104 protein-coding genes and 2 pseudogenes (2 of these 106 cut by a window edge) are annotated in these 115343 nt (G+C 62.7%); 67 read left to right on the top strand and 39 right to left on the bottom strand.

Annotated features, from left to right (window positions below; genetic code table 11):
- The 5 genes from OKW26_RS19550 to OKW26_RS19530 form a co-directional block, all read left to right on the top strand.
- On the top strand, positions 1–1350 hold the 3' portion of the coding sequence (locus OKW26_RS19550; RefSeq protein ID WP_429354828.1) for an MFS transporter. Its footprint begins 18 nt before the window's first position; only the last 1350 of its 1368 coding nucleotides appear in the window; its start codon lies off the left edge, out of view; its stop codon occupies positions 1348–1350.
- Positions 1351–1409: 59 nt separating this feature from the next.
- Positions 1410–2330 carry a 3-keto-5-aminohexanoate cleavage protein gene (locus OKW26_RS19545; protein ID WP_187630050.1) on the top strand — a complete coding sequence of 307 codons (921 nt, stop codon included), beginning with the start codon at positions 1410–1412 and terminating at the stop codon, positions 2328–2330.
- 3 nt (positions 2331–2333) lie between these two features.
- Positions 2334–3275 (top strand): 3-hydroxyacyl-CoA dehydrogenase NAD-binding domain-containing protein, encoded by a 942-nt coding sequence (locus tag OKW26_RS19540; RefSeq protein ID WP_187630051.1) that lies wholly within the window; start codon positions 2334–2336, stop codon positions 3273–3275.
- Between the two features lie 308 nt (positions 3276–3583).
- Positions 3584–3853, top strand: coding sequence for a hypothetical protein (locus tag OKW26_RS19535; RefSeq protein ID WP_429354827.1), 270 nt, complete (start codon positions 3584–3586; stop codon positions 3851–3853).
- A 108-nt stretch (positions 3854–3961) separates the two neighbouring features.
- Complete coding sequence (locus OKW26_RS19530) at positions 3962–4156, top strand: transposase (RefSeq protein WP_429355256.1); 195 nt, start codon at positions 3962–3964, stop codon at positions 4154–4156.
- A gap of 264 nt (positions 4157–4420) precedes the next feature.
- Here OKW26_RS19530 and OKW26_RS19525 read toward each other — a convergent pair whose 3' ends face one another.
- On the bottom strand, positions 4421–5746 hold the full coding sequence (locus OKW26_RS19525; RefSeq protein ID WP_429354826.1) for a type II toxin-antitoxin system HipA family toxin: 1326 nt from the start codon (positions 5744–5746) through the stop codon (positions 4421–4423).
- A gap of 2 nt (positions 5747–5748) precedes the next feature.
- Positions 5749–6222 carry a helix-turn-helix transcriptional regulator gene (locus OKW26_RS19520; RefSeq protein ID WP_429354825.1) on the bottom strand — a complete coding sequence of 158 codons (474 nt, stop codon included), beginning with the start codon at positions 6220–6222 and terminating at the stop codon, positions 5749–5751.
- A gap of 900 nt (positions 6223–7122) precedes the next feature.
- On the opposite strand from OKW26_RS19520, the gene OKW26_RS19515 reads away from it, so the two are divergent.
- The 3 genes from OKW26_RS19515 to OKW26_RS19505 all read left to right on the top strand — a co-directional run bounded on the left by OKW26_RS19515 (position 7123) and on the right by OKW26_RS19505 (position 9763).
- On the top strand, positions 7123–7500 hold the full coding sequence (locus OKW26_RS19515) for a hypothetical protein (RefSeq protein WP_090810644.1): 378 nt from the start codon (positions 7123–7125) through the stop codon (positions 7498–7500).
- Positions 7501–7511: 11 nt separating this feature from the next.
- Complete coding sequence (locus OKW26_RS19510) at positions 7512–7730, top strand: YMGG-like glycine zipper-containing protein (protein ID WP_018422694.1); 219 nt, start codon at positions 7512–7514, stop codon at positions 7728–7730.
- 467 nt (positions 7731–8197) lie between these two features.
- Complete coding sequence (locus OKW26_RS19505) at positions 8198–9763, top strand: alpha/beta hydrolase (RefSeq protein WP_429354824.1); 1566 nt, start codon at positions 8198–8200, stop codon at positions 9761–9763.
- Between the two features lie 113 nt (positions 9764–9876).
- Here OKW26_RS19505 and OKW26_RS19500 read toward each other — a convergent pair whose 3' ends face one another.
- The 3 genes from OKW26_RS19500 to OKW26_RS19490 all read right to left on the bottom strand — a co-directional run bounded on the left by OKW26_RS19500 (position 9877) and on the right by OKW26_RS19490 (position 12276).
- Positions 9877–11037 (bottom strand): endo-1,4-beta-xylanase, encoded by a 1161-nt coding sequence (locus tag OKW26_RS19500; RefSeq protein WP_429354823.1) that lies wholly within the window; start codon positions 11035–11037, stop codon positions 9877–9879.
- A 363-nt stretch (positions 11038–11400) separates the two neighbouring features.
- Positions 11401–11709: a BON domain-containing protein gene (locus tag OKW26_RS19495; RefSeq protein ID WP_187616500.1), complete on the bottom strand. Its 309-nt coding sequence runs from the start codon at positions 11707–11709 to the stop codon at positions 11401–11403.
- A gap of 411 nt (positions 11710–12120) precedes the next feature.
- Positions 12121–12276, bottom strand: a complete 156-nt coding sequence (locus OKW26_RS19490) for a hypothetical protein (protein WP_429354822.1) — start codon at positions 12274–12276, stop codon at positions 12121–12123.
- Between the two features lie 261 nt (positions 12277–12537).
- Here OKW26_RS19490 and OKW26_RS19485 point away from each other — a divergent pair, with 261 nt between their 5' ends.
- The 9 genes from OKW26_RS19485 to OKW26_RS19445 all read left to right on the top strand — a co-directional run bounded on the left by OKW26_RS19485 (position 12538) and on the right by OKW26_RS19445 (position 22355).
- Complete coding sequence (locus OKW26_RS19485; protein ID WP_429354821.1) at positions 12538–13692, top strand: porin; 1155 nt, start codon at positions 12538–12540, stop codon at positions 13690–13692.
- A gap of 199 nt (positions 13693–13891) precedes the next feature.
- A complete protein-coding gene (locus OKW26_RS19480; RefSeq protein WP_429354820.1) occupies positions 13892–14983 on the top strand; it encodes a LacI family DNA-binding transcriptional regulator in 1092 nt (363 codons plus the stop codon).
- A gap of 189 nt (positions 14984–15172) precedes the next feature.
- On the top strand, positions 15173–16420 hold the full coding sequence (locus OKW26_RS19475) for an ABC transporter substrate-binding protein (RefSeq protein ID WP_184068263.1): 1248 nt from the start codon (positions 15173–15175) through the stop codon (positions 16418–16420).
- A gap of 373 nt (positions 16421–16793) precedes the next feature.
- Complete coding sequence (locus tag OKW26_RS19470; RefSeq protein ID WP_429354819.1) at positions 16794–17585, top strand: carbohydrate ABC transporter permease; 792 nt, start codon at positions 16794–16796, stop codon at positions 17583–17585.
- Positions 17582–18412: a carbohydrate ABC transporter permease gene (locus tag OKW26_RS19465; protein WP_429354818.1), complete on the top strand. Its 831-nt coding sequence runs from the start codon at positions 17582–17584 to the stop codon at positions 18410–18412. The genes OKW26_RS19470 and OKW26_RS19465 overlap by 4 nt, the downstream gene beginning before the upstream one ends.
- 59 nt (positions 18413–18471) lie before the next feature.
- Entirely contained in the window at positions 18472–19809 is a 1338-nt protein-coding gene (locus tag OKW26_RS19460) for a GH1 family beta-glucosidase (protein WP_429354817.1), read from the top strand.
- A gap of 112 nt (positions 19810–19921) precedes the next feature.
- Positions 19922–21052: an ABC transporter ATP-binding protein gene (locus tag OKW26_RS19455; RefSeq protein ID WP_429354816.1), complete on the top strand. Its 1131-nt coding sequence runs from the start codon at positions 19922–19924 to the stop codon at positions 21050–21052.
- Positions 21053–21636: 584 nt separating this feature from the next.
- Complete coding sequence (locus OKW26_RS19450; protein ID WP_409259442.1) at positions 21637–21966, top strand: type II toxin-antitoxin system Phd/YefM family antitoxin; 330 nt, start codon at positions 21637–21639, stop codon at positions 21964–21966.
- Positions 21966–22355, top strand: coding sequence for a type II toxin-antitoxin system VapC family toxin (locus tag OKW26_RS19445; protein ID WP_090810623.1), 390 nt, complete (start codon positions 21966–21968; stop codon positions 22353–22355). The genes OKW26_RS19450 and OKW26_RS19445 overlap by 1 nt, the downstream gene beginning before the upstream one ends.
- Here the strand turns inward: OKW26_RS19445 and OKW26_RS19440 are convergent.
- A complete protein-coding gene (locus tag OKW26_RS19440) occupies positions 22334–23383 on the bottom strand; it encodes a LacI family DNA-binding transcriptional regulator (RefSeq protein ID WP_429332582.1) in 1050 nt (349 codons plus the stop codon). The two genes, OKW26_RS19445 and OKW26_RS19440, sit on opposite strands and share 22 nt — an antisense overlap.
- A 272-nt stretch (positions 23384–23655) precedes the next feature.
- On the opposite strand from OKW26_RS19440, the gene OKW26_RS19435 reads away from it, so the two are divergent.
- The 12 genes from OKW26_RS19435 to OKW26_RS19380 all read left to right on the top strand — a co-directional run bounded on the left by OKW26_RS19435 (position 23656) and on the right by OKW26_RS19380 (position 39672).
- A complete protein-coding gene (locus tag OKW26_RS19435) occupies positions 23656–24951 on the top strand; it encodes an extracellular solute-binding protein (protein ID WP_187613288.1) in 1296 nt (431 codons plus the stop codon).
- 60 nt (positions 24952–25011) lie between these two features.
- Positions 25012–25929, top strand: coding sequence for a carbohydrate ABC transporter permease (locus tag OKW26_RS19430; protein WP_244144714.1), 918 nt, complete (start codon positions 25012–25014; stop codon positions 25927–25929).
- Positions 25930–25932: 3 nt separating this feature from the next.
- Complete coding sequence (locus OKW26_RS19425; protein WP_187626868.1) at positions 25933–26763, top strand: carbohydrate ABC transporter permease; 831 nt, start codon at positions 25933–25935, stop codon at positions 26761–26763.
- 69 nt (positions 26764–26832) lie between these two features.
- Positions 26833–27963: an ABC transporter ATP-binding protein gene (locus OKW26_RS19420; protein ID WP_429354815.1), complete on the top strand. Its 1131-nt coding sequence runs from the start codon at positions 26833–26835 to the stop codon at positions 27961–27963.
- A 278-nt stretch (positions 27964–28241) separates the two neighbouring features.
- On the top strand, positions 28242–30647 hold the full coding sequence (locus OKW26_RS19415; protein WP_429354814.1) for a glycoside hydrolase family 3 N-terminal domain-containing protein: 2406 nt from the start codon (positions 28242–28244) through the stop codon (positions 30645–30647).
- Between the two features lie 65 nt (positions 30648–30712).
- Entirely contained in the window at positions 30713–31480 is a 768-nt protein-coding gene (locus OKW26_RS19410) for an SDR family NAD(P)-dependent oxidoreductase (protein ID WP_429354813.1), read from the top strand.
- Positions 31477–32361 (top strand): SMP-30/gluconolactonase/LRE family protein, encoded by an 885-nt coding sequence (locus OKW26_RS19405; protein WP_429354812.1) that lies wholly within the window; start codon positions 31477–31479, stop codon positions 32359–32361. The genes OKW26_RS19410 and OKW26_RS19405 overlap by 4 nt, the downstream gene beginning before the upstream one ends.
- Positions 32362–32517: 156 nt before the next feature.
- The gene (locus tag OKW26_RS19400; protein ID WP_429354811.1) at positions 32518–33513 is read left to right on the top strand and encodes a LacI family DNA-binding transcriptional regulator; all 996 of its coding nucleotides are present in this window, start codon (positions 32518–32520) and stop codon (positions 33511–33513) included.
- A gap of 181 nt (positions 33514–33694) precedes the next feature.
- A complete protein-coding gene (locus OKW26_RS19395) occupies positions 33695–35101 on the top strand; it encodes an MFS transporter (protein ID WP_184059190.1) in 1407 nt (468 codons plus the stop codon).
- A 32-nt stretch (positions 35102–35133) separates the two neighbouring features.
- Positions 35134–36918 (top strand): IlvD/Edd family dehydratase, encoded by a 1785-nt coding sequence (locus tag OKW26_RS19390; protein WP_429354810.1) that lies wholly within the window; start codon positions 35134–35136, stop codon positions 36916–36918.
- An 84-nt stretch (positions 36919–37002) separates the two neighbouring features.
- On the top strand, positions 37003–38190 hold the full coding sequence (locus OKW26_RS19385) for a fumarylacetoacetate hydrolase family protein (protein ID WP_429354809.1): 1188 nt from the start codon (positions 37003–37005) through the stop codon (positions 38188–38190).
- 39 nt (positions 38191–38229) lie between these two features.
- Positions 38230–39672, top strand: coding sequence for an aldehyde dehydrogenase family protein (locus OKW26_RS19380; protein WP_090810605.1), 1443 nt, complete (start codon positions 38230–38232; stop codon positions 39670–39672).
- A 150-nt stretch (positions 39673–39822) separates the two neighbouring features.
- Here OKW26_RS19380 and OKW26_RS19375 read toward each other — a convergent pair whose 3' ends face one another.
- From OKW26_RS19375 to OKW26_RS19365, 3 genes are all read right to left on the bottom strand, one after another.
- Positions 39823–40089 carry a DUF4148 domain-containing protein gene (locus OKW26_RS19375; RefSeq protein WP_090810603.1) on the bottom strand — a complete coding sequence of 89 codons (267 nt, stop codon included), beginning with the start codon at positions 40087–40089 and terminating at the stop codon, positions 39823–39825.
- 198 nt (positions 40090–40287) lie between these two features.
- A complete protein-coding gene (locus OKW26_RS19370; RefSeq protein ID WP_429354808.1) occupies positions 40288–41121 on the bottom strand; it encodes a DUF2182 domain-containing protein in 834 nt (277 codons plus the stop codon).
- Positions 41118–41882, bottom strand: coding sequence for a DUF899 domain-containing protein (locus OKW26_RS19365; protein WP_429354807.1), 765 nt, complete (start codon positions 41880–41882; stop codon positions 41118–41120). The genes OKW26_RS19370 and OKW26_RS19365 overlap by 4 nt, the downstream gene beginning before the upstream one ends.
- A gap of 167 nt (positions 41883–42049) precedes the next feature.
- Here OKW26_RS19365 and OKW26_RS19360 point away from each other — a divergent pair, with 167 nt between their 5' ends.
- From OKW26_RS19360 to OKW26_RS19340, 5 genes are all read left to right on the top strand, one after another.
- Positions 42050–43279 carry a helix-turn-helix domain-containing protein gene (locus tag OKW26_RS19360; protein ID WP_184059181.1) on the top strand — a complete coding sequence of 410 codons (1230 nt, stop codon included), beginning with the start codon at positions 42050–42052 and terminating at the stop codon, positions 43277–43279.
- A gap of 14 nt (positions 43280–43293) precedes the next feature.
- Positions 43294–43968 (top strand): glutamine cyclotransferase, encoded by a 675-nt coding sequence (locus OKW26_RS19355; protein WP_429354806.1) that lies wholly within the window; start codon positions 43294–43296, stop codon positions 43966–43968.
- Between the two features lie 629 nt (positions 43969–44597).
- On the top strand, positions 44598–46994 hold the full coding sequence (locus OKW26_RS19350) for an alkaline phosphatase family protein (RefSeq protein WP_429354805.1): 2397 nt from the start codon (positions 44598–44600) through the stop codon (positions 46992–46994).
- Positions 46995–47116: 122 nt separating this feature from the next.
- A complete protein-coding gene (locus tag OKW26_RS19345) occupies positions 47117–48634 on the top strand; it encodes a cytochrome-c peroxidase (RefSeq protein WP_429354804.1) in 1518 nt (505 codons plus the stop codon).
- Positions 48635–48661: 27 nt separating this feature from the next.
- Positions 48662–49333, top strand: a complete 672-nt coding sequence (locus OKW26_RS19340) for a hypothetical protein (protein WP_429354803.1) — start codon at positions 48662–48664, stop codon at positions 49331–49333.
- Between the two features lie 87 nt (positions 49334–49420).
- Here OKW26_RS19340 and OKW26_RS19335 read toward each other — a convergent pair whose 3' ends face one another.
- The 7 genes from OKW26_RS19335 to OKW26_RS19305 are packed head-to-tail and all read right to left on the bottom strand — an operon-like array spanning position 49421 to position 54976.
- Positions 49421–52516 (bottom strand): proton-conducting transporter membrane subunit, encoded by a 3096-nt coding sequence (locus tag OKW26_RS19335; protein WP_429354802.1) that lies wholly within the window; start codon positions 52514–52516, stop codon positions 49421–49423.
- Positions 52510–52884 (bottom strand): sodium:proton antiporter, encoded by a 375-nt coding sequence (locus tag OKW26_RS19330; RefSeq protein WP_184023510.1) that lies wholly within the window; start codon positions 52882–52884, stop codon positions 52510–52512. Before OKW26_RS19330 ends, OKW26_RS19335 begins: the two co-directional genes overlap by 7 nt.
- Before the next feature lie 16 nt (positions 52885–52900).
- Positions 52901–53605, bottom strand: a complete 705-nt coding sequence (locus tag OKW26_RS19325) for a Na(+)/H(+) antiporter subunit B (RefSeq protein ID WP_429354801.1) — start codon at positions 53603–53605, stop codon at positions 52901–52903.
- Entirely contained in the window at positions 53602–53946 is a 345-nt protein-coding gene (mnhG, locus tag OKW26_RS19320; RefSeq protein ID WP_429354800.1) for a monovalent cation/H(+) antiporter subunit G, read from the bottom strand. Before mnhG ends, OKW26_RS19325 begins: the two co-directional genes overlap by 4 nt.
- Positions 53947–53949: 3 nt before the next feature.
- Positions 53950–54192: a hydrogenase subunit MbhD domain-containing protein gene (locus OKW26_RS19315; protein ID WP_018422732.1), complete on the bottom strand. Its 243-nt coding sequence runs from the start codon at positions 54190–54192 to the stop codon at positions 53950–53952.
- Between the two features lie 3 nt (positions 54193–54195).
- On the bottom strand, positions 54196–54456 hold the full coding sequence (locus tag OKW26_RS19310) for a monovalent cation/H+ antiporter complex subunit F (protein WP_018422733.1): 261 nt from the start codon (positions 54454–54456) through the stop codon (positions 54196–54198).
- Entirely contained in the window at positions 54449–54976 is a 528-nt protein-coding gene (locus OKW26_RS19305; protein ID WP_429354799.1) for a Na+/H+ antiporter subunit E, read from the bottom strand. Before OKW26_RS19305 ends, OKW26_RS19310 begins: the two co-directional genes overlap by 8 nt.
- A gap of 435 nt (positions 54977–55411) precedes the next feature.
- On the opposite strand from OKW26_RS19305, the gene OKW26_RS19300 reads away from it, so the two are divergent.
- The 3 genes from OKW26_RS19300 to OKW26_RS19290 all read left to right on the top strand — a co-directional run bounded on the left by OKW26_RS19300 (position 55412) and on the right by OKW26_RS19290 (position 57295).
- Positions 55412–56194, top strand: a complete 783-nt coding sequence (locus OKW26_RS19300; RefSeq protein ID WP_184045217.1) for an ABC transporter substrate-binding protein — start codon at positions 55412–55414, stop codon at positions 56192–56194.
- Between the two features lie 253 nt (positions 56195–56447).
- Positions 56448–56774, top strand: a complete 327-nt coding sequence (locus tag OKW26_RS19295) for a DUF190 domain-containing protein (protein ID WP_429354798.1) — start codon at positions 56448–56450, stop codon at positions 56772–56774.
- A 236-nt stretch (positions 56775–57010) separates the two neighbouring features.
- A complete protein-coding gene (locus tag OKW26_RS19290; RefSeq protein WP_184059165.1) occupies positions 57011–57295 on the top strand; it encodes a hypothetical protein in 285 nt (94 codons plus the stop codon).
- 205 nt (positions 57296–57500) lie between these two features.
- Here the strand turns inward: OKW26_RS19290 and OKW26_RS19285 are convergent, their stop codons facing one another.
- The 5 genes from OKW26_RS19285 to OKW26_RS19265 form a co-directional block, all read right to left on the bottom strand.
- The gene (locus tag OKW26_RS19285) at positions 57501–57929 is read right to left on the bottom strand and encodes a VOC family protein (protein ID WP_184045223.1); all 429 of its coding nucleotides are present in this window, start codon (positions 57927–57929) and stop codon (positions 57501–57503) included.
- A 141-nt stretch (positions 57930–58070) separates the two neighbouring features.
- Positions 58071–58550, bottom strand: a complete 480-nt coding sequence (locus tag OKW26_RS19280) for an SRPBCC family protein (RefSeq protein WP_090810571.1) — start codon at positions 58548–58550, stop codon at positions 58071–58073.
- Positions 58543–58878 (bottom strand): ArsR/SmtB family transcription factor, encoded by a 336-nt coding sequence (locus tag OKW26_RS19275; protein ID WP_429354797.1) that lies wholly within the window; start codon positions 58876–58878, stop codon positions 58543–58545. Before OKW26_RS19275 ends, OKW26_RS19280 begins: the two co-directional genes overlap by 8 nt.
- Before the next feature lie 122 nt (positions 58879–59000).
- Entirely contained in the window at positions 59001–59330 is a 330-nt protein-coding gene (locus OKW26_RS19270) for a hypothetical protein (RefSeq protein ID WP_429354796.1), read from the bottom strand.
- Between the two features lie 87 nt (positions 59331–59417).
- The gene (locus OKW26_RS19265; protein WP_184059273.1) at positions 59418–59870 is read right to left on the bottom strand and encodes a MarR family winged helix-turn-helix transcriptional regulator; all 453 of its coding nucleotides are present in this window, start codon (positions 59868–59870) and stop codon (positions 59418–59420) included.
- Between the two features lie 156 nt (positions 59871–60026).
- Between OKW26_RS19265 and OKW26_RS19260 the strand changes: the two genes are divergently transcribed.
- Positions 60027–60446: a PPC domain-containing DNA-binding protein gene (locus OKW26_RS19260; protein WP_429354795.1), complete on the top strand. Its 420-nt coding sequence runs from the start codon at positions 60027–60029 to the stop codon at positions 60444–60446.
- Positions 60447–60485: 39 nt separating this feature from the next.
- On the opposite strand, the gene OKW26_RS19255 is transcribed toward OKW26_RS19260, so the two are convergent.
- The gene (locus OKW26_RS19255; RefSeq protein WP_429354794.1) at positions 60486–60893 is read right to left on the bottom strand and encodes a LysE family transporter; all 408 of its coding nucleotides are present in this window, start codon (positions 60891–60893) and stop codon (positions 60486–60488) included.
- A 519-nt stretch (positions 60894–61412) separates the two neighbouring features.
- Between OKW26_RS19255 and OKW26_RS19250 the strand changes: the two genes are divergently transcribed.
- Positions 61413–64061, top strand: a complete 2649-nt coding sequence (locus tag OKW26_RS19250; protein WP_429354793.1) for a glycosyl hydrolase family 28 protein — start codon at positions 61413–61415, stop codon at positions 64059–64061.
- A 108-nt stretch (positions 64062–64169) separates the two neighbouring features.
- Here the strand turns inward: OKW26_RS19250 and OKW26_RS19245 are convergent.
- From OKW26_RS19245 to OKW26_RS19230, 4 genes and pseudogenes are all read right to left on the bottom strand, one after another.
- Positions 64170–64340: pseudogene (locus tag OKW26_RS19245) on the bottom strand (MAPEG family protein); the annotation flags it as partial.
- A 187-nt stretch (positions 64341–64527) separates the two neighbouring features.
- Positions 64528–66198 carry an alkaline phosphatase family protein gene (locus OKW26_RS19240; protein ID WP_429354792.1) on the bottom strand — a complete coding sequence of 557 codons (1671 nt, stop codon included), beginning with the start codon at positions 66196–66198 and terminating at the stop codon, positions 64528–64530.
- 268 nt (positions 66199–66466) lie between these two features.
- Positions 66467–66811, bottom strand: coding sequence for a hypothetical protein (locus tag OKW26_RS19235; RefSeq protein WP_184059157.1), 345 nt, complete (start codon positions 66809–66811; stop codon positions 66467–66469).
- Between the two features lie 17 nt (positions 66812–66828).
- A complete protein-coding gene (locus tag OKW26_RS19230) occupies positions 66829–67233 on the bottom strand; it encodes a DUF427 domain-containing protein (RefSeq protein ID WP_184059155.1) in 405 nt (134 codons plus the stop codon).
- 348 nt (positions 67234–67581) lie between these two features.
- Here OKW26_RS19230 and OKW26_RS19225 point away from each other — a divergent pair, with 348 nt between their 5' ends.
- On the top strand, positions 67582–68568 hold the full coding sequence (locus OKW26_RS19225) for a hypothetical protein (RefSeq protein WP_184059269.1): 987 nt from the start codon (positions 67582–67584) through the stop codon (positions 68566–68568).
- 309 nt (positions 68569–68877) lie between these two features.
- Entirely contained in the window at positions 68878–69219 is a 342-nt protein-coding gene (locus OKW26_RS19220) for a hypothetical protein (protein WP_244144713.1), read from the top strand.
- A 42-nt stretch (positions 69220–69261) separates the two neighbouring features.
- Here the strand turns inward: OKW26_RS19220 and OKW26_RS19215 are convergent, their stop codons facing one another.
- From OKW26_RS19215 to OKW26_RS19205, 3 genes are all read right to left on the bottom strand, one after another.
- Entirely contained in the window at positions 69262–69861 is a 600-nt protein-coding gene (locus OKW26_RS19215; RefSeq protein WP_184059153.1) for a hemerythrin domain-containing protein, read from the bottom strand.
- Positions 69862–69927: 66 nt separating this feature from the next.
- Positions 69928–70269 carry a hypothetical protein gene (locus tag OKW26_RS19210; RefSeq protein ID WP_260321081.1) on the bottom strand — a complete coding sequence of 114 codons (342 nt, stop codon included), beginning with the start codon at positions 70267–70269 and terminating at the stop codon, positions 69928–69930.
- A gap of 70 nt (positions 70270–70339) precedes the next feature.
- Complete coding sequence (locus OKW26_RS19205; RefSeq protein ID WP_429354791.1) at positions 70340–70591, bottom strand: hypothetical protein; 252 nt, start codon at positions 70589–70591, stop codon at positions 70340–70342.
- A gap of 958 nt (positions 70592–71549) precedes the next feature.
- On the opposite strand from OKW26_RS19205, the pseudogene OKW26_RS19200 reads away from it, so the two are divergent.
- Both OKW26_RS19200 and OKW26_RS19195 read left to right on the top strand, forming a co-directional pair.
- A pseudogene (locus OKW26_RS19200) lies at positions 71550–72151 on the top strand (globin domain-containing protein); the annotation flags it as partial.
- A gap of 104 nt (positions 72152–72255) precedes the next feature.
- Positions 72256–73119, top strand: coding sequence for an MBL fold metallo-hydrolase (locus OKW26_RS19195; RefSeq protein WP_429354790.1), 864 nt, complete (start codon positions 72256–72258; stop codon positions 73117–73119).
- A 199-nt stretch (positions 73120–73318) separates the two neighbouring features.
- Here the strand turns inward: OKW26_RS19195 and OKW26_RS19190 are convergent, their stop codons facing one another.
- Together OKW26_RS19190 and OKW26_RS19185 are read right to left on the bottom strand one after the other, a co-directional pair.
- Entirely contained in the window at positions 73319–73834 is a 516-nt protein-coding gene (locus OKW26_RS19190; RefSeq protein ID WP_184059265.1) for a hypothetical protein, read from the bottom strand.
- Positions 73835–73980: 146 nt separating this feature from the next.
- The gene (locus tag OKW26_RS19185) at positions 73981–74151 is read right to left on the bottom strand and encodes a hypothetical protein (protein WP_429354789.1); all 171 of its coding nucleotides are present in this window, start codon (positions 74149–74151) and stop codon (positions 73981–73983) included.
- A 137-nt stretch (positions 74152–74288) separates the two neighbouring features.
- Between OKW26_RS19185 and OKW26_RS19180 the strand changes: the two genes are divergently transcribed.
- Positions 74289–76580: an FdhF/YdeP family oxidoreductase gene (locus tag OKW26_RS19180; protein ID WP_429354788.1), complete on the top strand. Its 2292-nt coding sequence runs from the start codon at positions 74289–74291 to the stop codon at positions 76578–76580.
- A gap of 576 nt (positions 76581–77156) precedes the next feature.
- On the opposite strand, the gene OKW26_RS19175 is transcribed toward OKW26_RS19180, so the two are convergent.
- The 3 genes from OKW26_RS19175 to OKW26_RS19165 all read right to left on the bottom strand — a co-directional run bounded on the left by OKW26_RS19175 (position 77157) and on the right by OKW26_RS19165 (position 78950).
- Positions 77157–77387, bottom strand: a complete 231-nt coding sequence (locus tag OKW26_RS19175) for a hypothetical protein (RefSeq protein WP_184059279.1) — start codon at positions 77385–77387, stop codon at positions 77157–77159.
- A gap of 58 nt (positions 77388–77445) precedes the next feature.
- Positions 77446–77802 carry a hypothetical protein gene (locus OKW26_RS19170; RefSeq protein ID WP_429354787.1) on the bottom strand — a complete coding sequence of 119 codons (357 nt, stop codon included), beginning with the start codon at positions 77800–77802 and terminating at the stop codon, positions 77446–77448.
- A 644-nt stretch (positions 77803–78446) separates the two neighbouring features.
- On the bottom strand, positions 78447–78950 hold the full coding sequence (locus OKW26_RS19165; protein ID WP_429354786.1) for a hypothetical protein: 504 nt from the start codon (positions 78948–78950) through the stop codon (positions 78447–78449).
- Between the two features lie 241 nt (positions 78951–79191).
- Here OKW26_RS19165 and OKW26_RS19160 point away from each other — a divergent pair, with 241 nt between their 5' ends.
- Entirely contained in the window at positions 79192–80247 is a 1056-nt protein-coding gene (locus tag OKW26_RS19160) for an AI-2E family transporter (protein ID WP_429332840.1), read from the top strand.
- Positions 80248–80365: 118 nt separating this feature from the next.
- On the opposite strand, the gene OKW26_RS19155 is transcribed toward OKW26_RS19160, so the two are convergent.
- Entirely contained in the window at positions 80366–81121 is a 756-nt protein-coding gene (locus OKW26_RS19155) for a TetR/AcrR family transcriptional regulator (RefSeq protein ID WP_429354785.1), read from the bottom strand.
- A 503-nt stretch (positions 81122–81624) separates the two neighbouring features.
- Here OKW26_RS19155 and OKW26_RS19150 point away from each other — a divergent pair.
- The 6 genes from OKW26_RS19150 to OKW26_RS19125 all read left to right on the top strand — a co-directional run bounded on the left by OKW26_RS19150 (position 81625) and on the right by OKW26_RS19125 (position 91221).
- The gene (locus OKW26_RS19150; RefSeq protein WP_429354784.1) at positions 81625–82713 is read left to right on the top strand and encodes an efflux RND transporter periplasmic adaptor subunit; all 1089 of its coding nucleotides are present in this window, start codon (positions 81625–81627) and stop codon (positions 82711–82713) included.
- On the top strand, positions 82710–85883 hold the full coding sequence (locus OKW26_RS19145; protein ID WP_429354783.1) for an efflux RND transporter permease subunit: 3174 nt from the start codon (positions 82710–82712) through the stop codon (positions 85881–85883). Before OKW26_RS19150 ends, OKW26_RS19145 begins: the two co-directional genes overlap by 4 nt.
- 2 nt (positions 85884–85885) lie before the next feature.
- Positions 85886–87349 carry an efflux transporter outer membrane subunit gene (locus OKW26_RS19140; protein WP_429354782.1) on the top strand — a complete coding sequence of 488 codons (1464 nt, stop codon included), beginning with the start codon at positions 85886–85888 and terminating at the stop codon, positions 87347–87349.
- 182 nt (positions 87350–87531) lie between these two features.
- Entirely contained in the window at positions 87532–88872 is a 1341-nt protein-coding gene (locus OKW26_RS19135) for a paraquat-inducible protein A (protein WP_429354781.1), read from the top strand.
- A gap of 67 nt (positions 88873–88939) precedes the next feature.
- Positions 88940–90535, top strand: a complete 1596-nt coding sequence (locus OKW26_RS19130) for an intermembrane transport protein PqiB (RefSeq protein ID WP_429354780.1) — start codon at positions 88940–88942, stop codon at positions 90533–90535.
- Complete coding sequence (locus OKW26_RS19125; protein ID WP_429354779.1) at positions 90532–91221, top strand: PqiC family protein; 690 nt, start codon at positions 90532–90534, stop codon at positions 91219–91221. Before OKW26_RS19130 ends, OKW26_RS19125 begins: the two co-directional genes overlap by 4 nt.
- A 275-nt stretch (positions 91222–91496) precedes the next feature.
- Here the strand turns inward: OKW26_RS19125 and OKW26_RS19120 are convergent, their stop codons facing one another.
- Entirely contained in the window at positions 91497–92240 is a 744-nt protein-coding gene (locus OKW26_RS19120) for a TetR/AcrR family transcriptional regulator (RefSeq protein WP_184059133.1), read from the bottom strand.
- A 143-nt stretch (positions 92241–92383) separates the two neighbouring features.
- Between OKW26_RS19120 and OKW26_RS19115 the strand changes: the two genes are divergently transcribed.
- The 11 genes from OKW26_RS19115 (at position 92384) to OKW26_RS19065 (ending at position 106430) form a co-directional block, all read left to right on the top strand.
- On the top strand, positions 92384–93124 hold the full coding sequence (locus OKW26_RS19115) for an FAD-dependent monooxygenase (protein ID WP_429354778.1): 741 nt from the start codon (positions 92384–92386) through the stop codon (positions 93122–93124).
- Positions 93125–93181: 57 nt separating this feature from the next.
- Positions 93182–94252, top strand: a complete 1071-nt coding sequence (locus OKW26_RS19110; protein WP_429354777.1) for a VOC family protein — start codon at positions 93182–93184, stop codon at positions 94250–94252.
- Between the two features lie 36 nt (positions 94253–94288).
- A complete protein-coding gene (locus OKW26_RS19105; protein WP_429354776.1) occupies positions 94289–95245 on the top strand; it encodes a fumarylacetoacetate hydrolase family protein in 957 nt (318 codons plus the stop codon).
- Entirely contained in the window at positions 95242–97218 is a 1977-nt protein-coding gene (locus OKW26_RS19100) for an acyl-CoA synthetase (protein ID WP_429354775.1), read from the top strand. The genes OKW26_RS19105 and OKW26_RS19100 overlap by 4 nt, the downstream gene beginning before the upstream one ends.
- Before the next feature lie 388 nt (positions 97219–97606).
- Positions 97607–98329, top strand: a complete 723-nt coding sequence (locus OKW26_RS19095; RefSeq protein WP_429354774.1) for an OmpW/AlkL family protein — start codon at positions 97607–97609, stop codon at positions 98327–98329.
- Between the two features lie 145 nt (positions 98330–98474).
- Positions 98475–101453: a molybdopterin-dependent oxidoreductase gene (locus OKW26_RS19090; RefSeq protein ID WP_429354773.1), complete on the top strand. Its 2979-nt coding sequence runs from the start codon at positions 98475–98477 to the stop codon at positions 101451–101453.
- 10 nt (positions 101454–101463) lie between these two features.
- Positions 101464–102327, top strand: coding sequence for a 4Fe-4S dicluster domain-containing protein (locus OKW26_RS19085; RefSeq protein ID WP_429354772.1), 864 nt, complete (start codon positions 101464–101466; stop codon positions 102325–102327).
- 254 nt (positions 102328–102581) lie between these two features.
- Positions 102582–103247, top strand: coding sequence for a TetR/AcrR family transcriptional regulator (locus OKW26_RS19080; RefSeq protein WP_429354771.1), 666 nt, complete (start codon positions 102582–102584; stop codon positions 103245–103247).
- Between the two features lie 532 nt (positions 103248–103779).
- Positions 103780–104667 (top strand): MinD/ParA family protein, encoded by an 888-nt coding sequence (locus OKW26_RS19075; RefSeq protein WP_429354770.1) that lies wholly within the window; start codon positions 103780–103782, stop codon positions 104665–104667.
- 165 nt (positions 104668–104832) lie between these two features.
- Entirely contained in the window at positions 104833–105282 is a 450-nt protein-coding gene (locus OKW26_RS19070) for a DUF3331 domain-containing protein (protein WP_429354769.1), read from the top strand.
- A gap of 230 nt (positions 105283–105512) precedes the next feature.
- Positions 105513–106430: a LysR family transcriptional regulator gene (locus tag OKW26_RS19065; RefSeq protein WP_187613643.1), complete on the top strand. Its 918-nt coding sequence runs from the start codon at positions 105513–105515 to the stop codon at positions 106428–106430.
- Here the strand turns inward: OKW26_RS19065 and OKW26_RS19060 are convergent.
- Entirely contained in the window at positions 106372–106629 is a 258-nt protein-coding gene (locus tag OKW26_RS19060; protein ID WP_429354768.1) for a hypothetical protein, read from the bottom strand. The two genes, OKW26_RS19065 and OKW26_RS19060, sit on opposite strands and share 59 nt — an antisense overlap.
- A gap of 94 nt (positions 106630–106723) precedes the next feature.
- Between OKW26_RS19060 and OKW26_RS19055 the strand changes: the two genes are divergently transcribed.
- Positions 106724–109075, top strand: coding sequence for a DUF3141 domain-containing protein (locus tag OKW26_RS19055; protein WP_429354767.1), 2352 nt, complete (start codon positions 106724–106726; stop codon positions 109073–109075).
- Between the two features lie 274 nt (positions 109076–109349).
- Here the strand turns inward: OKW26_RS19055 and OKW26_RS19050 are convergent, their stop codons facing one another.
- Positions 109350–110099 (bottom strand): hypothetical protein, encoded by a 750-nt coding sequence (locus OKW26_RS19050; protein ID WP_429354766.1) that lies wholly within the window; start codon positions 110097–110099, stop codon positions 109350–109352.
- 390 nt (positions 110100–110489) lie between these two features.
- Between OKW26_RS19050 and OKW26_RS19045 the strand changes: the two genes are divergently transcribed.
- A complete protein-coding gene (locus tag OKW26_RS19045; RefSeq protein WP_429354765.1) occupies positions 110490–113042 on the top strand; it encodes a DUF3772 domain-containing protein in 2553 nt (850 codons plus the stop codon).
- 67 nt (positions 113043–113109) lie between these two features.
- On the opposite strand, the gene OKW26_RS19040 is transcribed toward OKW26_RS19045, so the two are convergent.
- Positions 113110–113487, bottom strand: coding sequence for a hypothetical protein (locus tag OKW26_RS19040; RefSeq protein ID WP_429354764.1), 378 nt, complete (start codon positions 113485–113487; stop codon positions 113110–113112).
- Between the two features lie 485 nt (positions 113488–113972).
- On the opposite strand from OKW26_RS19040, the gene OKW26_RS19035 reads away from it, so the two are divergent.
- From OKW26_RS19035 to OKW26_RS19025, 3 genes are all read left to right on the top strand, one after another.
- The gene (locus tag OKW26_RS19035) at positions 113973–114287 is read left to right on the top strand and encodes a DUF4148 domain-containing protein (protein WP_143037312.1); all 315 of its coding nucleotides are present in this window, start codon (positions 113973–113975) and stop codon (positions 114285–114287) included.
- A 301-nt stretch (positions 114288–114588) separates the two neighbouring features.
- Entirely contained in the window at positions 114589–114921 is a 333-nt protein-coding gene (locus tag OKW26_RS19030) for a hypothetical protein (RefSeq protein WP_429354763.1), read from the top strand.
- Between the two features lies 1 nt (position 114922).
- Positions 114923–115343, top strand: the 5' portion of a protein-coding gene (locus OKW26_RS19025) for a YMGG-like glycine zipper-containing protein (protein ID WP_429354762.1). The gene runs 140 nt beyond the window's last position; only the first 421 of its 561 coding nucleotides appear in the window; the start codon lies at positions 114923–114925; the stop codon falls past the right edge of the window.

The following is a 115343-nucleotide window of genomic DNA, read 5'->3' as shown; positions in this document are numbered from 1 at the left end:
CTGCCCACCGCAATCGCGCTCGTCGAGAGTCTGTCGGATCAGATAGCGGAAGACGCCGTCTTTCGAAAGATCAGTTGGCGCGTGATGCCTCTCATTCTGATCGCCTACGTCTGCGCGTTCCTCGACCGCATCAACATTGGCTACGCGCAGTTGCAGATGAAGCAGGACCTCGCGTTCTCCGACGCGGTATATGGACTCGGCGCGGGCATTTTCTTCGTGACCTATCTGCTGTTCGAGGTGCCCAGCAATCTGCTGCTCGAGAAGATCGGGGCGCGACTCACCTTCCTGAGGATCATGGTGCTGTGGGGCCTCACGTCCGCGGCGACCGCGTTCGTCACCGAGCCGTGGGAGTTCTATGGAATCAGGCTGCTGCTCGGCTTGTTCGAAGCGGGCTTCTTCCCCGGAATCATTCTGTATCTGACCTACTGGTATCCGAGCCAGCGCCGCGGCCGCGTGACGGGTCTGTTCCTGTTCGGCATGCCGATCACGGGCGTCCTGGGCGGCCCGCTGTCGGGAACGATCATGAGCCGCATGGAGGGCCTTGGCGGCATGCATGGCTGGCAATGGCTGTTCCTCGTCGAAGGCCTGCCGACGGTCCTGCTGGGGATTCTGCTGTATTGCATGCTGCCGGACCGGCCAGGCCGCGCCCCGTGGCTGAACGACGCGGAGAAGGTGCTGGTACGGTCGGTCCTCGATGCCGACCACGGCGGCGAGACCAGGGCTGCGCATCATGGCCGGCTCGCGGCGGCGCTGGCTGACCCGAAGACCTACGTGCTCGCATTCGTCTATTTCTGCTGCGCTTGCGCCGTCTACACGCTTACGTTCTGGTTGCCGACCATGATCAAAGGGCTCGGCATCGCCCCGATCGCCACGATCGGCTGGTACACGGCAGTGCCCTACATCTTCGGCGCGCTGGGTGTTCTCGTCATCAGCCGCAGCTCGGATCGTTTTAAGGAGCGTCGCTGGCACGTCGGGGGAACCCTGGTCTTCGGCGCGGTGGTCCTGGCCTGCACCTCCTTCCTCGGCACCGCCGTCGTACCGGTGATGGTCCTGCTGTGCGTGGCCTCGTTCTTCATCTTTGGTGGCGGCTCGCTGTTCTGGTCGATTCCCCCGACCTACCTTGGGCGCGATGCGGCCGCAGCCGGCATCGCCGTAATCAGCTCACTGGGCATCCTTGGCGGCTTCGTCAGCCCGACGCTGATCGGTTGGATAAAGGGCGCGACCGGCAGCATCCAGATGGGTCTGCTGGCCTTGACCGCGGTTGTCATCGGCGGCGGTCTGACGATCCTGCTGGGGCTGCCAAAGCGCGCAGTCCGCGTGGGCCCCGGCGATGGCGCGAACGTGCACTGATCGACTCGTCCCAGCCAATCCCGTTCTTTAGATCAATTTCAACTCTGGAGTAGACCACCATGAGCAAGCCCAAAGTCATCGTGACCGTTGCCCCGACCGGCGGCATGGCCAACAAGCAAATGAACCCGAACCTGCCGACCCAGCCGCGCGAGATCGCTGAGGACACCTACCGCTGCTACAACGCGGGCGCCAGTGTCGTCGCAGTCCATGCGCGACGTCCCGATGACGAGGCCACCTGCGATCCGGCAATCTATAGCCACATCAACCGGCTGATTCGCGACAAATGCGACATCATCCTGAACAACTCCACCGGCGGCGGCATCAACGGCGACATGGTTCGCGAACTCGACAACGGCCTGTGGGAGATCCAGTGGGAAGAACGCCTGAAGGGTATGCAGGGTGACGGCGTCGAGATGTGCACGCTCGATGCGCAGACCGTGATCGCAAGCTTCAGCGGCAAGGAGATCCTGGTGGCGACGCCGCCCTCGCGAATCCGGCAGATTGCCGCGATGATGAAAGAACGAGGCATCAAGCCCGAATGGGAGGTGTTCGGCCTTGCCGACATCGTCCAGGATGTTCAGCGCGCCATCAACGAGGGACTCGACGACGCACCGCACTTCATCAATATCGTGATCGGCGCCAATGCGTTCCAGGGCGCGTTGCCGTACACGCCCCGGCTGTTGCAAACGATGGTCGACCACCTGCCCCGTAACACCGTCTTCAACGTCAGCGCCATCGGCGCGGCGCAGTTGCCCGCCGCGATGAACTCGCTATTGCTGGGCGGGCACGTGCGCGTCGGGCTCGAAGACAACCTGTACTACAGGCACGGTGAGTTGGCCACCAATGTGCAACTGGTCGAACGGCTCGTTCGCCTGGTGCGCGAGATGGGTTACGAGCCTGCCACGCCGGCTGAGGCACGCGAGATCATTGGACTGCGGCCGTTGCGCGAAACGCTCAGCGCTGCCTGCCTGGAGGGTTAGGCAATGGCAACGCGAGACGTCAACGTCGCCATAGTCGGCACCGGTGTTATCGGCGCAGCTTGGGCGACCCACTTCCTGGCTCATGGTTTCACCGTCACGGCGACGGATCCCGGTCAAGGAGCCGAGTCGCGCCTGCGCGACTGGATCGACGATAGTTGGCCTGTGGTCGAGAGGCTCGGACTGGCAAACGGCGTCTCGCGGGACAAGCTGACGTTCACGACTGACATGGGCGCGGCTGTGCGCAATGCCGATTTCATTCAGGAAAGCGGCCCGGAGCGGCTGGATGTCAAGCACGCGTTGATCGCGAGTATCGAATCGGCGGCAAGGTCGGATGCGATCATTGCGTCGTCTTCGTCGGGGCTGGCAATCAGCGAGATTCAGACGGGCGCGAAGCACCCGGAACGAATCGTCCTGGGGCATCCATTCAACCCGGTCCACATCATGCCGTTGGTCGAGGTCGGTGGCGGCCGGCTTACCTCGCCCGAGAACATCGCGAAGGCCATGGCGTTCTATTCCTCAACGGGCAAGAAGGTCATCAGGATCAGCAAAGAAGTCAAAGGTCATATCGCCAACCGTCTGCAGGTGGCGATATGGCAGGAGGCCATCAGCCTGGTACAGCGCGGGGTCGTCTCTGTGGAGGACGTCGACGCGGCGATCTCCTACGGCCCAGGCCTGCGCTGGGCACTGCTCGGTCCGTTTCTCAACCTTCACGCTTCCGGGGGATCCGGTGGCATCACCCATGTCCTCCAGCACCTGGGTGCGGCCCAGCGCGAGTGGGCCAGAGACCTGGGCAAGTATCCCGAGACAGACGACTACATCGAGTCGATTGCAAGCGGCGTCAATACGGAACTGCAGTCGTACGACTTTCCTGAGATGCTTCGCCAGCGCGATCAATTGCTGATTCAACTACTGGAGGCGAAGCGAAATCTTTCTCAGATCCCCTAGCCGGACGGTACCTGAAGATGAGCGGGATTTGGATGCAGATCTCTGTGACATACATTGATCTGCCATTATTGCGGCAGAAAAGATCCTGCTCGTCCCGCGGTATGGCAGTTCCACACTGATACCTGCCGTTGGAACCGCGACCACCCGACCGTCGGAAATGGGTCGTCATGAGTCAGACGAAGGCAGACTGATCAAAGTCGGGAAAGTTAAAGGTGAGCGATGGGACCCGGGCGGACGCACGATCGGGTGAGGGCAGGCGGGCGCAGTGGCTGCGCTGCGGCGAGACAGCCGGGTTGGATAGTGTGTGTATGCTCGCTACGGTAACGTGTCTGACCAGCAGGAAACACTCCGGCAGCCGGGATCCCGGCGCGCTGGCTGCGGTGCGTGATCGCAACTGCGGGTCCCGCGTCGAGCCGATCCGGGCCGCCCTGGTGGGCAACTATCTTCCCGAACACGTCTTCGCGCTGCAACCGGCCCTGGCATTCAATGACTTCTACCAGGCGCGCGTTGACGAATGCGATGCCTGGATCGAGTGCACATTGGCCATGCTTTCCGCCTGTAAGGCCGTGCCGCAATAGCCATTGGGAAAGATGCGCAGTCGGATCCAGCAGCCCAACGCGCTGAGCTTCGCCGTGCGTACCCTCATGCACCAGCTTGCCGGCGTCGACCTCACCCAGATTCATTGAATCGGCTCCTGCCGGGCTGTGCGTCTCGTCGCCGTATGCGGCACCGATCTCGACCCATGGCGGACCGCCAGGCATTTCAGCTCCTGGCTGACCCTGTCGCCAGGGTGCAAGGCGAGCGGCGGAACAGTCCTGTTCCCGACCGAAGCGATCGGTATAGTTCAGGACCGCCGTGTGCGTCTGCGCTCCGATCGGTGAATGGCTCGTTGGCGCGTACATGGCACGGCCTCATCTGGCCGTGATCCCGACGTCTAACTTGCAAACATGAACGGCCGGAAAGCCGCACCAGAACTGGCCTGTTTCCACGGCAAAAAGTTAGACAGAAGAGCGCAAGCCATTGAATTGACGGTGAAATGTGGGTAATGAGCGTGCAGTGGCGTGCGTCGGCGAAGACCGATGGTGCGGCGGCGCGGCGGGCGTGAGGTTGCCGTGGTGCCGCGCGTCGATCAGGATGGCGGCGCTTTACTGCGCGAGCTTCCGGTTCAGCCGGCGCATGCCGTCGAAGACCGCATCGGCCACGTCCAGCGGAAAGTCGGCGGGCAGTAGCGACGAGACTCTATCGATCACCGTCTCCGTTTGCGCGGTCAACTGATCGATCAGCGTATCGACGTCCGCGGCGGAAAAACCGACGCGCTGTCCTTCGGCCACCCAATGCCGGCGCTGGATCTGATTGAGCAGGTAGTGGACGTTCTTGCCGCGAACCGCCATCGCCAGTTTCACTTTTTGCGCCGCGAGGCGCCCCGCGCCGCTGCCGATGATCGGATGCGCGGACAGCACGTCATAAAGCGGCGTGGATTCGTAGCGATTGCCGGGCAGATGCGCAATGCTGAAGTTCTTCGCGTGGCCATCGGTCGCGGCGAGCAGCCAGAAAACCAGCTGCGTCGCGAAGAAGTTGCGCCGGTCCGTCGTCGCGCGTGTGGATCTCGCGAGTATCTCCATGATCGCCTCGATGCCCGGACCGCCGTCGGACTCGTACTTGTGCAGCGCCGACGTGCCAGTGGCCTGGCACATGTCCTCTTGCGGCAGACGCACGATCCACGTGGCGTCGCTCGACAAGCGGCGATCGAAGCGCTCGACGATCAATACCTTCTGCTCATCGAATCGCGCGACTTCGCAACGCGCGACGGGCAGCCCGTAGGCCGCGACGATCTGCGAGCACAGCCATTCGTTTTCCACCGACGTGCGCATATCGGCGCGCATGTTGCCGACGAGCCCAAGCGGCAGCTTGAAGATGTGCGTGGTCGGCGTGCTGCCTTCGGGCAGCAGCCAGCGATTGCGATGACGGAGCAGCGCGGTTTTTTCCTGCGCGCCGGCGATCGACAGACGCAGGTCTTCGAGCGGATCGTGCTGCCCGAGCGGCGCCGCCGTCGTCGTGCCGCGTAGCAACGCCGCGATGTCGCTGTCGCTGAGTTCGCGACCGTGGATGCTCGTCAGATCGCTCGGTTCTTCGTCCGGCGACAGCAGTTGCAATGCGCCGACGCAGTCGCGGCCGAGCGCGGTGAGCAACGCAAACGGCGCGGCGCTGCCGGTCCGGTAGCGCGCGGCGATGCGGCGCCGGATCGGTTCGCTGTCGGGCAGCAGGTTGTCGAAATAGTCGGCGACGATCTGACCGCGATACGCCTGATTGCCCGGTGTGAACGGCAGTGACAGCGATAGCGGTCGTCCTTGCGGATCGTCGATCCATTCGTCGGCATAGCTCAGACGTTCGCCGCTGCGTGTCGTTTCCCAGGCGCCGACCCGCAGGCCGTTCATCCACAGATTCAGACGGTTCGGTGTGCTGCGCGCCATGCTTACCAGTCCTCCCGTTTCTTGCTGGTGCTGGCCGCTTTGGTTGCCTTGGCGGGTTTGACCGCTTTGGGCTTTTGCGCCGACGGTCCCGGTTTGAGCGGAACGCGCGTGGCGCGTTTAGCGTTGCTTTTTGCGTCGACCGGCGTTCCGTCGACCGGCGCTCCGGCGGCCGGCGCTCCGGCGGCCGGCGTTCCGCTCCCGGCGCGGCGGGAGCGGTTCGGCGCCGGCGCGGCGTCTTCCACGGCCACGCTTTGCGTCGATCCGCTCTGCGCGAGCTTCAGATCGACCTGCAAGACCCGCAACACCCTGAAGAGCCGTTCGACGCTGACGGTCGCCGGATTCGCTTCGAGTTGCGCGTAGGTCTGTTGCGTGACCCCGAGATGCGCGGCCATCGCGGCCTGAGTGAGGCCGGCGGCCTTCCTGAAGCCCTGCAGGATCGGTCTGAGCTGGCTCAGTGTCTTGATGGCGTAGTCCACGGTCGATCTCCGGTTCGGCTGCGGCGGCGTAACAGCCCAAAACCTGTAAATAACAGATACAGTCTATACTCTGTATTTAGCAAATACAAGCTAGAGACTGTTAATGACGAGCACGTACGCATTTGAAACGGCGTCCCGTCACGCTACTCATCACGCAACTAACGGTCAACCGCGCACCGCCACCCCCTTCGCTGCTGCGCAGCCCCTCCGCCGCAGGCAACATGTGATCCACCGAAAATAAGGATGATCGACAAACGCATTCATAAAATCGCATCTGTTTTCACTGCTGGTTGGTGCTGCCACCAGAAGAAGCAACGCCTCGACCAGAAATAGATAAATCCGAATCGTTTTCGATTGACGATCTAATCAGGAAGCCGAACATTCAGGCAAAACAAAAGCTGTTTTTTCGCATCGCGTGGCTAGAACACTGAATGGCCGTCGATAACGAATCGCTAGCAATATCACGGGCACTCAAATCGAGCGCAGGATAACTGACGAGTGTCGACGCGCATTGCATCGTATCCTTTCGCTCGGTGAATGAAATCTGACACAAATGTCACGCGCCGCGCATCGAGCGGAAACGGGCTTGGAAATTACAGAAAAGGCTGTAGACTCTATAGCGTGTATTACGCGGCGAGGCCAACACGAGTCCAATCGTTGCGCGCCTACAGCATGTGTGCAAATCACTCCAATCCGCCATGAGATTTTCCGCCATCAAGGTGTCTATTCGCTGATACGACCCAACGCCAATAGAAGCCGAACCGGCGAACCACGCCGACCGGTGAACCTGAAAGGAGATTCGACGAGACACACAGACCATTCTTCCAAATAACGCGATCGACGCCGCCGGATGCGGTCGCCGGCGGGCCGCTGGAGAACATAACTTCTTTGGAGTATGTGATGGCAAGCAAACCACAATGGCGAACGCTGTTATCTCTGACTTTTCTATCGCTGGCAATGATGGGCAACGTGGCGCGTGCGGAGAGCATTCCAATTGTCACAGGCCAGCAATGGATGCAGTCGACCGATGAGCAGAAGAAAGCGTATCTGGTCGGCATCTCGAATTTGATCGACGTCGAGCGCGCCTATGCCGGCAACATGGCGAACAGCAATGACATCGCACAGCGCTTCGGCAAGGGCATGCAAGGCCAGACACTGGACAGCGTGCGTCAAGGCCTCGACGGCTACTACGCCGCCAATCCCACGATGATCCAACACCCGGTGATCGAGACCCTCTGGTTTCAGATGGTCATGCCCGGCCTGAAGAAAAATCAGTAAGGAGAACGATCATGAAACGACTTGGGTGGATCGTCAGTATTGGCGCACTGGCTGCGATGATCGGTTGCACGGACATGAGCCCGCAGACGCAGGGAACGGTGAGCGGCGCGGCACTTGGCGCGGGCGCCGGTGCGGGCATCGCGGCGATCTCCGGCGGCGATGCGTGGACCGGCGCGATCATCGGCGGCGCGGCGGGCGGCGTGGCCGGCAATATCCGCGGCCGTCAGTAATTACCGGCGAGCAGGCAAGGCTGGGGCGCGACCTGGGTCACGTCCCGGTTTCGTTACTGAAGCGCACGGCCCGATTAGGCCTTGATCAGGCATTCCACGGCCGTCGAGTGAAGCGATTTCCGAGGCGTCGCTGAAGGACCGTTCTTCCATGAGGCACCTCTCCCTTCCCCGCGACGCCGTATGCATTCCGTGCCATTTTCCTCACGTCGAATGTCAAGTAGCGAAGCGAATGGGGCGAATTCATTCGCGCTCGCGACATCGCGCATCCCCAGTTCGTCATGAAAATAATCCGTTCATACTCGGGCCGCTGTCGACGTCGCGTTGCCCGCCCGGCCGACAAAGTTTGAACCGATGATTAAAAGCCCTTAGGATATCCACATCGGAAGCCGCCGCGATGGCGGCATGCGCACACCACGCAGAGAGCAGCCTGCGCGCGGTGCAACCTTCATCTCATCAAGAGAACACGAATGCTGCGCACGTCACTGAAGGTAATAAAGACAAGTGCATGGATTCTGGTGCTGCTGGCGGTGCTCGCATTGGGGCTACGCGTGTGGAATTCGCAGCGCGGGCCGGAGCTGTCGGTATGGCACACCTATGTGCCGCGCGAAATGACCGTCGAGGAAATGGACACCGCCGACTGGAACGCATACATCAAAGCGGAAAATCGGATTTTCGACGACGTGCGCGTCAATGTCGTTGAAAAGCTGCGGCCGTCCGAGCGCATTCCGGCGAACCGCTATTACGAGGGTTCGCCGATTTTTCCGTGGCATTTCGCCGAAAACTGGAATCACTCGTACATTCTCGAGCCGTCGGGGCCACCCGTCGGCGCGGTCGTGCTGCTGCACGGCATGACGGACGCGCCGTACAGCATGCGGCATATCGCGCGTCGATATCGTGATCGCGGTTTCGTCGCGATCGGCATCCGCTTACCCGGACATGGCACGGTGCCGGCGGGGCTCGTCGACGTGCACTGGCAGGACTGGACCGCGGCCACTCGGCTCGCGGTGCGTGAAGCGCGCCGTCGCGTGGGGCCGGACAAGCCGATCGAGCTGGTCGGGTTTTCGAACGGCGGCGCGCTCGCACTGCAATATGCGCTCGACGCGATCGAGAATCCCGCGCTCGCGCGTCCGACGCGCGTCGTGCTGATCTCGCCGATGATCGGCGTCACGCGTTACGCACGCTTTGCCGGTCTCGCCGGATTACCCGCGGTGCTGCCGGCCTTCGCGCGCGCCGCGTGGCTCGGCATCGTGCCGGAGTTCAACCCGTTCAAGTACAACTCGTTTCCTGTGAATGGCGCGCGACAGTCCTTTCTCCTCACGAGCGTGATTCAGGAACAGATTGCGCGGCTCGAGCGCGAGAACCGGCTCGATAAGTTGCCGCCTATCCTCACGTTCCAGTCGGTGACGGATTTCACGGTCAGCACGCCAGCGGTGATGTCGGCGCTCTACGACAAGCTGCCTGAGAACGGCAGCGAGGTCGTGCTGTTCGACGTGAACCGCAGCGTGCGCTTCAGGACCTTCCTGCGCTCCGCGTCGTACACGGCGCTCTCGCGCCTACTGCGCATCGGTCCGCAGAACTATCGCACGACGGTGATCGCCAACGTGTCGCCGGATTCAGCGCATACTGTCGAGCGCAGCGTTTATGCGGGCGAAGTGCAAACGCGTGTCAAGCCGCTGGATATCGACTATCCGCAGGATATTTTCTCGTTGTCGCACGTCGCGATTCCATTCCCGATCACCGACGCGCTGTACGGCATCGCGCCGGACGATTCGGAGAACTTCAACGAGAACCTCGGCACGCTCGCGCCGCGCGGCGAACGCGGCACACTGATTCTGACACTCGATTCGATGTTCCGCATCGCGTCGAATCCGTTCTTCCCGTATCTGCTGCAGCGTATCGACGAAGGCATCGGCAAGATGCCGCCGCCAGTCGTCAAGTCACCGCCGCGCACGCATGAAACCGCCGACGGTTCGCCCGACGATTTCCCCGAAAATCTGAATGCGCTCGAGCAGGTCGGCTCGGACGAGCCTTGAAATCTTGATGCTTTGAATCAAGCTGACGGCAATTGCACTGCCACCCTCGTGAGATGTGACCAGACGGACCGCACCTACCGCGGGCCGCCTGCTTTTCGGCTCGAAGATCGACGTTACGGCTGATACGACGAATCGACGATCGTCCACAGCGCCGCTTTCGGCTGCAGGTTCGCATCGAACGGTAGCGGCAGGTTGTTGCGCGGCACCGGCGTCGACGTCAGCCACGTGTGCTTGTCCGAATAGCCCCAGAACGTGACCGCCTTGATGCTCGGCTCCTGCTCGAACAGAGCGAACACGGCGCGATAACGCTCGGCCTGCGCGCGCATGATGTCGTTCGGCACTGGATGCCCGAGGTCCGGCAGACATGCATGCGGATCGCTCCAGCATTCACCGGGATCGGCATAGAGACTCACGTCGAGCTCGGTCACCTGGTTTTCGAGGCCGAGCGCGGCGACGTCGTCGAACGCCTGCTTGATGTTCGGCAGAGGTGGCCAATTTACGCTGATATGCATCTGATGCCCGACACCGTCGATCGGCACGCCCTGCGCGCGCAAATCGCGAATCACCGCGAGCAGCTTTGCGCGCTTGCCCGGATCGTCGGTGTTGTACTCGTTGATATAGAGCTTCACGTTCGGGTCCGCCGCGCGCGCCGCGCGGAAGGCGATCGCGATGTAGTCCTTGCCGAGCGTCCGATACCACGGACTGTCTTCGCGATACACCTGATGCGGATCGTCGCTGATCACTTCGTTGACTACGTCCCACGCGTAGACCTTGCCTCGGAAATGTGTGACGACGTCGGTTACATATCGATCGAGCCGCTTCGCGACGATGTCGTGATAGAGCGGATCTTTCGGATCGCCGGCGAAGAACCAGTCCGGCGCCTCGGTCCAGTCGCCGGCCTTGAAGTGCCACAAGAGCGTGTGCCCGCGCACCGCAATGCCGTGCGCTTGCGCGAACGCGACGATCCTGTCGGCCGGTTCGAAGTTGTACTTGCCTTCCGCGACGCCGATCGTGCCCGGCTTCATCTTGTTCTCGGCGGTCAGGCTCGAGAACTGGGCGGCGACGAGCGCCGCGTCGGCGGGACTGTCGATTGAATCAGGTTCAATCGCCGCGCCGACCTTGAAGTGCGCGGCCATCACACTGCGCAATGACGGCAGCGCCTCAGCGGGCGCCGCGGCGAGCGGCTGGCCGTCATGAGCGACGGCGGCCTGGTTGTGCGCGCAGCCTGCGGTTGCGAGCGCGCAAACGGCGACGGCTGCGCAGAGCATGCGCATTGAAGTCCTCAAAGGACGCACTCCTGGTCTCCTTGTGACGCAATGCCGGTTCGGATGTCTTCTGTAACTATGTTTACCGTTACCGGTAACATGGGATGTTAAGCAGCCTCTGTCAGCCCCGCTATGAGGGATTTACCTGACATATCGACGAGACATGGATGGTGAATCAGCGTCGACTCGACCGGCTTGACACGGCGTCGGTTGAAAGCGCTTTCAGATGGGGATTGCACGGAACCGACGCGCGGCTAACGGCGCGAAACAGGGCGCCAGTCAATGAATCCCAACTGGCGAGACAGGAAAACCGAATCCGTTGAACGCGCGGGTTTGCTTCAATCGTCGTCCGCGCCGCGATTCAGTTTGATTTCAATGCCCGTTCAGCGAGCCAGCGTCGGGCGAGAGCCGGTTGTCCACCGAGGTGACACCCGGTACCGACATCGCACTCTGCTCGGCACGCGCGACATGGTCCCGCTCTGGCACCCATCCGAGCAGCGTGATCTGCCCCGAGTGGGCAAAGACGAACACATGTGACATCCCGACTCCGCTGTGCGCCTCCGCGACCCGCACGCTATGGGCGAGTTGTTGGTCGGTGGCTTGCGAATCCTGGGCATGGGCCGCCGGCGCTATTGCGCTTGAAATCAGCAGCGCGAGTGTAGAAACAAGGGCTGTTTTCACGATACCTCCTTAGAGTGCCACGGTGTGCCGGCAAAATCCGCCGGCAAATCTTCCGGTTCGACTCGATGCGAGGCGTCGGAAGTGCACTGGACAAAATCCTCATTCCACTGCATGCGTCGCGCTTATCGCGGTTGCGCGCCGAGGTTTTGCCAGTCGGGGCGATGGGCGGTCGTGCCGTCGCCCGCAGAAAAGTTGCAAGGGCAGCGTGTTCGAGCGGGACGTCGCATGTGCGGCGTGGCGGGGGAACAGCGAGAGCCGGGGATGGAAGCTGGAGCGCGAGAGCCAGACGGATGAGCTGACAATCCCGCACTCAGCCTGCTACGCGGCTGAGCCCGGCTCGTTGCCCGACATCATATGCATTGATGATAGTCGCTAATGTCCACCACTGCTGGCGGCTCCTGCGCCAGTTCGTCAAGCCCAAACCGGCAATGCAAGCGAGACGGCTCGTTGCATCTTCGCAACATCAAGCGCGAAATTTTGCTTGCGTTCGAGCGTGTTTTCCTTGTTAAGCAAGCGCTGAGCGACGCGCGAGACGGATTCGCCCATCGTTTCGGTGCATGAGTTCAAACGGATTTCCGACGCTTGTGACCATCACGTAATGGTCACAAGGAAGGGCGCTACTGCGGGATCGTCCGGCGCGCAACTGTTATCGATAACAGCGTTTTCCCTGAGCAGTTAGTTTGATGCGCGGCGCAAGGCCATCCCTATAATCGCCTCGAAATGTGAAGCGAATAAGTAGCGAACATTTCGGCAAGAGGGAAAACGTGTGAGAACGCGTGCGTCCTGTGCGGCTTGGAGACGCCAAAATATATATATAAGGATATCTAAATGAAGAAGAAGCTTATTGCTATGTCGGTGATGGCAGCCGCGACGACGGTGGCCCATGCGCAGAGCAGCGTCACGTTGTACGGCCGTATCGACAACGGCATCCAGTTTGAAACCGGCCTCCCGGGCGGCCACGCGTGGTCAGCGCAAAGCGGCGATTGGGGTTGCTCGTGGTTCGGCCTGCAGGGCGCCGAAGATATCGGCGGCGGCACGAAGACGGTCTTCCAGCTCGAAGGACAGCTCAACACGATGACCGGTGCATCCGCCGGCAATCTGTTCGGCCGCCACGCGACGGTAGGCCTGACGAACGACCACTGGGGTTTGCTCAAGATCGGTAACCTCGGCGCCGGCGAACTTTCGCAGGACAGCTGGGGCACCGACCCACAGGTGATGCAGCGCTACGCGATCTCGACACTGGTGCGCGGTCGCAACTGGGCGAGCACCAGCAACGGCGCGGAGTACAACTCGCCGGTGCTGCTCGGCGGCCTCGTGCTGAAGGGCCAGTATTCGCTGACCAACAACACGAGCTGGAACTCGGCGCCTGTCAACTCGGCTGGCGTGCCGACCGGCCAGGGTCGTACGAACGCGGTCGAAGGTGTGTACACGTGGGGCAACGGCGACGTCCGCGTGATCTATGACGAAGTGCGCGGCGCCAACGGCTCGTTCAACAACGTCTACTCTGCTTCGCGGATGGCCCTTGTCGGCGGCACGTACGTGCTAGGTCCGGTCAAGCTGTACGCGGGCTACCAGCACCTGAGCGCGCCTGACGCGACCAACGCGAGCGTGGGCGTAACCGATGCGTCGCAGCCTCTCGGCGTGAGCGCGCCGACCAGTGTGAACCACGAATGGGTCGGCGCTGCATGGCAGGTCACGTCGCCCACGCTGTTGACGGCTGCGGTCTACCACGCGAACGCGAACAACGGCAACGGCAATGCAACGCTGTTCACGCTCGCCGCGACGTACGCGCTGTCGAAGCGCACGTTCCTGTACACGGAAGCCGGCTACGTGCACAACAGCTCGACGTCGAACCTGAACCTCGGCAACGGGCCGTACGGCAACAACAACTTCGATGCGGTGACGGGCACGTCGTCGAACAGCAACCCGAACTATGGTCATAGCCAGACCGGCGTGTTCGCCGGGATCATGACCTCGTTCTGAGTTGAGGTTGCCTGATCAGCAATCGCAGTGATCTCTTTGTTTCAAGGACTGTTTATTTCTCTTTCATAGAGAGGCCGGTGCGACGCCTCCTCCACCCTCGTCGCATCGGCTGCTTTTTCTTTTTTTCGAATTCATCACCGGACGTAGTGCGCCTCTTCATATCTGAGAGCGCTTTCATCACAGGATCCAGGCAGAACTCATGACCCACGACGGCTCCGACGATAAACCCGGCGCGCCCAAGGTATCCAACGTACCCGCTGCGCCCAACGTGACGCTCGAAGCCATCGCGCGCGCGGCCGGTGTTTCTCCGAGCACCGTATCGCGGATCCTGAACGGTTCTGCGCGCGTACTTCCCGCCAAGCAGCAGGCGGTGGAAGCGGCGATCGCGCGTTTCAACTATCGGCCGAACGTGCTCGCGCGCAGTCTCGCGAGCGGGCGGACCGAAACGATCGGCGTATTGACGCAGGCGGTGTCGAGCCCGTTTTACGCCGAGTGGCTGCGCGGCATCGAGGAATCGTTGTACGAGCCGGGCTTTACGCCGATCTTCGTGAGCAGCCGCTGGAACATCGACGACGAAAAGGCGCGCCTCGAGCAGTTCATCGCGCGGCGCGTCGATGGAATCATCTTGCTGCACGCGCAACTCGATGAGTCGACGTTGACCGACTACTCGCGGCACGCACCAATGCTCGTACTCGGCCGCTCGGTACAAAACAGCGCGACGCTCGCTGGCCTGCCGATCGACAACATGCAGGGCGCACGCGACGCGACCCATCATCTGATCGAGCAAGGCCATCGCGAGATCGCCTTCATCGCCGGGCCGGCAAGTCACGAGGATGCGATCGAGCGCCTCGTCGGCTACCAAACCGCGCTCGAGGAAGCGGGCATCGGTTTCGATGCCGAGCTCGTCGAGCAGGGCGATTACCTCGAAACGGGCGGCGTCGCAGCGATGGAGCGCCTGATGGCGCGGCATCGATCGTTCAGCGCGGTGTTCTGCGCAAACGATCAAACCGCGTACGGCGCGCGCCTCGCGATGTTCCGCCGCGGCGTGCGGGTGCCGGACGACGTGTCGCTGGTCGGCTTCGACGATTTGCCGACATCGTCGTACATGACGCCGCCTTTGACGACGGTCCGCCAGCCGACTTACGAAATCGGCCGCCTCGCCGCACAGGGCATCGTGCAGATGATCCGCAAGCAGTCGATCGCGCTAAGCCCGATTCCGCTCACGCTCGTGACGCGTGAAACCACGCGGCGAATCACGCCGCCGGTAAAACGGGGGGATACGCCTACGTAGCGGCTGTTTTTTCGCCTCAACGTGAAAGCGCTTTCAGGTATCGGCAGTCAAGCAGAAATTCAGCAGCGCATTCAGCGCCAGGCAAAGCAGCACCGAGCAAAGCAGCAACAAAGACAACAGGGGAAGTAGGTCGCAGCAACCGGGTATTCATCGAATGCAATTCAAACAGGGTTCTTCAGGAGACGAGTAATGAAATTCCGCTTTTCAGGCTCTGCCGCCGCCGTTCTGCTCAGCCTGGCCGCAGTCGGCGCGCACGCCAACACCACGTTGACGGTCGCGGTCTTTCCGAAGCTGGATCAGGAAATCAAGGACGCGCTTCCGGCGTGGAAGAAGCTGCATCCGGACGTCGACATCAAGGTCTCGTCGCTCGCGATCGCCGATCACCACAACGCAATGACCACCGCACTCGCGACGAGCTCCAATCTGCCCGACGTGATGGCGGTCGAGGTCGGCTTTATCGGCCGCTTCGCCTCGGGCGGCGGTCTCGAAGATCTGTCGAAGGCGCCGTATAACGCGGGCCAGTACAAAAGCCAGTTCATCAACTACACGTTCGCGCAGGCGACCACGCAGGACGGCACGATCGTCGGCATGCCGGCCGATATCGGTCCGGGCACGCTGTTCTATCGCAAGGACCTTCTCGACAAGGCGGGCGTGACCGAAGCCGACCTGACGAAGTCGTGGGACTCGTACCTGGCGGCCGGCGTGAAGATCAAGAAGGCGACGGGTGCGTACCTGATGGCATCGTCGCGCGATATCGAGGACATCTACATTCGCGCCGACCTGAAGGAAGGCGATGGCGTGTACTTCGACAAGGCCGGCAATCCGGTCGTCACGTCGCCGCGTTTCGTGAAGGCGTTCGAGCTCGCGAAGAAAGCACGCGACCTCGGTCTCGACGCGAAGATCACGCCCTGGTCGAACGAATGGGCCGAAAGCTTCAAGCGCGGGACCGTCTCGACGCAGATGATGGGCGCGTGGCTCGGTGGCCACCTGTCGTCGTGGATCGCCCCGGACACGAAGGGTCTGTGGCGCGCGGCCAATCTGCCGAACAACGCGTACGCATCGTTCGGCGGCACGTTTTACTCGATTCCGGCGAAGGCGACGCAAAAGCCGATGTCGTGGGAATTCATCAAGTTCCTGACGACGCGCCAGGACACGCAGCTCGCATCGTTCCGTTCGATCGACGCATTCCCCGCGCTGCTCGCCGCGCAGAACGATACGTTCTTCGCGGAGCCGGTCGCATTCCTCGGCAACGAGAAAGCGCGTCTGATCTGGCGTGACGCAGCCTCCCACATCCCGGCGATCCAGCGTAGCAAGTACGACCAGGTCGCCGAGGAAGCGGTGCACTCGGCGCTCGACAAGGTCGTCGACGACGGCGCAGACGTGCATACGGCGCTCCAGGAAGCGCAGGACCAGATCGCGCATCGGGTGCGCCGTTAAGCGGTATCGATGCAAGGTCGCGGCACGCTGCGTGCCGCGACCGAAGTGTGTCGCAGTGCGCTGCAAGTCTGCTGCAAACAGCGTGGCCGGTCATCGATCCCGGCTACGCCCGACTGGACGGAACTATTGATGAACACCCCGCTGCCCACGACCCCAGAGGTCGCCCGCGATGCGCGCGCGAGCGACGTGCTGAGCTCGCCCGCGCCGTTCGCCGCGCCGCGCAGAACTTCGCGGCTCGATCCGGTGAAAGTCGCACCCTACCTGTTTCTCGGGCCATTTTTCCTGCTGTTCGCGCTATTCATGGCGTTCCCGCTGCTGTTTTCGCTGTATCTGTCGTTCCAGAGCTGGGACGCGACGGCGGGGGCTCGCGAGCATGAAGTGGGTGGGTCTGTCGAACTTCACGTTCACGCTGACCGACCCGTGGTACTGGAAGTCGCTGTACAACACCGCGTCGATGGCGATCATGTCCGGCGTGCCGCAGCATCTGGTGGCGCTGCCGCTCGCCTTCTTTCTGCAAACCGCGTTTCGCCGCTGGCGCAACCTGGTGGTCGGCCTGTACTTCCTGCCGTTCATCACGTCGAGCGTCGCGATCGCGCTGATCTTCTCGTCGCTGTATTCGACCGACTTCGGCATGATCAACCTCGCGATCGCCGAGCTCGGCAAGCTGCCCGGCCTGCACTGGATCGTCCCTGCGCATCCGATCGAGTGGCTCTATAACCCGAAGAACGTCAAGCCGGCGGTGTCGGTGGTGATCTTCTGGCGCTATGTCGGCTGGAACACGGTGCTGTATCTGTCGGCGCTGCAAACCATTCCGAAGGACCTTTACGAGGCCGCGCGCATCGACGGCGCGAACGGCTGGCAACAGTTCACCCGCATCACGATTCCGCTGATCAAGCCGATGATTTTCTTCGCGGTCACGCTGTCGATCATCGGTGGGCTGCAACTGTTCGAAGAGCCGTTCATCCTGCTGCCGAACGAAGGCATGGGTACCAGCCAGTCCGGTCTGACCACGGCCGTCTATATGTATCGCACCGCATTCCACGACGGCGATTTCGGCACTGCGAGTTCGATCGCATGGCTGCTGTTCATTTCGATCGGCGCGTTGATGTGGTTGAACACGCGGATCTTTCACCGCAGCGGCATGAACGAGGAGACACAGCGATGAAATCGTCGAGCAACAAGGGCCGTTATATCGGCTACGCGATCGTGGTGGCCGGCGCGCTGCTGATGTTCTCGCCGTTCTACTTCATGTTCGTGTTCGCGACGCACACGAGTTCCGAGATTTTCTCGATGCCGCCCCCGCTGTGGTTCGGCAGCGCGTTTCTCGACAACATGGCCTCGCTGATGCGGCACATTCCGTTCTGGCGCAATCTCGGCTGGAGCTTCTATACGGCCACGATGCAAACCGTGCTGACGCTGCTCGTCACGTCGATGGCCGGCTACGCGTTCGCGATGTACGAATTCCGCTTCAAGAAGACGCTGTTCACGATCGCGCTGACCGCGATGCTGATGCCGCCGTTCCTCGGCATGATTCCGACCTTCATGACGATGAACCTGCTCGGCTGGATCGATCAGCCGCGCGCGCTGTACGTACCTGGCGCGGCCGCCGCGCTCGGCGTGTTCCTGATGCGCCAGTACGTCGCGGCGGCGATTCCGTCCGAACTGATCGAGGCGGCGCGCATCGACGGCTGCGGTGAATTCCGCATCTACTGGAGCATCGTGATGCCGCTGCTGGGACCGGCGCTGGGTACGCTTGGACTGATCAGCTTCATTCAGGCGTGGAACAACTTTCTGTCGGCGCTCGTCGTGCTGCGTTCGCCGTCGATGTACACGCTGCCGCTCGCTCTGCGCATTCTGCAAAGTCCGACCAATTCGGATTGGGGCGCGGTGATGGCGGGCTCCGCGGTCGCGGTGCTGCCGTTGCTGGTGCTGTTCGCATTCACCTCGCGGCGTCTGATCGACGGTCTGACGACCGGCGCGGTCAAGGCTTGAGATTCTCTCTTTCATTTTTCACGCCCTAGCAGGCGTGACGATTCAGGACAACATCATCTATGTCGACGTATCGATTCAACGGAGACTTCGTCTGGGGCGTCGCCACCAGTTCCTACCAGATCGAAGGCGCAGCGCATGAGGACGGCCGCGGCCCGTCGATCTGGGACGCGTTCTGCAACGTGCCGGGCAACGTCCTGAACGGCGAGAACGGCGATGTCGCATGCGATCACTATCACCTGGTCGAGGAAGACCTCGACCTGATGGCCGAACTCGGGGTCAAGGCTTATCGCTTTTCGATCGCCTGGCCGCGCGTGCAGCCGACTGGCCGCGGCGCATTCAACGACAAGGGCCTCGCGTTTTACGAGCGCCTCGTCGACGGTTTGCTCGAGCGCGACATCCAGCCGTTCGCGACGCTGTATCACTGGGACCTGCCGTTGTCGCTGCAGCATACGCAAAACGGCTGGGAAAGCCGCGACACCGCTTATCGCTTCGCGGACTACGCGCGCAAGATCGGCAGCGTGCTCGGCGATCGCGTTGCATCGATCGCGACGCACAACGAACCGTGGTGCACCGCGTGGCTTGGCAACGCAACCGGCTATTTCGCGCCGGGCAACGCCGATCTGAAGAAGGCCGCGCATGTCGCGCACCATCTGCTGCTGTCGCACGGTCTCGCGTTGCAGGCACTGCGCGCCGATGGCGTGAAGGCGCCGCTCGGCATCGTGCTGAACCAGTCGCCGGCGCATGGCGCGACGGATGCGCCCGAAGATCAGGCCGCCGCGTCGCTCGAATACGCGAAGTTCGTGCGCTGGTACATGGACCCGTTGTTCAAGGGCGAGTATCCGGCCGAGGCGCTGGAATGGTATGGCGCGAACGGTCCGCAAGACGTGATCCGGAGCGGCGATTTCGACGTGATCGGCACGCCGATGGACTTCCTCGGCGTCAACTACTACACGCGGATCTTCGCGAGCGCATCGGGCGAGAAGCGTCCGCCGGGCGCGCTCGGCTTCACCGACATGGATTGGGAAGTCTATCCGCAAGGTCTCACCGAATTGCTGACGCGCATCAACGCCGACTACGAGTTGCCGCCGATCTACATCACCGAGAACGGCTGCGCGGCGAAAGACGTGCTCGATAACGGCCGCGTGCACGACGCCGAGCGCGTGCGCTTCTACGACCTGCATCTCGCCGCCTTGTCGGACGCGGTGAAACAGGGCGTCGACGTGGCGGGCTATTTCGCCTGGAGCCTGATGGACAACTTCGAATGGGCGTCGGGCTACGACAAGCGCTTCGGCATGGTCTACGTCGACTACGCGAGCCAGGAGCGCACGCTGAAGGACAGCGCGTTGTGGTATCGCGACGTGATCGCGCAACACGCCGGCGTCGCGGCCGTGCGCTGAGGCGCACGCCCGGCGACGGGCGCATCGAACCTCGCGTGGCGCGACAGTAGTGCGGCAGTGGGATAGCGTCACGCGGGGTCTGCAAGTACAAGGGTCGAGGAGGAGGCATCAAATGGGCGAACTCGTATTGCGCAACGTCACGAAGACGTATGGCGAAGGACCGCAGGTGATCCAGGGCATCGACCTGCGCATCCCGGACGGCCAGTTCACGGTGTTCGTGGGACCGTCGGGCTGCGGCAAGTCGACGATGCTGCGCATGATCGCGGGGCTCGAGTCGGTGACGGGCGGCGACATTCTGATCGACGGCGTACGCGTCAACGATCTGCAGCCCACGGACCGCGGCATCTCGATGGTGTTCCAGAGCTACGCGCTCTACCCGCACATGACGGTCGCGGAAAACATGGGCTTTTCGCTGAAGCTGTCGGGCAAGTCGAAAAAGGAAGTGCGCGAGGCGGTGGGCCGTGCCGCCGAGATCCTGCAGATCACACATCTGCTGGAGCGCAAACCGAAGGCGCTGTCGGGCGGCCAGCGCCAGCGCGTCGCGATCGGGCGGGCGATCGTGCGCAAGCCGCGCGTGTTCCTGTTCGACGAACCGCTGTCGAATCTCGATGCGGCGCTGCGCGTGCAGATGCGTATCGAGCTCGCGAAGCTGCATCGCGAACTCGGCACGACGATGATCTACGTTACGCACGATCAGGTCGAGGCGATGACGCTGGGCCAGCAGATCGTCGTGTTCAACAAAGGCCGCATCGAGCAGACCGGCGCGCCGCTCGACCTGTATGAGCGGCCGTCGAACCGCTTCGTCGGCGGCTTCATCGGCTCGCCGCAGATGAACATGCTGGCCGCGACGCTGGTGTCGCGAAGCGATGCGCAAACCGTCGTGGCGCTCGCCGGCGCGAGCCAGCGCATCGTGCTGCCCGGCCGGCTGGCGCAGCCTGTCAGTGGCGAGTTGACGCTCGGGGTGCGCGCCGAGCATCTGGGCATCGGCTCGCTCGACGAAGGTCTCGCCGCGCGTGTCGAACTGGTCGAGCATCTCGGCGACGTCTCGATCCTGCATGCTCGACTCGATGGCATGGCGCACGCGATTGCGCTGAAGCTCGACAAGAAGGACGCGCAGCACGCGGTCGGCGCGCGTGTCGGGATCAAGGTGGCGTCGTCGTCGGTCACGCTGTTCGATGCGAACGGCGCCGCGGTGAGCCTCGCGCGACCCGAAGTCGGCGAGGACGTCGGCGCGGTGGTTTGACAGGCCGATGTCGGCGAGTGAGCAACGGTAAAGCCGCGCGAATCGTTGCATGCGTGGATCGTGCATTTCGATGCGGAGCCTTCATCAGGACCCCCTGCATCGAACGACGAAGACTGACGCAAGCAGCGATGATGTTAGCCAGTTCGCATTAAATATTGCGCGGTACTTTCGACGCCTTGCATCGAGCTTTCTTCTTGCCGGGCTTGATTTAGCGGGTCCAGTCGAGGGGTCGGATAGTGGTTCGGAGCTTAGGTAAACTCCGCATGGCGGCCGCGAACATGCGCCATTAACATCCGCTAACGTTAAGGGTAACGTTCTGGCAAGTTTGCATCTATTCGAAGATCTATAACACGGGGCAAAACATTGCAAGCCAAGACGCGCCGCGCCGCTATCCGGCGCGACCCGGTATGGCAAGAGCGGTCTGTGTAAAACCAATTGATTAGGTGAAAGTGCAGCGGTTGCGCGCAGGAATTGGCGCGACCGTTGCAGGCTGTGTCGCGGTTACGGTAGTTGTCGCCGCGAGTTGGATTGGAGCTTGAGGGAGCTCCTGGCGGTAGGCTAGGAAGCAACGACTGAGAGCAAGGTTGATAAAGAATGTCGGGCACGCATCGCGGGTGTTCGCCTGCGGGCGCACCGGCCCGATACAAAAAATACCGTTGGATTTTTGCTGGGTGGAGAGCGTCATGGAAAAGCGAGTATCTAAAGCCATTTTCAAGTCCCGGGCCTGCGAGCTGTTCCGTCAGGTCGAGGCATTGGGCGAAACCGTGGTCGTCACCGACCGCGGGCAACCCACCATCGAAATCCGGCCGTATCGCAGCAAGCAGGAAAATCCGCTGGAGCTGCTGCGCGCGTCGATTACGCATTTCAACCTGAAGCACGCGTTGCAGCCTGTCACTGCCGAGCAGGACGAGTAATGATCACGCTCGACACGCTTGCGCTCGTGTGCTGGCTCGGCAGGCAGAAAGCGCTGAGCCAGGCCGCGCACGATGCGATCGATCGGGAGCTCGCCGGCGGCGAGATCCTGATTTCGGCAATCAGTGCGTTCGAAATCGCGGAGTTCGTGAAGGTCGGCAGTCTCGGACTGTCGATGGACGCGCGCAGCTGGATGTCGACGTTTCTGTCGCTCGACGGCGTGCGGATGATTCCGGTCGACACCGAGATCGCGTTTCGCGCGGCCACGCTGCCGCCCACGCTCGCCTTGCATCAACGCCTGATCGTCGCGACCGCGCGCACGCATGGCGGCGCGCTCGTGACTTCGGATGCGAAGGTGCGCGCGTCGACTTACGTCGAAACGATCTGGTGACGGCCGCGGCGCTGCCTGGTGCGGACGGGGCCGGTGGAATCGCGCACCACCAGTTCCGCCGGCAGCGTGATGCGTTGCGAAGCGGCGTCGATCCCGGCGATCTGCGCGAGCAGCGTGTTGACCGCCGAGCGCGCCATTTGCTGGAACGGTTGGCGGATCGTGGTGAGCGCCGGGTGAAACTGCTCGGACATCGGGATGTCGTCGAAGCCGATCACCGAGATGTCGTCCGGCACGCGCAGTCCCGCTTCGCGGATCGCGGCGATCACGCCGAACGCGCTCTGGTCGTTGGCCGTGAAGATCGCGGTGGGCGGCTCGGCGAGGTTCAGCAGGTCGAACGTGACGTCGAACGCCATCATTTGCGACAGGTCGCCCGCGGCGACCAGCGAGTCTTCGCGTGGCAGGCCGAGGCGAGCCAGCGTGTCGTGATAGCCGCGTTGCCGGTCGCGCACGCCTTCGATCGTTTCGTCGCCGGCCAGAAACGCGATGCGCTTGTGACCGAGCTCGGCGAGGTGCTCGACCGCGAGACAGGCGCCGCCGTAGTTGTCGACCGACACCGACGGGAAGCCCGTCAGCGTGCCGCGCTGATCGACGACGACGACCGGTACCTTCGCGGTGGCGAGCGCCTCGAGGCACAGCGACTCGCGCGGAAGAATGGCGAGGATACCGTCGGAGAATTGCTGGATGAGCCCGAGCAGGTCGTGATGCGTATGACGATCTTCGTCGAACACCGTGTAGACCAGCATCTCGCAGCCCGCGCCACGCGCCGCGCGGCCCGCGCCGAGAATCAGTTCGCTGGAGAATTGCGTGTCGAGTGTCGGCGTGATGATGCCGATGATGCCGTTGCGGCCGCCCGACAGTTTCTGCGCGGTGCGGTTGACGACGTAACCGATGTCCGACGCGATTCTCAGGACTTCGTCGCGGGTTTCGCGCGACACGCCGGGACGGCCGTTGAGAGCGCGCGACGCGGTCATCTGGGACACCCCGGCAAGCTTGGCAACGTGCTCAAGCGTTGGGGTCTGTCTTGCCATGCGGGTCGAAGGTGTGCGAGAGGTCATTGGATGGGTCGACTCGCTAATCGCGTTAGCGATAACGTTTATGTAGTCGTTATTCTAGCAGAACCCTTTATATTTCAGCTTTCCTACAATCGGTCCATCTTATCCGGCAGTTGCGTTGCAGCCCGCCGGGACCAGGTAAAATCCCGCATAGCCTTACTTCACGCACCGACCTAACATTCACTAACGTTAAGGCTAACGTTAATGTTTTGGTGATTTCTTATAAATCCAGAAGAGGGGACACACCCATGGCGTACCCGGCTTTGTTTAAAGCGCGGTCCATCATCGGCGCGACGGCGCTGCTGTTTTCGTTGTCTGCAGTTGTTTCGAACGCCGTAGCGGCGGACTCCAAAACGATCACGGTATGGGACCAGCAGACCAATGCGTCGTCGAGCAAGATCATTCGCGACGCGTCGGATCGATTCGAAAAGGCGGTTCCGGGCTACAAGGTCGAGAATTCGCACGTCCTGAACGAGGCGTACAAGACTAAGCTGAAGGTCGCTTTCGGCGCGAACCAGCCGCCGTGCGTGTTCGAGAACTGGGGCGGCGGCGGGCTGCACGAGTACGTGAAATCCGGCCAGATCGCCGACCTCACGCCGTACCTGGAGAAGGATCCGGCGTACCGCAGCCGCTTCATGCAAGCGTCGTGGAATGTCACGACGTTCGACGGCAAGACCTACGGTGTTGCCGCCGAAAACGCGGCGGCCGCGGTGATCTTCTACAACAAGGAAGTCTTCAAGAAGTACGGCATCACGCCGCCGAAGACGTGGGATGAACTGATGCACGTCGTTGAAGTGCTGAAGTCGCACAACGTTGCAGCGTTCTCGCTCGCGAACAAGAACAAGTGGACCGGTTCGATGTACTACATGTACCTCGTCGACCGTATCGGCGGTCCGCAAGTCGTGAAGGACGCGATCGAAGGCAAGGGCAAGGGCTTCGAAGATCCGGCGTTCGTCGAAGCCGGCAAGCGCATTCAGGAACTCGTGAAGGCTGGCGCGTTCGCACCGGGCATCAACGGTCTCGATTACGACTCGGGCGCCTCGCGCCGCCTGTTGTACACGGGCAAGGCTGCCATGGAGCTGATGGGCGCCTGGGAAGCTTCGACGATCGCGAACGAAAATCCGACGTTCTCGAAGGATCTCGACTTCTTCGCGTTCCCGAGCGTGCCGGGTGGCAAGGGTGATCCGCGCGACCTGATCGGCACGGTCGGCGACGGCTTCCTCAGCATCTCGACCGAGTGCAAGACGCCGGACGCAGCGTTCAAGCTGATCCAGGCACTGACCGACGAGCAGGCGATGCAGGCTCGCGCGTCCGATGACCACAAGCTCCCGCCGGTCAATCACGTCAAGATCGACGATCCGTTCACGCAGCGTCTGCAGCAAATGCTTGCCGCCGCTCCGAGCGTGCAGCTCTGGTACGACCAGGCACTGCCGCCGGCCCTCGGTGAACTGCACAAGGACACGACGCAGGCACTGTTCGGTCTGTCGCTGACGCCTGAGGCTGCTGCGCAGCAAATGGAAGCCGCTTCGAAGAAGGGCGGCTGATCTCCAGTCTTAAAGAAAAGTCCGACCGGCACCGCGAGGTGCCGGTCGGCATACAAGCCCGTGAATATCGCACTTTCCGCTACACCCGAACGCCGGCTGAGATTTTCATCGCAAACGCTCGTCACGGTTGTGTTTCTTGCGCCGTCGCTGCTGCTGCTGGCCGTGTTCCTGCTTTATCCGCTCGTCTCCAGCCTGCGGCTGTCGCTGCTCGACTGGAACGGCCTCGGCAACACTGCCCGTTATATCGGGCTCGCGAACTGGGCGCGGCTCGCGCACGACATGGTGTTCTGGCAATCGCTGAAGAACAACGTGATTCTTGCTGTCGCGTCGATCGTCGTCCAGCTTCCGATCGCGCTCGCGCTCGCCGTGCTGCTGGAGAAGGCCGGTCGTGGCTCGCGCTTGCTCAAGGTGCTCTATTTCCTGCCGCTGCTGATGTCGAGCGTGGCGATCGGTGTGCTGTTCAAGCAAATCTACGATCCGAATTTCGGTCCGATCAACGTCGCGCTGCAGGCATTCGGGCTTGATGGCCTCGCGAAGGACTGGCTGGGCGATCCGCATTTTTCGCTGGCTGCGACCATCGCCGTGATCATCTGGCAGAACGCGCCTTTCTACATGATTCTGTTTCTCGCCGGCCTCTCGTCGATGCCGGCCGAGGTCAACGAGGCTGCGCTCCTCGACGGCGCATCCGAGTGGACCATTTTCTGGCGCATCAAGTTGCCGCACCTGCAAGGCACGGTGCGCACCGCTGTGCTGCTGTCCGTGCTCGGGTCGCTGCGTTACTTCGATCTCGTCTTCGTCATGACCGGTGGCGGCCCCGAAGGCTCGTCCGAGGTGATGGCCACCTACATGTATCGCACGGTGTTCAGTTCGTTCCAACTCGGCTACGGCAGCACCATCGGCTCGGCGATGTTCCTTATCGTCATCACGGTGGCGGCGGTGTCGATGTACTTCACCCGCCGTTATGCAACCGAGGTCTGAACCATGAACAAGAAACTACGCTTCCCCCGCGTGGGGGTTCCGCTGCTGGCACTGATCTGGCTGGCCGTCACGACGATTCCGTTTCTCTTCATGGTCGCATCGAGCTTCAAGAGCCAGGAAGAGACCTTCGCGACGTCAGTGTGGGCGCCGCCGAGCCACCTGTATTGGGGTAACTACGCGGCTGTGCTGCAGGGGCCGTTTTTCACTTATTTCCGTAACAGCGTGTTCACGGTGGGCGTGTCGGTGCTGCTGATCGTCATCATCAGTGCGATGGCGGCCTACGTGTTTGCGCGCTTGCGCTTCTCGCTGAACAAGACGCTGTTCGGTCTGGTGGTCGCCGGCATGATCGTGCCGCTGCATGCGACGCTCGTGCCGATCTATCTGCTCACGCGCAACCTCGGCCTTTACGACACCGCGTTCGCGCTGCTCGGCCCTTATGTGGCCCTCAGTCTGCCGGTGTCCATCTTCATCCTGACCGAGTTCATGCGCCAGATTCCGCGCGAGCTCGAAGAAGCGGCGCAGCTCGACGGCTGCAGTCCGTTCCGCATCTTCTGGCGTATTTTCTTCCCGCTTTCGGCACCGGGGCTCGCCACCGTGACGATCTTCAACGGCATTGGTCTGTGGAACGAGTTCATCTTCGCGTACATGCTCACGTCGACGGCCGAGCACCGTACGCTGCCGCTCGCGATTTGGGACTTCATGGGGCAATACGCGTCGAACATACCCTCGATGCTGGCCGTCCTCGTGCTCACGTCGCTGCCGCTGATCGTTGCCTACGCGTTCGGTCAGGAGCGCGTGATCAAGGGGATGATGGCCGGCTCGCTCAAGGGCTGATCCGCGTCGCACCTCACCTCGAATCGTGTGGGCCAACGTGGCCCGCACACCGAACTTCGCATAAACGATATGGCAAGCATCTCTCTCACTAACGTACAGAAGTCCTATACGAGCGGTAACTCGGTGATCCGCGACGCCAACCTCGAAGTCGGCAGGGACGAATTCTGCGTGTTCCTCGGGCCGTCGGGCTGCGGCAAGTCCACGCTGCTGCGCATGATCGCCGGTCTCGAATCGATCACCGACGGCGAACTGCGCATCGACGGTCAACTGATGAACAACGTCGAACCCGCGAAGCGCCAGGTCGCGATGGTGTTCCAGAACTACGCGCTCTATCCGCATATGAGCGTGTACGAGAACATGGCATTCGGCCTGCGTCAGGCGAAGGTCGATAAGGCCATCATCGACAAGAAGGTGCGCAGCGCCGCTGCCGCGCTGCAACTCGACAGCTACCTCGAACGCCGCCCTGCTGCGCTGTCCGGCGGCCAGCGCCAGCGCGTGGCGATCGGGCGCGCAATCGTGCGCGAGCCGGGCGTGTTCCTGTTCGACGAGCCGCTGTCGAATCTCGACGCCTCGCTGCGCGTGCAGACGCGTACCGAAATCGCCCGTTTGCATCGCGAGTTCAATCGCGCGAGCGCGGTGTACGTCACGCACGATCAGATCGAAGCGATGGCGCTCGCCGACAAGATCGTGCTGCTGCACGCCGGCGCGGACATGGAAAAGCACGGCAGCATCGCGCAGATCGGCGCGCCGCTCGATCTGTACCACCGGCCGAAGAGCCGCTTCGTCGCTGGCTTCATCGGTTCGCCGAAGATGAATTTCATGCCGGCCACGGTGCTCGCGGTCGACGACAAGGGCATTCAGGTCGAGCTGACCACGGGCGAGCGCGTGCGCGCCGAGGTCGACGGCCGCAGGCAGCGCGTCGGTTCGCAGGTCACGCTCGGCATCCGGCCGGAGCATCTTGCCCTGCCATCGGCGCAGGCCGGCGTGCAGACGATCCGCTGCGCCGTGCGCCTGGTCGAACGGATGGGCGAGCACAGCTACGTGCATGTGGACGGCGGCGTGCGCGAGGGCAACACGATGATCGCCAAGCTGCCCGGCGACGGTGGCGTGACGCACGACGAACGCGTCGAACTGGCGTTCGCACCGCACGCGTGCCACGTGTTCGACGACAAGGATTTCGCGCTGCCGCGTCTGCACTGATCCGCTTGCGATCGCGCTGCTTGCACGACGCGAGCAGGCGCGGTCCCATTGCATCGCGTCGCTAGACGCAACGAACGACCCGTAGTCGATCAAACACGGCGAATTCGAGTCGCGGCTGCGTTCGATCGATTAGCAGGACTGCGAAGTCTGGAAAGGCATCTGAAATAGAAGGGATGGCATCCGGGCTGAAGCAACGCCATGCCGCACGCTTGTCAGAAACAACGGATTTGTCGGCGCTTCATGCGCTTCGTACACCACGATAAAAAAAGGAGTTTTCGATGTTGCTTCGCCAAAGTGAGGTCCCGCTCTACCGCAATCCAGCCGCAGCCGTGGAAGAGCGCGTGGCCGATCTGCTCGCGCGCATGACACTCGACGAAAAGATCGCGCAGCTTCACGCCGCGTGGCTGAAGCTGTCGGCCGATGGCAATCACAAGGCGCGTAGCATCGATTTCGCGCAGAGCGCCAACCAGATCACGGTCGACGAGATCCTGCAGCATGGCCTCGGCCAGATCACGCGTCCGCTCGGCACGCATACGGTCGATCCGAAAGAAGGCGTACGCGCGCTCAACGAGCTGCAGCGCAAGATGGTCGAAGACACGCGCCTCGGCATTCCGGTGATGTCGCACGAGGAATGCCTCGTCGGGCTCATGATCAAGGACGCGACGCTGTTCCCGTCGCCGTTGAACTATGCGGCGACGTGGAATCCGCGACTGGTCGGCGAAGTGGGCACGATCATCGGCGAGCAGGCACGCTCGATCGGCTGTCATCAGGGGCTCGCGCCGGTGCTCGACGTGTCGCGCGACCCGCGGTGGGGCCGCACCGAGGAGACGCTCGGCGAAGACCCGTATCTGGTTGGCGTGCTCGCGTGTCATTACGTGAAGGGCCTGCAGGGCGAACAGCGCGATCTGCTCGCGACGCTCAAGCATTTCGTCGGTCATTCGGCGAGCGAAGGCGGCCGCAATCATGCGCCGGTGCATGTCGGTCCGCGTGAGCTCAACGACGTGTTCATGCTGCCTTTCGAAATGGCCGTGAAGCTCGCGAACGCGGGCTCGGTGATGCCCGCCTATCACGACGTCGACGGCGTACCCTGTCATGGCGATCGTGCGCTGCTGCACGACACGCTGCGAGAGAAATGGGGCTTCGACGGTCTCGTCGTCGCCGATTACGCGGGCGTCGACCTGCTGTTCAGCCATCATGCGGTGGCGCGCGACAGCGCGTCGGCCGCAGCCCTCGCGTTCAACTCCGGCCTCGACGTCGAGCTGCCGGGTCACGAGTGCGCGGTGCATCTTAAGGAAGCGCTCGAGCGCAACGAGATCAGCGAAGCGACGATCGACACCGCCGTCTCGCGCGTGCTGCGCGTGAAATTCCAGCTCGGCCTGTTCGAGAATCCGTACGTCGATCCCGAACGCGTCGACGTGAAAAGCGCGACCGCGGGCGATACCGCATATCAGGTTGCGCTCGAATCGGCGGTGCTGCTGCGCAATCAAGGCGACGTGCTGCCGCTCGACGCGCACGGCCCGGACAAGATCGCGGTGATCGGCCCGACCGCCGACGATCCGCTCGCGCTGCTCGCCGGCTACAGCTTCCCGGTGCACCTGATCAACAGCGGCGAGCAGTCCACTGCTTCGATCGCGACGCCGCTGCGTTCGCTGCGTGCGTTGCTCGGCGACGAGCGCGTAATTCACGCGCAGGGTTGCGACATCATCAAGGAGCGCCGCGCGGGCGCGCCGGTGTTTCCGGGCGACGTGTCGCTCGATCTGACCGGCGACGCGCATTGCGACGAGCTGATCAGCAAGGACACCGACGGCATCGCGGCCGCGGTCGAGGCCGCGCGGCAAGCGGGCGTCGCGCTGGTGTTCGTCGGCGATCTGGCGGGCCTGTTCCAGTCCGGCACGGTCGGCGAAGGGTCCGATACCGACAGCCTCGACCTGCCGGGTGTGCAGCAGGCGTTGCTGCAGGCGGTGGTCGATAGCGGCACGCCGACGGTCGTCGTGATGACGGGCGGCCGTCCGTACAATCTCGGCGGCCTCGAAGAGCGCATCGCCGCGCAGATCATGGCGTTCGCGCCGGGCGAGCGCGGCGCCGAGGCGCTGGCCGATCTGCTGGTGGGCCGCGCCAATTTCAGCGGCCGTCTGCCGCTGTCGGTGCCGAAGAGCGCGGGCGCCGTGCCGTACGTGTATAACCATCGTCTGAAGAGCGCGGGAACGCCGATTGCATACCATTTCGGCTGCCGCTATCCGTTCGGTTTCGGTCTCGGCTATACGCAGTTCCGTTACGTCGATCTCGCGCTCGCGCACAGCGAAGTGCCGATCGAAAACGGTACTATCGGGTTGAGCTTCACGGTCGACAACATCGGCGCGCGCGACGGCACCGAGATCGTGCAGATCTACGTGCGCGACCGGCACGCGTCGGTCGCGCGGCCGGTCCGCGAGCTGAAGGCGTTTGCGCGCGTGCCGCTCGCGGCCGGTGCGTCGGCGCGTGTGCGCGTGAAACTGCCGGTGGACATGCTGAACTTCACCGACGCGTGCGGCGAGCGTATCGTCGAGCCCGGTGACTTCGATCTGCTGGTCGGCAGCTCGAGCCGCGACATTCATCTGAGCGGCACGGTCGCCGTCGCGGGCTCCGCGACGAGAACGCTCGAATGCAACTGGCGCATGCTGAGCGAGGTCGAGATCGTGGCCTGAGCGGCGGGTCAGGGCGGCGAGCGCCGTCCTGTATGTGGTCCTACTCGTAACAAGTGGAAAATCTGATGTCGTACGCAACCTATCCAAGTCTGTCGGACAAAACCATCGTCGTGACCGGCGGCGGCGCCGGGATCGGCGCCGCGATCGTCGAGGCCTTCGCGCAGCAAGGCGCGCGCGTGTTCTTCCTCGACGTCGCCGAGCACGATTCGCTCGCGCTGCAGGAAACGCTTCGCCACGCGAAGCATCCGCCGCTGTTTCGCCGCTGCGACCTGAAAAATGTCGACGCGATCGAAAACACGTTCGCCGACATCGTCGATGCGGTGGGCCCGATCGACGTGCTCGTCAACAACGCCGGCAACGACGACCGGCACGAAATCGGCGAACTCACCGCGAGCTACTGGGACGACCGTATCGCGGTGAATCTGCGCCACCAGTTCTTCTGCGCGCAGGCCGCCGCAAACGGTATGCGTCGCGCGGGGCGCGGCGTGATCCTGAATCTGGGCTCGGTGTCGTGGCATCTCGCGCTGCCGAACCTCGCGATCTATATGACCGCCAAGGCCGGCATCGAAGGGCTCACGCGTGGTCTCGCGCGTGATCTCGGCAGCGCGGGCATCCGCGTGAATTGCATCATCCCCGGGGCGGTGAAGACGCCGCGGCAGATGCAGCTGTGGCAATCGGCTGAGAGCGAAGCGAAGGTCGTCGCGAGTCAGTGTCTGCAACTGCGCATCGAGCCCGAGCACGTCGCGCGTATGGCGCTGTTCCTCGCGTCCGACGACGCATCACGCTGCTCCGGCCGCGATTACTTCGTCGACGCAGGGTGGTACGGAGAATGAGCATGCCGGTCGCAGTGTGCGTATGGGCGGTCGGCGCCGAGCTGGCCGAAGGGCCGCTATGGCAGGCCGCCGAAAACGCGGTGTATTTCGTCGATATCAAGGGGCGCCGGATTCATCGGCTGTCCGTCGCGACCGACGAGCAGCGGACGTGGCAGGCGCCCGATCAGCCCGGTTTTCTGGCGCCGCTCGCGGACGGCACGTTCGTATGCGGGCTGCCATCCGGCTTGCATCGCTTCGATCCGGCAAGCGGCGAGTTCAGCAAGCTCGCCGAGGTCGAACCGCATCTGCCGGGCAACCGCCTCAACGACGGTTTCGTCGATGCACGGGGACGCCTGTGGTTCGGCTCGATGGACGATGCGGAAGAGGCGCCGAGCGGCACGCTGTATCGCGTGAACGAGCAAGGTGCGGCAATCGCGCAGGACGACGACTACGTGATCACGAACGGCCCGGCGATGAGCCCGGACGGCCGCACGCTGTATCACAACGACACGATGCGGCGCGTGGTTTATGCCTTCGACGTCGCCGCGGGCGGCACGCTGTCGGGCAAGCGCATCTTCGCCGCGATCTCCGGCGACGGCCATCCCGACGGCATGGCAGTCGATGCCGACGGCTTCGTGTGGATCGCGCTGTTCGGCGGCTGGCGGATCGAGCGTTACTCGCCGGCGGGCGAGCTGGTCGATCAGGTGCCGTTGCCGTGCGCGAACGTGACGAAGCTCGCGTTCGGCGGCGACGATCTGCAAACCGTCTATGTGTCCACCGCATGGAAGGGACTGACGGCGGTCGAGCGCCAGCATCAACCGCAGGCGGGCGGGCTGTTCTCGTTCCGCGCGCCGGCGGCGGGGCAGGCTCAGGCGCGCTGCACGGTGGGCTTCGAGCGCTAGACGACAAAAACACAGCGACAGGACAGACCGCAAAACGCAACCCTGACGTTGCCTGGTCGCTCCGCAAGGAGCGGCCCGCTATCATGTGCGTTCCATGACTTTCGCGCATTCGCCCCGATACCTATCATGACGTCCAGGCCGCCAGTCCCGCCCCGCATGTCCGATGTTGCCGAACGCGCGGGCGTCTCGAAGATGACCGTGTCGCGCGTGCTCGCCGGCCGCAACGTGTCGCAGGCGACTCGCGAACGCGTGCAGAAGGTCATCGACGAACTCGGCTACGTCGCCGATGCGGCGGCAGGCGCGCTGTCGTCGGGACGCTCGGCGTTCGTCGCGGTGCTGGTGCCGTCGCTGTCCAGCTCGAACTTCTCCGACACCGTGCGCGGACTGAATGCCGCGCTGGGCCCGCACGGTCTGCAACTGCTGCTCGGCGACACGGACTACCGTCTGGAACAGGAAGAACTGCTGGTGCGCTCGATGCTGCGTCACCAGCCGCGCTGCGTCGCGTTGACGGGCGGCCGGCACACCGAGGCGACGCGCATGCTGTTGCAGCGCGCCGGCATTCCGGTCGTCGAAATGTGGGATCTGCCCAGCGATCCAATCGATACGGTCGTCGGCTTTTCGAACTCGGCGGCGGCGCGCGCGATGGTCCGGCATCTGCACGAGCGCGGTTATCGGCGGATCGGCTTCATCGCGGGTGCCAGCGAGCGCGACCGGCGCGGGCACGACCGGATGCGCGGCTACGTCGCCGAAATCAAGGCGCTCGGCCTCGGCGAGCCGCGCGTGATCCGGCTCGGCGACTCGCCGATCACGATGAGCCACGGCGCACCGGCGATCGGCGCATTGCTCGACGCGTGGCCCGATACCGAGGCCGTGATGTGCGTGAGCGACATGTCGGCGTTCGGCGCGATCATGGAGTGTCACCGGCGCGGGCTGTCGGTGCCGGGCGACATCGCGGTCGCCGGGTTCGGCAACTTCGAGGTGTCGTGGTGCTGTCAGCCGAGCATCACGACGGTGTCGGTCGACGCGTACGGCATCGGCCTGCGCGCTGGCGAAACGCTGCTCGCGGGGCTCGCCGATCGCGAAGCGGGCGAGGTGCAGCGCAGGAAAGCGGTGAAGATCGATTTCACGGTGATTGCACGCGATAGCGCGTAGATGGCGCACTAGCACTCCCCTTAATTAAACAGATCAGGGATATCCCTCGGTTGTCCGGCTGGTAAGCCGGGCGTAACATCCACAGCTAGAAATGTTACCGGTAACTCAACTGGCGGTGCCAAATCGCACGAACCGCGAGGCAACGGCATTTCCGACCAAAAATACGCTGATGGAGATACGAATGACCGCTGTACCGCCCGCCATCGTCGCGCCCGCCGCGCGCGTCGACGAGTTCGAGGAAAGGACCTATCGCAAGGTCGTGCGCCGGCTGCTGCCGGTACTGTTGCTGTGCTATGTGGTTGCGTATCTGGATCGCGTGAACGTCGGCTTCGCGAAGCTGCAGATGCTCGACGATCTCGGCCTGTCCGACACGATGTACGCGATCGGCGCGAGCGTGTTCTTCTGGGGCTATTTCATCTTCGAAGTGCCCAGCAACGTGTTCCTGCATCGCTACGGCGCGCGCTTCTGGATCGCGCGGATCATGTTCACGTGGGGGCTCGTGTCGATGGCGCTCGCGTTCGTCGCGCCGCTCGCGCGCGTCGCGCACGTCGAAACCGCGACGATGTTCTACATCCTGCGCTTTCTGCTCGGGCTCTGCGAGGCCGGCTTCTTCCCCGGCGTGATTCTGTACCTGAACTTCTGGTTTCCGTCGCAGCGCCAAAGTCGCGTGATGTCAGGCTTTCTGATCGCAATGCCGGTCAGCCTGATGCTCGGCGGCATCGTGTCGGGCTGGCTGATGGACCATACGGCCGGCCTGCTCGGCTATCAGGGCTGGCAATGGATGCTGCTGATCGAAGGCGTGCCGTCGCTGCTGACCGCGTTCGTGGTGTACTTCTCGCTCGACGACGGCATTGACCGCGCGCGCTGGCTCACGCCGCAGGAGAAAAGCCTGCTCGCGGCGAATCTGCAGCGCGAAAGCGCGCACAAGACAGCGCGCTTCGGCTCGGCGGTGCGCGATCCGCGCGTCTGGCTGCTGGTCGCGATTTTGCTCACGTTCAATACCGGCTTCTACGGCCTCGCGTTCTGGCTGCCGTCGATCATCAAGGCGACCGGCGTGCAGGATCCGTTGCATATCGGCCTGCTGACCGCGATCCCGTACGGCGTGGCCATCATTGCGACGCTCGCGAACGCCGCGCATTCGAAGAAAACCGGCGAGCGGCGCTTGCATGCGGCGATTCCCGCGCTGATCGGCGGAATCGGTCTGATCATGAGCGCGGCTTTGGCGCATCATGTGGTGTGGGCGATCACGTTTCTGACGATCGCCACCGCCGGCATCCTTGCGCTGATGCCGATTTACTGGACGTTCCCGGGACAGCTGCTGTCGGGCGCCGCCGCGGCGGCCGGCATCGCGATGATCAACGCGATCGGCAATCTGTCCGGCTTTACCGGTTCGATGATCACCGCCGTGGCGAAAGATTTGACCGGCGACATCAACAACGGCACTTACGCACTCGGTGCGTGTCTGCTGGTCAGTTGCGTGCTGATCCTGCTCGTGCCGCGCACGATGCTGACGCGGGCCGCCTCGAATGAAGGCAGCGGCCCCGGCCGCGAGACAGCGCGGGCACAGAAACACGCAGAGCACGCATAAGAAACCCTCACCCAGACAGAGAGACAAGCATCATGTCAGCATCCACCCCGCGCCGGCTGCGCAGCCAGGAATGGTTCGACGATCCCTCGCACGCGGATATGACGGCACTGTACGTCGAGCGTTTCATGAACTACGGTCTGACGCGCGAAGAGCTGCAGTCGGGCCGGCCGATCATCGGCATCGCGCAGACCGGCAGCGATCTCGCGCCGTGCAACCGGCATCACATCGAGCTCGCGGCGCGCACGAAGGCCGGTATTCGCGACGCGGGGGGCATTCCGATGGAGTTTCCGGTGCATCCGCTCGCCGAGCAGAGCCGCCGGCCGACCGCCGCGCTCGATCGCAATCTCGCGTATCTGGGCCTCGTCGAAATCCTGCACGGCTTCCCGCTCGACGGCGTCGTGCTGACCACCGGCTGCGACAAGACCACGCCCGCGTGCCTGATGGCGGCGGCCACCGTCGATATGCCGGCGATCGTGCTGTCAGGCGGTCCCATGCTCGACGGCTGGCACGACGGCAAGCGCGTCGGGTCGGGCACCGTGATCTGGCATGCACGCAATCTGCTGGCGGCCGGCGAGATCGACTACGAAGGCTTCATGGAGCTGACTACCGCGTCGTCGCCGTCGATCGGTCACTGCAACACGATGGGCACCGCGCTGTCGATGAACAGCCTCGCCGAAGCGCTCGGCATGTCGCTGCCCGGCTGCGCGAGCATTCCGGCCGCTTACCGCGAGCGCGGCCAGATGGCCTACGCGACCGGCAAGCGCATCGTCGACCTCGTGCGCGAGGACCTGCGGCCGTCGAAGATCATGACGAAAAAAGCGTTCGAAAACGCGATCGTCGTCGCATCGGCGCTCGGCGCGTCGACCAACTGCCCGCCGCATCTGATCGCGATTGCGCGGCACATGGGCGTCGAGCTGAGTCTCGAAGACTGGCAGCGCGTCGGCGAGCAGGTGCCGCTTATCGTCAACTGCATGCCCGCCGGCGAATATCTCGGCGAGAGCTTCCATCGCGCGGGTGGCGTACCGGCCGTGATGCGCGAGCTCGCGAAAGGCGGCCTCGTGCACGAGGATTGCCTGACCGTGTCGGGCCGCACGATGGGCGAAATCGCGGCCGCCGCACCCGCGCCGGATCGCGAGGTCATCAAGACGACCGACGATCCGCTGAAGCACGGCGCGGGCTTCATGGTGCTGTCCGGCAACTTCTTCGACAGCGCGATCATGAAGATGTCGGTGGTCGGCGATGCGTTCCGCAAGACCTACCTGAGCGAGCCAGGCGCAGAAAACAGCTTCGAAGCGCGCGCCATCGTGTTCGACGGCCCCGAGGATTATCACGCGCGCATCAACGACCCGTCGCTTGAAATCGACGAGCATTGCATCCTCGTGATTCGCGGCACGGGTACGGTCGGCTATCCGGGCAGCGCCGAGGTCGTCAACATGGCGCCGCCGGCGGCGCTCGTGCGCCAGGGCATCACGTCGCTGCCGACGCTCGGCGACGGCCGTCAGAGCGGCACGTCGGCGAGCCCGTCGATTCTGAACATGTCGCCGGAAGCGGCGGTGGGCGGCGGCCTTGCGCTGTTGCGCACGAACGACCGCATCCGCGTCGATCTGAACTCGCGTAGCGTCAAAGTGCTGGTCGACGAAGCAGAACTCGCGCGACGTCGCGAAACCGTGCACTTCGAGATTCCGCCCGCGCAAACGCCGTGGCAGGAGCTGTATCGCAAGACGGTCGGCCAGCTTTCGACCGGCGGCTGCCTCGAACCGGCGACGCTGTATCTGAAGGTGATTGCCGAGCGCGGCAACCCACGGCATTCGCATTGACCCGCGGGTGACAAGGCCGGGCTTCGCACGCAACGCGACGCCCGGCCTTGCCCGTTTTCCCACTTATCCGAAAGAGCTCATCCCATGTCCGCAATTTCCCCCTCCAGCTTTCTTCCCGGCGATCTGAACGACGCACTGCTGATCGGCCGCGTGTGGCGCAAGACCGAGCAGCATGAAGGACCGTGCGTGGTCGTCGTGCGCGGCGGCGAGGTGTTCGACATCACCGCGGTCGTGCCGACTACCGCCGACCTGTTCGAGCGCGACGATGCCGCGCAATTTGCGCGCCGCGCGCCGGGCGTGCCGCTCGGGCCGGTCGCGCAGCTGATCGAGGCGAACCTGCCGGGCGCGAGCGCGCCGGCCGTGCGGGTGCTCGCGCCGTGCGACGTGCAGGCGATCAAGGCCTGCGGCGTCACGTTCGCGGTGAGCCTGATCGAGCGCGTGATCGAGGAGCAGGCCGGCGGCGATCCGGCGAAGGCGAAGGAAGTGCGCGAGACGATCGCGTCGACGATCGGCACCGATCTGTCGAAGATCAAGCCGGGATCGGAAGCGGCGATGAAGCTGAAGGCCGAGCTCGAGCGTCGCGATGCGTGGTCGCAATATATGGAAGTCGGCATCGGTCCGGACGCCGAAGTATTTTCGAAATCGCAGCCGATGTCGGCAGTCGGCTTCGGCGCGGACGTCGGTCTGCTCGCCGCGTCGGTGTGGAACAACCCCGAGCCGGAGATCGTGCTCGCGGTGAATAGCCGCGGCGGCATCGTCGGCGCGACGCTCGGCAACGACGTGAACCTGCGCGACATCGAAGGCCGCTCGGCGCTGTTGCTCGGCAAGTGCAAGGACAACAACGGCTCGTGCGCGATCGGTCCGTTCGTGCGTCTGTTCGACGACACCTTCTCGCTCGACTCGGTGCGCGCCGCAAGCGTGTCGCTGCGCGTCGAAGGCGCCGACGACGACTTCGTGCTCGACGGCGTGAGCCACATGAGCGAGATCAGCCGCGACCCGGCCGACCTCGTCGCGCAGACCTGCGGCCGCCACCACCAGTACCCGGACGGCTTCATGCTGTTCCTCGGCACGATGTTCTCGCCGATCAAGGACCGCGACGCGCCCGGCGGCGGCTTCACCCACCACCTCGGCGATCGCGTGACGATTTCGACGCCGCAGCTCGGCGCGCTGACCAACACGGTGCGCCTGTCCACCGAAATCGAGCCGTGGACGTTCGGCGTGCGCGCGCTGTATGGCAATCTCGCGGCCCGTGGCCTGCTTGTTGCTGAATAACCGGATTGTCGCTGCAATTTTCGAAAGGAGGATCAGGACATGAGTCAGTTCGCAAACTACATCGACGGACAGTGGGTCGACGGCGCGAGCGTGTCGCGCAACGTCAATCCGTCGAATCTCGACGACGTGATCGGCGAATTCGCGCAAGCCGACGCCGAGCAGACGCATCGCGCGATCAGCGCCGCGCGCAAGGCCTTCGCGCAGTGGTCGTTGTCCACGCCGCAGCAGCGCTTCGACGTGCTCGACCAGGCGGGCAGCGCGATCCTCGCGCGCAAGGCGGAGCTCGGCAAGGTGCTCGCGCGTGAAGAGGGCAAGACGCTGCCCGAGGCGATCGGCGAAGTGGGCCGCGCCGGGCAGATCTTCAAGTTCTTCGCGGGCGAAGCGCTGCGCGTCGGCGGCGAAGTGATGCCGTCGGTGCGGCCGGGCATGACGGTCGAAATGACGCGTGAGCCGGTCGGCGTGGTCGGCCTGATTACGCCGTGGAATTTTCCGATTGCGATTCCGGCGTGGAAGATCGCGCCGGCGCTTGCCTACGGCAACACGGTCGTGATCAAGCCGGCCGATCTGGTGCCGGGCAGCACGTGGGAGCTGGTCAAGATCATCGCCGAGGCGGGCGCGCCGGCGGGGGTGATCAACCTCGTGATGGGGCGCGGTTCGGTGGTTGGCGAGGCGCTCGTGTCGTCGCCGGATGTCGATGCGATCAGCTTCACCGGTTCCGTTTCGACGGGCCGCGCGATCGGCGCGAAGTGCTTCGATTCGGGCAAGAAATTCCAGCTGGAAATGGGCGGCAAGAACCCGATGGTCGTGCTCGACGACGCCGATCTCAATGTCGCGATCGAAGCCTGCATCAACGGCGCGTTCTACTCGACGGGCCAGCGTTGCACGGCGTCGAGCCGGCTGATCGTGACCGCGGGGATCTATGACCGCTTCATCGACGGCATGAAGGCGCGCATGCGCGCGCTGAAGGTCGGCGATGCGCTCGCGGACGGCACGCACATCGGCCCGGTCGTCGACGACAAGCAGTTGGCACAGGACGAGCGCTATCTGGCGATCGCGCGCGACGAGGGCGGCACGGTGTTCGGCGGCGAGCGCGTCGAAGGCTCGACGCGCGGCTATTTCCTCGCGCCGGCGCTGGTCACGGAGACGACCCCGGCTATGCGCATCAACCGTGAAGAGGTATTCGGGCCGGTGGCGTCGGTCATCAAGGTCAAGGACTACCAGGAAGCGCTCGCGGTTGCCAACGGCACCGAGTTCGGGTTGTCGGCCGGCATCTGCACGACATCGCTGAAGTACGCGAGTCATTTCCGCCGCCATGTGCAGGCCGGCATGGTGATGGTCAACACCGCGACGGCGGGGGTCGATTATCACGTGCCGTTTGGCGGGCGGAAGGGGTCGAGCTACGGTCCGCGCGAGCAGGGTGCCTACGCCCGCGAGTTCTATACGTCGGTGAAGACCGCGTATATCAACCCGGGCGCGGTCTGACGCAGAACTAACAGAGCTCCCCAAAACGGAACTGGCCCGGCATCGCATTCAATCGCGATGGCGGGCCAGTAGGGGAAGCTGCGAGAGCGCTAAGCCGAGCGCTCCGGCAGGTACAGCTACATCAACAGCAACTTGCCAACCTGCAACGCCTTACTGCGCTGCGTGACCTTGCTGCGACGAACCGCTGGTCACGCCGCCGACCGCGGCGTTTTGTGCCGCGACGCGGGCTTCGGCAGCCTGAATGTTCGACGGATATTCGTTCGGGTTCGAACGTGCCGGGTTGTAGCCGGCCTTTTCGATCTGAGCCAGCTCTTCACGGACTTGCGCGCGGGTCAGCGGCTGGTTCGATTGAGCGAAAACGGCAACCGGAGCAGCGAGGGTAGCGGCGATAACGACAGCTTGAACGAGCGATTTCATTTTTACTACCTCCAGATTTTGTCTTGTTAGGCTGCGAAACCATTTGTTTGCAGCAGTGATGACAGTCTAGGGGGAGCGGAAACTAGGGTAAATACCTAATTTCTGAACTCACTGTTTCCGAAACCAAAACAATAATGAGACGGCAAGGCCGTCGAGCGTCGATTTGCGAAGCGATCCGCGACAGCTGGCGCGCATGGGTCAGCCGGCTGATAGGGCCTGGATGAGCAGCAAGCCCGCGCCGGCGACGGCTATGGCGCCGCTCGCCCGGGCGACGAGTGCGCCGTCCGGCGCAAGTCGCTCGGCCGTAATGGCGGCCGTCACGGCGGCCATCAAGCGCAAATCCGTCATGCCGACGACCAGCAGAATTGCCGTGAGACCCCCGCAGCAACCGGCGCAATCGATGCCGATGCGCAGACCGTATCTCCACGCGCTCGGCGCATCGGCGGGAAGGCTGGGTGTCGTGCGGCTGCAGGCGAGGCGGCGGGCTTTCCATGTGCTGAACTGCAACGCGCCCGCGAGCAATACGACCACGCTGACCGCCAGCGGCATCGAACGCGCGAGCGCTGGCCACCGCAACTCGAGCGCCGCGAGCGACGCGCCCAGTGCGAACACGGCCACGCCGAGCACCGTCCATACGACCGCATACGCGCCACTCACGAGCATCGTCAGCAGGGCCAGTCGCTGCGCACTTGCGCGCGAGCCGATCGCGTCGCGATAGCGCAGCAGCGTCGGCATCAACGACGGCAGCATCATCGCCGCCATCATCACGATCCACATGCCGATGAACGATGCCGCGGCGCGGGCCCACGTGCGCCCGCAGGTCGGCATCCACAGCGTCGACATCGACCAGCCGCCGGGCATCGGCAACGCGCCCATCGCGGACATCGACGCGCCGTGGGCCAATGTCGCCGCGACGCTCGCGCCGAACACCAGTGCGCAGACGCCGACGAACACGCGCTGCGATGAGCGCGCCGCGTGCCGTGTGGCAAGGCGCTGCCCGCTCAAGCAGACAGCGCGCACGAGCGGGCTCATGACCGCTCGTACTCGTCGTGACGGCGCCACCAGATGCCCGTCTCGTTGCGCCCCTTCGGCGCGCGATCGAGCCACTGGTACATGCCCCACAGCGCATCGACACCGCGCGCGTAAGTCGAGTACGTGTGATAGACGACGCCGTCTTCGAGCACGAACGCGCTCATGCCTGGCCGGTCGCGCGAATAGGTGGCCGCGTCGGTGCCGCAGGTCGCCGCGAACTGCGCGACCGGTTCGGGCGCGGGACTCACGTCCATCGCGTGACTGTTGCGCGCGTAGTTGTACTCGATATCGCCATCGCGCTGCTGTGTCTCGGTGAACGAGACGTTGAAGTCGAAATTGAAATCGCCGCCGGCCGACGACGCCCATGGAAACGTCCAGCCCATGCGCTGCTTGTACGTCTGCAGCTTGTCGAGCGGCGCGCGCGACACCGCCGTCAGCATCACGTCGTGATGCGCGAGATGCACGGCGAAGCCGGCGAAGCCGTCCGCGATCGACGAGCATGACGGGCAGCCCGCCTTGTAGTCGGGGCCGAACATGAAGTGGTAGACGAGCAGCTGCGAACGTCCTTTGAACAGATCGGCGAGCGACGCGCTGCCTTGGTCGGTATCGAAGCGGTAGGCCTTGTCGACCCTGACCCACGGCAGCGCCTGGCGTTGCCGCGCGAGCTCGTCGCCTTGTCGCGTGTGGGCTTTTTCCGCGTCGAGCAGCGCGCGTCGCGCGGCGAGCCACTGTTCGCGTGTTCCGATCGGATGCGTAGTCATCGTGGGTACCTCCGTGAGTCGTGCCGCGCCGCGCGAACCCTTGCCCGACGGCGTCGGTGACGGTTGATGGTCGTGCTAGATTAGGGCCGGGCATCGATCGGGTGGGAGTGACAAGTGTGGCGGGATTCACTTGATGCATTGACGTGCTACGCGCGGACTCGCACGCCGTGGACGCGCTGATTTCGGCGGCGGCGCGCGCGCTCGCGGCCGGCGATCCACTTGGCGCGCTCGACCACGTCGCGTTACGCGACGACGCGCCGGCGCTCGCGCTGCGCGGCATCGCGATGGCGCAGCTCGGCGATTTCGGCCGCGCAAAGGCGCTGGTGCGCGACGCCGCGCGCGCGTTCGGCGCGCAGCATGCGGTGGCGCGCGCGAGATGCGTGGTCGCCGAAGCGGAGATCGCGCTGGCGTCGCGCGATCTCGCGTGGCCCGCCAAAACACTCGACGCCGCGACCGCCACGCTCGACGCGTACGGCGATCGCGTCAATGCCGCGCATGCGCGGTATCTCGCGGCGCGGCGTCTGCTGCTGATCGGCCGTCTCGACGAAGCGGAGCGCAAGCTTGCCGCGCTCGATCCCCGGCCGTTTCCGCCCGCACTGCGTGCCGCGCATGAACTGGTGGTCGCGGGAGTCGCGCTGCGGCGTTTGCGCAGCAGCGCCGCCCGTGCCGCGCTGGCGCGGGCCGGACGCGCGGCACGCGAGGCCGGCATTCCGGCGTTGATCGCGGAAGTCGAAAGCGCGTCGGTGGCACTGGGCAAACCGGCCGCGCGCATGATCGCGCATGGCGAAGAAGAACCGATCCTGCTCGATGAAGTCGAGAAGCTGTTGACCTCGAATCGCGCTGGCGGCGCGTTGATCGTCGACGCTTGCCGCTACGCGATCCGCGATGCGAACGCGGCGGTTGCGCTCGCGAGCCGACCGGTGCTGTTTGCGCTCGCCCGCATGCTCGGCGAGGCATGGCCCGACGACGTGCCGCGCGACGCGCTCGTCGCACGGGCGTTCCGCGCCAAACGCGCCGACGAATCGCATCGCGCGCGGCTGCGCGTCGAGATCGGCCGGCTGCGCACGGCGCTCGGCACGCTCGCGAGCGTCAGCGCGACGACGCGCGGCTTCGCGCTCGCGCCGCGTCACGCTCGCGAGGTCGTCGTGCTGGCGCCGCCGGTCGAAGGCGAGCATGCGGCGCTGCTCGCGTTTCTGTCGGATGGCCAAGCGTGGTCGAGTTCCGCGCTTGCCCTCGTGCTCGGCGCGAGTCAGCGCACCGTGCAGCGCTCACTCGACTCGCTCGCCGCGGCCGGCAAGGTGCAGCCAGTGGGCGAGGGGCGCGCGCGCCGCTGGATGACGCCGCCCCTGGCCGGATTCGCGACGGCTTTGTTACTCCCTTCCCCGTTCCCTTCATGATTAGGATGGCCACCATGAACCGCTCTGCCGCCAGAATCGTCCGTGAATATGGGCCCTTTACGGGCGTCGATAAAGTGCATGGCGTCACCTACGACGGCCGACAGGTGTGGATCGCGACCGGCGAACGGCTCGACGCGTTCGATCCGGCGAGCGGCGAGACGCTGCGCTCGATCGCGGTGCCCGCCGACGCGGGCACGGCGTTCGACGGCGAACACCTGTTCCAGATCGCGCACGGCCGCATCCAGAAGATCGACCCGCGGAGCGGCCGCGTGCTGTCGACGATCGCGGCGCCCGGCGACGGCGGCCAGTCGGGGCTGACATGGGCCGAAGGTTCGCTATGGGTCGGTCAGTATCCCGAACGAAAAATCTATCAGGTCGATCCGGACACTGGCGCGGTGCTGCGCACGATCGAATCGAATCGCTTCGTGACCGGGATCACGTGGGTCGACGGCGAGCTATGGCATGGCACGTGGGAAGGTGACGAGAGCGAGCTGCGGCATCTCGATCCGCGTAGCGGCGAGGTGCTCGAGCGCGTCGAGATGCCGGCCGGCGCGGGCATTTCCGGACTCGAATCGAACGGCGCGGATCTGTTCTTCTGCGGAGGCGGCGGCAGCGGGCTCGTTCGCGCCGTGCAGCGTCCCGTGCGAGAGAGCGACTCGCAATTGCCGGTCGATTCGACGAGCGAGTGATTCGTCATGCAAGCAGCGCGTCCTCGTTATCCGGCGCTGGTATTTGGCTTACTTGTACTCGCCGATAACGTAAGTCATCGTTGGTAAACGAAGTATTCCATTGCGTTACTCTTATCGCGAGACTACTCCCCATACGCGGGCCGCCTGCAGCGACTTCTAGCAGGCCGTGGCAAAGCACTCAGCCACCGCCGGATAGCGGTCCCGTCATCTCGCCTCTTCGGCCTCGCCCACCAGTGCTCGCATCAGACCCACCGACGCGGCGCATGCGCCACCACCCGGTACTCGAAAGTCCAAACCGCAACACACTCGGATGCTGCACTGCACACGCGAAGTATTCCGAGTGTTTTTCAATAGTAGCGGGGAATTGAGAGCATTTTCGCTGCATCCGCAACAACTACGACGGTTGATTCTCAACTTTATTTTCGTCTTCGTTGCTTGCCCGTGCATTGCGGCTTTTCGAGAAGATGTGATCAGAACCAAGCCAGGTTCTCACTCCAATCCTTAACGCGTGCAGACATACCGTTTACACAATCCCTTCATATTATTCGTTGGTTTTACCAAGTGTTGCCCCACACAAGCGGTTGCCGATACAACTAACAAAGGGTCCCCAAATGTCATCGCATCACAAAATGCGCCCAGCGCTTTGTCTAACGTCCGTTGCCGCTGCCTGCGTGCTCGCAGCTTGCGGCGGAAATTCGGATAGCCCCTCTGCCAGCAACAACAACGGTGGCACGACCGCCGGCACGACTTACTCGGGCGTGGTCGCCGCAACTGCCTTCGTCCCGGGCAGCTCGAGCGGCAACCCGACCTTGAAGGCCGGCTACTACTCTGGCGCCACCGTGTTCGTCGATGCCAATGGCAACGGTGTGCTCGACAGCGGCGAAGCCTCCGCGAAGACCGACAGCAGCGGCCATTTCTCGTTGACCACGACCGCCACGGGTCCGCTCGTCGCTGACATCACGACCTCGGCCACCAACACGGCATCGGCCGCCAAGGTCGCCAGCCACCTGATCCTGCGCGCTTCGGCCGACCAGATCGCCGACCAGGGCGCCACCAAAGTCGTGATCAGCCCGATGTCGAGCGAAGTGCAGCGCCTCGTCGAAGCCAACGGCAGCAAGTACGCGACCGAGAAGGCTAATCTGTCGACCCGTCTGTCCGGCCCGGCATTCAACGACGCCTCCGTGACGGTTCCCGCCGGCGACGTCCTGGCCGACGCCAACACCCTGTCCGGCGCCGAGCAGTACGCGGTGCTGTTCGAAGAAAACGCACTGACGAACCGCTACACGTACGCCACCACGAAGCTCGATCGTGGCGACAAGTACCCCGATGCGCTGGCCGTTGCCGGTGGCGACCCCACCCTGACCGGCGTTTCCGGCATCACCGCCGGCGAAACCGTCCCGACGGATACGCGTAAGGCGATCACCTTCGCACAAGCCCAGCAGGCTGCGTTCAACGTCGAAGCGATTCCGCGTTACGACAACGTCTTCGTGATCATGCTGGAGAACAGCAGCACGAACCGCGTCAAGGGTTCGGCGTACATGCCGGCGGTCAACTCGATGATCACCAACGGCAACTACTTCTCGACCTACTTCGCGACCGGCAGCCCGTCCGAGCCGAACTACACCGCCCTGGGCGGCGCCGACGACTTCGGTATCGGCGACGACAACTGGTGGGGTTGCGCCGCGACCGGCGCCAACGCCCCGACGGACAAGGCTTTCGCCGGCGGCACGGCTTCCGACGGCCAGCCCCTGCCGTCCCACGTCGCGCTGACGCCGAACGACCCGATCATCGGTACCACCGCCGGCGGCGCCACCGTGGCCGTTGGATCGCTGCTGTCCAATTACACGGCGGCCAGCAACCAGGCGTGCTCGACGGACGGCACCGGTTCCGTCGCCAACCACAACATCATGACCGCGCCGAACCTGTTCACGCAGATTTCGAACGCGGGCCTGACGTGGCGTACCTACAGCGAATCCATGAACCCGGGTCAGGATCCGCGCGGCGACAGCCTCGGTGACACCGGTGTATCGCAGGCCTACAACCAGACGGACGGTAGCATCACCGTGACGGGCACGCCGTTCGCCATGCCCGGTTCGCTCTACAAGACCAAGCACCATCCGGGCATGGCCTACCAGAACGTGCGTAACCAGCCGGAGTTCTTCGCGAACAACCGCACGATCTTCGGTACCCAGTACTACACGAACGCGGCCGACCTGACCAACACCACGCTCTACAAGGTTCCGACCGGCTACAACGTCGACCAGTTCAGCACCGACCTGGCCAAGGGCGACATCGGCACCCTGAACTTCATCATGCCTGACCAGTGTGATGACCTGCACGGCACCGGCAGCGACGGCACCTGTAAGGACAGCGCGACCGCCTCGGGTACCGTTCCGGCTCACGCGCTGCTGACCCGCGCCGACTACTACACCAACGCCGTGGTGCAGAAGATCAAGGCCTCGCCGCTGTGGCAGAACAAGCAGCGCAACGTTGCCATCGTGGTCATGTTCGACGAAGGCAATGGCACGTCCAACGGTGCCGGCAGCTCGTGCTGCGGCTGGGACGTGGGTGGCAAGGCTACGCAGATGCAGAACGCGGACGGCAGCTGGACCCCGGTGCAGACGAAGTACGGCAACGGCAACAAGGGCCATGGCAACTCGATCTTCGTCCTGATGACCAACCAGCAAGACGTGGGCTCCGCGCCGAAGGGCGTCGCCGACAGCGATACGTACAGCCACTTCTCGTTCGTGCGCACGGTGCAGGACATGTTCCAGCTGGCCGACCCGACTGTTCCGACCTCGTACGCCAACCGTTCGAAGTACACGGAGTCGTACATTGCGCAGAACATCGCCAACCTGCCTGAGTACGCGGGCAGCGCCGACACGCACTACGACGCGGTTCGTCCGATGAACCACGCCTACGTGATTCCGGCCGGCTACACGCAGAAGTTCCAGACGGGTGACGTGAGCGATCCGGCGCAAGTTGGTCCGGACGCGACCCAGAAGAACCTGTGGGCGACGAAGTAATAAAAAGCACTAAACGGTAAGCACGCGCAAGCGTGCCATTCATCAAGCAGTAGCCTGCGCGGGGGAGCGGTTCGGCCGCTCCCCCGCCAGCTGTTTTATCGAACAAAGCCGGGGGAGTAGCGATGCGCAAGGTTTATGCGGGGGCGCTTTATGTCATCTTGTCGACACTGGCCGCTTGCGGGGGCGGGGGCTCGTCACAGTCTGCTTCGACGGATGCAGGCACGGGCTCCACGGGCTCCACGGGATCCTCGGGATCCACGGGATCCACGGGATCCACGGGGTCGGCGCCCACGAGCAAGCTGAGCGCTGCGGCCCAGATCGGTCAGCAAATGTTCTTCGACAAGAACCTGTCCGGCGGCAAGAACCAGGCATGCGCGAGCTGCCACGATCCGGCGTATGCTTACGGCCCGCCCAATAGCCTGGCGGTGCAGCTGGGTTCCGATGGCGTATCGGAAGGCCCGCGCGCGGTTCCCTCGCTGCGCTACAAGGCCATGACGCCCGCCTACGACGACAACGCCTCGAACCCCGACGGCATCACGGCGAACGCGCCGGGCGGCGGATTCATGTGGGACGGCCGCGGCAAGACGCTGGCCGACCAGGTGGCGCTGCCCCTGCTCAATCCCATCGAGATGAACAACGCCTCCAAGGACGCGGTGGTGCAGGCGGTGAAGAGCTCCTCGTATGCCGCACAGTTCACGGCGGTGTACGGCCCGGCCGTGTTCGGCGATACGGACACGGCGTTCCAGGACATCGGACTCGCGCTGCAGGCCTACCAGAACGAGGACCCGAGCTTTGCGCCGTATTCCAGCAAGTTCGACCTGTATGCGAACAACAAGATCGGCGGCACGTTGACGCCGGCCGAATTGCGCGGGATGAACCTGTTCAACGATACCGATCACGGGGCCGGCTGCGTGGCCTGCCATTTCATGGGCGCCAACTTCAACGGCTCGAACGCGCTGGGGACCGACTTCACCTATCAGGCGATCGGTGCGCCGCGCAACGACACGTCGATCCCGGACAATCCGAACCCCATCGCGGCCAACCTGAACGCGAGCTACTACGACATGGGGCTGTGCGGCCCGATCAATAACGGCAGCTATGACAGCCACACGCCGCTTTCGGCCACCAGCGGCGCCGGCCCGGACCCCTTTACGGGCGTGAACAACCCGGATCCGTATTGCGGTCGCTTCAAGGTGCCGACGCTGCGCAACGTCGCCGCGCGCAGCGCCTTCTTCCACAACGGCGTGTTCCACTCGCTGGAGCAGGTGGTGCGCTTCTACAACACCCGCGACACCAACCCCGAGTACTGGTATCCGTCCACGGGTGGCGATTCGACCAAGCTGACCAGCAACCCGAGCTATGCGCTGCAACCCACCTATGCAGCGGGCGCGACGGTGAACATGTTCAACGATCTGCCGGCCGCCTACCAGGGCAATATCGACGAGGAACTGCCGCTGGGGCAGGGCCAGACCGACGCGGGCGGCACCACCGCGTTGAACGGTGCGCAGCCGCGTGCTGTCCATTCGGCGCCGCAACTATCGGATCAGGACGTGCAGGACGTGATCTGCTTCCTGAATACTTTGAGCGACGGCTACCAGCCTCCCGCGACCCAGCCCACGAGCGGTAGCTGCGTGAATTGATCTCTTTGAATACTTGAACTATCCACGATGATGCATTTTTCGAATCCGGTGCGCGGCACTGCCATTGCGGTTTCCCTGACGGCGTCGTTCCTGCTGGGCGGTTGCCAGAACAAGGCCGAGCCTACCGCGGAGAACTTTACCAACACCATCACGCACTACCTGGCCGATCGCGGCCACCTGTGCGTGGCGAAATACGATTGGCCCATCCACGTGGCCGATCAGGACATCGTGGTCACGCATTCCCGCGATGCGCTGCAATTGCCGGTGATGGAAAAGCTGGGCCTCGTCAAGAGCACCGTCATGACGGTCGAGCGCACTGGCGAGGACGGGGCCAGGATCGAGGCGCCGGGACGCGAGTATGTGCTGACCGACGAAGGCAAGCAGTTCTACCTGCACAAGCCGGTGGTGGTGGCGACGCCCGGCAAGACGGTCACGCACGACGCCGATTTTTGCGTGGCCACGCTGACCCTTGACAAGGTGGTGGGCTGGGAGCCGCCCCAGACTCACGACGGCGAGACCAGGACCTCGGTGCTCTACACCTATAAGATCGACCCGGCGCCTTTTGCCAGGACTCCCGAGTTCCAGCGAGTGTTTCCCATGGTGGCGCGCGTGATCGAAGGCGCGGGCACCATGCAACTGCGCGAAGGCGTGCGCTTGACCAAGGACGGCTGGGTAGCGGAAGAATATCTCGTTCGATGATCGTTGAGTTCGCCGACGCCGTGCGCCGAGGCGATCGTTCCCGCACGTGGGCCGGTCCATGCCGCTGCGCCAGGACCAGGTGCACCCTTACGGTGTCCTCGCTGGACTCAGCCCCGTGCTCGCAAAATAGATCGCGAGAAAATACAGCAGCACATAGAGCGCGTAGGTCTGCCCGTTGCCGGTATAGACGCGGCGTATCCGAGCCGCCGCCACGAGCGCGAAGTGCGATATGCCACGCCAGAACATCTGCGCGACCGGCGGCACCGTGCGGCTCAGGAGCGGCCGGTAGAAGTGGTAAAAATCCGGGGCGTTGCGCGCATTGCCGCGGCGGCTGCGGTAGTACAGCACGCCGAGCCCGAACACGATCGCCGTGACGATCAGCACGACGATCACGACCGGCGTCGGATTCCAGAACCCGTAGATGCTTTCGAGCGACATGCCGCCCCACACCAGTGTCGCCGCAAACTGCGGATCGATCGCGGCCGACACCGGTTCGAGCAACACCTTCGGAAAGAACGACAGGACCACGATACCGACCACGAACAGCAACTGCGGCACCAGCAGCATCACAGGCGCTTCGCGCACCTGCGGCCGCTGCGGCGGGCGCGGTTTGAGGAAGACGCCGTTCAGCAGGCGCAGCATGTACAGAAAGCCGGCGCAGGTCGCGATCAGCCCGCACACGGCGAGCCCGTACCAACCCTTGTCGGTCATTGCGCTCAGCAGCAGCCATTTGCCGCCGAAGCCCATCAGCGGTGGCAGGCCCGACATCGACACCAGCGCGATCACGACCATCGCGAACGTGAGCGGCATCTCGCGCGCGAGGCCGCCCACATCGGCGAAGTTGCGCGTGCCGGTGCGCGAGATCACGCCTGCGAGCGCGAGGAACAGGATGCCCTTCACGAACATGTGATTGGCGACCAGATACAGCGCGGTGACCCAGCCGAGATGGCTCATCAGGCCGATCGCGGCGACGATATAGCCGGTCTGGCTCATGCTCGAGAGCGCGAGCATCCGTTTGAAGTCGTTCTGCCGCAACGCCATCAGCGCGCCGAACAGGGCCGTCAGCATGCCTATCCAGGTCATCGCGTGCGCGAGTTCGAGGCCGACCTCCGAGCGTATCGTCAGATAGGTGCCGATCAACAGGCCGAACATCGCGACCTTGCTGACCACCGCCGACAGCATCGCGGTCACGTCGTCTTCCGCTTCGGTGTAGGCGCCCGGCAGCCATACGTGCACGCCGATCGCGCCGGCCTTGATCAGGAAGCCCGCCGCGAGCAGCACGAACGCGCGGTTCGCCTCCGGTCCCGAATGGATCAGCGCCGACAGCGCGATGCTGTCGTCGATCGTCGCGACGTTGGCGAAGCCCGCCAGCAGGAAGAACGCAGCCAGCAGCGAAAACAGCAGGAAGGTCAGCACGTGCGGTCCCGCACGCCGGCACTTCGCGATCAGGAAGCACGACGACAGCGTGATGATTTCCCAGCTATAGAAGAACTCGAGCGAGGTGGATGAGCGCAGCAGCGCCGGAATCGACAGCGACAGCACGACGAGCATCGGATAGAAGCCGGCGCGCACGTCGTCGCGATAGAGACTCGCCGCTGCGATCACGAGGCTGCCCGCGAGCAGCAGCCAGGCGAACAGTCCGGCGATACCGCGCGAGCCCTCGCAGAGCAGACTGCCGATCAATCCAATCGCGATCACCGCGAGCACGCCTTTCGCGCGCCCCGGCAGACGATCGGCCGCATAGAACAGCGCACCCGCCGCGAGCGGCGAGAAGATCCACGCCGACACGACGCCCGAGAACACGGCTGCCATATAGGCCGCCGCGATCAGCAGCACGGCGACGCCGAACAGCGGCAACAGCGCGGCGATGTTCGGCCGGGCTTTGGCCTCGAGCTCGGACGGAGCCAGCGCGCGCACGAACCAGTGGAACATATAACCCGCTTCGAGCAGCGAGCCGGTGAGGATCAACACGATCCAGTACGGCTTGCCGGCGGCGGTCAGGCGCATCACGAGTTCCCACTTCGCCCAGAAGCCGGGGAATGGCGGCAGTCCCGCGATCGCGACGAGGAAGAGGCCGAGCAGGCCGATCAGCAACGGGCTGCGCGACAGGATCGCGCGTGCATCGTCGCCGTGCCGCCGCAGCACGCCGATCAGCCAGAACAGCCCCGCCTTCGCGAACAGATGGTTGATGAAGAGCCCGCCGACGACGAGCGGGATCGATGCGTCCGCGCCGATCTGGCGCAACAACGCGAGCGACAGCATCAACAGCGCCATCTGCCCGATCGACGAATAGCCGAGCAAGCGTTGCGGCTTCGTCTGCTTGATCGCGAGCAGGTTCGAGAACAGGAACGTGACGCCGCCCGAGACGGCGAGCAGCGTCAGCAGACCGTCGAACAGCGGCAGCAATTTCAGCAGCGCGAAAAACACGCCCGCCGATACGCCGACCGATACCATCGCGCCGACGCCGCTCGGCGCGGTCTCGTAGACGTCGAGCCCCCAGCCGTTGGCCGGAAACGGCTTCAGCTCGATCACGAGACTCGCGAACACGAGCAGGATCGCGGTCGTGCCGATCGGGCCGCCGAGCTGGTCGCGCAGCGACAGCAGTTCGTCGATGTTGAGCGTGCCGCTCACGTAGTAGAGCAGCACCGCGCCGAGCAGAAAGAGCGTCGACGCGATCACGGTCGCAAAGATGTACTTGAACGCGGCGGCGAGCGCGGCGGGCGTGCGCTCGAGCCCGAACAGGCCGTACGTCGCGATCGACACGATCTCGAGAAACACGAACAGGTTGAACAGGTCGCGTGTCATCACCATGCCGTCGATGCCCATCACCAGAATCAGGTACAGCAGCAACGCCGCGTAGTTGCCGCGCAGACGGTCCCACAGATGCAATGCGCCGAGCAGCGCGACCACATTGACGCTGAACGTGAAGAAGCCTTCCCACAAGCCGAAGCGCAGATTGATCGACACCGGCGGCAGCGCGCCCGCGGTCAGCACCTCGATCGTGTCGCCGCCGTCGAGCAGGCCGTAGAACGACACGCCGGAGACGAGCACGATGCCGCACAGCGCGATGAAAAAGCCGAGCGTGAGCCATGGCTTGCCGAGCCGGTACAGCAGCGGAATGGCGAAGCCGCCGCCGAGCCCGAGAATGAAGATGTGCAGCGGATGAAACAGCGCGGCTACCATTTCGACTCGGTGAAGGCGTCGATGGAAAGCGTCTTTTTGGCGGCATGAAGACGGATCGCGAACGACAGCATGATGGCGGTGACCGATAGCCCGATCACGATCGCCGTGACGACGAGTGCCGACGGAATCGGATCGATCGCGCGGTGCGCGGCGGCGGATTTGCTGAGCGCTGCGTCGATGATCGGCGCGGTGCCGCCCGTGACGTAACCGGTCGCGACCATCACGATGTGCAGGCCCGTGTCGATCACCGCGAAGCCGATGATGATGCGCAGGATGTTGCGGTGGGTCAGCATGCCCCACAGGCCGATCAAGGAAAGGCAGAAGCCCGTGATCAGCAGGATCTTCGAAACCGGGATGCCGGTGCTCATGCGCTCTCCTTCTCGTTCAGCTTCTGAACCGGTCGATGATGACACTCAGCTCCGCGCCGACCTTGACGCCGAGCAGCGTGGAAATCAGCGGGATCGCGCCGGCGCTGAAGAACGCGCCGAACTCGCCGCGCGGCAGAAAGCGCGGGTCGAGAAAACCGCCCGCGAGCACGAGGCCGAGAATGCCGATGCACACGTAGATCACGCCCGCGAGCGACTCGACGACGCTCAGCAGCGCGACGTTCAGCGTCGAACGGGGCCGCGCGAGCAGCATCAGCATCACGGCGGACGCGACGATCGCGCCGCCCTGGAAACCGCCGCCCGCCGACAGATGTCCGTTGACGATCACGTAGCCGCCGAAGGTGAGGATCATCGGCAGCAGCACCTGCTTGCCGGTATGTACGATCTCGCCGGCTGGGCGGCGCGCGGGCGCGGATTTGTCTGCCGCAGCGGCGGAGGTCGCGTTGCTTTCCTCTTTCAGCAGCACGCCGACGCTCGCCGCGACCATGAACAGCACCGCGACTTCGCCGAGTGTGTCGAAGCCGCGAAAGGTGATCAGAATGCCGGTCACGATGTTCGGCGCGCCGACTTCGAGCGGCCCTCTGACCACGTAGTACCAGGCGAGCGGGCGCAGCGCCTGCAACTCCGTGTAGCCGCCGACCAGCCGCCAGAACACGACCGCGAACAGCAGCACCGTCAGCAGCGCAAACGCGCGACGCATCATGATTCGGCCTCCCCCGCGGTGCGCCCGCCTTCGTCGGCGAGTGCGTCGGTGATCGTGGACGGGGTCATCGGCGTGCGGATCAGCCAGGCGGCGCGCGATAGCGCATGCGAGGACACCGGGTTGGTCACGAGCACGAAGTAGATCAGCAGGATCAGACGGAAGGTCCAGTTCGGGTGATAGAACGCGAGGCCGATCAGCACGAGCATGTTGCCGAGCGTCGACGCCTTGGTGCCGGCCTGAATGCGCGTATACGCATCCGGCATGCGCAGCAGCCCGAGGCCGGCGGAGAACAGAAAGACGGCGCCCACCAGGATGAACACGCTGCCGATCAGTTCGAACATGCGCTAGCCCTTCTGATAACCGGTTTTGCGGATCGCGTACAGAAAGATGAAGGTCGCGAGTCCGGAACCGATCGCGGCTTCGGCCATCGCGACGTCGGGCGCGGCGAGCAGCAGGAAGGCTATCGCGGCGAACAGGCTCGCGAGCCCCGAGCTCACCATCGCGGCCAGCAGATTCTTCAGGCAGACGGCCAGTACGCCGCTCACGAGGATGCTCGCGCACATCAGCAGCAGGAGCAGTTCGAGCATGGCTCACAGCCCCCTTTCGAGAAAGCGCGCAATCGCGAGCACCGCGAGAAAGCTCAGCAGTGCATAGACAAGTGCGACGTCGATATAGACGAAACGACCGGAGACTTGCGCGTACAGCGCGATCAGCGACAGCGAGACGACCGTCAGCATGTCGATCGCGACGATGCGGTCGACGAGGGTCTTGCCGATCACGAGACGGATCACGCCGAACAGGATCGCGAAGAAGATCAGCACGGCGGCGATCCGGAGCATGATCTCAGCCAAAGACTTTCTCCAGATGCTTTTCGAACGGTGCGACGAGTGCCTCGGTCGCTGCGTCGATATCGGTCGTCTTCACGTCGAGCAAGTGAATGAATAGTATGTCGTCCCGAATATCCATGACGAGCGAGCCCGGCGTGAGCGCAATCGAATTGGCGAGCGCGAGACGGCCAAGCGGTGTTTGGAGGCGCGTGCGAACCTTGACGATGCCGGGCTTGATGTCGATACGCGGCGAGTACACCAGCGCCATCACGTTCAGATTGGCGCGTACGAGCTCGACGACGAAGGTCGCGCTATACGCGGCGAAGTGATACGGTGCGCCTGGCGTTAGACGTAGGCGCTGCCATGCTTCGCCCGATGATACGAAGACACGCGCGATGACGAAGGTAATGACGAGACCGACGAGTGCGGGTTCGACGGCGAGCGATGCATTGGCGATCATCCAGATGACGAACAGGACGACCCAGAGGCCAGGCATTCCCCGAGGAACGAACGACGACACCGGTTTTCCGTTGTTCGAAGCCATGTCATCGGTTCCTCAGGAGGCCTTGCGGAAAATTCTAAGTGACAACTTATGGCAAAGCAACCGGCGCACGGTTGTCCGTTGGTGGTCGTTTTGTGTGCGTCAATCCGCGCGGCGCTTATCGGCTGCTCATCGAGTGAATTAGTGTCATTGCGATCTGTTCAATAAAATGGCGCGCGAAAAGCCGACGCCGATCGGCGCGCATTTATTTTGAAACAGACTGCGTTGCCGCGATAAGACACGACGTTGAATCTCTAAGCGGCGCCGTACCGTTTTTTAATCACCTGTGATTGATCGGAATCTGGAAGTCTAGTCGCCAATCTATGCGTGCGCTGCATAAATTGATTTTTTTAATGAATTTGCGCCGGCGACCAGATCCCGGTCGAATGTCGGGTTTCGCGCGGTTTGAATTCTTCAAATGACCAATAAGGAGCAACAATGAAAGCCATGCTGGCGACCCTGACGATTGCGCTGCTGGCCGTCTCGTCCGGAAGCGCAATCGCCAAGGATTGGTCGACCGTGCGGTTCGGGGTCGACGCGAGCTACCCACCGTTCGAATCGAAAGCCGCCGACGGCAAGCTCGTCGGCTTCGATATCGATCTCGGCAATGAGATCTGCCGCCGGCTCAACGCGAAATGCGTGTGGATCGAGAATTCGTTCGACGGCATGATTCCCGCGCTGAAAGGCCGCAAATTCGACGGCGTGCTGTCGACGATGTCGATGACGCCCGCGCGCCAGGCGCAGATCGCGTTCTCGTCGAAGGTGTTCCGCATTCCGACGCGTCTGGTCGCGAAGAAGGGCTCGCCGATCGAGCCGACGCCGCAAGCGCTGAAGGGCAAGCGCATCGGCGTCGAGCAGGGCTCGATTCAGGAAACCTATGCGAAGACGTATTGGGAGCCGGCCGGCGCCGCGATCGTGCCGTATCAGGATCAGGATCTGGTGTATTCGGATCTGCTTGCCGGCCGTATCGACGCGTCATTGCAAAACGCGGTGCAAGCCGATATCGGCTTTTTGCGCACCGCGCGCGGCAAGGACTTCGGATTTGCCGGCAATCCGCTTTACGACGCGAAAACGCTCGGCAGCGGCACAGCGATTGGTTTGCGTAAAGAAGATACCGATCTGCAGGAAAAGATCGACAAAGCCATTGCCGAGATCCGCGCCGATGGCACTTACGACCGCATTGCGAAAAAGTATTTCGATTTCGACGTGTACGGTCAGTGAGCCGGGGCCGCGCCGCACGTGACCAGTTTCGACCTGGCACTCGCGCGGCCCGACACCTAAACTTGTGTCATGACCGTCCTGAGCCGTGCTGCGGCAAGCGGGGATGCCCGAATCGGTTGCAACCGGCGCCTCACGCGGCGCTGCAGGTTTCCGCTTACAAAAGTAAGCGACCAGGGGACGGCGCAATGCGGCCACCGGCTCGCGTGCGGATCGCCTTGCGCACACGGCGCGATCCGCATTGGGGGGCACCGACATGCACGGCTTTCAGATCACGTTCTTCACCCAGCAGGGGCGCAGCCATCATGGCAAGCCGCTTGCCGACTGGCTCGTGCGTCTCGCGAGCGAACTCGGCCTGCGTGGCGCGACCCTGATCCCGGCTAGCGAAGGCGTCGGCCATCATCATCGCATTCACTCCGCGCACTTCTTCGAGCTTGCCGATCAGCCGTTGTCCGTCGTGATGGCGGTGACGAGCGACGAAGCCGATCGGCTGTTCGATCGACTGCGCACGGAAGGTTTGCATCTGTTCTACGTGAAGACGACCGCCGAGTTCGGCGTCGTCGGCGAGGCCGACGGGGCTTGAACGACCGGGCCTCGATGGCAAGCCCCACGCCTCGCTCGTCTAGGCGACGAAGTCGGCCGCCATGTCGGAATCGGTGCGTGCTTCCAGCTTGCCGCTGCGGCACGCGTGGCGGAACACCTCGTAGTCCTTCTCGACCTGGTCCGCGTACGCGCGCGAGTAGACGCGCGCCCGGTGTGGCTATTGGGCATGGCGCATGCTCCGCTGCAAGAGGCGAGTCATCCCAGGGAGAGCGAATCATGCGGCAGGTTTCGGCAAACATGCTGATCGCGCTGTCGGCCGTTGCGTTGCTGGCGGGCGCGTCCGGCTGCAAGCGGACGGCCGGGAATGGCGGTATCTCGACGGGCCAGGTGAGCAGCGGTGTCATGAGCAATTCGGCGAGCCCGCGCGGCACACCGGGCGATAGCGACGCGGCAAATCGTGCGAACGCCGAGGCGGGCGCGGCGGCGAGCGCAGCGCCCGCCGCGAGCGACGCCGCGTCGGTCCACAGCACGCCGGCGAGCACGGCGTCCGCGACGCAGTAAGCGTCGCTTAGGTGCGACGGCGCATTGGTCGCCGTTCCATGCGCGCAGGCTTGCTCTCGGTCCCGCGCATGGCGACGCCGCGCGCAGCAGGCGCCGCCTTCCTGGCAGACGTGACTCATGGAAAGACGGAACGGACAGGTAGTTGCGCCGCGGCGAAGCGGCGCTCGCATGTGCGTGTGATATGGAACGCCGGCCCGCTTCAATGCTATGCCGTGGGCTCCTCGTGCCGCACATTGACCATCCAGGGCACGCCGAAGCGGTCGATCAACGTGCCGAAGCCGCTGGTCCAGAAGGTCTGCTGGAATGGCATCGTGATCTGTCCGCCGTCCGCCAGCGCGTTGAAGTACTTTTCGCCGGATGCCTGGTCGTCGGCGGTGACCGACAGGCTGAAGCCCGCATGCACGGCGTTGCCGCCGCGGCAATCGCCATCCGACATCAGCACGTGCGTGTTACCGATGACGAGCGTCGCGTGCAGGATCTTGTCGGCGTGTTCGGGCGCCACCGGGCGAGCGGGATCGGGCGGCGCGTCTTTCGCGCGCAGCTTCAGCAACTCCTGCGCGCCGAGCGCCGAACGATAGAACTCAATGGCTTCCTCACAACGGCCATTGAAGAACAGATAGGGCTGGATTTCCATGCTGATTTCCTGAGATGGGCGAGGGTCGGGCGGACGATTCTATCAGCGTGATCTCGCGGATGGACGGCTGTCGAACCTGCGATGCATCGATCGGCCCCACGATGAAGCCACACACCTGATGCTCTACAGCGTATCCCCGCATCAGGCCTTCCCGGCATGACTCCCGCCATTGGCCGGATAAGCCTCCTGCAACGCGATCGAGCCTGTCTCCAGCAGCGATTTGAGGTTGGACATGATCTTCGGCCAGCCACCCGACACCGCCTCGATGAATTTCGATGGATCGCGCTCGATCGTATGCGTGAGCGTCAACTTGACCGCCGTTCCGCTCGGTTCGAGCTCCATCGTGCAGCGCGAATCGCCTTCGGCCTGCAACTCGGGACGAATCTGGTGCTGCCAGCGGATCACCAGACGCCGCGGCGGATCGGCCTCGACGATCTCGCCCGCGTCGAAAATCTGGCCGCCGCTCGACACGAGTTTCCACGACGAGCCCGCCGTCCATTCGCTTTCGCAGTGCATGCCGAACCAGTACTGCTTGATGAACTCCGCGTCGGTGAGCGCCGACCACAACTGTTCCGGCGTAGTGCGGATATAGGTCACATAGACGAACGTCGATCTAGTCATTGCCTTTCTCCAGGCGTCGTTTCAGGGTCGAGAGCGCCTTCAGGCGCGGCTTTTCGAACTTGGCAATCCAGCGCTCGTAGATCTGCTGCAGCGGCACCGGATTGAGGAAGTGCAACTTTTCGCGCCCGCTGCGTACGGTAACGACGAGGTTAGCCGCTTCCAGCAGGCCCAGATGCTGGGTCACGCCTTGCCGCGTCATGTCGAGGTGGTCGCACAGGTCGTTCAGAGTCTGGCCGTCGTGCGCGTGCAGCACATCCAGCAGCTTGCGCCGGCTCGGATCGGCGAGGGCTTTGAATAGGACGTCGGTGTCGTCGGGGCGCTCGGTCATGAACGGCTACAGGCAAGTAATTTATTGCATTTACTATAGGCAAGAAATTGCTTGCCTGTCAAGGCGACGTGAGGGACACTCCGCAGGTTCGACACAAGCGCCGACTCCCGTTTACGAGGCGCTCAAGTACGTTTCGGAATGTTGCCGCCATGCAAAGGACCGAACAGCCGCGCACAGAGCATGCCCATCGCCAGGATACCGAGGCCGAATGGCACGGCATCACCCGTTGCCTCGATCCGAAAGTCGCCAACACGAAAAACCAGAAGATAGCCGACGACCATATTGAAGAAGCCCCACAGTACATTGACGGTCGATGACGACAACCCTTTTCCGGACGGCTTCGCGAACGGGCTCTGAAACGGCTCGCCCATCACACCGCAGACGAAATGCGGCACGGCATTCGCGAACAGAACACCGCCGAAAAAATAAGAGACGACATGCGGCCAATCCATTTCAGTTGCTCCTTGAATCGAGTAAATCGATGAGGTCGCGGGCTGTGCCCGTTTCGATGCCGGTTCGGATGAAGTACCTGCAAACGTTCAGGAGTCAGCGAGCCGCTGCAGCAGTTCCACCGCGGCGGCGAGCGTGGCCTGTTCTCGCGGCGATAGCTGCGCTTGCAAGGCACCGATCAGCCAGTCCTCTTTGGCCGCCCGACTTGCCTTGAGCGTTCGTCTGAACGTGGGGGTGAGATCGATAAGAGTTTTGCGTCCGTCGGTTGGATCCGCTTCGCCTTTGACGACGCCCAGCGTCTCCAGACCGGCAACGGTAATGCGCATGGACTGTGGTTTTACGCGCTGCGCTCGCGCTAGCGCGGAAACTGTGGCTGGGCCGCCGCGCTCCAGATGAAACAGCGCCGACTTCTGCGCCGACGTAAAGTCGCTCGATTGCGAATGTTCTCGCGCGCGGCGAACCAGTTTGCTCACGGCAATGCGCAGTTCGCCCGCAAGGGCGGCTAGATCGGTAGATTGGGAAGACGGTGATTGTCGTGACATGCCGAGAACATAGCAGATATACAGTTTAACTGTACAAGTAAACTGAAGATATTTTCGCCGTCGAGTCCGCACGAACCCAGCATAAACAAGCGCCTGTGAGATACTTCCTCATTCACGCATAATCCCCGAGTCCACCGCGTCTCAACCGGCCCAGGCATGCAAGCCCATCCCCTCCGACTCGCGCCCGGCGACGACCTTCGCGTCGCCGTCGAAGACGGGCTTCGTCAACGCGACCTGCAAGCAGCCTTCGTCGTCCAGGGCATCGGCAGCCTCCACGTTGCGGCATTGAGGTTCGCTGGCGCGCAAGCGCCGACGGAAATTCGCGGCGACCTCGAAATATTGACCCTCGCAGGCTCCGTCTCGCCCGATGGCGCTCATCTGCACATGTCGATCGCGGATGCGCGCGGGCAGGTGTTCGGCGGTCATGTGGCGCGCGGCTGCACGGTACGCACGACCGTCGAGTTGTTGCTCGTGTCGGTTCCGGGCTATTCGTTCGCGCGGGAGCCTGATCCGCAGACGGGTTTTATGGAACTCGTGATTCGCGGCGGCGGCGCTCCGCAGTCCGGCTCCGCCTGATCACGCAAAGGCGCTATCGCTTCGCGCGCCGGTAGCCGCTCAACGCCCCGCCAACATCCGCCCGCCGACCCCCACCAACAGCACACCCGCTGCCGTATCCAGCACGGCCTTGCGCCGAACCAGCGCGCGCCGAACCGACGGATGCGAGGCAAGCAACGCCATCGCGCAGTACCACGCGCACGAAATGCCGATCGACAGCGCCACGACCGCGATATCGAGCCACAACGGCGCATGCGCGGGCACCATCAACGCAAAGATGCTGCCGTAGAACGCGATCGACTTCGGGTTGGTCATGCTGACGAAATAGCCTTTCTTCGTCGCAGCCCAGCCGGACGCGGCGGCGAGCCCAAGGCCGGTCATCATGCCGGCGCTTAGCAACAGGACGCCCGCAAGCGCAAGCAGGATGTTGGCGGAATGCAAGATGAATCCCCCGTGGCGGGCCGACATGGGTCCGAGCGATCGCTCCGACGCTTTCATCATACCGGCGCGCTTCGGCCCGGCTGACCGTGTCCCTGATATGGGGAGGTCGGGTTTACTGTAATTGAAAGAGTGTGCCCTTCCGAAGCATGATTCGTCGTACGTTGTACGATGAATTTCAACGTTGCCCGACAACTTGGTTCGCGAGCTCGCGGAGTCGGTTGCCGGCGAGGCTGCCGCATGGTCGGCTCGCAGCCAGAAAATAACCTTCGAGACGCAGTCCCATGCTGGGCAAAGCATTTCTCTTGCAATGCGTTCTCGAGATCCGGCCGGGAGCCGGATGGTTGCGTCGAAATAAGTTGGGTGATCTTTGGTTTTCCGCCCTCGCGCGTCGGCAGTGGAAGCTCCCGATTTCAGGTTGTACCTTATACGATGTCTTATAACAAATATTGATGGTCCACATGCCCCTGACGCTTTCCCCGCCGCATCCGCGCGAAGGGCGAGGCCTGCCAGGAACACGCAGTGGATCCACTCCCAAGGAGATAACTTATGAAGATGCGCTCAGTCCGAGAGCTTGCGGTCCTCGGCCTGTTTGTTCTGACCGTCGCCGGTTGCGGTGAGGGTAATAACATTTCAGGTCCAGGTACGAGCTCGACCACGCCACCCACCAACCCGACTTCGCCGACCTCCCCGGTCTGGACGCCCGGCCGCTACGCTGGCGACACGAACCTGCCGGATTCGCCGTCTTTGCCGGCGGACACCCAGGTTTGCTCGACGCTTCAGGCAAGCAATAACCTGGTGAAGAACGCGGACGGCTCGCTGCCGCTCACCTCGGATCCGACGCCGGTCACCTACGGCGGCGCAACCACGGCGCTGAACAACCCCGACCAGGCGCGTATCCAGGCCGCGCTCGACGCGTGCGGCGCCGCCGTGGACGCGGAAGTCGGCGCGAAGATTACGCAGGCCGATCAGCAGGCAGCCGCTACGCAACAGGCGGCCAACAATCCGAACGTCAACATCGCGGGTGCATCGAGCGAAACGCTGTCGAACCCGACCTACAAGGCCACCAAGTTCGCGGTGCGTCTCGTCAAGAACAGCGGCGGCGCCGGCAATGCATTCCTGAGCGGTCCGCTCGTTCTGCCGTCGGGCGTCACGCTGTGGATCGACGACGGCGTCACGCTGTTCGCGAGCCGCGACGTGGTCGTCTACGACAAAACCGCGCAGGATCGGCCGAACGCGATCACCTGCGGCGCCGCGATCAACAACCCGGCCGGGCTTCCCGCGCCTGTCGGCACCGCCAACGCGGGCGCGGCGACCATCGCGGGCACGAGCGGCATGCAGAACTGCTATCCGCTGATCCGCGGCACGCATACGGTCAACGCGTCGATCATGGGCACGGGCTCGATCGATGCGCGTGGCTACATGCCGCTGATCAGCTCGTCGCCGCAATATCCGACGATCCGCTGGGCCACCGGCGTCACCGAGGCGTTCACGTATTCGGGCAACAACATCACGGGCGTGACGACGCCGAAGTTCAGCTGCACGAACACGATCGCCGCTTACCGTGCGGGCACGCTCGCGCCGGAAGGCACCGCTTGCGATGTGGTCACCGCGATGGGCAAGACGACGCTGACCACGCCGGCCGTCACCTATGTGGTGAACCGCCAGGCAACCAGCATCCCAGGCGGCTACACGGTTACGGGCGGCGGCTGTACCGCTGGCACGGGCGGTTGCGCACGCTGGGTGCCGGCAAGCTGGTGGGATATCTCGTACCACGGCAACAAGGACATCGGCGGCGGCCCGTACAGCTTCCAGGGCAACCCCGGCGTGCTGTGGATGCAGCAGTCGAAGAACCTGTCGCTGTATCAGATCACGTTGCGCAACAGCACGTTCTTCACCGTCGAAGCCGACGGCGTGGACGGCCTCACCGTGTGGGGCATCAAGATCATCACGCCGTTGCTGCCGGATGCGGCGAACCAGGCGAGCGTCGGCATGAACAACGACGGCTTCGACCGCGTCAGCGGTTCGTACTCGCACCTCTATACGGGCGCGACGATCGATGCCAGCTCGACGGGCGTGAAGAACACCGACGGTGTCGACCCGAGCGTTGCAGCGGGTCCGGAACACGCGGCTCTCGGCACGGGCAGCAAGACGACGTCAGCAGGCCAGGTGTACTTCGACGGCTACGTGAAGAACGTCGCGATCGTGTACAACTTCCTGAGCCCGTCCGACGACAACGTCGCGTTCAAGGGCGGTCTGCAGGATCCGCGTCCGGCGGCGGCACAGGGCGCGACGACGCCGGCCAACATGCTGTGGGCCATCGACGGTAACCGCGACGTTTCGTCGAACCGCACGTACGGCATCACGGTGGCGCACAACCACAACTACAACGGCCATGGTCTGTCGATCGGCAGCCCGACGAATGCAGGTGTCCGAAACATTCACTTCTACGACAACTACTTCGACAATATCTACGACGGCACCAATTCGTCGACGGATATGGGCGTCGTGGGGCTGCGTATCAAAAGCGGTCAGGCACGCGGCGGCGACGTCAGCAACATCTACTATGACGGCGCATGTATGCGTGGCGTGAAGGATTTCCTCGTGTTCGACATGTACTACACGGGCCCGAGTGCCGATCCGATCTCGTACACGGGGTTGGGGTGGCTGGTGCCGAGCTTCCACGACATCAACCTCAGCAACATCCGCATGATGAACATCCCGGCCAACAAGACTGCGGGCAAGAACGGCGGCGGCGGCCTGACCTTCCGCGGTCTGCATGCCGACACGGCATACGCCAATACGCAGAGCGTGATCCAGCTGAACCTGGATAACGTGGTCGCGGACAAGGATGTCACGATGTCGATTGCGAACCTGAGCAAGCCTGTCGTGAACATTGGCGCGCTCGATGGCTCGACGCAATCGAAGGCCGCCAACGCCACGCTGAACCTGGGCGCGAACGTGAGCCTGATTGGCTCGTCGATGGCTCACGGCACGGGCGGTATCCTGACGAACACGTCGAGCGGCGCGGGCAAGTACACGACCCCGACGAACACGTTGAACCTGACCGTCAATGGCAGCGACGACGCCGGCGCCGCGGGCGACACGAATCCGGCGGCCACGATCGTCTCGCAGAATGCGAAGCTGTCGCTGTGCGATCAGGCTTCGTCCTGGCCGGTCTTCCCGAATGTGAAGTAAGCGTGGTTGCTTGAAAGACCAGGACTCGCGGTGTCAGGCTGCGGGTTTTTTTGAAGCCTCACGGGTGACTGTGGGGCTTATTTTCTTTTGGGCTGGCGCGGGAAGTCACCATTCCGCGGTATTGCCATGCGCTCGAACCAGCTTGTGCAGCAGGTTGGCCGGATCGTCGGCGCAGCCCGCATTGGTGCGTTCGCGAACACGCGTCATCGATACCGACAAGCCGAGGCCGAATAACAGCAGCCCCAACACCGCTACGCATCCGAGAGCAATGTTGTTCATGGCAATGCGGCTCCTTGTCAGGCAATCGACGCACGCCTGTTTGGCGAGAATCAGGCGGCCCCCATTCTCGCACGGGCCGGCACGCGAGGTCCGCGCGGCTGGACCCCGCAAAAACGACGGCGCCGCGATCGTTCCAACACCGATCGCGGCGCAGCTTACTACTCAAATACGTGGACTACGGCCATGCTTAGTCTTTGTGATCGAATTCCGGCAGCGCACGCGTTCCTTCAATCGCGACCGAATGCAGCAGCTCAGGCTTCAGATCGAGCAGACGCAAGATCGTCGGCGCGACCTGCGTGGTCAGCACCGGCTCGTCATTGACCTGCCCGGCGTGATGCGTGTGAGGCACGTACATCACGAGGCCGAGATGGCTGTCGTCGGGCGCGTTGCCGCCATGCTCTTCGTCCTTGGACGTGCTCGACGTATAGATGACGCCCGGGTTCGGTTGAACGATGATGTCGGGCGTACGGCCGCGCGACGGGTCGCCGAACCGGTTAGCCAGTTGCGGGCCGGACAGGATGTACGCCTGAGGGCCGTCCGCGCAAATGCCGGGTGCGTTGCAGCTCAGATTGGCTTTCAGCGTCTTCACGACCGAAGACACCTGGCTTTGATCGCGCAGCCAGATCAGGCCGACGTCGTCGGTCTGCACGAAACCCGTGCCGACAAGTCCGGTGCCGTCGTTGAGGTTGCCGCTCTTCGTAGCGGCCTGCCCGAAATTGCCGCCCGAATCCAGGTAGTTGTTGGCTTCGAGCAACTTGGTCAGCGTATCGCCGTTCTTCACGAGCTTCGAATGATCGGTCGGCGACTGGCCATGCTTCGCGGTCACGATGATCGCCGTCGACGAATAGAGATTGCGTTGCTTCAGTTCGGACACGACGCGTCCCAACGCGTCGTCGATATACGCGATCGCGCCGGCGACTTGCGGACCCGGCGTGAAGCTCGCATCCAGATAGCCGCCGCCCGACGCGACCGTGGCCTTCTGCGCGACGCTCAGCGTCTGGAAGTTGGCGCCGAACACGGTCGGCACCGCGACGTTCTTTTGACCTGTCGAATCCTGGCCATCGATTTCATGGATCAGCGATTGCACGTGGTAGTTGTCGAACTTCTCCGTGTGCGTGTACGTGTCGAGGTAGTAGGTATTGGTATCTGGATCGATCGAATTTATTTCGGTGCGCGAAAGGTCGTCGACGCCCGCGCCCGACGGTCCGTTGAGCCAGTCGTAGCCCCACGCGTGCTTGTCCGCCCACGCGGTGCGCGCGCCGTTGACGTTGCCCTTGATCACTTCGAAAACCGTGTTGGTCTTCAGATAGTTGTGCGGATAGACGGGCGTACAGACGCCATTGACGAGCGCATGCGGAATCGCCTGCGGATTGAACGCGCCGCCGCCGTCGAGATGGATCAGCGCGCCGCCGTTCTCGCCGTCGATGCCGGTCGTTTCATCGAAGACGACATTCCAGCCGGTCGGGCCCGTGCAATGGGTATCGGAAGGCGCATAGAGCGTGCGGTCGTAGGAGACGTCGTAGAACAGCCCCGCGGACTTCGGCGAGCCGCCGGTCACGAGCGCGGCGAGGCCCGGAAACGAATCCGACAGTCCCGGTGTATGCGCGTTCGTATAGGTGGTGCCTGACTTCGCGAGCAGCGCCAGGTTAGGGCACGTATTCGCGCCGATGCAACGCGCGACGTCCTGCTCATGCAGACCGTCGAAGCTGATCAGCAGCACATGCTTGACGGACGCGCGATCGCGATCGTGATCGTGATCGTCGCCGGCTGTTGCGACTGCCGAGTACAACCCGGCGAGTAGTGCGACGGCGGCGCACATTGCGCTTTGCTTACGCTTCCATTTCGTGATCGGTTTCATGTCTCGTCCTTTTGTTTGACAACGAATTTGGGTAGTGCGGGACGAATTTGAACCGTAAAAAAGTCATTTGCGTGACCTGAAATTAATATTTGGCAATACTGAGGTGTTAAGGTCTTGTTAAGCTTGGGGTGATCCATTCGACGCGCATGCGCTGTGAACCTGATTCGATTCCGCGCGTGATTTTTCGCGAGTCGGCAAGCATAAAAAACGGCACGGGCTATTGCAGCCCCTGCCGTTTCGCCGGTCGGTAGTCGAATACCGCCAGGCGTCATCCCAGTGAATGAATCAACGCCTGATCCGTCACCTGCACCGGCCTGACCTTGATCGATTGACTATAAAGCGGCGGCAGCGTCGAGCAAAACTCGTCGAGGTCTCCTTGTGGCATGCGGGGCTTAACGTATTGCAAAGGCGACGGGTTTACGTGGGGCAGTGGACTTTCCATCGTCGAACCGTACGCGCCGAGTTCAAGCAGGCCTTGCGAACCGCTGTCGGGGCCGAGCGCCATCACGAACGTGCAGTATTGGTGGAAGCAGCGGCCGCCGCGCGGCGGCGCCGCCGTCCGTGCCGCTCGCGCCATGCCGGTCGCCGCGATCGCCGCGCCCGCACGCGGCATGACGCGCGCGCGTTCGCCTAGTGCGCGGCCGGCTCCTGCGTGATGGAATCCACGCGGTCGGGATAGAACGCAAGGTGCTCGCGGATCGGCGCGACAGCGTCGTATGGGTGCTCGTAGGTCCACACCGCGTTGGTGCCGCGCTCGCCGGCCGAAGGAATCGAGAAGTATGCGCATTCGCCCTTGTACGGACAATAAGTGGCGTGCGCCGTGCGTTCGAGCCGGGTCATGTCGACGTCCTTGCGCGGGATGTACAGCACGGCCAGATAGCGGGCTTCGAGCAGCGTCAATGCGTCGTGCGTATCGGCAATCACGTGACCGCCTGCCATGACGATCACGCGCGCGTGGTGGTGCTCGATCATGATTGGATGATCCGGGCCGGGGATCTTGACGGGTTTGTCGTTCGGGACCGAATGAGTGGACATAACGAGGCTCCCTGCGAAAGTGGGGCTGCGAGGTTTCGTGAGTCGACGGCGATGTTCGTCGCCGAACGCCACGCAAGCGACTGAAGATCGCCCGTATTGCCGTACTACTTCCTTTCAGGTATTTCTATCACATACTAACGCAGACCTTCCAGGTGCTGTGAGCGGCGCAATGCCCGTCGGAATTGCATCAGTTGCGTGCGCGTGCTTTTGTGCAACGGGATGGCGACTTCGCGGAAGACGAACACGATCAGCCGACTGACAGGAGCGCGTCATGCTCGTTGGATATGCCGTGTATGACCCTGCAAGTGAGCCTGCAATCTCGTCGACAAATGGCGAGGTTGTTTGACTATGCCGGCGCTTCGGAAGTGTTGGTCACTTCGCGCATTTGGGGCGTGTGCCGCTCTAACCTTGAACCTGTTGTCCTGCCCTTCGCACGCACAGGTCGCGCCGAGGCAATTGTCGAGCAATACCGTGATTGGCGGCAATGTAAAGCAGCACGCAGACGCTGTGCTCGCGATCATGACCTACACGACAGTCCCGGACGTTACGACCAGTAACCTGTCGGTCAACAACGGCCTGACGGGTAATCCCGGCTTTGGGCAGACGCAATTTGGCGGCGGCTTCACCCTCAGCAGGTCGTTTCCGTTGTACATGGAGGGCACGCTCGCCTACAGCCGCTACGATCCGATCTTCATTGCCACGGATGGCGCCCAGCAGCGTGCGGTGCCGACGAAGTGGAACACCTTCAGTGGCACGGTCGGCCTGGGGTGGGATTTCCGCATCACGGACGAACTGGTATTCCGTCCGATCTTGAACGGCACGATTGGGCGTGTCTCGAGTGACCTGAAGGTAGGGCAGACCCTCTTCAATCGTGTCACCGACAGCAACCTGCAGTTCCTCGAAAACGGCTCGCTGAACGCCTACGGCTATGGTGGCTCCCTGATGCTCGACTACGAACACTACCGCGAAAACTACGAAATCGACGCCGAATTGCGGGCAACCGATATTTACCTGCGCAGCTTCGGCGGTTCGTCGGAGGCCGTTCAGGGCTCGGCCATGGCGCAGCAGGTGAGCCTATGGACGCGCTGGCGCGCGCCCACCGGTTGGCACGCGCTGGACCGGCCGGTCCGCTATGTGCTGGAAGCCGCTTACTCGCATTATTTCGGCGATAGTGCCGGCGTGCTGGGTTTCAACGACCTCACGTCGCTGGGAGTCGGCCTCGAACTCGACAGCAGCAGGTATCCCGTCATCGTCACCCGTACGCGGGCGATGGTGCGCTATGTGTTCGGTCGCAACGTGCACGGGGTGTCGTTCGGATTCGCGATGAGTTTCTAGCCGGGCCAGCTTGCCGGTCCAGCAACGAGGCTCGAACCCATGCGCGCGATCCAATGCTTCTTGTTCTCGCGCGGCCATGCGGTATAGCGCTTGCTCGGCCCAGACATGAATCGATCAAGGGAGCCGTGATGAACGACAAACCGAAACAGCCCGATGCCGGCGGCAATCTGCCGGGCACGTTGTAGCAGAACCAGGCCCTGAACGAAGGGCCAAAACGAAGGGCCAAAACGAAGGGCCAAAACGAAGGGCCAAAACGAAGGGCCAAAACGAAGGGCCAAAACGAAGGGCCAAAACGAAGGACCTCGTGCCATGCGTACACTCGGACAGAGCCGGTCGACGAAGCGGATCGACAGCGAGCCGGACATGCGCCTGCAGAAGATAGAGATTGCCGACTTCCTCGTAAGCTGGACCGTCATCCGGGATTCGGAAGGCGCCTTCCAGTGGGTCGTGGTCGTGACGGAGCGTGGCGGCGAGCATCACACGATCTTCGAGCGACGCGGGACGTGCGGCCACGTGTCATGGGACGACGCGCTCGACATCGCGGCCGAAACCGCGCGCCGCGTTGCGGCCGGGCTCGTCGAGCCGGGTGAACCGGCGAAGACGAAACAGCGGCGCGGGCGCACGCCGGGTGCATCGCGCCCTAATCGTTGATGCGCGATCGCGGGCGGCGCCCCGTGGTGTCAGTAGTGTGTGCTAGTTCCATTGACGCCGCGTCTGTGCCGCGCGACGCGACCTCGGCAGCCAATGCCGCAACGCGAACAATACAGTCGATCCCAGCAGCAGCGTGGCGATCGGAAACGTGCCCGCGGCATTCACCGCAATGTCCATCGGGCGCTCTCCGAGCAACTGCATCCGGCGGCGCGTCATCGCGGCGCCGAGCGACTGCAGTTCGTTCTTCAGCACGCGCTCGGCGTCGGGCAGCAGGATGGTTTCCTCGTCGGCGACATGATGAGCGACTTCGCGGATCAGTTGATAAAAGAGCCCGTCGTAGGCGGCGTTTTCGGGGCCCATCCCGCGCAGCTTCGCGATCGTTGCGCGCATCTCGTCGTGCTCGGGACGGCTTTTTCTCAGTGCCTCGTCATTGCCGAGCGCGCGGTCGAGCGCCGGGTAGAAAATTTCCTCCTCGAGCTGCGCGTGGATATCGAGCGCGTCGCACACGCCGTTGACGATCGCGCGTTTGCGCCACCACGGCGTGGACGCGTGGTATCGGTGCGAAGCGGCGAGCACGTGCATATGGTCGAGGCGGATCATCGACGTAATCGACGGCGACAGCGATGAGGCGTCATTGGACATGGCGTTTCTCCAGGGAAAGGGTGCCGGCGGATACCGCATGCGCCATTCCCGCTGCCCAGCAATCGATCAACGCGGTGCCGGCTGCCGCGAGCGGAGTGCGTTGCTGCTCGTGAGGGCGCTCAACGCGGAGTCCGCGGCATCCGCCGCACGGGCGAACAGGTCGTCGACGATTCGCCGCGCCGCGCTATATCCGCCCATCAACGCATCGGCCTCGGTGTCGAACGGCCGGCTGCCTCCAATGTCGACGCGCAGCGGCGAGAACGTTGCGACCGCAGCGCCCGCCTGATAGATGTGAACCACCGCCGCGTAGCGTGTGCGTACCGCCGCGCGCCCGGCGGGGCGCAACGTGAAATCCGCCTCGACGGTCACCTCGATCGTGAACCCGTGGTATTCGTAGGTCCGCCTCATCATCATGTCCTTCGTCGCGTGAGTGTGTGATCGTGCCGGTGCGCGATGATCATGCGCGACGGGCGCGGCGCTAATTGCCGCCATGCGCGCTCGAGCGGCGCTGGCTCCGTGCTTCGAGCGTAGCGAGCCGCGCTTGCGGCTGCAGCGCCGGCGGCAGTTCGGCGTTGGCCTCGATGCGCGCGCGCCAGTAAGCCGGCGTCGCAATTCCCGTGCCCTGCCAGTCGACGCGGTCGCATTGAACGAGTCGTTCGAGGCGCTGGACAATCGCGCTGATATGCGTCAATTTCGTTGTGACGTCGTTGTGATTACGCGCGGCTTTCACAGGTTCTCTCCCCGTTTTGTTATCTCCAGCTTACTCGTCGTTCACAGTAAGTCATACCGGCTTGATGACATGTCCGAAAACGCCGGATTCAGCATGCTCGCATTTGCAAAAAAAAAAGTACATCGCAGTGAGTCGTCGGAGACAGCCGCATTGTGGACCGCCCCGTCCACTCTCGCGCCGCAGTTTGCGGGACCCACATTCGACGAACCGACGCGCCGGATTGCTTCTACGCTCGACTGTTGGTGTGACGTCGTGATGACAGCGTGTGCAAATGAAGTTCGCGCCGTCGTCGGTTAGCCGGTCAAGTTCTGATCTGGATCAAAATAGCAAAAGGCGGTGTGGTGATCGCGCCGGCGCTCGGGTACCCTCGTTGGAAATCCCTTTGTGCGTGGCACGATGAACGTGGTGACTATCGCGAGGGAGAGCGAAATGCCTGATGTCGGACAAGGCTCGTGCGCTACCGATGCACGCAAGCGCGGCGCATCCGCGCGTTGCGATGGTGATCGCAACGCGACTCACGCAGCGAAGAATCGGCGCGCGGCAGCGCTGCGCGGAACGCTCGTGATGACATTTGCCGTCGCCATGATGGGCGGGTGCGCGACGTCGGCCGAGCGCACCAATGTGCAGCCTTCGGGTCAACAGACGTGCAATGTGGCCGGCAAATTCTGCAACACGTTTTTCGGACCTTGACGGAAACGCTCCCAGCGCGTGTCGGCGCGCACGGCACGTTTCCTGACCGGCCCGCGTTCGTCTGCAATCGGACGACCGATGTTGGACGTGTCGCGGCGCGCGTTTGCTCGGGCGTGTCCATGGCCTTCAGCTTGTGGACAGCGAGCATCGGTTGGAGGAGCATGGTCGCCTGGATACGCTTGAAGGGGTATGCGCGATCGGACAATTCCACCCCACCATTTACGCGCACGAGCGAGGCAACCAGTCGTCCTATTGCAGGAGGAAAGAAATGCTCACGCAGAAAACCAAGGACATCGTCAAGGCCACGGCCCCGGTTCTGGCCGCGCACGGCTATACGATCATTCAACGTTTCTGCAGACGGCACTTCGAGGCGCCAACAAGCACGCGAGCCTCGACGTGAAGGCGGAGCACTATCCGATCGTCGGCGAACATTTGCCTGGCGCGATCAAGGACGTGCTCGGTGACGCCGCGACCGACGACATCATCTCCGCGTGGGCGCAGACATACGGCAATCTCGCGGACGTGCTGATGGGCATGGAAGCCGAATTGCGCGAAACGCGCGCATCGCAGCCAGGCGGCTGGACCGGATGGCGCACGTTCGTCGTCAAGGAGAAGCGGCCCGAGAGCAGCGTCATCACGTCGTTCATTCTCGAACCGAAGGACGAACAGCCGGTCGCGAACTTCGAGCCGGGCCAGTACATCGGCATCGCGGTCGATGTGCCCGCGCTCGGCCTGCAGCAAATCCGGCAATACAGCTTGTCCGACGTGCCGAACGGCCATAGCTATCGAATTTCGGTCAAGCGCGAGAGCGGCGAGGCCGGGCGGCCGCCGGGCTATGTGTCGTCGCTGCTGCACGATCACGTCGAGGTGTTCGGACTAAATCTGTTCGCTGAATGACGCATACGGTCGTGCCGCGCGACGGCTGCCCCGGAAGCGACAAGCAGGAATGCAGTCACCGTGACCGGGAGTGCGGCATGAAAGTGCACCATCTGAACTGCATTTCGACTTGCCCGCTGTGCGGCAAGCTGTTCAACGGCCACCCCGATTCGTTGATCCGCCGCGGGCATCTGACCTGCCATTGTCTGCTCGTCGAAAGTCCGGCGGGGCTCGTGCTCGTCGATACCGGTTTCGGTTTGCGCGATGTCGCCGATCCCTATTCGCGCCTCGGCAAATTCTTCCTGAGGCTGCTGAAGCCTGAGTTCCGAAATGAAATGACAGCGATCAGGCAGATCGAGCGGCTCGGTTTCGACCCGGCCGACGTGCGCCATATCGTGATGACGCACCTCGATTCCGACCATGCGGGCGGGCTCGACGACTTTCCGCACGCGACGGTGCACATGCTCGCGAGCGAGCGCCAATACGCGGCGCAGCAGAAGACGTGGCTGGACCGGCAGCGCTTCAGGCCGCAGCAGTGGTCGTATCAGAACATGTGGCGCGTACATTCGCCGCAGTACACCGAGCGTTGGGAGGGCTTCGCCAAGGTCCATCCCATCGAAGAACTCGCGAGCGAGATCGCGCTCGTGCCGTTGCGAGGCCATACCTATGGTCACGCGGGCGTCGCGGTACACGGCGATGGCGGCTGGTTGCTGCTCGCGGGCGACGCCTATTTCGACAGCGGCGAGCTCGACCCGGTGCGCCCGCATTGCGCACCCGGTTTGCGCTTCTATCAGTGGATGCTCGAAAAGGATCGCGCGGCGCGACTGTACAACCAGCGCCGCCTGCGTGATCTGGCGAAGCGGGCGAGCCCCGCGTTGACGATTTTTTGCAGCCACGACGTCGACGAATTCGAGCGGCTCGCGGGACGTTCGGTGGCGGTGCCGGCGGAGCAGATGGTGTGATGCTCGCAGGCTTGCGCGCGCCCCCGGTGCTTCGCGGATCGCTCACGTCTTGCGCCTGGCCGAGGCACCGTGCGCGGCGGGGCGCGTTTCCTATACTGCCTTTGTCCTCCGTTTGGATTCCAGGGGACATCGTTCTCAAATGCGCTTGCGGCGACCATGCCGGTTGAAGGCTGGTGGCTCTTTTTTGCGCGAGCGCATTTCATCGATCCGGCCGCCGCAGCAGCGCGGCCGCGAGCAGGCCCGCGCCGAGCGCCACGTAGACGTTCCCGAGCGAGCGGCACGACAGGTGCGCCTCGAATCCAGGGGTAAGCCTGTTGGGCACCACCTTGTAGTCGACCACATACGCGCTCGCCACGGTCGTGGCCGCGGCCACCGCGGTCGCGCCGGGCCGTCGCGACGGGTCGGGGCCGGCCATCCGGTCAACCAGTTGCTCGAACATCATTGCCCAGAAGATCGCGGCTGCCTGATGGATCGCGAAGCCGGTCACCGTATGCCGGATGCTGAAGCCGCGTTCACGCAGCGCGCGTTGCGGCCACAGGCAGTGGGTGACGGCATTGATCGGCGCGAGCGGGCTGCCCGATGCGTCCGTGGATGCCGCCGCGGCTGTTGCCGCCGACATGCAGCCGGCCAACAGCCCCGATGGGACGGCTCGGCGTAGCGTCGCACGGGTGGCCTGATACCACGGAGAACCGATTTTGTACTCGAGCGTTTTCATGGCAGGGCTCCGGTTCGGGCGCGCAAACGCACGCCCCATGATCGCGGACAGCGGTACGCGCGAGGAGCAGCTTGGCGCGTTCCGCGCGGACGATGCGCAGGAATGCCGGCCGAAAATCGTGGTCCCACTGCGATACGTAGTGCGGTTCATCGACGACGACGAGTTCGATGCGTTGCCGGGAACGCGCCCGCAATGACGCTGCGGATGATGTCCCGTTGGCCCGGGCGCAGCCGGCTGATCCCGAACACTTCGCGCAACGTACTGCGCATCGCGTTCAGACGGTCGGACGTGTCGCGCGGGATGGAGGTGTCGGTCATGAAGTTGGCGGTTGGCTTGCGGCACGGCGAGTCAGCCTGCGACGCAGCAAACATCGTACCGCGACGCGGCACCGCAGCCGGGAACGCGATGTGCTGATACGTCATGACGTGATATTTACGGCCAAACGGGTGGACTCATGAACAAGGAAGACAAGAGCGACGCGTATCCCTACGCGTCGGGCGGATGGGGGTCGGTCAAGGCGGTTGCGACAATCCTGCTGCAGGAAAAAGCGCCGCTGAAGGATAGCCAGGTTCTGATGCATCAGAACAAGCCCGACGGTTTCATGTGTGTCAGCTGCTCGTGGGCGAAGCCGGCCGATCCGCATATGTTCGAGTTTTGCGAAAGCGGTGCGAAAGCGACCGCGTGGGATCTGACGGCCAAACGCGTAACGCCCGATTTCTTCGAGGTCCACACGGTCAGCGAGCTCGCCAAATGGCACGACCACGATCTCGAGGAAGCGGGGCGGTTGACCGAGCCGCTGCGCTACGACCCGGCTACCGACCGCTACGTGCCGGTGCCGTGGCAGCAAGCATTCGATGCGATCGGCGCCGAGCTGCGCACGCTGGACCCGGCCAGCGTGGTGTTCTACACGTCGGGCCGCGCTTCACTGGAAACCTCGTACATGCTGCAGCTTTTCGCGCGCATGTACGGCACCAACAATCTGCCCGACAGCTCGAACATGTGCCACGAAAGCACCAGCGTCGGCCTCAAGGAAGCGATTGGCGTGGGCGTCGGTACGGTCTCGCTCGACGACTTCGAGAAGACCGACCTGATGTTTTTCTTCGGCCAGAACGTCGGCACCAATAGCCCGCGCATGCTGCATCAGTTGCAGGACGCGCGCAAACGCGGCGTGCCGATCATCACGTTCAATCCGCTACGCGAGCCGGGGCTGCTGCAATTCGCAAACCCGCAGTCAGCATTGGAGATGCTCACACCCAGCGATACGCAGATCAGCACGCAATACCACCAGGTGAAGACGGGTGGCGATACCGCCGCGATCCTCGGCATCTGCAAGCTCGTCATCGAAGCGGACGATCGCGCGGTGAGCACGGGCGACGCGCGCGTCGTCGACGTCGGTTTCATCCGCGAGCATACGAACGGCTACGAGCAATTCGCTCAGTACGCGCGCGACGCGAACTGGGACGACATCGAGCGAGTGAGCGGATTGCCGCGCGACGCGCTCCAGGCAGCCGCCGGCGAGTACATGAAGGCAAACGCGGTGATCATCCATTACGGCATGGGTCTCACGCAGCATCGGATGGGCGTGCAGAACGTGCGCATGCTGTGCAATCTGCTGCTGCTGCGCGGCAATATCGGCAAGCCGGGCGCGGGGCCGTCGCCGGTGCGCGGGCATTCGAACGTGCAGGGGCAGCGCACGGTCGGCATTACCGAAAAGCCGGAGCTCGCGCCGCTCGATCAATTGGCCAGACAGTTTTCGTTCGAGCCGCCGCGCGAGAAAGGCATGAACATCGTCGAGGCCTTCGAGGCGATGCTCGACGGCAAGGTCAACGCGATGATCAACCTCGGCGGCAACCTCGTGCGCTCGGTGCCCGACCGGGTGCGCACCGAACCGGCGTGGGCCGCGCTCGGGTTGACCGTCAACGTGGCGACCAAGCTCAATCGCAGCCACCTGGTGCACGGCCAGCGCTCGTATCTGCTGCCGTGTCTGAGCCGCATCGAGATCGACCGGCAGGCGGGCGGCGCGCAGGCGGTGTCGATGGAAGACAGCACGGCGCACTTTCATGGCTCGCGTGGCATGGCCGAACCGGCCGCGCCGACGATCCGCTCGGAGCCGTTCATCGTCGCGGGCATCGCGAAGGCGACGCTCGGCGAGCGCTCGAGCGTCGACTGGGATGCATGGCGCGACGACTATTCGCGCGTGCGTCTGGAGATGTCGAAGACATGGCCCGAGATGTTCGGTGATTTCGAGGCGCGTATGTGGACACCCGGCGGCGTGATCCGGCCGCTGCCGGCGCGGGAGCGCAAGTGGAAGACCAAAAGCGGCAAGGCCGAATTCATGGTGCCGACTTCGATCGGCGAAGATCCGGACATGCCCGCGCGTGAGCCCGATTCGCTGCGGTTGATGACCTTGCGCAGCGACAGCCAGTTCAACACGACCATCTATGGCCTCGACGACCGCTTCAGAGGCATCAAGGGTTCGCGCATGGTGATTCTGATGAATCGGGCCGACATGGAGAAGCGCGGACTCGCGCACGGCGACCGCATCTGCCTCGAGACGATCGCGGACGACGGCGTCGAGCGGCACGTCGACGGACTGACCGTCGTGCCGTTCGACGTGCCGCAGGGATGCATCGGCGGCTATTACCCGGAATGCAATCCGCTGCTGCCGCTATGGCACTACGCGAAAGAGAGCAAGGTGCCGGGCGCGAAGTCGATTCCGGTGCGCGTACTGGCGGCCACGCGGTGATCAGTGCTTCGTGGATACAAAGAGGCCGGCATCGTTACCTGTGCCGGCCGCTGAATTACACCCGGGCAGCGCGTGAAGGGCATGATAAGCGCGTGCCCATCTCCATCATAGTCGGGCCCGCGGCCCGCAACGCGTGATGTCCGTTACCCATTGAAGGACAGCGCACGACGCCACATAGTGTTCGGATACTGCGACGTCCCCTACGGATTCGGGGACAACGTTTCTCCAGAAGCGCTCATGGCATTCCATCGCCGCCTCCGGGCTGTGGTTCGATTTGCCGGCAACCCGGCATCGTCCGTTTCATCGCGTCGGCAGCCCTCGCACGCGACACGCAGTCCATGCGTGATGTCCGCGACCTGTGCGCGCGCCTCATCGAATTGCTGAGGAAGGGTTGAGAGCAGTCTATTGTTCACCCAACCAGGGTCTCGCGGCCAGCGATTTGCCGACGTCATGAACGAATCGCCGGCAAACGCCGTCGTGCATCACATGCGCCTACGGCGATGAACAGAATCCGGGTAGCCGCGACAATCGCCGGTCTCCCAGGTATGGCTGCGCGGGTTGCGCAGCCATACGGGGTTATTTCGAAAGCTGGGTCGGGACTTGCGTCGACGCTTGTGTCGGAAGTTGCGGAATCTGCGGAAGCTGTGGAGGTTGCGGAAGCTGCGGCCCACCCTGTGAAAGCTGCTTCGTGGACGGTTGCCCGGCGGACGCTGGCTGCTGCGACGGCAATTGCTGCGGCAGATTGCTTTGCGCAAGCACGGATGTGCTGGTAAGGAAGGCGAACAGTACAAGGAAGGTCTTTTTCATTTCAATTCTCTACAGTTGATTGTCTTGATTTTGATGCGATTAGCAGCCGCGAGCCGTATCAACGCGCGGCCAAGGTTGCCTTGTAACGCCAGGACGCTGTTGCGGTACTGAAGTCGACGGGGCTACCCGACGCTACGTTGTCTGACGGGAGGAAAGCCGACGAACTAGTCACCCCGCCGTAGTTGTTGAACGCTTGCCGCTGGGCTTCCACGCGGGCTAACACCGCCTGAAAGTCCATTGCATATTGTGTATTGGCGCCCGTGTGGTCATGGTAGCCGACCGTTTGACGCTGAACCGGTTGCACAGCCGCTTGCTCATAGGTTTGGGGACTGCTGCTGCTAGCGAATGCGGCGGTCGAGAAGGACAAGATCGACGCGACAACAGGGACGGGGATGAAGGTCTTCGACTTTGGCATGATCAGACTCAATATCGAGCGTCGGATTCAGGAGACGCGGTGTTTGGGGAACAACGGTCTGGCGAGGCATGAGTGCTGTTTGCCAGTTCGTTGGTGCCAGTCTAGTCATTTACGGTCGGCTTACAAGCATCTACGGGGCAACGGATAGTTGCCGTCGCTGCAAGCTTGTAGCCGATTGCGCTGAAGCAGTGTGTGCTTCTTTAGTGTGTCCGGAGGCAAGGGCGGTGCGGACTGTCTGAATGACACGCAGCAATTCGCTTCGACGGTATCCGCTGGTCGTTGCACAAACGAGATCAGCCGTCGAGCCTGCGCGTTTCCATCGCCGTTCGTCGACAAGACACTACGTGGGTATCGGAATACGTCCGCTTGCTGTTCTTATGTCAGCGATTCGCGATTCACGCAAACCGTGTATTGAAGATCTCGCAACTCATAATTGCGCGCGTCGAATGGCGGCGCGCTTTGCTTATACTGCGTCCACATGAAACAGGCTTCGTTTTTACGCAGGAATACTTATGGCACACCAACTTACGTTCCACGCCGGTTCATCGAACACGGACGTCATTCACGACATCGTTCAGCACGCGTTGCGCAGCGCTGCTACGGCCTCCACCACGAATGGAGCTATCGATGTGCTTGGTCAGGCGCTACTCGAGGTCGAGCGCCTCGCCGCGCACCCGAGCGTCCTGACGCACTGAGCCCGCTGCGCGTCTGCGAACTGGCCGGGAGTCGGACCGGCAGCGCAGCGCACGGCGTACCGCCGATGGAGGATGCAGCGCGGCTCGATCTTTATAATCAATATTGACCGAACGCGCGAATGTGATATTATTATCACATAGTGGCCCGTCCGCGAAGTTGCTGTAGGCGAGTCGCCGCAATGCCAGCGCACGCTGAATCAACCGTGGAGATGTCACCCATGACTGCTCAACCAGACCTGAACGATTCGCTGCATCGGCGGCAGGAATGACGCGCCGATCGCGCTTCTTTTTCGCCTTGCTGTGCTCGTTCCCGCTTGTTGCGACGGTCTGCGGTTGTTCCACGACCGTGATGCCCACGCCGCGCGTCATCGCGATTGTCGTTCCCGCGATGCCAGCACCGGCAATGATGTCGCCGCCCGATCCGATGGCGCGTCCATTGTGGATCGAAGTCACCGGGCAACCCGGCGGCCAATCGCAGACAGGCACCAGCAAACCGGCGACGCCGCAAGACCCGTCGCGCCAGCACGGTGACGACAGGCGTACCCACAGCGCGGCTAGCGGCGCGACGCCGATCTGACGGATGCGCCGCGCGGCGACCCGGCATCGCCGGCTCCTGCGGTTAAGACAAACACTTCCGCCGATGCTTCGGCTCAACGACGAAAGCCACTCGATCACTCGCCCAGTGGGGGCGCTTATGACTGTATACCATCGTCAATCTCTGTTTTGGGGCGCCGTTGCGTTAGCGGCCGGCGTGTTGCTATGGAACCTGCGTGCCGTTCTCACGCCGTTTCTGCTCGGTGCGCTCGTCGCATACATTTTGCAGCCGGGCGTGGAGTGGCTGGTACGCCATCGCATTCCGCGCGGCCTTGCGGCGCTGGTGATGATGTCTTTGTTTGCTCTGTCCGTCGCACTCGTCATGCTGCTCATGTGCGTAGTTGTCCAGAAGGAAGGGCCGGAACTCATCAGGCAAATTCCATTTATCGTCGCAAAACTCGATGGATGGCTGAAGCCGCGTCTGGCTTTTCTGGGACTGGATTATTCGCTCGATGTGACGAATATCCGCGAGGTGCTGGCGGCCCGTCTCAAAGCGGACGGGCAGGGCGCGATGCTTGCCGTATGGCAGTACCTGCGCACCAGCAGCAACGTGATGATCAATGTCGTGAGCAATGCGGTGCTGATGCCACTCGTCCTGTTCTATCTGCTCTACGACAGGCACGAGGCGTTCGAGCGCATGGCGAGCTTCGTGCCGCGGCGCTGGCTCGGCAAGACACGGGAATTCGTCGGAGAGATCGATTGCATGATGTCGCAGTACCTGCGCGGGCAACTGCTGGTGATTGCGGTGCTCGCGGTGTTCTACCCGACTGTGCTGACGATTGCAGGGTTGGATCTGGCGGTGCCCGTCGGCCTGTTTAGCGCGCTTGCCGTATTCGTTCCCTACATCGGCTTTGCGACCGGCCTCGCGTTCGCGCTCCTCGCGGCGCTGCTGCAATTTGGTGACTGGTATGGCCTCGCCGTGGTGGTCGCGGTGTATGGCGTCGGCCAGATTCTTGAAAGCTTTGTGCTGACGCCGAGACTGGTTGGCGAGCGCATCGGCCTTCATCCGCTCGCGGTCATCTTTGCGTTGCTGGCGTTTGGGCGGCTGTTCGGATTCTTCGGCGTGCTGCTCGCGTTGCCGGTCAGCGCCATCCTCGCATCGGCATTGCGGGAACTGCGCCACCGCTATCTCGCGAGTGCGCTTTACCAGGGCTGACCGGCATCGCGATCGCCCGATTCGATGTCCGGGCACCCGCCCCGCCTACCCAGCAATCCGACATCGCACCGGGCGGCCGCACCTGCGATGGCGCGGAAACGCCGCGCTAGTTGCACTGTCACGGCAAGGTCGGAGCATCGGGAACGGTGGGCAGTGGACGTCGCGCGATCCGCTCGGCCTCTACACGTGTGAGACCGAACGCCTGCAACACAATGGCGGCGGTTCGCTGGGCAAACTTCTCCTCCTTCGAGCGAAGCACCTTTCGCGCACGAACGGTCCGCTTCGACGAGATGGCCAGTTGCAGTTCGGCGGCAATTCCCGCGAGCACCGTGCCAATCACGGTGATAACGGACATGAACCGGTCCGCGATCACAAAACGCCTTTCTGAAATGCCCTTCTCGCTATCGCGCAGCAGGCGCAGGCCGAGACCCCTGCTGAGCAGGCGCGACGACAAACCTTCGCGAATGAGAAGTTGCCCCCACACTGGCTCGCGGTAGGCCCGCAGGAGCGTGTGACGGACTGAGACGGCGATCACTTCCGCTGGATCGGACAACCCCGCGGCGAGGCGATCGAGCGTATCCGCAAATTCCTCGAACAGCCATTCGATGAGCGCCGTGAAGATGCCTTCCTTGGATTCGAAGTGGTTATAGAAGGAGCCGAACCCGACGTCGGCTGCCTCGGTGATTTCGTTAATCGTGACGGAGCTCAAACCCTTGGCCGCGACCAGTTTCAGCGCAGCGTCGAGCAGGCGCGCGCGCGTCTCGCGTTTGCGACGGGCACCGCGCGGATAGCTTCGATTGATCGGGTCGCGGGACGCACTTGGCGCCTTGAGAGAGCGTCCGCGGCTCGCGCGCGGTTTGGGGGCTTGTGGCATGTCGGCTCCGTAGTCGTGGTTATTCGATGTCTGGATTCTAGATTTTTATGTCATAGTTGACAATATGCTCAGTATTGGGTCTAATCTCATCCGAGCCGCCGACAACCGGACGTACGAAGGACCCAACGATGCCGACGGAGCGAAAAAATTCCGTTAGCGGTCGATCCCAAGTCCTCGGCCGGAACTGACAGACCAGCAGATCACCGGGCGGTACGCATGAACGGGCGCTGCCCCACGTACTGGTTGCGTGGAGGCACATCGAGATGGCAAGTACCGACATGCACGTCGATAAGTAGGACTAACGTATCAACGAAGCTTGTTTTATGCGTCCGCGCTGATAGCGAACCGTGCTTGCTGGCACTCGGGTTTGCACGGCATCGGGAAACTTTCTTACCTGGGTTATCACCCGTCTTGTGAACATCGTGAAACATTCCGGCCCTATCGCGCAGGCGCCTGCGCGTCGCTTCTTACCTTCCCTCGTCCAATCTCCGCAGTGCGCACGCATGGTGCTTGCGGCTTGCTGCGCGGTCATGCTCGCGGCATGCCACCAGCGCGAAGCCGCCGCTCCAGAGCCGAAGCCCGTGGTCGCCCTGGCCGTCCACGCTGACGGGCGCACGGCAAGTGCGTCGCTGCCGGCTCAGGTGCAGGCGCGCTACTCCACGGCGCTTTCGTTCAGAGTGGGCGGCAAGATCATCGAACGGCGCGTTCGCCTCGGCGACGCCGTCAAGGCGGGACAGGTTGTTGCGCTGCTCGACCCGACCGATCTGCGCAGTAACCTGGCCAACGCGCGAGCGCAGCTCGATGCCGCCGAACACCGGTTCGTCTACGCGAAGCAGCAGCTCGATCGCGATCAGGCGCAGGCGCAGGCAAACCTGATTGCACCGGCGCAGCTCGAACAGACGCAGGACGCGTACGCATCCGCTGTTGCGCAGCGCGACTCGGCGCTCGCCCAGATGGCGCTCGCCTCGGACAATCTGCGCTATGCGACGCTGACTGCGGACCACGACGGCGTGATTACCTCGGAGGACGCCGACACGGGCCAGAACGTTCAGGCAACCCAATCCATCTATCACCTCGACTGGACGGGCGACGTAGACATCGTCTGCGACGCGCCCGAGCGCACGCTGAGCTCGCTGACAGTCGGCAGCATGGCGCGCGTAACGCTGTCGGCGCTACCCGGCAAGACCTTCGAGGCCCGCGTGCGCGAGGTGTCGCCTGGCGCTGATCCGCAAAGCCGCACCTGGCGCGTCAAGCTCACCCTGAACGCGCCCAGCCCTGCAGTGCGCCTCGGCATGACGGCCACCGTTGCGTTCGATGTCGTCGGTGACGCGTCGGGCGCACAGCCGTTCACTGTGCCGGTGACGGCGCTCTTTCATCAGGGCGAGAACCCTGCTGTCTGGGTGGTGCGTACCGGCACCGACACACTCGAGCTGCGTCCTGTGACGGTGCAGCGATACGACGAGCGCACGGTCTCCATCGCATCGGGCCTCCACGACGGCGACCGCGTCGTGGTGCAGGGCGTACACGCCGTTAGCACGGGCCAGCACGTGCAGGTGGTGGCGCCCCTGCATCGGGAGGATTTCCCGTCATGAACTCCCGTGACCAAGAACCCGTGCGCGAGAGCGCGCCTGTCCCGTCTTCCGGGGCAGACAAATCTGGCGAGGGCAGCTTCAATCTTTCCTCCTGGGCGCTGCGCCATCAGCAGCTCGTGATCTTTCTGATCGGGCTCGCCACGCTTTTCGGCGTGATCGGCTATACGAAACTCGCGCAGTCGGAGGATCCGCCGTTCACCTTCCGCACGATGGTGATCAAGACCTATTGGCCTGGTGCGACTGCGCGCGAGGTGCAGGAACAGATCACGGACCGGATCGGCCGCCAGCTACAGGCCGCGCCGAACATCGACAACATCAAGAGCTACTCGCGGCCTGGCGAGTCGATGATCTTCTTCGCCATGAAGGACTCCGCGCCCGTCAAGGAAGTGCCGGAAACCTGGTATCAGGTGCGCAAGAAGGTCGGCGACATTGCCGCGACGCTGCCGAAGGGAACCGTCGGCCCGTTTTTCAACGACGAATTCGGTGACGTCTACACCAACATCTATGCGCTTGAAGGCGACGGCTTTTCGCCGGCGCAACTGCACGACTACGCTGACAAGCTGCGCACAGTCCTGTTGCGCGTACCCGGTGTGGCGAAGGTCGATTATTTTGGCGACCCCGATCAGCACATCTTCGTCGAGATATCGAATGCGCAGCTCACGCGGCTTTCGATCACGCCGCAACAGCTCGCGCAGGCGATCGACGCACAGAATGCCGTGGCGCCCGTCGGCACCATCACGACCGCGGACGACCGCGTGTTCGTGCGGCCGAGCGGCGCGCTCAAGGATGTGCAGGCGCTCTCCGACATGCTGATCACCATCAACAAGCGCACCTTCCGGCTGGGCGACATCGCGAAGATCACACGCGGTTATGACGACCCGCCGGCGACCCAGATGCGCGTCGGCGGCCAGGCGGTGCTCGGCATCGGCGTGACGATGCAAAAGGGCGGCGACGTGATCGACCTCGGCAAGGCGCTCGACGCAAAAGCCGCCGAACTGCAGGCCACGCTGCCGGCGGGTCTGAAACTCGCGGCGGTTTCGAGCATGCCGCACGCGGTCAAGCACTCGGTGGATGAGTTCGTGAGATCGGTTGGCGAAGCGGTGGCGATCGTGCTGGTCGTGAGCCTCGTCTCGCTCGGCTTGCGCACCGGTATGGTCGTCGTGATCACGATTCCGATCGTGCTGGCGGTGACGGCGCTTTGCATGCATATGTTCAATATCGGGTTGGACAAGGTTTCGCTCGGTACGCTCGTGCTCGCGCTGGGCCTGCTCGTCGACGACGCGATCATCGCCGTCGAAATGATGGCGGTGAAGCTGGAGCAAGGCTGGAGCCGGGCGCGCTCGGCAGCGTTCGCGTATACCAGCACGGCATTCCCGATGCTCACAGGCACGCTCGTCACCGTATGCGGCTTCCTGCCGATTGCGCTCGCCAAATCGAGCACGGGCGAATACACGCGTTCGATCTTCGAAGTGTCGGCCATCGCGCTGATCGTTTCGTGGTTCGCGGCCGTCGTGCTGGTGCCGTTGCTGGGTTATCACCTGCTGCCGGAACGCAAGCCTGAACCCGGCGGTGCGCACCATGATCCGCATGAAATCGGCAACACCGGCTTCTACCGGCACCTGTCGGGATGGGTTGCGTGGTGCGTCGAGCGTCGATGGGTCGTGCTCGGCGTCACCGTCGTGCTTTTCGCGATTTCCATGCTGGCCTTCACGCGCGTGCCGCAGCAGTTCTTCCCGAACTCCGAACGGCCGGAACTGCTGGTCGATCTGCGATTGCCGGAAGGCGCCTCGTTCGAAGCGACGCTGCGTGAAGCGAAGCGCCTGGAAAAGGTGCTCGACGGCAAAGCCGGGATCGACCACTTCGTCGACTTCGTCGGCACCGGCGCGCCGCGTTTTTACCTGACGCTCGACCAGCAGCTTCAACAACCGAATTTCGCGCAGTTCGTGATTACCGCAAAAAGCGTGGAAAACCGCGAGGAACTGATGCGTTGGCTCGACGGCAAGCTCGAGAAGGATTTCTCCGGCGTGCGAGCGCGCGTCTCCCGGCTCGAGAATGGTCCGCCGGTCGGCTTCCCGATCAAGTTCCGCGTGAGCGGCGACGATATCGCGACCGTCCGATCGATTGCGCAGACGGTGTCGGACAAGGTCCGCGCCGATCCCCGCACGCGCAACGTCCAGTTCGACTGGGACGAGCCGGCGGAGCGCTCGATCTCGTTCGAGATCGATCAGAACCGCGCGCGCCAGCTTGGTGTCACCTCGGAAGACGTGTCGAACTTCCTCGCGATGACGCTATCGGGCTACACGGTGACGCAGTACCGCGAGCGCGACAAGCTGATCAACGTCGATCTGCGTGCGCCCAAGAGCGAACGTGTCAATCCGGCGCAGCTCACGAGCCTCGCGATTCCGACGCCCAACGGCCCGGTGCCGCTCGGTTCGCTCGGACACGTGCGCAATACGCTCGAGTACGGCGTCATCTGGCAACGCGACCGCCAGCCGACCATCACGGTGCAGGCGGACGTGCGCGGCGACGCGCAGGGCATCGACGTGACCCACGACATCGAACGTGCGCTCGCGGCGGAAACCGCCAGGCTGCCGGTCGGCTATCGCATTCAGGTGGGCGGCGCGGTCGAAGAAAGCGTGAAGGGCCAGACGTCGATCAATGCCGAAATGCCGTTGATGATCATCGCCGTGCTGCTGTTGTTGATGATCCAGCTCAAGAACTTCGCGCGGACCTTCATCGTCGTGCTGACGGCGCCGCTCGGCCTGATTGGCGTCGTGGCCGCGCTGCTGCTGTTCGGCAAGCCCTTCGGCTTCGTCGCGCTGCTGGGCGTGATTGCCATGTTCGGCATCATCATGCGCAACTCCGTGATTCTGGTCGACCAGATCGATCAGGATATCGCGGCAGGGCAGCCGCGCTTCGACGCGATTATCGGCGCAACGATAAGGCGTTTCAGGCCGATCATGCTGACCGCCGCCGCCGCCGTCCTCGCGCTGATTCCGCTGCTGCGCTCGGGCTTCTTCGGTCCGATGGCGACCGCACTGATGGGCGGTATCACGATTGCGACGGTACTGACCGTGTTCTTCCTGCCCGCGCTGTACGCGGCGTGCTTCAGGGTCCGGCACGACGAGCGCGGAACGCAACCGGTCGTCGCCGAGCAGATGGAGGTTTGATAATGAGCTTCGCCTACAAGACATCCGTGATGGCCGTGGCTGTGGCCATCGCACTGACGGCCTGCACTTTCGGCCCGAACGGCGCGCCCCCGGCGATGCCTTCGCCTGCGCACTACGGTGCCGGGGCACAGCCGGCGAAGACCGTCGCAGCGGGCGGCGTGGCGCAGCAGTTCGATATCGGCGCAGTGGGCGTTCCGCAATGGTGGCAGCTTTACCGGTCGGACGCGCTGAGTGCACTGGTCGAGGAAGGCTTGCGCAACAGCCCCACGCTCGGGGCCGCGCAGCGGACGCTCGCAGCCGCGCAGCAGGAGCTGCGCGCCCAGGTCGGCGCATCGACGCTGCCTTCAATCGATGCTGCCGCACAAGTCGATCGCGGGCGTTCACCGCTTGTGCCCGGCATTGGCCCCAGTGAGGTTCGCTATAACTTTTTTGCCGGACAGGTTCTCGCGTCCTACACCTTTGACCTGTTCGGTGCGACGCGTTCGGCGAATGCGGCCAGCGCCGCTCGCGTAGACGTACAGGCGTATCAACTGGAGGCGGCGCGGCGCGCGCTGGCGGCAAACATCGTCGGTACGACGATCAGCGTGGCGGCACTCGATCGCCAGATCGCGCTCACCGAACGGCTCGTCGCCGTGGCCAGGACGGCCGCGGACGAGGACCAGCACCGCTATGCACTCGGCTCGGTCTCGCGTGCGCAGGCGCTTGCGTCGACGCAGGATGCAGCTTCGGCTGCGGCGAGTCTTCCTGCATTACGCCAGCAGCGCGCCACAGCCGTCCATGCGCTCGCGGTGCTGATGGGCCGCACGCCGGACAACGCCCCGGCCGTTCCCGATCTCGACAGCCTGACGTTGCCCGAACACGTGCCCGTCGTGGTGCCGTCGGACCTGCTGCGTTCGCGCCCCGACGTTCAGGCAGCCGACGCCGCCGTGAAGGCCGCTGCCGCCGATGTCGGCGCTGCGACCGCGCAGCTCTTTCCGAGCCTGTCGCTGACGGCCTCGATGGGCCGCGGCGGCTTTAGCTGGCCGGCGGTGCTCTCAGGAGCGGGCGGACTCTGGGCCATTGGTGCGAGCCTGTCGCAACCGATCTTCCATGGCGGCGCGCTGTTCGCGCACCGCAAGGCGTCGATCGATGCTTACGATGCGGCGGTGCTGAACTACAAGTCCACCGTTCTGTCGGCGTTCCAGAATGTCGCGGATTCGCTTGCCGCGCTGGATAACGACGCACAGACACTCGCGTCGACTGAAGCAGCGGCACAGGCAGCGCAGGCGGGATTCGACGATACCGCGTCGCGCCGCCGCATGGGTTCGCTGCCGTCAACGGCGGAGCATGCCAGCGAGCAGCGCTTTCTCAACGCACAGATCGGCGCCGTGCGCGCGGCAAGCCAGCGCATGAACGATACCGTCGCACTGTTCCAGGCGATGGGCGAACTGCCGCCGGGCCAGCCGCAAACAGCGTCGTCGCAATGATCGCGTGTCGATGAAGACGGGAAGAGCAACCTGCCGATCAGGCCGCTCTTCCTCGACTGTACCGGCGGGTATCGGAGTAGTCGTTTCCTATCCGAAATCAGAATGCGCCCACGCACGGGAAGGTCAAGCCGGACTTCACGTGCATCGAACGCGCCAGAACTTCAGGTTGTCCAGTTCCCTGTATGGAATATAAGAAACTGATCGCCTGTCACGAGTGCGATCTGCTGTTTCGCAAGCCTCTGCTGCGGGGCGGCCAGACTGCGAGCTGCTCGCGCTGCCGTGCGGGCCTGGAAGGAACGCAGGGAGCGAGCGTACCGCTCGACCGGATTGGTGCGCTCACCGTTGCAGCTTTGATCACATTCTGTATTGCGCAGGCTTTCCCGGTCATACAACTGCAGACCAACGGTATGACGTCGGAGGCGACGCTATTCGGCGCGGTGCGCTCGTTGTGGACGGGGCACATGCGCATCGTCGCAACGATGGTCTTTTGCTCGGCGATCCTGTTTCCGCTGATCGAACTCCTCGCCCTTCTCTATGTGCTCGTTCCGCTGCGCCTTGGCAAGGTAGTACGTCATTTCAATCGAATGCTTCGCGTCGTGCAGCTCATCCGTCCATGGGGCATGGTCGAAGTGTTCATGCTCGGCGTGGTCATCACGATCGTGAAAATGGTCAGCATGGCGCAGGTGATCCCTGGGCCAGGACTGTTTGCATTCGGTGCACTCACGTTGATGTTGGCGTTTCTCGCCACTTTCGACCCGCGCGTGCTCTGGTCGACGCGGGACGAAATAAAGTTTCGACAACCCGCTGAGATCCGCTGGACCAGAGTGAAGCGCAGGTGCGCCCCGCGAGCCCCGTCGTTCTTCGGCCTGAAGCCCGCACCGGCGGCGCATATGACGGCGCGCAGCGCCGGGCTCATAGCCTGTCATACCTGTGGACTGGTGCAGAAGCACATCGCGGCGTCGTCAGAGCAGCGCTGCTCGCGGTGCGAATCGGTGCTGCACACGCGCCATCCCGATAGCGTGACGCGCACGTCGAGTCTGGTTCTTGCCGCCGCGCTCGCCTACATACCCGCGAATCTGTTGCCGATCATGCACGCGTCATCCCTCGGCCACTCGGAGGACGACACGATCCTCGGCGGCGTGGCGTACTTCTGGACTTCAGGCGACTGGCCACTCGCCGTCGTCGTGTTCGTAGCCAGCGTCGTGGTGCCGATGCTCAAACTCGCCATTCTCACGCTGCAAATCGTAGCGGCCCGTCGCAGTCCGGACTGGCAGCCGCTCGAACGCGCGAGGCTGCATCGGCTCGTCGAGTGCGTGGGCCGGTGGTCGATGCTCGATGTCTTCGTCGTCGCTCTGACGGTCGCGCTGGTGCATTTCGGTTCGTTTGCGGTTGTCACTGCCGGTCCGGGCGCGCTGGCTTTCGGCGCGGTGGTGATTCTCACCATGCTCGCGTCGCATCAATTCGATCCGCGGCTGATCTGGGACAACGTCCGCTGCGGGCCAGCGCGTGCTTCACGGCGATGAACGAATACCGTGCTAGCGGCGTCCGCACTCCTAAATAACCTCATATTTGCGAACTACTCTCCGAGCGATGCATCTTCCCACGCCACCCAGACCTGACATCAAGCCACGAAAACGCTGGATTCCCTCCCTCATCTGGTTAGTGCCGCTCATCTGTGCGCTGATCGGTGTGGCGCTGGTAGTCAAATCCGTCACCGACAAGGGACCGACAGTGACGGTCACGTTCAGCAACGCTGAGGGCATGGAGGCGGGCAAAACGAAGGTCAAATACAAGGACGTGGAGATCGGTTCGGTACAGGCGGTCGCGCTGTCAAAGGACCTGCAGCACGTCATCGTCACGATCGAGCTGACCAAACAGGCAGAAAAATTCGCAAGCCGCGGCACGCGCTTCTGGGTGGTTCGCCCGCGCGTGGGCGCTAACGGAATCTCGGGCCTCGGTACGCTGCTCTCCGGCGCGTATATCGGTGTCGACGTCGGGCAGTCTTCGGAAAGGCAAACCGCATTTGTCGGCCTCGAAAGTCCGCCGATCGTCACGTCCGGGCAGCCGGGGCATCAATATACGTTGAGGGGCGACTCCCTGGGCTCCGTCGATATCGGCGCGCCGATCTTCTACCGTCGCATCCAGGTGGGCCAGGTGGTCGGCTTCTCGCTCGATCCGACCGGCGCGGGCGTGGTTGTCAATGTTTTCGTCAATGCCCCGTTTGACCGGTATGTCGGCACCAATACACGGTGGTGGCACGCAAGCGGTGTTGACCTCCGTCTCGATTCGAATGGATTGAAGCTCAATACACAATCTCTGGCGACGGTGGTCGTCGGAGGCCTGGCGTTCCAGTCGCCGCCGGGTCAGGACGCCGGACAACCGGCCGCTGACAAGGCGGCGTTCCGACTCGCATCGGACGAGTCGGACGCGATGCGCGAGCCCGACGGCGCGCCGCTCAATGTCGTGATGCGGTTCAACCAGTCGCTGCGCGGCCTGTCTGTCGGCGCTCCCGTCGACCTTCGAGGCATCGCGCTGGGGCAGGTGACGGACATCGGTATCGAATATAACGAAAAGGAGAAGAGTTTCAGCATGAAGGTATCGATGGCGCTGTATCCCGACAGGCTCAGCCGGCGCTCCAACGAAGCGCTACCGGCTCCGAACTCGCAGGGTGGTCATGAGTTGCTGGAAAACCTCGTCATGGAGGGAATGCGCGGTCAGTTGCGAACCGGCAACCTGCTGACAGGCCAGCTATTCGTGGCGCTCGACATGTTTCCGAAAGCGCCTCGGGCGAGCGTCGATGTTCATCGCAATCCTATTGAACTGCCGACTGTGCCTAACACCCTCGACGAACTTCAGGTGCAGATTGCCGATATTGCGAGGAAGCTGAATCAGGTGCCGTTCGACAAGATCGGAGCCAACCTTAACGGCGCACTTGAAAACGCCAACAAGCTGTTCGGGCACATGGACACAGAGGTCGTTCCGCAAGCCCGCGACACACTGGCGGCCGCGCAGAAAACCTTCAGTACCGCCGAAACGACGCTCCGGCAGACCGCGCCCCTGCAGTCGGACATCCAGGATGCGATGCAGGAAATGACACGCACCCTGCAATCCCTCAATGCGCTCGCCGATTATCTGGAACGTCATCCCCAGGCGCTCCTGTTCGGCAAGAAAGGAGACCAACGGTGAAACTGATCCAATCCCGCGCGCGGCGCGCGATCGCCCGTATTGCGACCGTCATGGGTCTGGCCGCGCTGAGCGCCTGTGCTTCCCCGCCGGCCCGCTTCTATACCCTCGGCACTGACAGCGAACCGACGCGTGCAAACGTTTCGGTCAGTCCGGCCTTCCGGATCGACATGCGCACAGTGAAGGTGCCGGTTTCAGTCGCAAGGAGCCAGTTCGTCGTACACGTCGATGCGGCGCGCGTCAGGATTCTGGAAGACGAGCGCTGGGCATCGCCGCTTGCAGACGAGATCCGCAATGCGCTGCTCGCGGCCGCGACTCGACAGGCGGGCGGCCCCGACACGTACCAGCCTGGTCACGCCGAGGACGCTCGCACGTATCAGGTCTCCGTCGACGTGCAGCGTTTTGAATCGTGGCCGGGCTCACACGCGCTGCTTGACGTCACCTGGAGTGTACGCAAGTCGAACGACTCACGAACATTGACCTGCCGCAGCATAGTCAGCCAGCCCGTATCGGCCGGCTACGATGCACTCGTCAACGGCCATCGAATCGCAGTGAGAAGGATAGGCACTCAAATTGGCGAAGTGGTCCGGGAATTTTCGGCGGCGCCGTTCGAGTCCGCCGTTGCACCGGCGCGCATCCCTGCGAGTACGAGAAGTTCGGCGTTGTTATGCCCGGCTCTAGCAGGCTGAACCGATACAGGAATTGGTGCCTCACGCACCGGGATGGAAATGGAACGAAACCGCCACCGCAACTATGTGGGAACATTCAAGATCGTCGGGACCGATGCTTGCAACAGCAGCGGGAACGACGATTCCTGTTTGCGCAAGGAGCGCGAGCCGATTGCTAGCGTCGAGGCTTTAGCAGGTGATTGAGTTTAATCGCTAGCGGCCCGAGCGGGCTTCTCCGCCGGGCCGCACCCGGCTGACTTCAGGCCGATCAGACCGATGGCGCCGGACCTCTTGATTCAATCGGCGTCGACAGTCTCCTCCACGACCGGCAGCGGACGCGCTGCAATCTTCTCCGCCTCCGCGCGCTTGAGTCCGAGTGTCTGCAGCAGCATTGCTGCAGTACGCTCAGGGAAGTGCTCCCCGCTAAAGCCAAGCTCCTTGAGTACGCTTGCCGCGGGCGCACCCGGTGCGACGAAGTTCAGCTCGGCGGCGATTGCACAGAGGACCGTACCGGCTACCGCAAGAAATCCGATGAACGGGTCGGCGACCACAAAGCGCTTCGCGGCAATGCCATTCACAATGTCGCGCAGCAGCCGCTGGCCCAGTCCGCGGCTCATCGCATGCGTTGGAATAAACCCTTCACGTACCAGGAAACGTCCCCACACGGGGTCTTGCTGCGCACGCAGGACCGTATGACGCACGGAGACAGCGATCACCTCGGCCGGGTCGGAAAGGCCAGCGGCGAGGCGATCCATCATGTTAGCGAAATCCTCGAACACCTCGTCGACAAGCGTCGCGTAAATCGCCTCCTTCGATTCAAAGTGGTTGTAGAACGAGCCAAAGCCGACATCAGCGGCTTCGGTGATTTCATTGATCGCCACGCCCTCCATGCCTTTTTCGGCCATCAGCCTGAGGGCGGCGTCGAGCAGACGGGCACGCGTCTCGCGCTTGCGACGCGCACCGCGCGGCTCGCGTTGTTCGGGAATGGCAACCGGGGCGATTGGCGCCGCACGGGTAGGACGCTTTGTAGTGTTCGGCATGATGGATCCAAGCTTTGGTTATGCCTAAGTATAGATCGTAATGTCTAGGTTGACAAAACGCTCACGAATGACTTTAATGTCATTAAAGGCGACCCGAAGGCCGGCCTTACATACAAGTACAACAGACAACATCTGGAGTGACTGTGGAGACAGCAGCAAAGGACGGCGCCGCGCCGTGGAGCCGGCATGAACAGGTTCGTCCGCCGATTGGCGCATTACCGTCGGTGGTTGACGTCTTACTGGTGGGTTGCGGACCCGTCGGTGCAACGATTGCCAATCTACTGGCGCGCTACGGCGTGCATGTATTGATTGTCGACAAGTCAACCGAGGTTTCCATCGCGCGCCAGGCAATCGAGCTGGATAACGACGCGCTGCGCATCCTTCAGCTTGCGGGCATTGGGGAGCACCGTGCGCAGCCCGAGGAATCGCAGATCCAGCCGAAAAAAACAACTAGAAGAGGTGTGTTTGTCAAAGGCCGCTCGCCGACGAAGCTTGTGCGCGGCGCAGTCATTGGGCAGGGGCGGGTACGTGGTTCGGATGGCAAGGCGCGTCCGAGCGACGAGGTGTTCGGGCAGGGCCTGGTGCTGATTGGATTTGGCAGAGATGCCCGAGCCTCGCTCGATTTTTCTGAGGCAGCAGCTTTCGCGCGTGCCGGCGGAAGCACTGTGCAGATCGCACACCGTGGAGAGCGGCCGCATCTCGCTCGGCATGACAGCTGGGAGGACCTCGACGGTGTGTTCCTTCCGCGTCTCGTACCGGTTGGTTGGGCCGCCGTGGTGCGGCCCGACAAGACCGTCGTTCACGATGGCCCGGCGACCGATGCGTCGCGGCTCGTGCGCGAGAGTCTTTCCTTGCTCGGTCAGCACTGCTGGGTCATGCAGTGATCGCGAAGCCGCATGCCGTCTCGAAACCCCATTCACACCGTGTGATTTCTTATCGCCATGAACCTGACCACTGTACAACCAGCCCGTCACCCCGATCCTACGACGAAAGCGTCGGCATTGGCCTATCTGATATTCGACCGGCCGGATCTCGAGAAAGCCGAGCAATTTCTCAGTGACTTCGGGCTCCGAACGGTATCGCGCGGTGAAGCGCTCCTGCTGCTGCGGGGAACGGGTGCTTCACACTTCTGCTATGTCGTCCGGAAGGCCTCGAAATCCCGGTTCGTTGGTTTTGGGCTACAGGTCGACAACAGGGCCGAGCTTGATGCACTTGCAAAACTGCCGGGCGCCTCGGACGTCGAACGCTCGCCCCTGCCCGGTGGCGGCTATACGGTACGGCTGACCGATCCTTCTGGCTTTCGCGTCGACGCGATATGGGGCCAGCAGCCAGCTTCGAGGTTGTTTCATCGGCCACCCTTGCCGTTCAACTCCGTGGATGCGACGGTCCGGATCAACGGCACGCAGCGACCGCCCGAAGGCGCGCCGGAAATTATCCGGCTCGGACACGTCGTGCTCGAACTCGTTGACTATCAGGAAACCTGCGCGTGGTATACGCGGCATTTCGGCTTCATCCCCAGCGATGTGCAGGTGCTTCCCGATGGTTCGCCCGCCGTCGCGTTCATGCGGCTCGATCTCGGCGACAAGCCAGCCGATCACCATACGCTCGCGCTTGCACAAGGCTTCGTGCCCACCTACAGCCATAGCGCGTACGAAGTCGTTGACGCCGACGCGATTGGCATGGGCCAACGCATTCTGCGCGACGAAGGTTGGACGCACGCGTGGGGGATCGGCCGGCATAAGCTGGGCAGCCAGATCTTCGATTACTGGCAAGACCCATGGGGCGACAAGCACGAGCACTATTGCGACGGCGACCTCTTTACGGCGGACGCGCCGACGGGTGTCCATGCGGTGAGCCGCGAGGCGATGGCCCAATGGGGACCGACGATGCCACGCAGCTTCACGAAGCCCAGGTTCACACCCGCGAGCGTCGTGGCACTTTTCAGAAACCTGCGCCGCAGCCCCGACCTGACGTTGAGCAAGCTGCGCACGTTGGCGAAGCTTTTCGCCTGAACCACCCCACTTTTCATAGAATCCGGAGATCGATAAATGGCACTTCACGTTCTGCATTACCTTCATGATGGCCGCGCCCAGTGGGGCGTAGTCGCTAATGGCGCCATCACGCCGATTCATGGCGAATTCAAGTCGACCGCCGAGTTTATTGAAGCCAATCCCGTCGAACGGCTGGCGGTACTGGACGGTTCTCCGATTCCCGAATCGGATGTGCAATGGTTGTCGCCCGTGACGGCCAACCAGCAGTTCATCTGTCAGGGCGCGAATTATCGCCAGCATATGATCGACTCCGGCATGGACCCGGATGTGAAGAAATTCAACATGATCTTCACGAAGGCGACGAGCTGCATCGTTCCTGCCGACTCGCCCCTCGTGAAGCCCAGGGAGGTGCAGTTCCTCGACTACGAGATCGAACTCGGTCTGGTGCTCAAACGCGACGTCACCTCCCGCGAAACGGTCACCGACGAGAACCTGCATGAGTACATTGCTGGCGCCGTGATCGTCAACGACTACTCCGCGCGCGATATCCAGATTCCGCAGATGCAGTTCTACAAGGGCAAGAGCTACCGCACGTTTGGCCCTGTCGGCCCTTACCTTTGCCTCCTTGAGAAACATGATATTCCGAAGTTGAAAGAGCTCGTGCTGACACTGACGGTCAATGGAACTGTCCGCCAGAATGACACGAGTGCGGGTCTCGTCTATGGACCGGCAGAGACCTTGACGGAGCTTTCCGGCGTGCATGATCTGCGCATCGGTGACCTGCTCGCGACGGGCACGCCATCTGGCTGTGCACTGAGCATTCCGTCGCCCGAAAAGCAACGCGCCGCGGCGCAGCTGCCTGAAGCGGAAAAATGGCGTCTTTTCCTGAAGATGCAGGCGGACAGGCCGCAGTACCTGAAGGTGGGGGACGTCGTGGAGGCGCATATCGTCAGCCACGATCGCTCGATCAATCTGGGCGTGCAGCATAACGTCGTTGTGGAAGAGGCAGCATGAACGGCATCGCAAACGTAGACGAAGTCCTTGCCATCGAAACGCAAGGGCTGCCGGCGGATCTCCCGTCGAGCACCTACGAGATGATCTGCCGGGGCGCGGCGATTAATCCATCGGCACCGGCACTTTCGTTCTTTGCAACGGCCGACGACTATCGGAACGCCGAGTGCTGGACATATAGTGAACTCGTCCGAGATATCACGCGCACCGCGAACATGTTCTTGCGCCTCGGAGTACAACGCGACTCAGTCGTCGCATATGTTCTGCCCAACCTCCCTGAAACGCACTTCGTGATCTGGGGTGGGGAGGCCGCCGGAATTGTCTGCGCGATCAATCCATTGCTTGAGCAGGAAGCCATCGGCCAACTCCTCAACGCTGCAGGCGCCAGCGTGCTGGTAACGCTGGCGCCGTTTCCCGGAACTGATCTTTGGCAAAAGGTACAAGCGGTGCTGCACAAGGTTTCTTCGCTGAAGGATCTGGTGCTCGTGAATCCGGCCGAACGTGTGACGGGTTCAAAACAGTCCGCGACGCGGATGCTGCAGCGTAACGAGTGCTCAAGGCTGCACGGCGAGGGCGGCGTGCGGGGCGCGGTTCCTGCGCATATCGAGATCCACGACTTCGGCGTTGCCATCGCGCAGGAGACGGGAACGGCACTTCAAGGCGCGCGGCACTTTGGCGCCGACGACGTGTCGTCGTACTTCTGTACGGGCGGGACGACCGGCCTGCCGAAAATTGCGATGCGCCGCCACGGCAATGAGGTGGCTAATGCCTGGAGCACGGGTCAATTCTTCGGCGACAGCGTCGGGCCAGGCAAGACGCTTTTCTGCGGACTGCCACTCTTCCACGTGAATGCCGTCATGGCAACGGGTCTCCTGCCTTTTTCCAAAGGCGCCCAGGTCGTGCTCGGCACGCCACAAGGCTATCGCGGCGATGGCGTTGTCAAACGTTTCTGGGAAATCGTCGAGCATCACCGCATCAATTTCTTCAGCGGTGTCCCGACGCTTTATGCGGCGTTACTCGATATTCCAGTCGGCGAGCACGATGTGAGTTCGCTGGAGTACGGACTGTGCGGTGCGGCTCCCATGCCGGTCGAAGTTTTCCGGACTTTTCAGGAAAGGACGCGCATCCGGATTCTCGAGGGCTATGGCCTGACCGAGGGGACCTGCGTGAGCAGCGCCAACCCGCCGCTGGGGGAGCGCAGGCTGGGCTCAATCGGGCTGCGCATTCCGGGCCAGGCGATGAAAGCCGTCATCGTCGACGCTGACGGGCGATATGTACGGGATTGCGAGATCGATGAGGTCGGCCTGCTGACTATTTCCGGCCCGAACATTTTCCTCGGGTATATCGTGCCCGAGCAGAACAAGGGGCTCTGGCTGGACCTCGGCGATGGCAGGTGCTGGCTCAATACCGGCGACCTCGGTCGATGCGATGTCGATGGTTATTTCTGGCTTACTGGTCGCAAAAAGGAAGTGATCATTCGTGGCGGTCACAACATCGATCCGGCAGCGATCGAGGAACCGCTCTATCGCCATCCCGCCGTCAAGATCGCGGCGGCGGTCGGTCGTCCCGATGCACACGCCGGGGAGTTGCCGATTGCCTATGTCCAGCTCAAACCGGGTGCAACCGCGACTGAGGACGAACTCGCCGAGTTCGTGCGACTCGAGATAGGCGAGCGCGCGGCACTGCCTAAACGGATCAGAATCCTGGATGCGATGCCGTTGACAGGCGTGGGCAAGATTTTCAAGGCGGGGCTGAAACAGCGCGAAACGGTAGACGCGTTACAGTCGGCACTCGTGGAGGCTGGCGTCGAGGGAGCAACCGTTAGGATCATTGAAGATACTTCGCGCGGGCTTTCGCTTCACGTCGAACTTCCCGACCCCGCGCTCGAAGCAGTGGCGACTTCCGCGCTCGGGCGCTTTCCGTTCGCATTTTCGCTTTCGGTTGCCGCGAGGCCATCGCGGAGCGAGCAATGTTGATGTACCAGCGGCGATAGAGAGTTAAACGCTCGCGTCGGTTTAGAGGAAAGAGGATGAATACTGCTTCAGAAAGGTCCTTGCATTCGCTTGTTGAAAAATGGCTCGGGCCAATATCGGCGACTGCGTGGTAAGGATAACGCGAAAGCGTATTTCCACATAACGTGTACGAGGCAGTAGCGGTGTTCTAAACATTCGTGCCTGTTTCATGTCATTTAGTAAAACTACCTAATCAGACATAACCGGCGGACCTGATAAGCGGTCGAAGCCTATGAGGAACGACGCAACGACCCCAGACGGAGCGCCGCATCGGTTCCACGGGAAGCACCACGGGTTCACAAAAATGCCCGGGCAACGAGACAGGAGAAGACACGTGAGGAATTACAGACGAATGATCAGCTCTGCCGGTATGGCGGCTTGCCTCTGCTCGGCTGCGCTGACCGACAATGCAAACGCCCAGTCGGCGGGAAGCATTACGCTGTCCACAGGATGGCTTCACATCGCGCCACAGGGCGACGCAACGCCACTCACCGTGGAGAGTATTGGCGGCGAAACGGTGAATCGCCAGCTAGCCGGTAGCGGGGCGCATGCGACGTCAACGAATACGGTGGGAATTACCACCGAGTACTACGTCACGGACAACATTGGCGTCGCTATGCTTCTGGGACTGCCATTGACAGTAAATCTGGTTGGCGATGGGACGCTGGAGAAGTATGGCAACCTCGGCTCGACGAGGCCAATGCCGCCCGCCATCGAACTTCGATACCACCTGTTTTCGGCCGGCTCGAAATTCCGTCCATTCATCGGTTTGGGTGTGAACTATACGTGGTTCACCCAGGTTCGGACAACCAATAGCCAGTTTGTCACTGATAGCGTTGGTCCAGGTGGTTCGGCACACGCAACACTCAGTTCATCGTGGAATCCGGTATTCGAGATCGGGGCAAGTTACGCCATTACAAAACACTGGTCTGTCGGCACCTCTGTGAACTATATGCCGGTGAAGACCAACCTTACGTTAGACGGACACACCGCGACTGGAACGCAGATCGTTTCCAAATCGACGCTCCGGCTCGATCCCCTGAGCGTCTTCCTGAACGTCGCCTACACGTTCTAGCGCGTACGACTCGTTAATGCACCGATCGAGAGATTTGAATGCCCATCGAAGACATCGACTACGTTATTTTTCGCGCCCCGGGCCTGGCTGCGGTCCGCGACGTCATGCCACCGCTAGCGCACCCCGCTTCCCTTTGGATCGAATAATGAAACGACAGGTCCTCAAGACTATTCTTTTTGCTTTGCCCACGGTTCTTGACCTGACGGCACGCCGCTTTCCCGCTTATCGTGATCGCCTGAAGGAGCGCGATCTCGTCGCCTGGATCGGACTCGCGGATCAAAGCATCGGTCGCGTCATCAAGTTCAGGAACGGACGCGTCCGTTCTAGCGCCGGCAGACATCCGCGGCCCGACGTGAGCATGGTCTTCAAGGACGTCGCCACCGCCCTGAAGTTCCTTTCCCCCAATCCGGACCAGGGCGAAATCATCCACGCTGCCAAGAACTTCAAGGTGGTCACCGAGGGCGAGGACGAACTGCTGGTTTGGCTCATGCAGACCCTGAGCATGATGCGGACCGTCGGCCTGCCGATGGGCACGCCTTTGCGCGACGGCACCCGCCGCTACACCACCTGCACCAACGGCGGGCCTCTGTTCGTCTACGTCAAGGATGGCCGCGTCGTTCGGGTGACGCCCATCGAGCTGGACAGCACGGATGCGCCAAGTTATGTGATCGAGGCGCGCGGCCGCCGTTTCAGCCCGCCACGGCGTGGCCTGGTCGCGCCCCACGCGTTGACGCTCAAGTCGCTGGTCTATTCCGACAAGCGCATCCTTCACCCCATGAAGCGGGTCGACTTCGACCCTGACGGCGAACGCAATCCCCAGAACCGGGGCAAATCCGGCTATGTGCGTATCAGTTGGGACGAGGCCCTGGACATTGTCGCCAGGGAAATCAACCGGCAGAAGCGCGTTCACGGTCCCGGTTCCATCACCTTCCCGATGTCGTCCCATCACCAGTGGGGCAACGTGGGTTACTACCTCAGCGCGCTGACGCGCTTTGCCAACCTGATCGGCTTTACCCGGGTTGCGGCCAATCCGGATAGCTGGGAAGGCTGGTACTGGGGTGCCATGCATCATTTCGGCAACTCGATGCGCGTCGGCGTGCCATCCGGCTATGGTGGCGTCGAGGACTGCCTGAAGGAAGCCGACATGATCGTCTTCTGGTCCTGCGACCCCGAAAGTACCAACGGGGCCTATGCGGGATTCGAGGGGACTCCGCGGCGCCTGTGGGCCAAGGAACTCGGCATTGAGTTCGTTCATATCGACCCACACTGCAACCCCACCGCGCAGTTGCTGGGCGGGCGCTGGATTCCGGTCCGACCGCAAACCGATGCTGCTCTCGCCACCGCCATCATGTATGTGTGGGCCGTGGAGGGCTTGTACGACGAGGATTACATCGCCACCCGCACGACCGGGTTCGACGAGTGGAGGGCCTATCTTCTGGGCGAATCCGACGGCATTCCCAAGACGCCCGAGTGGCAGGAGGGCGAAACGGGCGTGCCCGCCAAGGACGTCCGTGCGCTTGCGCGCCGATGGGGGAACAGGAAGGTCCATCTCGCGGTCGGGATGACCGGCGCGGGATTCGGGGGCGCGGGCCGCGGTGCGACCGGAGCGCAATGGGCGCGCTGCATGATCATGATGATGGCGATGCAGGGCTGGGGCAAACCGGGGGTCAATTTCGGCTGCCTTGAAGCCGGGGTGCCCCACGACCTCCATTTCTATTTCCCCGGCTACGCGGACGGCGGCATATCCGGCGACCTGGCGTGGACCGCCAATGCGGTGAACAATTACCAGCGCATGCCGCACATTCTGTCCATGAATCCGGTCAAACAAATGGTCCCGCGGCAGCAACTGCCCGACGCCATCATCAACGGCCATGCGACGGGCTACCTCTGGGACGGCATGTCCCAGGAAGCCCAGTTCGCGCCGTTCAGCTACCCCATGCCCGGGTATTCGCCGATCCACATGATCTACCGCTACGGCGGGTCCGCCTTCAGCACGGTGACGCATTCCGGACGCTGGGCTGAAGCCTACCGGCACCCGAGCATCGAGTTCGTGGTCAACCAGTCGATCTGGATGGAGGGCGAGGCCCAGTTCGCCGACATCATCCTGCCGGCGTGCACCGCGCTGGAGCGCTGGGACATCGGCGAATGGGCGAATTCCGGCGGCTACGCCCATCATGGGTTTAGCACGGTCAATCATCGCGTGATGACGCTGCAGCACAAGTGCATCGAGCCTTTGGGCGAGTCCCGTTCCGACTACGACATCTTCACTGCCATCCTGACCCGGCTGGGGCTTGGCGGGGTGTTCACCGAGGGATGCAGCGAGCTGGACTGGGTCAAGCGGGTCTTCGACTCGTCGGATCTGCCCGATCGCATTTCGTGGCGCGAGTTCTGCCGCAAGGGCTATTTCGTCGTGCCGCCCGAAAAGCCCGACTTGCGCCATCCGGTGGACATGCGCTGGTTCGCGGAGGGACGGCGCAAGGACCTGCAGGAACCCCATCCGCTGCCGTCCCAGTTCGCCGAAAAATTCGGCATGGGCCTGCAGACGCCGAGCGGCAAGCTGGAGTTCGTGCCCGAGTTGCTGAAGCGGCACACTGCGGACAATCCCGAGCGACCACCGCTCAACCGATACATCCCGTCCTGGGAGGGGCTGCGCTCGGACCTGGCCCAGCGTTATCCGCTGCAGTTGATCGCCACTCACAGCCGTTACAGCTTCCATACCCATTGTGATGGCAAGAACTCCTCGGTCAACAGCATCGATGACCATCGCGCGCTGATTGGCGGGCACCGCTTCTGGCTGCTGAGGCTTGGTCCGGCCGACGCGGCTATTCGAGGCATTGACCATCGCGATCTCGTCAAGGTGTACAACGACCGCGGCGCGGTGATTTGCGCAGCCGACGTCTCGCCGCTGGTTAGCGCGGGAGTGGTCAAGTCGTATGAGGCGAGCGCCGAATTTCAGCTGGTCGAAATAGACGGCGAGTGCGTCGAGATTGGCGGTTGCATGAACATGCTCACCCCTGACCGGCCTCAAACCGCCGGCACGAGCAGCATGAGCCCAAATTCCTGCCTGGTGCAGGTCGAGAAGTGGCAAGGCACCGAAGCGTTCATGCTCGGTCGCGCCGCGTGAGGAATTTCGAATGAGCAAGTGGAACCTGATTATCAAAGTGGGGCGTTGCGAGAACTGCCAGAACTGCGTGATCGCCGCGCGGGACGAGCATGTCGGCAACGACTTCCCCGGTTATGCCGCGCCCGCCGCCGCCAACGCCGACAGCCCGATCCAGATCCTGCGCCGCGTCCAGGGCGACTCGCATATGGTCGAAACCACGTATCTGCCGGTCATGTGCAACCACTGCGACGAAGCGCCTTGCTTGCGGGTGGGCGGCGACGCCATTCGCAAGCGCGCCGACGGCGTCGTCATCATCGATCCGGACAAGGCTCGAGGCCGCAAGGACATCGTGAAGTCCTGCCCGTACAAGGCGATCGTCTGGAACGATGAGCTGCAACTGCCGCAGACCTGGATTTTCGATGCCCATCTACTCGACCAGGGCTGGCCGCAGCCGCGTTGCCAGCAGTCGTGCCCCACCGACGTCTTCGAGACGGTCAAGCTCGATGACGCTGCGATGGCCGAGAAGGCCCAGCGCGAGGGGCTCAAGGTCTTGCGGCCTAACCTGGGCACGAAACCGCGCGTGTGGTACAGCGACCTCGAGCGCTGGGAAACCTGCTTCATCGGCGGAAGCGTCAGCGCGCGGATGGGAGATGTGGTCGAGTGCGTCACGGATGCGGTCGTAGCCCTTTACCTCGGCAATCAGAAGGTGGCGGAGACTGTCTCTGACTGCTTCGGCGATTTCCGCTTCGGTGGTCTCACCAAGGGAAGCGGTCTTTACAGAGTCGAAATCCGTCATGCCCTCGGCAGCGCCTGGCGCAAATGCGAATTGGGCGAAAGCGTTTACCTTGGGGAGCTCAGCCTCGCACAGTCGATAAACGGTATGGAAGTCGCGTGATCATGGGCACCGCAACGAAGCTGCTTGCATGAGACAGGCGGACCGCTCACGCTTCGGTATGACGGTTCCGATTTCCTCTCACGTGTGCCATATTCCGTTGACTTTATTGACAACAAAATCAGATATGAGTCTAATGTCACATAAACCACGAGACGGCCTGATCGGGCGTCGACGGATCATTGCGAAACCCGTCATCTGACAAGCATGCCGATCTGGCGGCACCGCAGATGTCGGCCTGACCGGTACTTTATGCCATGAAGCGGGAACGCCTGACACGGGCACAGCGCAGAGAGCAGACGCGCGAATGCCTGCTCGAGGCTGCGCGGAAGATGTTCGTTAAAAAGGGATTCGCCGCGACAAGCGTGGAGGACATCGCTGAGGCGGCTGGCTATACGCGCGGCGAGTTCTACTCAAACTTCGGCGGCAAGCCGGATCTGCTGATCAGGTTGTTGCGCCGCGATGACGATAGGGCGCGGACGAATCTCCTGGCGATGGTGGAGAAGGGCGGCACGCCGGATGAAATGAAGGACCGCGCCATCGCGTACTACAGCCAATCTTTTGTTGAACACGATTGCTTTCCACTTTGGGTCGAGGCCCAGTTGCTCGCGTGCCGGGACACTCCGTTTCGGGAGCGCATTAACGCCTTCCGGCAGGAGAAGCTGGAACAGATCAGCGCGCACATCTGCATGCTTTCGGAGCGCAACGGCAGGCCGTTGCCCCTGCAGGCCGAGGCTCTCACGGTTGGCCTGGTGAGCCTGTGCGACGGCGTGCAGTTCTTCAGGATGTGCAGTCCGCAAACGGTGAGCGACAAGGTGCTTCAGACAGTGCTTGCCGGATTTTTTTCGTGCGTGTTGTCGCGACAGCCGGAAGAAACAGTCTACGACAATCATCGCCCGGACGTACCCATGGGCGCACCGTAGCGACTCATATGACTGAATGGACTGGCACAGCCCAATTCCCGCGGCAGCCCCTTCCGGGTGAACGCGGCATGGCGGCGCCGAGCTGTCGCCAAGGCGACGCAACCGCTCGATAAGTTACCGCGGGCATCAGTCGGAGGCATCGACAGGTGCCACTCCACCCCCGCTCGCCACAACAGCACATTGGCGCACCCCAAGCACCGTCGGCTGTCGATCGAGACGACCCGAAAGGCACGGCGTCAAGCCTTGCTGTAGCCGGCTAGACGTACCGCTACCTCCATTTTCAGGCAGCGCGCAGCATTTCAATTCCCGACGTGCAAGAAAGAACCGGATGAGTTCGGGGCCAACCCGCGCGTTCGCGCTTTTTGCATCTGTCACTCATATCTGACATGCAAACCATATATGATTGCATTGTCAGTAGTGACGAGAAGGCGTACAATCCACGCGTCGATGAAACGTGCGATCCGAAAGTCGTTATGACTGACGGCGCGCGGGTCGTCAACGCTACTCGTGATGGGCGCGGAGGTCTCGATACGTGGGTGAATCAGTGAAGGATATAGTCTCCGGACAGGCGCTCGGGTTGCGCCAGATGTTCGCCAAAAGTGCTACGCGTGTGGTCGCTGTCACAGGCGGCTCGAAAGGAGTCGGCCGTACGGCTGCCGTTGTCAACCTGGCGATGGCGCTGACCAGACAGGGTATGGACGTGCTGGTGGTGGACGAATGTCCCGGCGCGCGGTCGGCGAGCACAATGCTTCAAGATATTCACGCCGCAGGCGTGTTCGCTCCCGCGATCCATCGCAACTTGCCGCGCGTGCTGGCCGTTGACCGTGGTCGACGTCAGTTCCACTCGACTGGCACCGGCCATACGGATCACGAAAACTTCGCTGGCCTGCAGTACGACGCGGTGCTCACGAGCCCGCCGAACATCGTGCTGATTGATGCCGCGCTTGCTGGCAACGGCGCGCTTTCACCACTTGCGTTGCAAGCCCACCACGTCATCGTCGTCATGCACCTGTCGGCCGCTGCAGTAGCAGACACTTACGTTTGCATGAAGCGCCTGCGTCTCGCACAGGGCATCGAGGAATTCCGCATCATTGTGAATCTGTTCGATGGTGAAGCGGACACTCACGCGCTGCTGGAAAGTCTCGGAGCCATTGCCCGCGATTATCTGGCTGTCTCGGTTCTCAAGGCAGGCTGCATCTCGATCGATCCGTGTATCGCGCAAGCGGCAGAGCTTTCGCGCTGTGTCGTCGATGCATTTCCTGGGTCCCCGGCGGCGAGCGATTTTGCACGCGTTGCTGCCGATATGCAGTCCTGGTCGAGGCGGCCCGCAGCGTCCCGGCTGCTACCTGCGACAACGCACATGGCGGCACGGGGGCAGCGCACGCATAGGACTTTGGGCCCGGCAGCAGCATACCGGTAAAGCCTCGAAGAACGATCTCCCCGACCCAGGGGACTTGCCGGAACCACGGTGTTTTTCGGGTAGGCGCCGTTCATGAAAGCGTGACTATAGTCGCAGGGGCAAAGACATCAAAAAGCTCTTTGCCGACGCAATCGGACCGGTAATTATCGACGGAAGAGAGCAGCTATGGTGGGCAGCGCTCACGCGAAGCGCAAGCGTTCGAGCTTGCACAGAGGGAGCCAGGTTATGAATCGCGCTGTTGATCCGTGGAGTATGACCGTCAGAAGGCTTGGCGATTGGAGACTTAACGAACGAGCCACTGCGCACGGATCTGCCTTGAACGGTTCCTCTGTTCGACAGTCGATCGCTTCGAGCGATAAGCCAATCATACGGGTACTCGAACAACCGACCGCGCAAACACTGATCGTTTCATGGTGCGATGCGCGCTCCGGACACTATGGATACCAGACATGGTGCGGAGGCGCCGCGCGGGTGCCAGGCATCTGTGCGCTGACCGGTCGGCTAATCGAAGTCGGAGATGCCATCTACAGGCCGCGCCTCACTGGGCCCACACCGGCTAATGCTCACGCAATGATCTGTGCGAGAAGCGTGAGCCTGATAGAACAGCCGATCTGATGCGATTCGGTTCTCTGGTGTCTTTACGGCAGAATGCTCAGCGCTTTCATGTGCGGCAGTGACACCAGGCGCATCCACGCGCGCGAGGCGTGACCGGACAGTACCCCTGGTCGCGGTTGCACGGCATTGGACTAGGTTCCACAGCGTGCGGTGCGGTACAGGTCCACGAACAGGACTGATATCCAAAGGATATCTACACAAGTCGTCAGATAGCAGATGGGACGTGAACCATGGAATACATTGAAAGCTTGCGCCTGTTCCGGAGTATCGTCGAAGTCAAACACTTCAGACGTGCCGGGGAAATGATGGATCTCTCGCCATCGGTCGTTTCGCGGGCGATCGCATCGCTGGAAGAGCGCCTGGGCACGCGACTCTTCCATCGCTCGACCCGACAGTTTTCGCTGACGGAAGCGGCGGAGCGTTTTTACGATGGATGTTGTCGCATCCTGGATGACCTCGATTGCCTGGAAGCCAGTGCGGCGGGCCACGGTCGAGTGCCGGCGGGCATGCTGCGACTGGTCGCACATACGACCACCGCATTGACGTGGCTCGCACCGCTGATTGCGTCCTTTAAACGCAAGCATCCGAACGTCACCCTGGATATCACATTGACCGAGCGGCCCGTGGACCTGACGGCCGACGGTTACGATCTGGGTATCGTCCTGCCTTTCATGCTGGCGACGGATCTGGCTGTGACGCGGCTGCTGCAGCGGTTGCCGCTGGTCGTTGTCACAACGGAAGCTTATCTGGGCAGGCGTCCTCGGCCCCGGCATCCGGCTGAGCTGGCCGACCATGTGTTCGTCACGGTCCCTCCTTCGATGCACAAACCCTGCGTCACCTTTCGAATGGAACAGGAAAACATCGCGGTCCCGATCAGCTACGAAATTGCGTCGAACAATCCCATATTCAATCGCGACATCGTACTCGAAGGATTCGGTATTGGTCTGCTTCCAATCGCCCTTGTTGAGCAGGACATAAAGGCCGGACGGCTCGTTCGTCTGCTGGAAGACTTCGAGATCGCCGATACTTTGGCCGAGGTCCGCCTGGCATACATCGGACGCGCACTGTTGCCCGCGAAAGTCAGGGCGTTTATCGACCATACCGCGGAGTTCTTCGAACAGGGCATGGGACCTTCCACTGCTGGTTAGGTGGCGCACGCGGGTGAGTCCGCGGCTTGCGACGCAGCACACACGCGGCGCGCACGAGCTCATCCGAGACGTTGGCGCGCTGCGCGATCGCGGCGAGCTTCTCATCGAGCACGCCGGCGAACGCGAGCAGGTCATCGCGCTGGTTCTGCAGCGCGATGCGCACCGGGCGGATGCGGCGCGCATCCAGCGCTTCGCGCACGCCCAATTCCTCGACGATGCAAGCTTCTCTGCAACCGGGCAACGGAATGAGCAGTTGTGCCGGGTTAGTCGCTTCGCTTAAGGAGATTCATGAGATGGACCAGGTTACCCAACTGACACGCAATCACGAGATCGCATTGAAAATCCTGCGCCTGTTGCACAATCGCCTGGAAGAGGCCCGGCAACGGTTCGGGCAGAGGACGAGCGACGCAATCAAGGGGGGCGACGGCACGTCCGAGCTCACCATTCCCAACCTGGCGCAGTTCACACCATGGGGTGCCTGGCACTATACGGCCGATTTCGCGCAGCGCTCCGTCCTGTTCTGGGATGCCTTGCGTCAACGCGGCAACGAGTTCATCGAGCGCAACAAGGCCGGGATCAAGCCGGCGTTGCATTTCGACTATGACACAGTGCTCGACGCGAGGCACTTTGAGCGGCCCGTCAACTACGCTCTGCTGTCGATACGGCCGCCGGAGGGTGTCGTGGTCGACGTGAAGAAGCGCCCGTATCTGATCATCGATCCGCGCGCCGGGCACGGTCCCGGCATCGGGGGCTTCAAGGACGATTCGCAGGTCGGCGTTGCCCTGCGCGCCGGTCATCCCGTCTACTTCGTCGTGTTCTCCCAGGAGCCAGAGCCCGGCCAGACCCTGCTCGACGTGTGCGCGGCCGAGCAGCAGTTCGTACGGAAGGTGCGCGAACTGCATTCAGACAGCCCAAAGCCCGCGATCGTCGGAAATTGCCAGGGCGGCTGGGCCGCGATGATGCTTGCCAGTTCGTCGCCGGAAGACACCGGTCCCATCCTGGTCAACGGCGCGCCCATGTCTTACTGGAGCGGGGCGTGGAGCGAGAGCGAGGTGCCCAATCCAATGCGTTATGCCGGAGGCATTCTGGGCGGCACGTGGCTCTCGTCCCTGGCGGCCGATCTTGGCAACGGCAAGTTCGACGGCGCGCATCTCGTGAACAACTTCGAGTATTTGAACCCCGCCAACACGTTCTGGGACAAGTACTACAACGTGTTCGCCAACATCGATACGGAACCGGCGCGCTTTATCGAGTTCGAGCGGTGGTGGGGCAGCTACTACCTGATGAACCGGGAGGAGATCGAGTGGATCACCCGTAATCTCTTCATCGGCAACAAGCTGTGGTCCGGCGAAGTGTCGGGCCCGTCGGGCAAATCCTTCGATCTGCGCGCCATCCGCTCGCCCATCATCCTTTTCGCATCGATGGGCGACAACATCACGCCGCCGCAACAGGCGTTCAACTGGGTTGCTGACATATACAGCAGCACCGAGGAGATCAAGGCGCGCGGCCAGGTCATCGTCGCCCTGATGCACGAGGACGTCGGCCATCTCGGCATCTTTGTTTCCGGCAAGGTGGCGAAGAAGGAATACACGCAAATCTTCAACGTGCTGGAGACAATCGAGACGCTCGCGCCGGGCCTCTACGGCATGTCGATCAAGGAGGGAAAGGGCGCAGACGGCAAAACGGAGTACGAAGTCTCGCTCACCGAACACCGGCTGGAAGAAGCCGTCGAGCATTTCAACGAGTTGCGGCGCGAGGACGAAAAGCCGTTCAAGGCCGTGGCGGTGGTGTCGGAGTTCAACCAGCGAGCCTACGAGCTGTTCGTTCAACCCTTTGTGCAGCATGCGTCGAACGAGATGACCGCGCGGTTGCTGCGCGATTTTCATCCGTTGCGTCTGCAGCGCTGGGCATTCTCGGACCTGAATCCGTGGGTGGCCGCGCTGCGTCCGATGGCCGATGCTGTCAGAGCCAGCCGGCAGCCCTCGAGCGACCTCGAACCCTGGCGCAAGGTGGAGCAGCGCGGCTCAGAACTGATCAGCGCCTCGCTCGATCAGTTCCGGGCGGTAAGAGACGCCAGCATCGAAGCACTGTTCTTCTCCATCTACGCGAATCTTTTCGCAATGTACGACCCGGACCGCCTCGGCGAGCATGGGGCCGGCACGTCCGCCGCCGCCGATCCTCGCAGCCTGCCGTTCGTCCAGGCGGCGCTCGCCTCGCTGAGGCAGGGCGGCTACAACGAGGCGGTCGCGCGCACCGCGTTCCTGCTCGCGCCAAAGGGCGAGCCGCTGCCGCTATCGCGCATCGAGACAGTCAAGCAACTGGTCGATGAATATGCCGACGACCTGCCGCATTTGCCTCCTGCCGATTGGCGGCGCATTCGCGGGGAGCAGGAACTCATCGCGACTTTTGAGCCGCAACAGGCTATCCAGACGTTGCCCGATCTGCTCGCCAGCCCGGAAGACCGAAACCGGCTCCTGACCTTGCTCGACAAGCTGCTGGCCGACCGGCGGGTGCTGCGCATCCCGCCGACACCCGCGCAGGAAGAGGCGCTGCGCGCCATCCGGTCAGTGCTCGGCGCGACAACCGCGCTCGAGTCGCAGCCCCAAAAGGCCCACGCACCGCGCGTTCGGGCCACGGCATCGTGAGTGGCGCCAACCCGTCAGTGAGGGAACCCGCCATGGAATCCAGACACATCAAGTACCACGAGGCAGATCCCTTTCGTGTTCAGGCAGCGCCGCCCCAAAGCTACCATCGCGAGTTTCCGAAAACCGTCATTCCCGTCACGACAGCGGACGCGCCGGGCGCCCGGCGAGGGCAACCTCGATGTCGAGTCGAAGTCAGCATGCAAGTGTCTTCACAACCTCGAACAACTGACCGCGGCCGCCTTTTCGTCAGTCGCAGCGGCCGATTGAACTGGCGTCAATCGGAAGGCCTTGGTCGAAAATCGTGGACCTCGATCGCGACGAGAGTCGGAGTTGGCAATGGAGCATTGCCAACCGGCAGCGGCTTTACCGTTCTGCGAGTCGGTACCAGGAATCCATCGAATTCGCGAAAGTCCTCGCAGATGTGAGCGGCCCGCGCCCAGCGTCCGATAACCATGGCGGTGTAATCGATCCTGCAAAGGCGATGTTGCCTATCGAAATAGAAATCCTGGACCCGGCTGTGCGTTGGAATGTCGCTGGGAAAGGTCGCCCGGATTCTTGGCCATAACCCGGCCGAAGTCGCCAGTGGCGGAAGTTCTTGGAACGTAAAGCCGCCGCGCAAGAATAAGAAAGGTGCTGTCAGATAGTTCCAGAACGCGTAGGCGCCGAAATAGACAAAGTCGAGGTCGTCCCAGTAGATTTGCCGTCGCCAGCCACGAAATGCTGTTCGCGGTCCGTCGCGGCGAGCCAGGATAGCCCCGTCTCGCCCGACGACGCGAACAAGTTCTTCTCCTTGAAGTTCACTCGTTTCGCCAACCTGCGGAAAATCGTGGAAAGCGAAACGAGGCTCGTGTGTCGACGCGCGAACCTGCACTTGTCGCAGTATCGGCCGTCGCTTTGCGGTGAACAGAAGGCCGCAGGCGGAAACCGTCGCCTCGATCTCCGCCAGTTCGGCCCATCGCGCTGCACCGCCGTGCGCCTCAATCGCTGCTCGGATCGAATCCGGCAATGCGTTGCTCTGTTCCATGTCGATGCTCCTCCATTACCGCGTTGCCTGCGCGCCTACCGGTGAGTCCAGGAAACGATGGTTTGATAGATGCCAATTAGTCGGGAGCCCGATATCGCGGGAAGCCTTGTAAAAAGCATCCAAGATCAGCTTCCATCTTTCAACGTCCCGCTATACCGAACGTTTCGCGCCCAAACTGGATAGCGCACGCCGGTGCTCAAGCGGCCCCCATCGCACATCAGCGGGGCAGGCGCTGACCGTGCACCCACCTTTCATATTTGCCTTGCCTATCATATATGATAGTATAATCACGTATGATTCATTAAGCTTGCTCTCCTACCGCAGTGCGGCTCCCTCATTTCACGCCCGGCCGCGACCGAATGCATCACCGCTTACATAGGTATCGCGTGCATGAGCCAGATCTCTCAAATGCATACTCTTCGCCGCGCTTGCGCCGCGCGACAAATAGTTGCAGTCATTTTTCACCTTATCGCGCTGACGATGTTCGGCCTGATTCCGGTTGCCTCCAACGCAGCGCCGCTGCCGCCCCTTAGCATAGATGCTCCTGCTGATTTTTCGCCATCCATGGGCGCGGGCTCCGAGGCATTACAAAGGCTCGGCGCGCTTCAGGAAAAACAGGACCAGATCCGGCAGCGTGCTTCGACGGCAACAAGCGACGCGCAGCTGTCCGGGCTGGACGCATTGAGCCGGCGCGTTGCCGAAGACGTCGACAGGCTGATAACCACGTCGCTGGAGCCCGATCGCGCGAAAACGCATGCCCAGCTCGACGTACTCGGAACAGCACCCGCTTCCGAATCCGCCGCGGAAACTCCCGCGGTCGCCGAACAGCGCAGCGTTCTCGCTGCTCAGCAATTGCAACTCGATGCCGAACTCAAGCAGGCGGCAACGATCAAGGAGAACCTTGCCAACCTGAGCGCCCAGATCACGCGACTGCTGCAAAACCATCTGAAAGATCAACTGGCCCTTCGTTCCGACAGCATAGTCAGCGCCGCGTTCTGGGCGTCGGCGCTCCACCCGGACACGGCTGACTATCAACGTCTGCGAGACTTCAAGGCGCAGATCGACAGGCAGATTCAAACGACATGGCAACCGGGGCAGCGGGTTGCAACCGCCCTGCTTGTGCTGCTCGCCCTGGCCGTTGCAACGATTGGAACGCGGCTTCTTGACAGAGCATCAGAACGGTTCTGCCTACGCCGCCTTCCGGAAGGCCGGATACGGCGCAGCGCGATGGCGATCTCGACCGTGTTCGCGTCTTTGGTGACCACCATATGTGCCGTTGATCTGCTCTACTTCGCGTTGACCCGTCAGCAGGCGCTGCCTCCTGCGCTGCAAGGCTTCGCCAGCGAAATCATCAAACATGTTGTGACCTGCGCGCTGGTCGCTGCTCTCGGCCGGGCATTACTTTGCACACGACATCCGTCATGGCGGTTGCCGGCCATCGCGGATCCCATCGCTCGCGCGCTACGCCCTTTTCCACGGACACTGGCCGCACTGCTGCTGTTTTCAGGAGCCATCGAGCAGATCAACCGGGCCGTCGATACCAGCGTGCAACTTACGCTCTTTACTCGCGGCGTGGTGGCGTTGGTGGTCGCTCTGACCATCGGGATGTCGCTTTTACGCGCAAACCGGGTACTCACTGCGCTCGCCGCTGCCGGAGAATCGCCTGAGGCGCGTTCTACCCTCGCTGGCATTATTCATGCCGCCGTCAGCCTTGACGTCGGAGCTTCTCTGATTGCGTTGCTCTGTGGTTATGTTTCGTTCGCGCGGTTCCTGACTTACGAACTGGTCTGGTTCGATCTCGTACTGAGCAGCGTTTATCTGCTGACGAAGCTCGCTCATGATGTTTGCGAAACCGTATTTTCGCCATGCCACGCCAGCGGCAAAACAATCAGGCATCTATTCGGGCTGCAAGATGTTCATCTCGAACAGGTGGCAACGGTACTCTCCGCCATTCTTCGCAGCGCATTGATGCTCGCCGCAGTCATCGCACTGCTAACGGGCGGCCTCGGGACAACGCCCCGAGATCTGGTCGATAGCATTCTCGACGTACTCGGTGGCGAGCGATTACATGCGCTCAATATCGTTCCCGCCCATATCTTCAGCGCTATCTTTACCTGTGCAGTGTGCCTGTATCTGGTTGGGCTCATGCGCAAATGGCTGGACGCCGAGTTTCTGCCCAAGACGCAAATGAGTTCGGGTATGCGCGCGTCGCTGGTGACGGTCTTCGCCAACGTCTGCTATGTCCTCGTCGCGCTGCAAACCTTGTCCGTACTCGGCGTGAAATGGCATAACCTGGCGTGGATCGTCAGCGCGCTGTCGGTAGGCATCGGCTTTGGTCTGCAGGAAATCGTTAAAAACTTCATTTCCGGGCTGATATTGCTTGCTGAACGGCCGGTCAAAGTAGGCGACATGATCAGTATCACCGGCATTGAAGGCGATATCCGGCGCATCAGTGTACGTGCGACCGAAATACAGCTCGCAGACAGATCAACGGTGATCGTTCCGAATTCGCACCTGATTTCTCAGAATGTGCGCAACGTGACAATGGGAAACAAAACGCAGGGGGTTGTCACACTGGCCCTTACTTTTGCGCTGGACGTCGATCCGGAGCAGGTGCGCGATGTTCTTCTGCAAGCTTACCTGGATCACCCATCGGTTCTCGATCGTCCCGCGCCATCGGTGATCTTTAGCCAGTTGACGCCTGACGGTATGACATTGACTGTTACCGGCTATGTCGGTAGCCCGAGAATCGCCGGGGATACCAGAAGCGATCTGCTATTTGCAATCCTGAAGCGACTACGTGCTGCGGAAATACCGCTGTCGATCTCTCGAACCGTCGTGGTCCGAAGTACGAGCGATATCATCTCGAACCAGGAACCCACCGATCGCAATTCCGGTCCGGTAGAGCTCCGTGTCCTGTCTGCAATCAGCGAGAATAGATAGTCGTCGAAGTGATTCCTCGCGGTCGTGGGACTGGTAAAAGCCGTTATCGGTGGCTTGCTGGCCCTCGTTACACCGGTGATCGCAGCTCTACGCTATCGCCCACGCGGAACCGCTTTCCGCCGGGCGAATCCAGCGAAACGCGTTCCTTGGTATAGGTTCCGTTCGCTTGCAGGCATTCCGAGTAACTGATAACTGTCATCCAGTCATAGACTTTTCCGTCCTGGGTCAGTGCAGCGATGCGCTCTGCCATGCCACGCGGCGCACGAGCGGTCTGCTGCAGTACACCGTAATAACGGCATTTGCTGTCCGCTGACCGTAGCACGACGAAGCCGCCGACCTGATTCGTATCTGCGACGCTTTCAACCGTTGCGTTCATCGAGGAATCGCCGGCTGCATGCGAACTCGCTGCGAATAAAATCAGCAGCGCGGCAAACCACTTTTGCATTAAAGACTCCTATGGGTTAAAGGAAGAATCGCGGGTGCTTTTGCGCCGACGGCATCGGTGGCGCGACCGGGAGCGTGAGTGTCGATTGCTGCCGGACCTATACCAATCAGTGCATCAGTGTAAATAACGGAGCCGGTATCCACCGCAAAACTGAGCACGTGCTGTGTCAGATGTGGGTTGCAGTATAACGACAGCGCGTCGTTATTCGACGCGCGCAATTGTGAGTTGCCATTTCATGAACATGGAGGTTGGGTGGCTCGCGAATCGTTGACCTGCCCTGTCGTTTCGCGACCGCTGCGCGCGGATAGATGCCTCTCGACGTTGCAAGCACGGAAACAATGTATTGAAGAGAGCAATTTGCAATTAAACGATAAGAAGATGACGGACCTCAACGGAACGGGCACACGGACTTCAAGGACCTTGCCTGGTCGTTGTTTCGCTAACCCGGCGCCTTGTTCCTGGCGCTAGAGACTGGAAGCTTCATCATGGCTAAAGCGTTCATGCCCGTTCTCACTGTCGTGTCAGTCATCGCTCTCCCCACGGGCACCTCTGCTCAGGGCAACGGTCCTCTGACGCGTGAGCTGGTGCACGAAGAAGTCATCCGACTGCAGCTAGCGGGCTCTGACCACCCCAACGGTGACGCACACTATCCGGCGAACATCCACGCGGCTCTGGCGAGCGTGGCGGCTCAACAGCAGGCGTTCAGTGGGCACGGTGGCGTGAAACTGGGCTCCGCAGTTTCGGGGGTACCGGCAATGGCTCAGTTGGCCTCGTATCGTTCTATCTACAACGAAAGTTGATTGGACATCACGGCGGGGTAAGCCGCAGCCTTGTCTGGCTTTCCATAGCGACGTCGGCGACCCCCTCCGGACGCGAGGTTCAGCGGCAGGCGTAGATCTCGGGAATCTGCATTCGGGGTCGGCCGGCCCCGGAATCACCAGGTTCGGCTACGCGGGATTCACTTCAACCAGCACCAACGAGATCCCTTTTTTGTCGCGTAGCGGAATTCGCCAGGTTGAACCCGTTCGGTTTTTTGCGCCATGGCCTTACCGTTTTGCGCCGAGTCGCGGCAGGCCCGCTTCATCGAATAGGAGAAAGTTTGTGAGATCCAGGATAGTTTTGCTTGCGCTGATCGCGACTACGGCCGTATGCCTGAATAGCACCGCGCAAGCGCATGTGAGCGTCGGTGTCCTTGTGGGTATCCCGCCCCCCATGATGATGGCGCCCCCCGCCGTCGTCTACGCTGCGCCCGCCCCACTCGTCGTCCAGTCGGTCCAGCCAACCCCGAGCACCGTCTACGTCGAAAAAACGCAGACGAGTCCGCCGTCGGGTACCTGGTGGTATTGCCCGGTGACAAAAAAGTATTACCCGTACGTGAAGGGGTGTTCGAGCGGCTGGGTGGAAGTGCCGGTGAGGCCAACCGGGCCGAAATGACATGAGCAAAATGAATTCCCTCTCTCTGGCAATGCGCACGAAACGGGGCGTATCCGCGCTAGTCACCGCCGCGGTCAGCCTGAGCTGCATCATCGCGCTCGACGGCTGTGCGGGCATGCCGATGGGTCCCACAGTGATGGCCCTGCCCGGCACCGGCAAGTCCTTCGATCAATTCCGCGCCGACGACGCGACATGCCAGCAATTTGCTTCCCAGCAGACCGGCGGCATCAGCAATCAACAGGCCACAGCGACGGGCGCCCTGGGCGGTATGGCCGTCGGTACCGCGCTCGGGGCGGCGGCCGGTGCGGCGTTCAACGGCCGCCGTGGCGCAGCGGTCGGCGCAGGCACAGGCCTGCTCGGCGGCAGCATGATCGGCGCCGGCATGGCGCAGAGCTCCTCCATCAGCCTTCAACATCGCTACG

It is taken from the genome of Paraburkholderia sp. 32, assembly GCF_050435345.1.
Taxonomy (GTDB): Bacteria; Pseudomonadota; Gammaproteobacteria; order Burkholderiales; family Burkholderiaceae; genus Paraburkholderia; species Paraburkholderia tuberum.
The sequence above is the reverse complement of the archived record's forward strand: the minus strand, read 5'-3'. Positions and strand labels throughout refer to the sequence as shown.

Coding starts and splice junctions, on each gene's coding strand:
- OKW26_RS19545 (WP_187630050.1), top strand. CDS start 1,410: ATGAGCAAGCCCAAAGTCATCGTGACCGTTGCCCCGACCGGCGGCATG.
- OKW26_RS19540 (WP_187630051.1), top strand. CDS start 2,334: ATGGCAACGCGAGACGTCAACGTCGCCATAGTCGGCACCGGTGTTATC.
- OKW26_RS19535 (WP_429354827.1), top strand. CDS start 3,584: ATGCTCGCTACGGTAACGTGTCTGACCAGCAGGAAACACTCCGGCAGC.
- OKW26_RS19525 (WP_429354826.1), bottom strand. CDS start 5,746: ATGGCGCGCAGCACACCGAACCGTCTGAATCTGTGGATGAACGGCCTG.
- OKW26_RS19515 (WP_090810644.1), top strand. CDS start 7,123: ATGGCAAGCAAACCACAATGGCGAACGCTGTTATCTCTGACTTTTCTA.
- OKW26_RS19510 (WP_018422694.1), top strand. CDS start 7,512: ATGAAACGACTTGGGTGGATCGTCAGTATTGGCGCACTGGCTGCGATG.
- OKW26_RS19505 (WP_429354824.1), top strand. CDS start 8,198: ATGCTGCGCACGTCACTGAAGGTAATAAAGACAAGTGCATGGATTCTG.
- OKW26_RS19500 (WP_429354823.1), bottom strand. CDS start 11,037: ATGCGCATGCTCTGCGCAGCCGTCGCCGTTTGCGCGCTCGCAACCGCA.
- OKW26_RS19485 (WP_429354821.1), top strand. CDS start 12,538: ATGAAGAAGAAGCTTATTGCTATGTCGGTGATGGCAGCCGCGACGACG.
- OKW26_RS19480 (WP_429354820.1), top strand. CDS start 13,892: ATGACCCACGACGGCTCCGACGATAAACCCGGCGCGCCCAAGGTATCC.
- OKW26_RS19475 (WP_184068263.1), top strand. CDS start 15,173: ATGAAATTCCGCTTTTCAGGCTCTGCCGCCGCCGTTCTGCTCAGCCTG.
- OKW26_RS19470 (WP_429354819.1), top strand. CDS start 16,794: ATGAAGTGGGTGGGTCTGTCGAACTTCACGTTCACGCTGACCGACCCG.
- OKW26_RS19465 (WP_429354818.1), top strand. CDS start 17,582: ATGAAATCGTCGAGCAACAAGGGCCGTTATATCGGCTACGCGATCGTG.
- OKW26_RS19460 (WP_429354817.1), top strand. CDS start 18,472: ATGTCGACGTATCGATTCAACGGAGACTTCGTCTGGGGCGTCGCCACC.
- OKW26_RS19455 (WP_429354816.1), top strand. CDS start 19,922: ATGGGCGAACTCGTATTGCGCAACGTCACGAAGACGTATGGCGAAGGA.
- OKW26_RS19445 (WP_090810623.1), top strand. CDS start 21,966: ATGATCACGCTCGACACGCTTGCGCTCGTGTGCTGGCTCGGCAGGCAG.
- OKW26_RS19440 (WP_429332582.1), bottom strand. CDS start 23,383: ATGGCAAGACAGACCCCAACGCTTGAGCACGTTGCCAAGCTTGCCGGG.
- OKW26_RS19435 (WP_187613288.1), top strand. CDS start 23,656: ATGGCGTACCCGGCTTTGTTTAAAGCGCGGTCCATCATCGGCGCGACG.
- OKW26_RS19425 (WP_187626868.1), top strand. CDS start 25,933: ATGAACAAGAAACTACGCTTCCCCCGCGTGGGGGTTCCGCTGCTGGCA.
- OKW26_RS19420 (WP_429354815.1), top strand. CDS start 26,833: ATGGCAAGCATCTCTCTCACTAACGTACAGAAGTCCTATACGAGCGGT.
- OKW26_RS19415 (WP_429354814.1), top strand. CDS start 28,242: ATGTTGCTTCGCCAAAGTGAGGTCCCGCTCTACCGCAATCCAGCCGCA.
- OKW26_RS19410 (WP_429354813.1), top strand. CDS start 30,713: ATGTCGTACGCAACCTATCCAAGTCTGTCGGACAAAACCATCGTCGTG.
- OKW26_RS19405 (WP_429354812.1), top strand. CDS start 31,477: ATGAGCATGCCGGTCGCAGTGTGCGTATGGGCGGTCGGCGCCGAGCTG.
- OKW26_RS19400 (WP_429354811.1), top strand. CDS start 32,518: ATGTCCGATGTTGCCGAACGCGCGGGCGTCTCGAAGATGACCGTGTCG.
- OKW26_RS19395 (WP_184059190.1), top strand. CDS start 33,695: ATGACCGCTGTACCGCCCGCCATCGTCGCGCCCGCCGCGCGCGTCGAC.
- OKW26_RS19390 (WP_429354810.1), top strand. CDS start 35,134: ATGTCAGCATCCACCCCGCGCCGGCTGCGCAGCCAGGAATGGTTCGAC.
- OKW26_RS19385 (WP_429354809.1), top strand. CDS start 37,003: ATGTCCGCAATTTCCCCCTCCAGCTTTCTTCCCGGCGATCTGAACGAC.
- OKW26_RS19380 (WP_090810605.1), top strand. CDS start 38,230: ATGAGTCAGTTCGCAAACTACATCGACGGACAGTGGGTCGACGGCGCG.
- OKW26_RS19375 (WP_090810603.1), bottom strand. CDS start 40,089: ATGAAATCGCTCGTTCAAGCTGTCGTTATCGCCGCTACCCTCGCTGCT.
- OKW26_RS19370 (WP_429354808.1), bottom strand. CDS start 41,121: ATGAGCCCGCTCGTGCGCGCTGTCTGCTTGAGCGGGCAGCGCCTTGCC.
- OKW26_RS19365 (WP_429354807.1), bottom strand. CDS start 41,882: ATGACTACGCATCCGATCGGAACACGCGAACAGTGGCTCGCCGCGCGA.
- OKW26_RS19355 (WP_429354806.1), top strand. CDS start 43,294: ATGAACCGCTCTGCCGCCAGAATCGTCCGTGAATATGGGCCCTTTACG.
- OKW26_RS19350 (WP_429354805.1), top strand. CDS start 44,598: ATGCGCCCAGCGCTTTGTCTAACGTCCGTTGCCGCTGCCTGCGTGCTC.
- OKW26_RS19345 (WP_429354804.1), top strand. CDS start 47,117: ATGCGCAAGGTTTATGCGGGGGCGCTTTATGTCATCTTGTCGACACTG.
- OKW26_RS19340 (WP_429354803.1), top strand. CDS start 48,662: ATGATGCATTTTTCGAATCCGGTGCGCGGCACTGCCATTGCGGTTTCC.
- OKW26_RS19335 (WP_429354802.1), bottom strand. CDS start 52,516: ATGGTAGCCGCGCTGTTTCATCCGCTGCACATCTTCATTCTCGGGCTC.
- OKW26_RS19330 (WP_184023510.1), bottom strand. CDS start 52,884: ATGAGCACCGGCATCCCGGTTTCGAAGATCCTGCTGATCACGGGCTTC.
- OKW26_RS19325 (WP_429354801.1), bottom strand. CDS start 53,605: ATGATGCGTCGCGCGTTTGCGCTGCTGACGGTGCTGCTGTTCGCGGTC.
- mnhG (WP_429354800.1), bottom strand. CDS start 53,946: ATGTTCGAACTGATCGGCAGCGTGTTCATCCTGGTGGGCGCCGTCTTT.
- OKW26_RS19315 (WP_018422732.1), bottom strand. CDS start 54,192: ATGCTCGAACTGCTCCTGCTGCTGATGTGCGCGAGCATCCTCGTGAGC.
- OKW26_RS19305 (WP_429354799.1), bottom strand. CDS start 54,976: ATGGCTTCGAACAACGGAAAACCGGTGTCGTCGTTCGTTCCTCGGGGA.
- OKW26_RS19300 (WP_184045217.1), top strand. CDS start 55,412: ATGAAAGCCATGCTGGCGACCCTGACGATTGCGCTGCTGGCCGTCTCG.
- OKW26_RS19295 (WP_429354798.1), top strand. CDS start 56,448: ATGCACGGCTTTCAGATCACGTTCTTCACCCAGCAGGGGCGCAGCCAT.
- OKW26_RS19290 (WP_184059165.1), top strand. CDS start 57,011: ATGCGGCAGGTTTCGGCAAACATGCTGATCGCGCTGTCGGCCGTTGCG.
- OKW26_RS19285 (WP_184045223.1), bottom strand. CDS start 57,929: ATGGAAATCCAGCCCTATCTGTTCTTCAATGGCCGTTGTGAGGAAGCC.
- OKW26_RS19280 (WP_090810571.1), bottom strand. CDS start 58,550: ATGACTAGATCGACGTTCGTCTATGTGACCTATATCCGCACTACGCCG.
- OKW26_RS19275 (WP_429354797.1), bottom strand. CDS start 58,878: ATGACCGAGCGCCCCGACGACACCGACGTCCTATTCAAAGCCCTCGCC.
- OKW26_RS19270 (WP_429354796.1), bottom strand. CDS start 59,330: ATGGATTGGCCGCATGTCGTCTCTTATTTTTTCGGCGGTGTTCTGTTC.
- OKW26_RS19265 (WP_184059273.1), bottom strand. CDS start 59,870: ATGTCACGACAATCACCGTCTTCCCAATCTACCGATCTAGCCGCCCTT.
- OKW26_RS19260 (WP_429354795.1), top strand. CDS start 60,027: ATGCAAGCCCATCCCCTCCGACTCGCGCCCGGCGACGACCTTCGCGTC.
- OKW26_RS19255 (WP_429354794.1), bottom strand. CDS start 60,893: ATGTCGGCCCGCCACGGGGGATTCATCTTGCATTCCGCCAACATCCTG.
- OKW26_RS19250 (WP_429354793.1), top strand. CDS start 61,413: ATGAAGATGCGCTCAGTCCGAGAGCTTGCGGTCCTCGGCCTGTTTGTT.
- OKW26_RS19240 (WP_429354792.1), bottom strand. CDS start 66,198: ATGAAACCGATCACGAAATGGAAGCGTAAGCAAAGCGCAATGTGCGCC.
- OKW26_RS19235 (WP_184059157.1), bottom strand. CDS start 66,811: ATGCCGCGTGCGGGCGCGGCGATCGCGGCGACCGGCATGGCGCGAGCG.
- OKW26_RS19230 (WP_184059155.1), bottom strand. CDS start 67,233: ATGTCCACTCATTCGGTCCCGAACGACAAACCCGTCAAGATCCCCGGC.
- OKW26_RS19225 (WP_184059269.1), top strand. CDS start 67,582: ATGCCGGCGCTTCGGAAGTGTTGGTCACTTCGCGCATTTGGGGCGTGT.
- OKW26_RS19220 (WP_244144713.1), top strand. CDS start 68,878: ATGCGTACACTCGGACAGAGCCGGTCGACGAAGCGGATCGACAGCGAG.
- OKW26_RS19215 (WP_184059153.1), bottom strand. CDS start 69,861: ATGTCCAATGACGCCTCATCGCTGTCGCCGTCGATTACGTCGATGATC.
- OKW26_RS19210 (WP_260321081.1), bottom strand. CDS start 70,269: ATGAGGCGGACCTACGAATACCACGGGTTCACGATCGAGGTGACCGTC.
- OKW26_RS19195 (WP_429354790.1), top strand. CDS start 72,256: ATGAAAGTGCACCATCTGAACTGCATTTCGACTTGCCCGCTGTGCGGC.
- OKW26_RS19190 (WP_184059265.1), bottom strand. CDS start 73,834: ATGAAAACGCTCGAGTACAAAATCGGTTCTCCGTGGTATCAGGCCACC.
- OKW26_RS19185 (WP_429354789.1), bottom strand. CDS start 74,151: ATGACCGACACCTCCATCCCGCGCGACACGTCCGACCGTCTGAACGCG.
- OKW26_RS19180 (WP_429354788.1), top strand. CDS start 74,289: ATGAACAAGGAAGACAAGAGCGACGCGTATCCCTACGCGTCGGGCGGA.
- OKW26_RS19175 (WP_184059279.1), bottom strand. CDS start 77,387: ATGAAAAAGACCTTCCTTGTACTGTTCGCCTTCCTTACCAGCACATCC.
- OKW26_RS19170 (WP_429354787.1), bottom strand. CDS start 77,802: ATGCCAAAGTCGAAGACCTTCATCCCCGTCCCTGTTGTCGCGTCGATC.
- OKW26_RS19160 (WP_429332840.1), top strand. CDS start 79,192: ATGACTGTATACCATCGTCAATCTCTGTTTTGGGGCGCCGTTGCGTTA.
- OKW26_RS19155 (WP_429354785.1), bottom strand. CDS start 81,121: ATGCCACAAGCCCCCAAACCGCGCGCGAGCCGCGGACGCTCTCTCAAG.
- OKW26_RS19150 (WP_429354784.1), top strand. CDS start 81,625: ATGGTGCTTGCGGCTTGCTGCGCGGTCATGCTCGCGGCATGCCACCAG.
- OKW26_RS19145 (WP_429354783.1), top strand. CDS start 82,710: ATGAACTCCCGTGACCAAGAACCCGTGCGCGAGAGCGCGCCTGTCCCG.
- OKW26_RS19140 (WP_429354782.1), top strand. CDS start 85,886: ATGAGCTTCGCCTACAAGACATCCGTGATGGCCGTGGCTGTGGCCATC.
- OKW26_RS19135 (WP_429354781.1), top strand. CDS start 87,532: ATGGAATATAAGAAACTGATCGCCTGTCACGAGTGCGATCTGCTGTTT.
- OKW26_RS19130 (WP_429354780.1), top strand. CDS start 88,940: ATGCATCTTCCCACGCCACCCAGACCTGACATCAAGCCACGAAAACGC.
- OKW26_RS19120 (WP_184059133.1), bottom strand. CDS start 92,240: ATGCCGAACACTACAAAGCGTCCTACCCGTGCGGCGCCAATCGCCCCG.
- OKW26_RS19110 (WP_429354777.1), top strand. CDS start 93,182: ATGAACCTGACCACTGTACAACCAGCCCGTCACCCCGATCCTACGACG.
- OKW26_RS19105 (WP_429354776.1), top strand. CDS start 94,289: ATGGCACTTCACGTTCTGCATTACCTTCATGATGGCCGCGCCCAGTGG.
- OKW26_RS19100 (WP_429354775.1), top strand. CDS start 95,242: ATGAACGGCATCGCAAACGTAGACGAAGTCCTTGCCATCGAAACGCAA.
- OKW26_RS19095 (WP_429354774.1), top strand. CDS start 97,607: ATGATCAGCTCTGCCGGTATGGCGGCTTGCCTCTGCTCGGCTGCGCTG.
- OKW26_RS19090 (WP_429354773.1), top strand. CDS start 98,475: ATGAAACGACAGGTCCTCAAGACTATTCTTTTTGCTTTGCCCACGGTT.
- OKW26_RS19085 (WP_429354772.1), top strand. CDS start 101,464: ATGAGCAAGTGGAACCTGATTATCAAAGTGGGGCGTTGCGAGAACTGC.
- OKW26_RS19080 (WP_429354771.1), top strand. CDS start 102,582: ATGAAGCGGGAACGCCTGACACGGGCACAGCGCAGAGAGCAGACGCGC.
- OKW26_RS19070 (WP_429354769.1), top strand. CDS start 104,833: ATGGTGGGCAGCGCTCACGCGAAGCGCAAGCGTTCGAGCTTGCACAGA.
- OKW26_RS19065 (WP_187613643.1), top strand. CDS start 105,513: ATGGAATACATTGAAAGCTTGCGCCTGTTCCGGAGTATCGTCGAAGTC.
- OKW26_RS19055 (WP_429354767.1), top strand. CDS start 106,724: ATGGACCAGGTTACCCAACTGACACGCAATCACGAGATCGCATTGAAA.
- OKW26_RS19050 (WP_429354766.1), bottom strand. CDS start 110,099: ATGGAACAGAGCAACGCATTGCCGGATTCGATCCGAGCAGCGATTGAG.
- OKW26_RS19045 (WP_429354765.1), top strand. CDS start 110,490: ATGAGCCAGATCTCTCAAATGCATACTCTTCGCCGCGCTTGCGCCGCG.
- OKW26_RS19040 (WP_429354764.1), bottom strand. CDS start 113,487: ATGCAAAAGTGGTTTGCCGCGCTGCTGATTTTATTCGCAGCGAGTTCG.
- OKW26_RS19035 (WP_143037312.1), top strand. CDS start 113,973: ATGGCTAAAGCGTTCATGCCCGTTCTCACTGTCGTGTCAGTCATCGCT.